At 58.9% G+C, this 115343-nt stretch carries 84 protein-coding genes and 2 pseudogenes (1 of these 86 running past the window's edge); 51 read left to right on the forward strand and 35 right to left on the reverse strand.

The features are described from left to right. Nucleotides 1-441, reverse strand: a pseudogene (locus tag B8746_RS17470) (IS3 family transposase); the annotation flags it as partial. 1 nt (nt 442) lies between these two features. Between B8746_RS17470 and B8746_RS17655 the strand changes: the two are divergent. Further along, nucleotides 443-1383 (forward strand): annotated as a pseudogene (locus B8746_RS17655) (TraB/TrbI/VirB10 family type IV secretion system protein); the annotation flags it as partial. Between the two features lie 3 nt (nt 1384-1386). Next, nucleotides 1387-1647, forward strand: a complete 261-nt coding sequence (locus B8746_RS16215) for a DUF2274 domain-containing protein (RefSeq protein WP_084394761.1) — start codon at nt 1387-1389, stop codon at nt 1645-1647. A gap of 517 nt (nt 1648-2164) precedes the next feature. Here B8746_RS16215 and B8746_RS16225 read toward each other — a convergent pair. Then, complete coding sequence (locus B8746_RS16225; protein ID WP_084394763.1) at nt 2165-3346, reverse strand: NAD(P)/FAD-dependent oxidoreductase; 1182 nt, start codon at nt 3344-3346, stop codon at nt 2165-2167. 30 nt (nt 3347-3376) lie between these two features. Further along, nucleotides 3377-5992, reverse strand: a complete 2616-nt coding sequence (locus B8746_RS16230; protein WP_084394764.1) for a helix-turn-helix transcriptional regulator — start codon at nt 5990-5992, stop codon at nt 3377-3379. Between the two features lie 211 nt (nt 5993-6203). Between B8746_RS16230 and B8746_RS16235 the strand changes: the two genes are divergently transcribed. The 7 genes from B8746_RS16235 (at nt 6204) to B8746_RS16265 (ending at nt 16001) form a co-directional block, all read left to right on the forward strand. Next, a complete protein-coding gene (locus B8746_RS16235; protein ID WP_084394765.1) occupies nt 6204-7415 on the forward strand; it encodes an alkane 1-monooxygenase in 1212 nt (403 codons plus the stop codon). 173 nt (nt 7416-7588) lie between these two features. Continuing rightward, complete coding sequence (locus B8746_RS17660) at nt 7589-8074, forward strand: rubredoxin (RefSeq protein WP_084394766.1); 486 nt, start codon at nt 7589-7591, stop codon at nt 8072-8074. Between the two features lie 10 nt (nt 8075-8084). Further along, a complete protein-coding gene (locus B8746_RS16245) occupies nt 8085-9530 on the forward strand; it encodes an aldehyde dehydrogenase family protein (protein ID WP_084394767.1) in 1446 nt (481 codons plus the stop codon). Nucleotides 9531-9561: 31 nt separating this feature from the next. After that, on the forward strand, nt 9562-11190 hold the full coding sequence (locus tag B8746_RS16250) for a GMC family oxidoreductase (RefSeq protein WP_084394768.1): 1629 nt from the start codon (nt 9562-9564) through the stop codon (nt 11188-11190). 147 nt (nt 11191-11337) lie between these two features. Then, the gene (locus B8746_RS16255) at nt 11338-12960 is read left to right on the forward strand and encodes a long-chain fatty acid--CoA ligase (RefSeq protein WP_188657465.1); all 1623 of its coding nucleotides are present in this window, start codon (nt 11338-11340) and stop codon (nt 12958-12960) included. 93 nt (nt 12961-13053) lie between these two features. Further along, nucleotides 13054-13740 (forward strand): OmpW/AlkL family protein, encoded by a 687-nt coding sequence (locus B8746_RS16260; RefSeq protein ID WP_084394769.1) that lies wholly within the window; start codon nt 13054-13056, stop codon nt 13738-13740. A gap of 464 nt (nt 13741-14204) precedes the next feature. Beyond that, nucleotides 14205-16001, forward strand: a complete 1797-nt coding sequence (locus tag B8746_RS16265; protein WP_084394770.1) for a TonB-dependent receptor — start codon at nt 14205-14207, stop codon at nt 15999-16001. Nucleotides 16002-16421: 420 nt separating this feature from the next. Here the strand turns inward: B8746_RS16265 and B8746_RS16270 are convergent, their stop codons facing one another. Continuing rightward, a complete protein-coding gene (locus B8746_RS16270) occupies nt 16422-17591 on the reverse strand; it encodes a muconate cycloisomerase family protein (RefSeq protein ID WP_084394771.1) in 1170 nt (389 codons plus the stop codon). A 180-nt stretch (nt 17592-17771) separates the two neighbouring features. On the opposite strand from B8746_RS16270, the gene B8746_RS16275 reads away from it, so the two are divergent. From B8746_RS16275 to B8746_RS16285, 3 genes are all read left to right on the forward strand, one after another. Beyond that, entirely contained in the window at nt 17772-18674 is a 903-nt protein-coding gene (locus tag B8746_RS16275; protein WP_084394772.1) for a LysR family transcriptional regulator, read from the forward strand. A gap of 146 nt (nt 18675-18820) precedes the next feature. Beyond that, nucleotides 18821-21151, forward strand: coding sequence for a TonB-dependent receptor (locus B8746_RS16280; RefSeq protein ID WP_084394773.1), 2331 nt, complete (start codon nt 18821-18823; stop codon nt 21149-21151). Between the two features lie 120 nt (nt 21152-21271). Then, complete coding sequence (locus tag B8746_RS16285) at nt 21272-22237, forward strand: PDR/VanB family oxidoreductase (protein ID WP_158084673.1); 966 nt, start codon at nt 21272-21274, stop codon at nt 22235-22237. Here B8746_RS16285 and B8746_RS16290 read toward each other — a convergent pair. Beyond that, nucleotides 22234-23112 (reverse strand): AraC family transcriptional regulator, encoded by an 879-nt coding sequence (locus B8746_RS16290; RefSeq protein WP_158084674.1) that lies wholly within the window; start codon nt 23110-23112, stop codon nt 22234-22236. The two genes, B8746_RS16285 and B8746_RS16290, sit on opposite strands and share 4 nt — an antisense overlap. 168 nt (nt 23113-23280) lie before the next feature. Here B8746_RS16290 and B8746_RS16295 point away from each other — a divergent pair, with 168 nt between their 5' ends. The 8 genes from B8746_RS16295 to B8746_RS16330 all read left to right on the forward strand — a co-directional run bounded on the left by B8746_RS16295 (nt 23281) and on the right by B8746_RS16330 (nt 30077). Further along, complete coding sequence (locus tag B8746_RS16295; RefSeq protein WP_084394776.1) at nt 23281-24054, forward strand: dioxygenase family protein; 774 nt, start codon at nt 23281-23283, stop codon at nt 24052-24054. 19 nt (nt 24055-24073) lie between these two features. Next, nucleotides 24074-24772, forward strand: a complete 699-nt coding sequence (locus B8746_RS16300) for a dienelactone hydrolase family protein (RefSeq protein ID WP_158084675.1) — start codon at nt 24074-24076, stop codon at nt 24770-24772. Nucleotides 24773-24832: 60 nt separating this feature from the next. After that, entirely contained in the window at nt 24833-25891 is a 1059-nt protein-coding gene (locus B8746_RS16305) for a maleylacetate reductase (RefSeq protein WP_084394778.1), read from the forward strand. Nucleotides 25892-25970: 79 nt separating this feature from the next. Continuing rightward, on the forward strand, nt 25971-26261 hold the full coding sequence (nrtS, locus tag B8746_RS16310; RefSeq protein WP_188657463.1) for a nitrate/nitrite transporter NrtS: 291 nt from the start codon (nt 25971-25973) through the stop codon (nt 26259-26261). 2 nt (nt 26262-26263) lie between these two features. After that, on the forward strand, nt 26264-26812 hold the full coding sequence (locus tag B8746_RS16315; protein WP_158084676.1) for a redoxin domain-containing protein: 549 nt from the start codon (nt 26264-26266) through the stop codon (nt 26810-26812). 1 nt (nt 26813) lies between these two features. Next, nucleotides 26814-27521 (forward strand): CoA transferase subunit A, encoded by a 708-nt coding sequence (locus B8746_RS16320; RefSeq protein ID WP_084394780.1) that lies wholly within the window; start codon nt 26814-26816, stop codon nt 27519-27521. Then, the gene (locus tag B8746_RS16325; RefSeq protein ID WP_084394781.1) at nt 27521-28159 is read left to right on the forward strand and encodes a CoA transferase subunit B; all 639 of its coding nucleotides are present in this window, start codon (nt 27521-27523) and stop codon (nt 28157-28159) included. The genes B8746_RS16320 and B8746_RS16325 overlap by 1 nt, the downstream gene beginning before the upstream one ends. Before the next feature lie 181 nt (nt 28160-28340). Further along, nucleotides 28341-30077: an arylsulfatase gene (locus B8746_RS16330; protein WP_084394782.1), complete on the forward strand. Its 1737-nt coding sequence runs from the start codon at nt 28341-28343 to the stop codon at nt 30075-30077. A 106-nt stretch (nt 30078-30183) separates the two neighbouring features. Here B8746_RS16330 and B8746_RS16335 read toward each other — a convergent pair whose 3' ends face one another. Beyond that, nucleotides 30184-31572, reverse strand: coding sequence for a Rieske 2Fe-2S domain-containing protein (locus tag B8746_RS16335; RefSeq protein ID WP_084394783.1), 1389 nt, complete (start codon nt 31570-31572; stop codon nt 30184-30186). 346 nt (nt 31573-31918) lie between these two features. Between B8746_RS16335 and B8746_RS16340 the strand changes: the two genes are divergently transcribed. Beyond that, nucleotides 31919-32176 (forward strand): hypothetical protein, encoded by a 258-nt coding sequence (locus tag B8746_RS16340; RefSeq protein WP_084394784.1) that lies wholly within the window; start codon nt 31919-31921, stop codon nt 32174-32176. A 62-nt stretch (nt 32177-32238) separates the two neighbouring features. Here B8746_RS16340 and B8746_RS16345 read toward each other — a convergent pair whose 3' ends face one another. Continuing rightward, a complete protein-coding gene (locus B8746_RS16345; RefSeq protein ID WP_084394882.1) occupies nt 32239-33135 on the reverse strand; it encodes a formylglycine-generating enzyme family protein in 897 nt (298 codons plus the stop codon). Between the two features lie 433 nt (nt 33136-33568). Here B8746_RS16345 and B8746_RS16350 point away from each other — a divergent pair, with 433 nt between their 5' ends. Then, entirely contained in the window at nt 33569-35839 is a 2271-nt protein-coding gene (locus B8746_RS16350) for a PAS domain-containing hybrid sensor histidine kinase/response regulator (RefSeq protein WP_084394785.1), read from the forward strand. Between the two features lie 23 nt (nt 35840-35862). Here B8746_RS16350 and B8746_RS16355 read toward each other — a convergent pair whose 3' ends face one another. Genes B8746_RS16355 through B8746_RS16365 form a run of 3 tightly spaced genes read right to left on the reverse strand, consistent with a single transcriptional unit; the run spans nt 35863 to nt 38963 of the window. Continuing rightward, nucleotides 35863-36552 carry a response regulator transcription factor gene (locus B8746_RS16355; RefSeq protein WP_084394786.1) on the reverse strand — a complete coding sequence of 230 codons (690 nt, stop codon included), beginning with the start codon at nt 36550-36552 and terminating at the stop codon, nt 35863-35865. Nucleotides 36553-36574: 22 nt separating this feature from the next. Continuing rightward, nucleotides 36575-38386 (reverse strand): putative bifunctional diguanylate cyclase/phosphodiesterase, encoded by a 1812-nt coding sequence (locus B8746_RS16360; RefSeq protein WP_084394787.1) that lies wholly within the window; start codon nt 38384-38386, stop codon nt 36575-36577. 1 nt (nt 38387) lies between these two features. Continuing rightward, nucleotides 38388-38963: a GAF domain-containing protein gene (locus tag B8746_RS16365; protein WP_084394788.1), complete on the reverse strand. Its 576-nt coding sequence runs from the start codon at nt 38961-38963 to the stop codon at nt 38388-38390. 1756 nt (nt 38964-40719) lie between these two features. On the opposite strand from B8746_RS16365, the gene B8746_RS16370 reads away from it, so the two are divergent. Then, nucleotides 40720-42852: an ATP-binding response regulator gene (locus B8746_RS16370; protein WP_332882119.1), complete on the forward strand. Its 2133-nt coding sequence runs from the start codon at nt 40720-40722 to the stop codon at nt 42850-42852. A 287-nt stretch (nt 42853-43139) separates the two neighbouring features. On the opposite strand, the gene B8746_RS16375 is transcribed toward B8746_RS16370, so the two are convergent. Beyond that, on the reverse strand, nt 43140-43943 hold the full coding sequence (locus tag B8746_RS16375; RefSeq protein WP_158084677.1) for an alpha/beta fold hydrolase: 804 nt from the start codon (nt 43941-43943) through the stop codon (nt 43140-43142). Between the two features lie 54 nt (nt 43944-43997). After that, the gene (locus B8746_RS16380) at nt 43998-46151 is read right to left on the reverse strand and encodes a TonB-dependent receptor (protein ID WP_084394791.1); all 2154 of its coding nucleotides are present in this window, start codon (nt 46149-46151) and stop codon (nt 43998-44000) included. 178 nt (nt 46152-46329) lie between these two features. On the opposite strand from B8746_RS16380, the gene B8746_RS16385 reads away from it, so the two are divergent. Beyond that, the gene (locus tag B8746_RS16385) at nt 46330-47406 is read left to right on the forward strand and encodes a helix-turn-helix domain-containing protein (protein WP_158084678.1); all 1077 of its coding nucleotides are present in this window, start codon (nt 46330-46332) and stop codon (nt 47404-47406) included. A 237-nt stretch (nt 47407-47643) separates the two neighbouring features. Next, nucleotides 47644-48792 carry an acyl-CoA dehydrogenase family protein gene (locus B8746_RS16390; RefSeq protein WP_233124436.1) on the forward strand — a complete coding sequence of 383 codons (1149 nt, stop codon included), beginning with the start codon at nt 47644-47646 and terminating at the stop codon, nt 48790-48792. A gap of 11 nt (nt 48793-48803) precedes the next feature. Here the strand turns inward: B8746_RS16390 and ccoS are convergent, their stop codons facing one another. The 8 genes from ccoS to ccoN are packed head-to-tail and all read right to left on the reverse strand — an operon-like array spanning nt 48804 to nt 56473. Continuing rightward, nucleotides 48804-48968 (reverse strand): cbb3-type cytochrome oxidase assembly protein CcoS, encoded by a 165-nt coding sequence (ccoS, locus tag B8746_RS16395; protein WP_084394794.1) that lies wholly within the window; start codon nt 48966-48968, stop codon nt 48804-48806. Nucleotides 48969-48977: 9 nt separating this feature from the next. After that, a complete protein-coding gene (locus B8746_RS16400; RefSeq protein WP_084394795.1) occupies nt 48978-51182 on the reverse strand; it encodes a heavy metal translocating P-type ATPase in 2205 nt (734 codons plus the stop codon). Next, nucleotides 51179-51679: a FixH family protein gene (locus B8746_RS16405; protein ID WP_084394796.1), complete on the reverse strand. Its 501-nt coding sequence runs from the start codon at nt 51677-51679 to the stop codon at nt 51179-51181. The genes B8746_RS16400 and B8746_RS16405 overlap by 4 nt, the downstream gene beginning before the upstream one ends. A gap of 2 nt (nt 51680-51681) precedes the next feature. After that, the gene (gene ccoG / locus B8746_RS16410) at nt 51682-53139 is read right to left on the reverse strand and encodes a cytochrome c oxidase accessory protein CcoG (RefSeq protein WP_084394797.1); all 1458 of its coding nucleotides are present in this window, start codon (nt 53137-53139) and stop codon (nt 51682-51684) included. 11 nt (nt 53140-53150) lie between these two features. Then, nucleotides 53151-54038, reverse strand: a complete 888-nt coding sequence (gene ccoP / locus B8746_RS16415) for a cytochrome-c oxidase, cbb3-type subunit III (protein ID WP_084394798.1) — start codon at nt 54036-54038, stop codon at nt 53151-53153. Further along, a complete protein-coding gene (locus B8746_RS16420) occupies nt 54031-54192 on the reverse strand; it encodes a cbb3-type cytochrome c oxidase subunit 3 (RefSeq protein ID WP_084394799.1) in 162 nt (53 codons plus the stop codon). The genes ccoP and B8746_RS16420 overlap by 8 nt, the downstream gene beginning before the upstream one ends. A gap of 2 nt (nt 54193-54194) precedes the next feature. After that, entirely contained in the window at nt 54195-54962 is a 768-nt protein-coding gene (gene ccoO, locus B8746_RS16425) for a cytochrome-c oxidase, cbb3-type subunit II (RefSeq protein ID WP_084394800.1), read from the reverse strand. Nucleotides 54963-54973: 11 nt separating this feature from the next. Beyond that, nucleotides 54974-56473, reverse strand: coding sequence for a cytochrome-c oxidase, cbb3-type subunit I (gene ccoN / locus B8746_RS16430; RefSeq protein WP_308421857.1), 1500 nt, complete (start codon nt 56471-56473; stop codon nt 54974-54976). A gap of 355 nt (nt 56474-56828) precedes the next feature. Between ccoN and B8746_RS16435 the strand changes: the two genes are divergently transcribed. From B8746_RS16435 to B8746_RS16450, 4 genes are all read left to right on the forward strand, one after another. Next, nucleotides 56829-57098, forward strand: a complete 270-nt coding sequence (locus B8746_RS16435; RefSeq protein ID WP_084394801.1) for a hypothetical protein — start codon at nt 56829-56831, stop codon at nt 57096-57098. 54 nt (nt 57099-57152) lie between these two features. Further along, on the forward strand, nt 57153-58316 hold the full coding sequence (locus B8746_RS16440) for a PAS domain-containing sensor histidine kinase (protein WP_084394802.1): 1164 nt from the start codon (nt 57153-57155) through the stop codon (nt 58314-58316). Then, nucleotides 58313-58942: a response regulator transcription factor gene (locus tag B8746_RS16445; RefSeq protein WP_084394803.1), complete on the forward strand. Its 630-nt coding sequence runs from the start codon at nt 58313-58315 to the stop codon at nt 58940-58942. Before B8746_RS16440 ends, B8746_RS16445 begins: the two co-directional genes overlap by 4 nt. 488 nt (nt 58943-59430) lie before the next feature. Then, a complete protein-coding gene (locus B8746_RS16450; protein ID WP_084394804.1) occupies nt 59431-59646 on the forward strand; it encodes a hypothetical protein in 216 nt (71 codons plus the stop codon). A gap of 11 nt (nt 59647-59657) precedes the next feature. Here the strand turns inward: B8746_RS16450 and B8746_RS16455 are convergent, their stop codons facing one another. The 3 genes from B8746_RS16455 to B8746_RS16465 form a co-directional block, all read right to left on the reverse strand. Then, nucleotides 59658-60062, reverse strand: a complete 405-nt coding sequence (locus tag B8746_RS16455) for a hypothetical protein (RefSeq protein WP_084394805.1) — start codon at nt 60060-60062, stop codon at nt 59658-59660. A gap of 183 nt (nt 60063-60245) precedes the next feature. Beyond that, on the reverse strand, nt 60246-61838 hold the full coding sequence (locus tag B8746_RS16460) for a hypothetical protein (protein WP_084394806.1): 1593 nt from the start codon (nt 61836-61838) through the stop codon (nt 60246-60248). A 21-nt stretch (nt 61839-61859) separates the two neighbouring features. Then, nucleotides 61860-63338, reverse strand: a complete 1479-nt coding sequence (locus tag B8746_RS16465; RefSeq protein ID WP_084394807.1) for an aspartate aminotransferase family protein — start codon at nt 63336-63338, stop codon at nt 61860-61862. A 286-nt stretch (nt 63339-63624) separates the two neighbouring features. On the opposite strand from B8746_RS16465, the gene B8746_RS16470 reads away from it, so the two are divergent. The 10 genes from B8746_RS16470 to B8746_RS16525 all read left to right on the forward strand — a co-directional run bounded on the left by B8746_RS16470 (nt 63625) and on the right by B8746_RS16525 (nt 75561). Then, nucleotides 63625-65115 carry a UbiA family prenyltransferase gene (locus B8746_RS16470; RefSeq protein WP_198943756.1) on the forward strand — a complete coding sequence of 497 codons (1491 nt, stop codon included), beginning with the start codon at nt 63625-63627 and terminating at the stop codon, nt 65113-65115. 24 nt (nt 65116-65139) lie between these two features. After that, nucleotides 65140-66618: a hypothetical protein gene (locus B8746_RS16475; RefSeq protein WP_084394808.1), complete on the forward strand. Its 1479-nt coding sequence runs from the start codon at nt 65140-65142 to the stop codon at nt 66616-66618. 44 nt (nt 66619-66662) lie between these two features. Beyond that, complete coding sequence (locus B8746_RS16480) at nt 66663-68123, forward strand: hypothetical protein (RefSeq protein WP_084394809.1); 1461 nt, start codon at nt 66663-66665, stop codon at nt 68121-68123. Further along, nucleotides 68120-68497 carry a DMT family transporter gene (locus B8746_RS16485; protein ID WP_084394810.1) on the forward strand — a complete coding sequence of 126 codons (378 nt, stop codon included), beginning with the start codon at nt 68120-68122 and terminating at the stop codon, nt 68495-68497. The genes B8746_RS16480 and B8746_RS16485 overlap by 4 nt, the downstream gene beginning before the upstream one ends. 126 nt (nt 68498-68623) lie before the next feature. Next, the gene (locus B8746_RS16490; RefSeq protein WP_084394811.1) at nt 68624-69871 is read left to right on the forward strand and encodes an RHS repeat-associated core domain-containing protein; all 1248 of its coding nucleotides are present in this window, start codon (nt 68624-68626) and stop codon (nt 69869-69871) included. 5 nt (nt 69872-69876) lie between these two features. Continuing rightward, nucleotides 69877-70155 carry a hypothetical protein gene (locus B8746_RS16495; RefSeq protein ID WP_143434635.1) on the forward strand — a complete coding sequence of 93 codons (279 nt, stop codon included), beginning with the start codon at nt 69877-69879 and terminating at the stop codon, nt 70153-70155. A gap of 334 nt (nt 70156-70489) precedes the next feature. After that, nucleotides 70490-71293 (forward strand): RHS repeat-associated core domain-containing protein, encoded by an 804-nt coding sequence (locus B8746_RS16500; RefSeq protein ID WP_084394813.1) that lies wholly within the window; start codon nt 70490-70492, stop codon nt 71291-71293. Between the two features lie 644 nt (nt 71294-71937). Then, nucleotides 71938-73278 (forward strand): RHS repeat-associated core domain-containing protein, encoded by a 1341-nt coding sequence (locus tag B8746_RS16510; RefSeq protein ID WP_084394815.1) that lies wholly within the window; start codon nt 71938-71940, stop codon nt 73276-73278. Nucleotides 73279-73893: 615 nt separating this feature from the next. Next, a complete protein-coding gene (locus tag B8746_RS16515; RefSeq protein WP_267905936.1) occupies nt 73894-74607 on the forward strand; it encodes an RHS repeat-associated core domain-containing protein in 714 nt (237 codons plus the stop codon). 744 nt (nt 74608-75351) lie between these two features. Then, the gene (locus tag B8746_RS16525) at nt 75352-75561 is read left to right on the forward strand and encodes a hypothetical protein (RefSeq protein ID WP_143434636.1); all 210 of its coding nucleotides are present in this window, start codon (nt 75352-75354) and stop codon (nt 75559-75561) included. 224 nt (nt 75562-75785) lie between these two features. Here the strand turns inward: B8746_RS16525 and B8746_RS16530 are convergent, their stop codons facing one another. After that, nucleotides 75786-76961: a sensor histidine kinase gene (locus B8746_RS16530; RefSeq protein ID WP_084394819.1), complete on the reverse strand. Its 1176-nt coding sequence runs from the start codon at nt 76959-76961 to the stop codon at nt 75786-75788. Between the two features lie 97 nt (nt 76962-77058). On the opposite strand from B8746_RS16530, the gene B8746_RS17020 reads away from it, so the two are divergent. From B8746_RS17020 to B8746_RS16570, 7 genes are all read left to right on the forward strand, one after another. Then, nucleotides 77059-77808 carry a LytR/AlgR family response regulator transcription factor gene (locus tag B8746_RS17020; protein ID WP_158084679.1) on the forward strand — a complete coding sequence of 250 codons (750 nt, stop codon included), beginning with the start codon at nt 77059-77061 and terminating at the stop codon, nt 77806-77808. A 134-nt stretch (nt 77809-77942) separates the two neighbouring features. Next, nucleotides 77943-80219 (forward strand): beta-glucosidase BglX, encoded by a 2277-nt coding sequence (bglX, locus tag B8746_RS16545; RefSeq protein WP_198943757.1) that lies wholly within the window; start codon nt 77943-77945, stop codon nt 80217-80219. 219 nt (nt 80220-80438) lie between these two features. Further along, nucleotides 80439-81464 carry a glycoside hydrolase family 16 protein gene (locus B8746_RS16550; protein ID WP_084394820.1) on the forward strand — a complete coding sequence of 342 codons (1026 nt, stop codon included), beginning with the start codon at nt 80439-80441 and terminating at the stop codon, nt 81462-81464. 43 nt (nt 81465-81507) lie between these two features. Further along, nucleotides 81508-84522, forward strand: a complete 3015-nt coding sequence (locus B8746_RS16555; protein ID WP_084394821.1) for a TonB-dependent receptor — start codon at nt 81508-81510, stop codon at nt 84520-84522. 127 nt (nt 84523-84649) lie between these two features. Next, on the forward strand, nt 84650-85693 hold the full coding sequence (locus B8746_RS16560; RefSeq protein ID WP_084394887.1) for a cupin-like domain-containing protein: 1044 nt from the start codon (nt 84650-84652) through the stop codon (nt 85691-85693). Between the two features lie 5 nt (nt 85694-85698). Beyond that, nucleotides 85699-87225 carry a tryptophan halogenase family protein gene (locus tag B8746_RS16565; protein WP_084394822.1) on the forward strand — a complete coding sequence of 509 codons (1527 nt, stop codon included), beginning with the start codon at nt 85699-85701 and terminating at the stop codon, nt 87223-87225. 48 nt (nt 87226-87273) lie between these two features. After that, nucleotides 87274-88863 (forward strand): sodium/sugar symporter, encoded by a 1590-nt coding sequence (locus tag B8746_RS16570; RefSeq protein WP_084394823.1) that lies wholly within the window; start codon nt 87274-87276, stop codon nt 88861-88863. A gap of 6 nt (nt 88864-88869) precedes the next feature. Here B8746_RS16570 and B8746_RS16575 read toward each other — a convergent pair whose 3' ends face one another. The 6 genes from B8746_RS16575 to B8746_RS16600 form a co-directional block, all read right to left on the reverse strand. Beyond that, nucleotides 88870-90681: a tetratricopeptide repeat-containing sulfotransferase family protein gene (locus B8746_RS16575; protein WP_158084680.1), complete on the reverse strand. Its 1812-nt coding sequence runs from the start codon at nt 90679-90681 to the stop codon at nt 88870-88872. Between the two features lie 68 nt (nt 90682-90749). Then, nucleotides 90750-93875, reverse strand: coding sequence for a TonB-dependent receptor domain-containing protein (locus B8746_RS16580; RefSeq protein WP_084394825.1), 3126 nt, complete (start codon nt 93873-93875; stop codon nt 90750-90752). 232 nt (nt 93876-94107) lie between these two features. Continuing rightward, nucleotides 94108-94770, reverse strand: a complete 663-nt coding sequence (locus B8746_RS16585; RefSeq protein WP_158084681.1) for a TetR/AcrR family transcriptional regulator — start codon at nt 94768-94770, stop codon at nt 94108-94110. 134 nt (nt 94771-94904) lie between these two features. After that, nucleotides 94905-95936, reverse strand: a complete 1032-nt coding sequence (locus B8746_RS16590) for a LacI family DNA-binding transcriptional regulator (RefSeq protein ID WP_084394827.1) — start codon at nt 95934-95936, stop codon at nt 94905-94907. Nucleotides 95937-95942: 6 nt separating this feature from the next. After that, nucleotides 95943-97640 (reverse strand): alpha-glucosidase, encoded by a 1698-nt coding sequence (locus B8746_RS16595; protein WP_084394828.1) that lies wholly within the window; start codon nt 97638-97640, stop codon nt 95943-95945. After that, complete coding sequence (locus B8746_RS16600; RefSeq protein WP_095380903.1) at nt 97627-99498, reverse strand: alpha-amylase family glycosyl hydrolase; 1872 nt, start codon at nt 99496-99498, stop codon at nt 97627-97629. The genes B8746_RS16595 and B8746_RS16600 overlap by 14 nt, the downstream gene beginning before the upstream one ends. Before the next feature lie 394 nt (nt 99499-99892). On the opposite strand from B8746_RS16600, the gene B8746_RS16605 reads away from it, so the two are divergent. The 4 genes from B8746_RS16605 (at nt 99893) to B8746_RS16620 (ending at nt 105838) form a co-directional block, all read left to right on the forward strand. Beyond that, a complete protein-coding gene (locus B8746_RS16605) occupies nt 99893-101869 on the forward strand; it encodes a glycoside hydrolase family 97 protein (RefSeq protein ID WP_373289911.1) in 1977 nt (658 codons plus the stop codon). Between the two features lie 128 nt (nt 101870-101997). Beyond that, nucleotides 101998-103581 (forward strand): MFS transporter, encoded by a 1584-nt coding sequence (locus B8746_RS16610; RefSeq protein ID WP_084394830.1) that lies wholly within the window; start codon nt 101998-102000, stop codon nt 103579-103581. Then, nucleotides 103578-104960 (forward strand): alpha-amylase family glycosyl hydrolase, encoded by a 1383-nt coding sequence (locus tag B8746_RS16615; protein WP_084394831.1) that lies wholly within the window; start codon nt 103578-103580, stop codon nt 104958-104960. Before B8746_RS16610 ends, B8746_RS16615 begins: the two co-directional genes overlap by 4 nt. After that, nucleotides 104960-105838, forward strand: coding sequence for an ROK family protein (locus B8746_RS16620; RefSeq protein ID WP_084394832.1), 879 nt, complete (start codon nt 104960-104962; stop codon nt 105836-105838). Before B8746_RS16615 ends, B8746_RS16620 begins: the two co-directional genes overlap by 1 nt. 17 nt (nt 105839-105855) lie before the next feature. Here B8746_RS16620 and B8746_RS16625 read toward each other — a convergent pair whose 3' ends face one another. Next, a complete protein-coding gene (locus tag B8746_RS16625; protein ID WP_233124441.1) occupies nt 105856-106566 on the reverse strand; it encodes a DUF6445 family protein in 711 nt (236 codons plus the stop codon). Between the two features lie 83 nt (nt 106567-106649). On the opposite strand from B8746_RS16625, the gene B8746_RS16630 reads away from it, so the two are divergent. Beyond that, on the forward strand, nt 106650-108158 hold the full coding sequence (locus B8746_RS16630; RefSeq protein WP_084394833.1) for a tryptophan halogenase family protein: 1509 nt from the start codon (nt 106650-106652) through the stop codon (nt 108156-108158). Here the strand turns inward: B8746_RS16630 and B8746_RS16635 are convergent. From B8746_RS16635 to B8746_RS16650, 4 genes are all read right to left on the reverse strand, one after another. Further along, a complete protein-coding gene (locus B8746_RS16635; RefSeq protein WP_095380906.1) occupies nt 108134-109642 on the reverse strand; it encodes a tryptophan halogenase family protein in 1509 nt (502 codons plus the stop codon). The two genes, B8746_RS16630 and B8746_RS16635, sit on opposite strands and share 25 nt — an antisense overlap. 118 nt (nt 109643-109760) lie before the next feature. Then, on the reverse strand, nt 109761-112550 hold the full coding sequence (locus B8746_RS16640; protein WP_084394835.1) for a TonB-dependent receptor: 2790 nt from the start codon (nt 112548-112550) through the stop codon (nt 109761-109763). Nucleotides 112551-112812: 262 nt separating this feature from the next. Beyond that, nucleotides 112813-114012, reverse strand: coding sequence for a M14 family zinc carboxypeptidase (locus tag B8746_RS16645; protein ID WP_158084682.1), 1200 nt, complete (start codon nt 114010-114012; stop codon nt 112813-112815). 7 nt (nt 114013-114019) lie between these two features. Further along, nucleotides 114020-115343, reverse strand: the end of a protein-coding gene (locus B8746_RS16650) for a TonB-dependent receptor (RefSeq protein WP_158084683.1). Its footprint extends 2081 nt past the window's final position; the window shows 1324 of its 3405 coding nt (coding positions 2082-3405); the start codon falls outside the window, past its right edge; its stop codon occupies nt 114020-114022.

A 115343-nucleotide genomic window follows, 5' to 3' on the forward strand; every position in this document is an offset into this window, starting at 1 on the left:
CTTTCAGCCCTTCACGCCGCCAGATGCGATACACCCGCTTCTCGTTCACATGCCAGCCATCCCGTCTCAGCAGGGCCGTGATGCGGCGATAGCCATACCGGCCGAACCGCTCGGCCAGGGCGATGATGGCCGCTGTCAGCATGTCCTCATCCTGGCGTGGCACACGCGGCTTGCGCTGAGTGGAACGGTGCTGGCCGATCACGCGGCAGGCCCGGCGCTCGGTTGCGCCGAGTGTCTCCACCACATGATCGACCGCATCGCGCTTGCGTGAAGGGCTCAGAACTTTCCCTTGATGACTTCCTGAAGGATCTGGTTGTCGAGAGTCAGATCAGAGATCGCCCGGCGAAGCCGTGCATTCTCCTTCTCCATCTCCTTCATCCGCTTGGCCTGGCCAACCTGCAGCCCGCCATACTCCTTGCGCCACCGGTAGTAAGTCTGTTTTCTGTCACGCCTTCCGACCGACTACACACACATACCCCAACTTGGACCGCCGCTGCCCCGTGAACTCGGGCGGCCGATCCTGTCAGCTCAACAACGGGGGCAGCCCGTGTCGGCGGTCGTCGATCCTGACGAACAGCGACGGTTGCAGGAGTTGGAGGCAGGCCGACTCAGCCGACTTTTCGCCGAAGCCATGACCACCATCGATGACCAGCCTCAAACTTCGTCTGCAGTCGCTCCTTTACAATCCGGCGCCGGATCGTTCTTTCCCGCGAGCGTAACAAGCGCAGCAACTGATGCCACGGACAGACGGGAAGCCTTCCTCGACGAACCCGTTGACCGCCGCACGACAAGCACCGACCGGCTTGTCGATCCGCCAAGCCCCTATGTTGTCCAGGCCGGTGCGGTCATTCCGGCGGCGTGGTCACGGGTTTGCGCCCGGACCTTCCCGGTCAGATCACCGCGCAAGTGACGTCCAATGTCTATGACAATCCGACAGGGCGCTTCCTGTTGATCCCGCAAGGCTCGCGTCTGATCGGTGAGTACGACAGCCGCGTCGCCTTTGGGCAGAGCCGTGTGCCGCTGGCCTGGACACGCCTGATCCTGCCCAATGGGCGATCCATTGTTCTCGAACGCCAGCCCGGCGCCGACGAAGCCGGCTATGCCGGGCTCGAAGACGGCGTCAACAACCACTGGGGCCGGCTATTCATGGCGGCTGGTCTGGGTCTGGCCACTGTCCTGAACATCGGCGTGGAACTTGGCGCCAACGATGACGATGACATTGCTCGCGCCATTCGTGAGGGAACCCAGGACACGATCGGGCGCGCTGGAGACGAGATCGTCCGCCGTCAGATTTCCATCCCGCCGACCTTGACCATTCGGCCCGGATTTCCGGTCCGCGTCATGGTCACGCGCGATCTCATCCTCGAACCCTATCGGAGTTGACCTATGACTAAACTGAAACTGGGCGCCATCCCCGACGACAAGCCCGTCAAGCTGAGCATAGAACTTCCCGCAGAAATCCATCGTGATCTTATTGCTTATGCCGACGTTCTCGCGCGCGAAACTGGACAGAAGAACGAGCCTGCGAAACTCATAGCGCCGATGCTGGCGCGGTTCATGGCGACAGATCGTGGTTTCTCGATATTTCGAAAAAGTGGCCGGTCGCCTTCCTCCCGCCGGTCAACGTCGGAACCACAAATCACCTGATTTCCGAAGCTTCATCATCACGGCCATCCAGGCATTGAGCGTTCAATCACCAAAAAAGCTTCGCCTTCCGGTGGCTACCGCCTGTGAGGAACCTGGCGGGAGGGCTGGATCGCCAGCCGTCAATGTCCTGTTGAGTATAGCTGTCTTTGTGGTAAGAAAACAGGGTGGCAGTCGTCGCGATGCGCACAGTCGCCTCCGCCTTGCGCAATTTCGATATGATTTCTTCAGGCCGAAATCGCTTTACCTCTATGAATGCAGCCAGGTGATTCTTTGTTCGTGACCGCGTCCAAAGGGATCGGGTCAGTGCGGGCATTCTGATGCATGTCCATGTGGTGTTCCTCCGGCGAAGTTGACGTGTCGGAACATCAGTCTCCTCCGGCATCGCCCATTGGACAACCTATTGAAAGTTCAAATTCAGGCGCGAAGAACGAGGTGGGGAATCTGTCTAATACTCTGGATGCGGCTTCGAAGCAGAAAAAGTGACCGAACTCGCCCCAAAATCAGACCTGATTGCGGATTATTGAGTGTCAACTGGAATGCGAGGAGAAATCGCTCTCGCAAGGGCGCTCTGACGAATGGGAAGGTTTACGATCTCGGCTGCGATAAGACGTTCGCCGCATTTCAGATGCGTTTCCAAAGTTGATGGATGCTGAGAGGCATTGCTGCGAACCAGATCGTAACCGGACGATATTCCGACCGCCTGAACCTTCATGTCTTTGAGATCGGACCAGAACCGTGGGGGAACTGGGGTGGGACGTTCTTTGTTGCAAATGGCCGCTGCCGCAATCTGGGCCTGCGTGGTTGCATTGTGAATGGTTTCGATACGCAGTTTTCCGGATGCGAATTCGTTTTCACCGCGGGCACAATCTCCGATTGCGAATATTTCGGAGTCAGATGTCCGCATGTCCTGATCGACGCAGATACCATTGTCACATTCCAGGCCCGCGGCTTCGGCAAGCGCAATATTGGGTGTTGCACCAATCCCCGCCAACACGAGATCGGTCTTTATTTGGGATCCATCGCCAAGATGGATCGAGGAAACGCGGCGTTCAGCGGCGCCGAACCTCTCAATCTTCTGATTGAAGAGAAACTGAACACCGGCATCTTTCAGCTTCTGAGTAACGAAATTGGTTGTTGCGGGTGAGGCAACGCGGGCCATGGCACGAGCGGCGGCCTCGACAACAGTGACGGTTCTCCCAAGATTGACCGCGGCAGAGGCCACTTCGAGCCCGATAACACCGGCGCCAATGATTGCAACGTCGCGACAGCCAGGATCGCTCAAGGCTTGGCGAAGCCTTGCCGAATCGCCCAGGTCTCTCAGATAGTGGATCCCTTTCAGGTTCGCGCCCTTCGCATTAAGACGACGCGGCGATGCCCCTGTGGCAAGGATCAAGGTATTGAATTTCATCGTCTTCCCGTCCGCAAAGTGGATTCTACGCTTATTCCTATCAATCTTGACGACCTTGCGCGCCCGCATCAGGTCGATGCGATTGTCTTCGTAGAATGAAAGAGGACGTATCAGAGTTGGTTGCGGTCTATCCGGTCCCTGCAGCCACGCCTTGGACAGAGGCGGGCGCTGATAAGGCAGCGACACCTCATCGCCAATAAGTTTTATCGCACCTTCGTAGCCATTCATGCGCAAGGTTGCGGCAGCATTTGTTCCGGCCACTCCATTGCCGATAATCACAGTTGTGTTCATGTTTCTTTCCTCCCCGGGTTTACCGATTGTTTAGATGAGGCTAAGCGAGCGCGCAGCCATTACTGCCTCGGTGCGATTGGCGACGTTTAGACCACGCAAAATTTTTCTGAAATGCCACTTCACGGTGTCTTCCGTGACATGCATGCGCACTGCAATTTCCTTGTTGCTCAGCCCAAGTGCGGCATGTTGCAGGACGATTACCTGCTTCTGACTTAAGGGGGCCGATCTATATGCAAAGGGGCGTTCAGTAATCTGCACATCATGCGCAGGTACTTTGGTCGTGGCGACCTGAGTTGTCCGTTCATCCAAGAACGCTTTCGCCGCTGGACTGATGACACGCAGAAAATGCCGCCTGTTTATCAAGGACCTGAAAGCGCCCAGTTGTTGTGCCTTCAGATCGGCATCGGCGATTCTTTTCAGCGCCTGCTTTTTTTCGCCGATCAGATAAATCGCAGTCGCAAGCGTATATTGGGCCCTGATTTCTCCGCGTTGGTCTCTGACGGCGGAAAAGTTGGAAAGGGCTTTTCGAGCGTGCATCTCGGCCAGGCCCAGTTTGCCGTCTCGCAGAAATCTTGAGGCTTCTAGCAAGGCGATTTCCGCCTGGATGGCGCGATTCTGGTTTGGCAGAAACACCAGATCTTCGACGGACGGAAGCGGCTCGGTCGTGAGCGGAATGCTGGTTCGGGTTCCCATAGCAAAGACTTCGGAGCCCAATCGCACCAGAATGCCCAGCCGCTTCAGACCGCGATCCTTTGCCAGCAGGCGGCAACGTTCAAGCAACAAGAACGCCTGCAATGTGTCACCCTGGCGAATATAGATCTCGGCCGCGCTTCGGACGGTGTTCCACACCACATCCGTCACCCCGAATTTCAGCGCAAAATCCAGAGCCTCTTGCACAAGACACTCATCGGGTGTGATCGACTCTTCTTCTGTTTGGACCTGAAGCTCGAAGGCCGCGAGCATTCCTTTGGTAAAGGGTGTGCACTCATGGGCGACGTTTTCGTTCTTCTGTGCCCGACGAATCTCGCTGCGCGCGCCATAGATGTCGCCATTGAGCAGCTTAGCCAGAATCCCAGCAGCAGCAAGCCAGCCAAACGCATAACGGTGACGGACCGCGCCGCTCACGACCGTGGCGGAGGCTATTTGATCTGAAAGGGCAGCAAACTGCCTGCCGGAAGCGGCGATGAATGCTCTGCACGTCTGTGCCGCGGCATGGCCGACAGGATTGGCCGACCCATAGGTATCAATCCAGGCCGCGCATCTTTCATCGCTTTCTTTCAATTCATCGTGGGTGGCAAGACCGATGGCATGCACCAGTTTCCCCCAGCCATTCGAATCTTCCTCCTCCGAAGGTGCGGAAACCCTCTGGTCGTTCAGCCTGGAAAGCACATCCTGTGCTTCCTGTGCGCGCTGACTGAAGTACAGCACCCAAGCATATCCGATAGCCAAGGATGGCATCTGAAGCAGTTTGGCTCTGGGAATGCCCGTGAACCAGATCGTCAAAGCCTCAATCTCTCCTTGTCTCAGGGCTAGATCTAACAGAGCTTGATCAGTTAGCCGTTTGGCCCAGCTGTGATCGTGTGCGCGAAGAGCAACGTCCACGACCAAACGGTACTCTTTTTTTCGCCAATGCCAGAATGCGATACGTTTTAGGAAATACGACCGACGCGAGCCATTTGCTTCGTTGAAACGATTGCGCAGGTACTCTCTCAGGGCCCGGTTCATTTCATAGCATTTTGGTTTTTCATCGCTGGACATCAAAAGCCCGTGGCGCGATGCTAGTTCTGCCAATTTGCAACTGGAATCGTTAATCTTGAACACATAATCGCTGCAGTCTGCCGTGATTTCCTCCAGCCAACTGGCGTTAATCAGGTGATCGAGGAGCGGCCGCGTAATCTGTGCCAGTACGTCGGTTTCGAAGTATGCCCGAATCTCTGAAAGGTCAGCGATCGCGTCGCCTGATGCTTTCGATTTGCCAGCCAGTGCGCATAGAAGCGGCCAACCAGCCGTCTTGTTGTATATCTTCGTCGCCCGGTCGGCTTCCAACGGTAGAATTGAACATGTCTCGTCAAGAGTGAAGCTTAACTCTCTTGGACCGATCGTCACCACATGCGAAACTACCGACAGGGTGACCAACGTGCCCGGTTGGTGCCCGCTTACTACCAGTCGAACGGCTTCTGGCGTTTCCAGGGTGATCGTTTTCAGAAATCTCTGCGTGGCGGCAGAGTCAGAAACGCCGTCCAAGCAAATCATGACGGGTCTTTTCCAATCGAAAAGAAGACGCAGTGCGATGGTCTCTGGGCCGCAATCACCGGACGTGACGGGAAGGTCCGGTGGCGAAAGCATTGCGACAATCGCGGTTGCAATAAGGTCCGCTTCAGAGACGCTCTCTGGCCAGGACGACGACAGGTCCAGATAGATACAATCGTCTCCTCGGTCGGCAGCTGATTGGGCGCACAAGGCGATCTGCACTGATTTGCCGAAGCCGCGAGGTGCCTGGTAAAGGAGGCATTTCGCGCCGGGGTGTCCCGCAATATCCAGTCTGTCACGTCTCAGGCAGCCCTGAGTCAATTTCTTTTGACGGACATTCATGCGTTCCAGAAAATCGTAGATGTCGTTCGGGATTGCGCTGGAGGTCTTAATCATCCCTCCCTCCCTGAAAGTGATGTATCGTAGGCGTGCCGACAACTTACCTAGCGCACAAAAAACTCAAAACTACACGAACGTGTAGTTGTGGAGTGATTTGATTGAGAGGCAGCTTAGGTCCAAGCGGCAAGAAGCAGCAAATACGAAACCGAGATGCTCTTCTGGCCAATACAGAAACTCACAACAGCCTTTTCGTAGGGAGGATAGACTGATGAGCGATCTAAGCCAAGCGTCCACGGCCCAAGCTGGTGCCGATGAAGTATACGTTGATAAGAAACGGTATCTTTGGATTTTGTCCGTATTCTGGCCAGCAACGCCGCTGATCGGATTGTATCTGGTCTCGGTAACCGGCTGGAGCATCTGGTACGGGACTGTGCTGATTTTATGGTATCTGGCGGTTCCGATGCTGGACGCTATGTTTGGCGAGGATTTTTCCAATCCCCCCGAATCGGCCGTACCTGATCTTGAAAGAGACCGATATTATCGCGTGCTTACTTATCTGACGGTGCCCATGCATTATGCGGCTTTGATCGGGTCTTGCTGGTGGGTCGCAACCCATTCTCTGAATGCGCTCGAATTCGTCGCGCTGGCACTGTCGCTGGGGGTCGTCAACGGTTTGGCGCTGAACACCGGCCATGAACTGGGTCACAAGAAGGAAGCTTTTGATCGCTGGATGGCAAAACTGGTGCTGGCAGTGGTGGGCTATGGCCACTTCTTCATCGAACATAACAAAGGGCACCACCGTGACGTGGCCACCCCGAAAGACCCGGCAACCTCGCGTATGGGCGAAAACATCTATTCTTTCGCAACCCGCGAAATCCCCGGGGCTTTCAAACGCGCTTGGGAGCTAGAAGAGGTGCGCCTTGAGCGGAATGGTAAGAGCGTCTGGAGCCTGGATAACGAAATTCTTCAGCCGCTGATCATTACCGTCGTTCTTTACGCCGGGCTGCTGGCATTCTTCGGGCCCATCATGCTTGTGTTCCTGCCCATTCAGATGGCGTACGGATGGTGGCAGCTGACCTCGGCCAACTATATCGAGCATTATGGCTTGCTGCGCGAAAAACTGCCCAACGGCAAGTATGAGCATCAGAAGCCGCACCATTCGTGGAACTCGAACCATATCATGTCCAACCTGATCCTGTTCCACCTGCAGCGGCACTCGGACCACCACGCGCACCCGACGCGGTCCTATCAATCGCTGCGCGACTTCAAGGATCTGCCTGCGCTTCCTTCAGGCTATCCCGCGATGTTCTTTGCTGCGCTTGTCCCCTCCTGGTTCCGATCGATCATGGATCATCGGGTCCTGGACTGGGCCAAAGGTGACCTGAACAAGATTCAGATCGAGCCCGGCATGCGCGAATACTATGACCGAAAATTCGGGTCGGTCGCACCTGCACAACCTGCCGCCATGCCCGCCGAATAAAACCCAGGCATGGCATCTCAGACAAAGGCGTTGGCCCCCATGGGGCCAACACTGACCTGACAAACAGCCCCTTGCTTTAACCCAAAGATGGGGCCGCAGACGCAACCGACAGAAAATCTGGAGAGACGCATGTGCTTGCCTGTCAACGCACGTGTGTGAGGGAGGAATGAACAATGTCTAAATATCAATGCCCGGATTGCGGATACACCTACGATGAAATCCTGGGGCACCCGCATGAAGGTTTCCCGCCAGGAACGCCGTGGTCGCAAGTACCCGAAGACTTTGCGTGCCCCGATTGCGCGGTCCGCGACAAAGAGGACTTTGTGCTGATCGGCGAAGCCGCAGCGCCTACACCAACCCCGGCACCGGCACCAACCCCGGCACCGACATCCGCTCCGGCCCCGGCACCCGAACCCGTGGCGGTTGCCGCTCCTGCCGCCGCACCGCCGCCTGCTCCGGTGGCACAGGCGGCCCCCGCCGCCGGAACCGCCTACCGGAAATGGCTTTGCATCACATGCGGTCATATCTACGACGAAGCCCTTGGCGACGAACACGAAGGTTTTCCGCCGGGAACTTTGTTCAGCCAGATCCCCGATGATTGGTGCTGCCCGGACTGTGGTGCCACGAAAGAGGACTATGTCCTCTACGAAGAAAAATAAGAGCGTGAACATGAATCAGGTTGCCTCATTTCCCGCCAAAACAGCCGGTGCCGATGACATCCGAGCGGCGTTTGACACCCAGGTTCGGGCACAACTTGCCCGACGGGCCAATTTTGACCGCAAGGCACGCATCGCACAGCTTGACCGGCTGGCAGAGGCCGTAAAGCGGAACGAGGACAAAATCATCGCGGCCTGCGCCGCTGATTTTCGCAAACCCGCCGAAGAAGTGAAACTGACCGAGATATTTCCCGTGCTTCAGGAAATCCGGCACACCAAACACCATCTGAAGTCGTGGATGCGCCCCAAACGGGCGCGCGCCACTTTGGGGGTGTTTGGCACCAAGGCACGGGTTCGCCCCGAGGCCAAGGGTGTATGCCTGATCATCGCGCCCTGGAATTATCCGGTGAATCTTTCGCTCGGGCCGCTGGTTTCGGCAATCGCGGCGGGCAACAGTGCCATCATCAAGCCGTCCGAAATGACGCCGAATGCGGCTCAGGTCATCACCGACATCGTGGAAGAGGCGTTCACACCGGACCTGGTCAAAGTCATCGAAGGCGATGCCGCGGTTTCCCAAGAGCTTCTGTCGCTGCCCTTCGACCATATTTTCTTCACGGGCAGTCCGACAATCGGCAAGGTCGTGATGGAGGCGGCTGCAAAGAACCTCACCTCTGTAACTCTGGAACTTGGTGGCAAGTCGCCCACTATCGTCGGGCCCAACGCCGATATCAAGAAGTCCGCGCGCAACATCGTCTGGGGTAAGTTCTCAAACAACGGTCAGACCTGTATCGCCCCCGATCATGTGTATGTGCACCGCGATGTTTCAGCTGCGTTCAAGACCGCGCTTCAGGCCGAGATCGGTCGGGTCTATGGGAAAACGCCCGAGGCACAAAAAGCAACGCCCGACTATTGCCGGATCGTGAACGATAGGCATTTTGACCGGGTGCGCAACCTGATCGAGGATGCCCGTGCCAAAGGCGCAAGTATCCTTCAGGGGGGTCAGACCGATGCGGGCCAGAACTTCGTTGCCCCGACGCTGATTTCCGAGGTTTCGGATGATATGGAAATCACTCAGGAAGAGCTGTTCGGGCCAATTTTGCCGATCATCGAATATGTTGATCTGGACAAAGTTATCGACAAGATCAACGCAAACCCCAAGCCCCTTGCTCTTTATATCTTCGACAAAAGCAAGGAATTCGCTGACCAGATTATCACGCGCACCTCTTCGGGCGCGGTGGGCGTAAACCTTACTGTTGTGCATTTCCTGCACCCGAACCTGCCATTTGGCGGCGTCAACAACTCCGGCATCGGGGCGGCCCACGGGGAATATGGCTTCAAGGCATTTTCGCATGAAAAAGCCGTGCTGGAGGAAAAGCATTCGATTACGCACATGCTTTTCCCGCCTTACACGGGCTTTGTACGCCGCCTCATAAACATCGTGGTCCGGGTGCTTGGATAACAGCCGCCCGGAACCAGTAGGGAGAGAAGAAATGTACGACTATATCATCGTCGGCGCCGGATCCGCCGGTTGCGTTCTGGCCAACCGGTTGTCTGCAAACCCGGCAAAACGCGTCGCGCTTATCGAAGCGGGCCCAAAGGATAAGAACCCCCTGATTCACATGCCAGTGGGGATCGCATTGTTGGCCAATAGCAAAAAGCTGAACTGGGCATTCGATACCGAACCACAAGAACATTTGAATGGCCGTAGACTGTTCTGGCCTCGTGGCAAAACACTGGGCGGGTCGTCGTCCATCAACGCCATGGTCTATATCCGCGGGCACAAGGCCGATTACGACTACTGGGCGTCCGAGGCAGGCACGGATGTCTGGGGCTGGGACCGCATGTCCGACCTGTTCAAGCGGATCGAAGACAACCATCGGTTCGGTGCAACCGACACCCACGGCAAGGGCGGCGAGCTTTCCGTGAGCGAGCTGAAAACCGTGAACCCTCTGAGCCGCGATTTCGTACAGGCTGGGCGTGAATTGCAGATTCCCCACAACGGCGATTTTAATAGCGGTTCGCAAGAGGGGCTGGGCATGTACCAGGTCACGCAAAAGGACGGAAGGCGCTGGAGTTCGGCGCAAGCCTTTCTGCGGGGGGCTGAGTCCCGTTCCAATCTTGAAGTCATCACCGACGCCCGTGTGACCCGCGTCGTCATGGAAGAAAAGTCCGCAACGGGTGTCACCTTGCGGCAGGGCAGTGAATATCGCCAACTGCGTCTCAATGCCGGCGGCGAGGTGATCCTGTCTGGCGGGGCCGTGAATTCGCCTCAACTCCTCCTTCTGTCGGGTATCGGGGATGCCCAGGAAATTAAACGCCATGGTCTAGCCGTCGTTCACGACCTTCCCGAGGTTGGCAAGAACATGGCCGACCACCTCGATGTAACGATTATGCATGCTGCTAGCTCACGGCGCCCGATCGGTGTCGCGCCCAGCTTTCTGCCGCGTGGCATTGGTGGTTTGTTTTCCTACGTCTTCAGACGTAAAGGGTTTCTCACGTCAAATGTTGCGGAAAGCGGTGGATTCATTAGGTCGTCCCCTGACCGCGACAGGCCAAATGTTCAGTTTCACTTTCTGCCCACATATCTGAAGGATCATGGCCGCAAGATCGCTTTCGGTTATGGCTATACGCTTCACATCTGCGATCTTTTGCCCAAGAGCCGCGGCTATATCGGCCTCAACAGCCCGGATCCGTTGGACGATCCTCTGATTCAGCCGAATTATCTTGGGGATCCGGAAGATATGGAAACGATGATTGCGGCCTTTAAAGCCGGACGCAGGATACTCGAAGCTCCGGCAATGTCTGCGCACAGCAAATACGAAGTGCACCCCGGCAAATCCGTACAGACCGACGATGAGATTGCGGCATTCATTCGGGAAAGCGCAGAAACAATCTATCACCCGGTTGGCACATGCCGAATGGGTGCGGACGAGGCTTCAGTTGTAGATCCGGAACTAAAAGTTCGCGGTGTATCTGGGCTGCGGGTGGTGGACGCATCCATCATGCCAAGCCTTGTCGCCGGCAACACAAACGCCCCGACCATGGTCATCGCTGAAAACGCGGCCGAAATCATTCTGGGGCAGGTGCGTGTTCTTGATCGGAGCCGGTCCGTTGCCTGAGCTTGGCGATAACAAATCAAACACTACCAGGTACCAAGGGTGCGATGGAGTCTGCTGCAACAAACTGCAAGCCGCGACCAGCAGCTTGCAGGCCGTTCAGCACGACCACAAGGCCGCTTTGAAACTCAAATCCGAAGAGGAAGTCAAATGCGCGGACAGATGATGGCGATGCCACTGACCATTCATTCACTGATCGACCACGGAGCGCGCTATCACGGCGACACCGAAATAGTTTCGGTGGAAACGGATGGCACAAAGACCAAAACGAACTGGAAAGGTATTTCCGACCGGTCCCGACAGCTCAGCTCGGCGCTGGCAAAACTGGGACTTTTCAAAGGGGATCGCGTGGCGACGATCGCGTGGAACAACGCGCGGCATCTGGAATGCTACTTTGGCATTTCCTGCGGTGGAATGGTATGTCACACGATCAATCCGCGCCTCTTCCCCGAACAGCTTGTCTATATCATCAACCACGCGGAAGACCGGGTCATCTTTTTTGACAAGACGTTCCTGCCGCTCATCGAAGGGATCAGAGAAAAGCTGACGACGGTCGACACCTTCGTCCTTATGTCCACGCGTGACGAAGAAGCAGCCAGCAAAATCCCCGGACTTGTGTTCTATGAGGATTTTCTGGCCACGGGGGACGAAAACGCCGATTGGGTGGATGTCGACGAAAATGACGCATCCAGCCTTTGCTATACCTCCGGCACCACGGGTAATCCCAAGGGCGTTCTTTATTCGCACCGCTCTACGGTGTTGCATTCCTTGGGCGCGGCCCTTCCCGATACGCTGAACATTTCTGCGCGCGAAGTGATGATGCCGGTGGTTCCGATGTTCCACGTCAATGCCTGGGGCATCCCCTATGCCGCCGCGATGGTCGGCGCAAAACTGGTCCTGCCCGGTCCGGGGCTTGACGGTGACAGCCTCGCACGGCTCATCGACGACGAAGGCGTGACGGTCGCGCTTGGTGTTCCTACAATCTGGCAAGGGCTTCTTGCATCGCTCGACAAACTCGGCTCCAAAGCCGAGACCCTCACACGGACGGTGGTCGGCGGATCGGCCTGCCCGCCTTCGATGATCGCCGAATTCCGCGACAAATATGGCACCGAAGTCGTGCACGCTTGGGGCATGACCGAAACCTCGCCTCTCGGGACCGCGAATGCCTTGCTGGAACGCCATGCAGGCATGACCGAGGAAGAGCAGGCGAAAGTGCGAGAAAGCCAGGGCCGCCCGCCCTATGGCGTGGAACTCAAGATCGTTGACGATGAAGGCAGCACACTTCCCGAGGATGGGGCGGCGCAAGGCAATCTTCGCATTCGCGGTCATTGGGTCGTAGACACCTATTTCGGTGCGGAACCGGGGACGACTTTGGAAGCCGACGGGTGGTTTGAAACCGGCGATGTGGCCTCGATTGATGCCGATGGGTTCATGACGATCCGGGATCGCTCCAAGGACATCATCAAATCTGGCGGTGAATGGATTTCCACCGTCGAGCTTGAGGGCATCGCGGTCGGTTATCCCGGTATCGTGGACGCCGCCGCAATCGCGGCAAAACATGAAAAATGGGACGAACGGCCGGTCCTTGTCGCGGTCAAGGCACCAGGAGCAAAAGTGTCAGAGAGGGATTTGATTGCCTTCTTTTCTGACAAAGTCGCCAAATGGCAGATCCCGGATACGGTCGTTTTTGTGGATGAACTTCCACGAAACGCAACCGGTAAGGTGCTGAAGAACAAGCTGCGGGAAGCCTATGGGTACGTGCTTCTGGCGTAGCCTGAAATCAGGCAAGCGGGTTTGCGGATCGCATGTTCCGCCTGTTTGCGACCGCGCAAAGGGCGCGAAAAAATGACCAAAAGAGAGGAATAAATGAAACAATCTAATGTAAAATCCAAAGGGCCTTTTGCCTCGAAGTTTGTGTTAATCACGATGCTTGGTTGCTTTTCGTCGTTCGGCGTCGCAAAGGCGGAACCGCCTTACTCCAAGGGCGACTGGCTTTTTGGCCTGAATGCGGCGAAAGTATTCACGAATGAAACGTTGGATTCAATCAGCGCGGGCGGTGCGCCAATACCCGGGGCTGGTGTCAATATCACCGATGACACCACGCTGAGTTTCGACGTTTCCTATTTTTTGAATTCATCTGTAGCGTTGAACTTCTTTGGTGGTTTGCCTGCCAGCGCTAATCTTGCAGGGAGCGGCAGTTTGACAGGACTACCTGTTGGAGAGACGGAATATGGCCCTGCTGTTTTGTCGCTTCAATATCACCTTTCGACTAATTCATCCGTTAGCCCTTATGTTGGTGCCGGTATCGCTCGAATCTTGTTTCTGGAAGAACAAGGGGATGCACTCGCGGACTTCGACTTGAAAGACGCCTGGGCGCCCGCTGTCCAAGTTGGAATGCGCTATCAAATGAGCGATAATTGGTTTGCTAATGCCGATATACGTTACACGCCATTCGAAACAGATATCTCTGGGACACTCGGCGGGGCGCCGGTCAGAGGCAAGATTTCGGTGGACCCAATAATCCTCAATATCGGTATTGCCTCCCGGTTTTAAGCTATTATTGCTAGAAGAGCTGGCAAGGAAAGTGAGTTACAAAACCTCATTTTTTGGCCGCCCCTAAAAGTGCCCTCATTCAGGGCTGGAGTATTTGGCGCTTCCTTACCTCCACGGGCTGGCTCTAACGAGGCGATCCATCAGTGCTGGTTCAGGCATTTTACCCTGAGCCGGCCATTGAATGACACGATGAAAAGTCATTGTCTGTCGTAAGCGCCACACTGCTCCCCTCGTGCGGCGCATGAGGTAAATGTGGCAAGAGTCCGCCGATCGTTAGAGTCGGGCGGTCCAATTGGGAGCAGACGGAAAAATGGACGTCCTGAGGCGCCCCTAATGGGTTCCGAGATTATTGGGAGAGTCCGTTGGTTGAATAGCTCAAAGCGTGTTGGTTGACGAGCGCGCCGAGCCCGGAGCCATCCCAAAGCTCAGGCGCTCGGCGCGCGCCTGTCGGCGTGAGGCCGCGGGTGCAGCAGGTCATCGAGCCCGAGCGCGCGTTGTGCCCGTGCGGCTGCGGCGAGATGGCCAGGATCGGCCAGGACGTCAGCGACGGCTATATCGATAATCTCGACGAAGGCCCTGATGGCGGGACACGGGAAGACATCGGCGCCCGGCTCAAATTGCGCTGGGATATTGCGTCCGATCTTGTCGCCAATCTGAAGCTGGAACGAATGGACTATGACGAAGAAGGGCTCACACCTTCGGAAACCATATTCTCGGCCCTGCCCGGTTTTCTTTTCACGGACAATCCTAATCCGGCCATCGACGCCAATCCGGCCTATGATTTCGAGCCGAACTGGACAAGCTTTTATGACTGCACCATTGCCTATCCGGTTACCGGCACCTTCTGTCCGGGGCGCGATCAGACTATGCACAATATCACGTTTGATCTCGAAAGGGATTTCGAAGGTCTCGGCACGCTGACAGCCATAAGCGCCTATCAGGAAGTAGATTACGAACACAGGTTCAGCCAGGTCGACGGAGGCGTCGGCGGCAGCTCCGTTCGCTTTTCCAGGGACGAGGCCTATGCCGGTCTCACGCAGGAATTGCGGTTCGCATCCGAAACCTATGACAAGTTCGATTACATCGTCGGAGCCTATTTCGAGACCAGCGAAATCACCAGACTCCAGCGGGATGACACCAACGTTCAGTTTTTTGCACCTCCCGCTCCCGGATTTCCAAGCACGTTCAACGAAGACTGGAGCCAGGAGACTGAAACCCTCGCCGGCTTCGGTCAGTTTCGCTACAACTTTACCGACCAGTGGACGGCCATCATCGGCGGTCGCTGGTCGAACGAGACCAAGGATTTCAACCTCGTCCGGCGCGAGGTCGCCTATGGCGCAGATCCACGCGATCCGGCAACGCCGCTGCTGCTTGATCCGGCGACCCGTGAACCTGTCGGTGAGGAGATCGATTTCACGGATAGCCGAGAAGAGTCCAAGTTCACGCCATCGCTGACACTCCGGTACGAACCGAATGCGGATCTCATGGTCTATGCAAGTGTATCCCAAGGGCACAAGACGGGCGGTTTTTCCGATCGACCGCAGCTCGATCCGGAGTTCGATGAAGAGCTTAACACGACCTATGAAATCGGCTCAAAGTTCACAGGGCTGGACGGACGGCTCAGGGCAAACCTGACCCTGTTCAGCATGCAGATCGAAGACCTTCAGGTCGCAAGGACCTTGCCTGGAGCCGTCTCGGTCAATTTCGAAGTTCAGAACGCCGCAGAGGCCGTGAGCCAGGGCCTTGAAAGCGAAATCGTCCTCAATCTGGACAACGGGGTCGAGATTGGTGGCAATTATGCTTTCACGCAAGCCGAATACGAGGACTTCCCGGGAGCCAATACTGCACCCTGTCCCGCCGTTGGCGGACGTGTCGAGACGAATGCTGGCGGCGTGGATCTCTGCAATTATGAAGGCAATCCCCTCATCTTTGCGCCCGAACACAAGGGCACCGTATTTGCCTCCTATGAAACTGACACGCTTCCAGGACGCTGGAGCTTCAGCGCCCGGGCTGATGCAAGCTACTCATCGGAATACTACACCGAGAACAATTACTATGAGAACCTGAAGCAGGATGCCTACTGGCTATACAATGCCAGCCTCGCCTTGATGTCGCCCGATGGCCGCTACACCGTCCGTCTTTATGGCAAGAATCTGAGTGACGAGTACGTCCTGGCATGGGGGCTGGAGGCAGGCCCAAGCCGGTTTGTCGCGCCCAATCCACCGCGCCAGATTGGTCTCCAGCTGAGCTACAGATACTAACTGTCGACCAGGTCGCCCACGAGACCTGTGCCCTATGCCACGGCGGTCTCCAATCCTGGGCGCAACCTGCCATACAGGACAATCGAACCGTCTCTGTCCGAGCGCTGGAGCGACATCGCGCTGGCTTTCGGGCAGGGATCGGTCCTGCAGCGCCTGTAGAAGGCAAAATTGACAATAGTCTCTAGGATTAGCTCCGGCATGATACGCCACACGAATTTCCGTCTCGCGCATTTATCGAATGTTTCCGCGCCTTTAGTGGCGGTTGCCCAGCCACCAGAACCAATTCTTCGGAAGGCTTACATCAATGCAACGGCACCAGAAATTATCTGTGCCCAGATGGTGATCGTCAGAAGGAGGCCCTGTACCTGCCGGGGTTGAGGCGCCGCTGGCTGTGGTCAGTTCCCATTTCCCTGCAGGCGATCAGGCCTTAGCCGACATGGACTTGCGCGACGCATGAACGGAATACGTCCGGTCACGCCGAAACGCTTTCAGCTTGTCCTCGTCGACCTCGACGGCAAGGCCAACACCCTCTTCCAGCTGGAGTTCGAAATCGACATAGCGCGCCGCCTGCACGGCTATATCCTCGGCGACAAGACCGGGCCCCGACAGTTCTCCGCCATAGGGCAGATCTGCCAGGGTCGCGCACAGTTGCATATTGGCCGCCGTACCGATCGAGCACTCCAGGAACGTTCCCATGTAGAGTGATATTCCACCGGCTTCGGCGATGTCAGCTATCCGCCGGGTCGCGAGAAGCCCGGCCGATTTCATGACCTTGAGGGAGACGAGGTCTGCTGCGCGCATCTCTGCGATCCGGAGCATGTCCTGCGGCGTGCAAAGCCCTTCATCGATCATGATCGCGCAGTTGCTGCGAGCGGTCAGCCGGGCCGAGGCAGCAAGATTCCATCGCGCCATCGGCTGCTCGACCATGACAATGCCGGCATCGGCCATACGGGGGACGGCCCATTTGGTAGTGGTTTCATCCCACATCTCGTTCGGATCGCCCCGGACGCTCGCTCTGCCCTCGAGCCCGCGCGCAACAGCGCAAGCGCGCTCGACATCCTGAACCGGATCGACGGCCCCCATTTTCAGTTTGAAGATGTTGTGGCGTTTGCTTTCAAGCATGCGTTCGGCCTCCTCGATCTCACTTGAAGCCTCGCCGGTCGCCAGCGGCCACGAACAGGGAAGGCTGGCGCGACGCTTGCCCCCCATCAGGTCGTGAACCGGAACACCGAGAGCCTTGCCCTGAAGGTCGAGCATCGCCATTTCAACACTCGCCTTTGCGAATGCATTGCCGAACAGGGCGCGGTCGAGACGCGCCATGGACGGAGCGAGATCGAACGCATCAGTCCCTGTCAGCACCGGGGCAATTTGCTCGTCGATCATCAGCTTGATGGTTTCGACGCTCTCGCCGCCCCACCATGGCCCTGAAGGCGTTACAGCCTCGCCGATGCCTTCCAGACCGTCCTTGGTACGCATGCGCACAAGCACAATACTTGTCGAATTCGCGCCGACAGCGGCGAAGCGCTGCAATCTCCGCAAGGGGAGATCGACAATTATTGCCTCGATGGACTGGATAGTAAGTTTGCTCATGCTGACCTCGTTCGGGGCCTAACAAAGCAGGCCCGATATGTTTCGAGCGATGCTAGGAAGGAGCAAAGGCGCCTGTAAAATACCAAGTTCAATCCATCTAAATACCGAAACGGTATTGAAGCCCGGGAAAAACTTGCCTAGCCTGTATCACAGTGTGAGAAGAACCCGCTGGGCGGAGCCATGGAACTCAGGCAGCTCAAATATTTTGTCGCTGTGGCCGAAGAAGGAAATTTCGGAGCTGCAGCGCGTCGGCTGAATATTTCTCAGCCGCCCATTACCCGCCAGATCCAGAAACTCGAAGACGAGCTCGGTGTCTTGCTTCTCAGGCGGACCACGAAAGGCGCAGAACTGACCACCTCGGGTGAGGTGTTCCTCGAAGATGCGCGCCAGACACTGGCCCAGGTGGCGCGCGGCATGGAGCGAAGCCGAGCCGCTCAGCGTGGAGAACTCGGTACGCTGGAGGTGGGATATTTTGGATCGCCCATCTACCGGGTCGTGCCCGAGCTGCTTCAGGCTTTCCATAGCGCCCTTCCCGATGTCGGCATTGCCCTGCATCGCATGAGCAAGGGCGAACAGGTCGCCGCCCTGCAATCAGGTCAGATCCATATTGGATTTGGCCGCTACTATCCTCCCGAGCCCGGTATCGTGGTTGAGGAAATCCTCAGGGAAGGCCTCTCAGTCGCCGTTTCGGTTGATTTCGAGCATGATCCCCCGGTGGGAGAGCGCCTGTCCATTTTCGACAAGGTTCCCCTCATAGTGTTTCCCGGACGTGGCCGGCCGAACTTTGCAGATGAAGTCCTTGGCATTCTAAAGCGAGAGAATGTTTCGGCCCGGGTTGAGACTGTTGCCGAGGACGTGCGCTCGGCGCTTACACTGACAGCCATCGGGGCAGGCGCGACCATCGTGCCGGGAACTGTGGCAGATTTCAGCTGGTCAGGTGTGCGCTTCATTCCGCTTGAAACACTGCGCCTGGAATGCCCAGTCAACTGCGTCTATCGCAAGTCTGAGACATCGCCCATTCTGAAAGCGATGCTGAGTACGCTGCGGCAGTTCCGCGCGGAGCGGTCGCGGGAGGTGGCCTAACAGCCGGCGAGTACAATTCGATAGCATTCGCAATCGAAAAACAGTCTCACAATACCGAATGCGTATCGACAAGAATTTCTGAAAGTATTGGCCGCATCATCCGTCACCTGACTAGCTTCCCCCAAAATAACATTTGGGAGGAATTAATGATGTTACGCTCGACGTTGTTGAGACGTTCGCTCGTGCTGGGCGCAAGTAGCCTGGCCTTTTCACTGAACGCGATCGCGCAGGAAGCCGGCTCTGAGCCGGCCGAGGATGATCGTCGCCTGCAGACCGTAACCGTTACTGCGCAAGGCCGCGAGGAGTCGCTCCAAGATGTTGGCGTGGCCGTTACCGCTCTGAGCGGTCAGGATATAACGACACGTGGAATCATCGACATTGAGAGCCTCGTTCCAGAAACTCCCGGCGTCACCCTGGCAGAATCGCCCTTCCAGCGCACCGTAGCGATCCGCGGCCTCGGCTCGACGGGTGGCAATCTCGGCATTGAACAGTCGGCACCCTTCTTCATTGATGGCGTCTTTGGCGGGCGTTCGGGCCAGTTTCTGGCCCCTTTTTTCGATCTTGAGGCCGTCGAGATCATTCGTGGCCCACAGGCCATATTCTTCGGCAAGAATGCGACAGCCGGCGCTGTCAGCATCAAGTCCGCACGGCCGACGGATGATTTCCTGGCCAGTCTGTCGGCAGGTTATGAGATCGAGAATGAAGGCTCCTTCGGTGAAGCCGTTATTTCAGGACCGTTCACCGATACACTACGCGGGCGTCTGGCCGTTCGCTACACAGACCGCGGCGACTATCTGCGTGACACATCGACTGGCGGGGGCGCTGGCGGGTATGAGGAAACCGCCATCCGCGGCGGGCTGGAATGGGACCTCAGCTCCGATATTGAGGCCTATCTCAAATACGAGCATGCAGAGCGTGAAGCGAGCCGTCGGTTCCAGCTCGCATGCGCCAATCCGGAAGTGACGGAAATCGCCGGGCCGTTCGGTGCGGTCGTGGAATGCGTACTGGATGACAGGCTGTCTTCCGGCGCGGCATTCGGCCCCCTGTCCCAGACCTATCCGCCCGGAGGAGACCAATCGGAGAATGAGACAGAGAATGTTGCCCTGCAGGTCGACTGGGCGCTTGGCGCTCATTCCTTGGAACTGATCAGTGGTTACTCCTCATATGGCATGCAGTTCACGGACGGACTGGACCGCAGCGCCATTGGTCTGGCAGCGTCGACAACGGATGAGACATTCGAGCAATGGTCCCAGGAAGTCCGGCTCATTTCGCCAAGCGGCGGACAATTCGAGTATGTGCTCGGCGCCCTCTATCTCGAGCAGACACATGAAGCCCTGCAGAGCATCACCCAGCCAATTCCGTCAGATCCCATGCTCCTCGCTGCGCTGGGCCTCACGACGCCGCCCAATCCGCCTTTCCTTACCGATGTCATCGACGCCACGCAGGAAGCGGAAGCCTATTCACTCTTCGCAGAACTGACCTGGAACTTCACCGATTCCTTCCGCGTATCGGCCGGCGCGCGCTATACGAGTGAGGAAAAGGATTTCGACCCAAACGTTTTCCGCTACTTCGGTCCCGTCGCCACGCAGACTACTGTGCATAATTTTGCATCCGCTACCGCTGACCAGGTTTTCACCTTCGAGAATCCCGGCGATGCTGAAGCGCTCCGCCGTGATGAGGAAAGCCTCGATCCTGTCGTCACGGCAGAATGGGAAGCGGCGGACGATGTGCTGCTCTATGCGACGTACGCGAAGGGCACCAAGGCTGGTGGGTACGAATTCTTCGCACGCGGTCTTTTCCTTCCGCTACCTGCCAATTTCCTCAGCATCGAGGAAGAGGAAGCCACGAATTATGAGCTAGGTTTCAAGTCGACCCTGGCTGAAGGGCGCGCGAGGCTCAATGGCGCGGTATTCCTCACAGAGATTGACGGATTTCAAAACCAGGTCGTGAACACCCAGATCATTGGCTTCGAGACGTTCAATGCCGATGCTGAAATCTTTGGTGTGGAAATGGATGGCGTCTTCAATATCACCGACACTTACCAGCTTGGCGGGTCATTCAGCTATCTCGACACTGAGTACAAGGAGCTGTTCACCGGCAATCCTCTGCCCTTCGCCCCTGAGTTCTCAGGCAATCTCTATCTTGCCGGTCACCGTTCGCTCGGCAGCACCGGCTGGCAACTCAACACACGCCTGCAGGCTAACCATACCGGCGAGATGTCATTTGACGGTACGAATGCCGAGCCAGACAGGGCTGATGCCTACACTCTGATTGATTTGCGCATTGGGTTGGAATCGGAACGGAGTGGCTGGGAGATTGCGGTGAATGCCAAGAATCTCACCGATGAGGACGATATTCTCCTCTATAGCGCGCCGACCTTTCTCAGCAATCAGCCGCAATACGCCGCTGCCAACCCCAGGGGCCCCCTGGTCGGTGAAGGCCGAACGATCATGCTACAAGTAAGGAAAGACTTCTGAAGCAGTAATGGAACTGCGCCACAGGACACTCAGACAAGATTTCAGGACGATTTGGGCTGCGGTCCGAAACCACCGTCCCCTAGCATCAGGAATGACTTGAACTTGGTCAGGGAGATCCTTGTGGCGCAGACGATCACAGCAGAAGTATCAAACAAGACTCAAGTGGCGCGGAATGTCTTTGCCTTTGAGCTGCGCGTACCCGCAGAAGCCTTTCAAACTGCCGAAGCGGGGGCGCATATCGATGTCCATGTCGCCGACGGCTTGATCCGCCAATACTCTCTGGTCGAGCCTGCAGGGCCTGGCGACGACGCTTACCGCATCGCGGTTCTCCGCGAGCCTGATGGCCGTGGTGCGTCCCTTGCGCTTTGCGATCGTGTCATGACTGGCGACCAGGTCGAGATTTCTTCACCGCGAAATCATTTCCGCCTTGATGCCGGTCAGGGGCACTATTGTCTGATTGGCGCCGGAATCGGCGTTACTCCAATCCTTTCAATGGCCCATGCGCTACATGCACGCAGCGGTTCCTTCGAGGTCCATCTATGTGCCCGTTCGCCCGACCATCTTGCCTTTTATCACGAGATAAGGTCTGCGGCCTGGGCAGGGCGCGTTCACTATCATTTTAGTCAAGAAACCACTTCCGGACGCCTCGACCTGGCAGCATTTCTACCCGGCCTCAATGCTGGCACCCAGCTTTACGTCTGCGGTCCCGAAAGGTTTCTGGACGAGGTATCAAATTTGACGCGCGGATGGTCGGCCGGAAGGGTTCGCCAGGAACGCTTTTCGGCATCTGCGAACGCGACAGTTGAAAGCGGGACTGGAAGCTTTGAAATTGCAATCAAGAGCACAGGACAGGTCTTCTCCGTCGGTTCAGACCAATCTATTCTCGAAGTGCTTGAAGCCAATGGTTTCGATATAGACGTTTCCTGCACAGAAGGCGTCTGCGGGACATGCCTGACAGGAGTCGTGGAAGGCAAACCAGTCCATCGCGACTCCTGCCTCTACGAAGAGGAACAGGCTGAAGGAAAAATCATGGCAGTCTGCGTGTCGCGCGCGAAACCTAATTCAACGCTCGTGCTGGATCTTTAACCCTTCCGTTTCTGCTTGCGGTAGGCATTTGGACTCACGCCGATCATCCGTTTGAAAGCCTTGTGGAACGACGCGTCGGACTTGTAGCCCACTTCAAAGGCGATTTCCGAGACTGACAGCTCATTGGCCCGAAGCAGCCGGGTTGCCCGGGCCATGCGGATCCTGGTCAGATAGTCGACCGGTGTCTGATCAACAATCTCGCGGAAGCGCTGTGCAAACACAGACCGCGACAGGCCGGCCTGACTGGCAAGACGGTCGAGCGTCCAAGCCTCATCGGGGTTTTCATGGATGGCCAGAAGCGCCTTCCTGATATGAGGATCGCCGACACCAGCGGCCGCGTTGAGCCCGTCCGATTTGAGACTTCTCAGCACATATTCGAGAAGAATTATCGCGGCGACCTCTGCAAGCCTATGGGTAATCTGGGTGCGGTCTTCTTCGGGTGTGAGCGCATTCTCTCGGATCAGGCTGAAGATCAGGTCGAGCTGACGCTCCTGGCGCATTTCAGCACGACTTAGAACGATGATGTCCGGAACGATATCGGGGAGCGGATTCGACACGCTCGGCATACGGCCAGCAAAAATGACGGGCCCATCTCCATGAGGTGGATCAATCGGAAACGGCGGATCAAGGTGTCCTTGCCTGACGAGCGGATGACCGGGCGCATGAAGGGTATGCATGCCTCCTTTTGGAAGACTGCAAAGCCCGCCCTTCTCGACTTGAACGGCCTTCCTGTCGCCTGATTGCACCATGATCGGGCCATCCTCGGGCAGATAGATGGCAGAGACCCCCGGAGCAGGAACCTCGTACCTTGTCCCGGGAACAAGTTGAACCAGACCAGCCACAAGTTCGGTCACGCGAATATTCGGAACAGCCACGAAGACTCCTGCTCTAGACGGGTCGGACATGGCAAACGATACCAAAACGGTATCCCCAACCCCGGAAAAAGGTATTAGACGGTATGATGGCTGGATTTTACTCTGAGATCAATCACAGCCTGGGCCAATTGGGGTCAGGATTGGCAAGTAAGATGCGGAGGAGCAGTCATGGCAAATAACAGGGCCGACGAAGTGGTCAGCGCAATCGTGGAGGGCGTGCGTCATGCCGTCCGCGAAAAGGATGTCACCTTCGAGGAGTACCGTGCAGGTATCGCCTATCTGATGAAGATCGCCCAATCCGGCGAACTGCCCCTGCTTGTGGACCTGTTCCTGAATTCGACCATTGTCAGCAATATCAATGAGAAAAACGCGCCTGGCGTATCGCCCTCCGACATGGAAGGGCCTTATTTCATCGAGGACGTTCCCGAAGTCGATGGCCAGCTCAAGGTGCTTGACGATGACCGCTGCGACCCGCTCCTGCTTCGCGGCACAATCCGCGACCAGGATGGAAATCCGCTTCCCGGCGCAACTGTTTTCGTCTGGTCCTCGACCCATGACGGCAAGTATGGCGGCATTCATGATGAGCTGCCAAAGGATCTCTATCGCGGCAAGCTCACAACCGATTCTGCCGGCCGCTATGAAGTGGAATCGCGCGTTCCTGTCCCCTATACAATTCCCAATACCGGTCCTGTCGGCGCCCTGCTTGAAATGATGGGCAGGCACACCTGGCGTCCGGCGCATGTCCACTACAAGATCCGCCATGACGGCTTTCAGGAACTGACGACCCAGGTCTATTTCGAGGGCGGTGACTATGTTGAGGACGATTGCTGCGAAGGGATCGTCCCGCCCGAATTCGTGAAGCCGGTCATAAGGGAGAACGGCAAGGTCGTCCTCGATGTCGACTTCACGGTCCAGCGCGCTGTCGAAACCGCATCAGCCTGATCGCAAGGGAGACTTTTTCATGTGTCATGGTCATGCCGTCAAAGCGTTTCCGGCGCCCGCCCCGGCCGAGCCTTTCGACCGCACGGTCGCCGGTTTCACCTGGGGCGACCCGGCAGCAGAGAAAACAATCGCCGTCCTGCCCGATATTTATGGCTGCAACCCATTTTATAAGGGCCTGTCGACATTGATGGCTCAGAAGGGAGCTCGCGTGCATCTCGTGGACACCTTTTACGGTCTCGGCGACTTGCCGGAAGCTACCCGGGAGGCTGCCTTTGCCCGCCGTAACAAGGTAGATGACAAAAGTTTCCTCGATCGGTTCGAGCAGTTCTGCCGTGAAGAGCAGGTGACCGGTGTTGTCGGTTTCTGCCTGGGCGGTCTCTATATTTTCGAGCTTGCCCGCCGGGGTCTCTCAGCCGATCTGATCGGCCTTTACGGATTCCCACAGGGGCTTCCCAATGAGGACCCGCTTCCCGTCCCGTTCGACTATCTTCCGGAGGTTGACCAATCTTTCACCATGCTTGTCGGGCGCGATGACGATTCGGTCGGGCGCGACAATATCGAGAAACTGGAGAAAATGTCTCCGGAGGTGCGGGCCATGACGCTCAAGGTCTATGATGGGGTCGGCCATAATTTCCTGCCGCTGCTAGACAGCGACAAGCATAGCGAACGCGCCATTGCCGAAGACGCCAGGGACCGGATGCTGAGAACGCTTCTCTAGGCTGCAGATCAGGACAACGTACACAGACACTGTGCTCTCGTCTGAGAGCAGGAGGAAGACTTGCGACCATTCACCTACACCGGACTGCCTGCCCGCGTCATCTTCGGGTCTGGAACGGTCTCCGTGCTCGCCGAAGAAATCAAGGCCCTCAAAGCGAGCCGCGCGCTTGTGCTGACGACTCCGCCCCAGGCCCCACAAGGTGAGCAGATCACCGAAGAACTCGGAAGCCTTGCTGCCGGCATGTTTACCCGTGCGGCAATGCATACCCCTGTCGCGGTGACGGAAGAAGCGATGAAGGCGTATGACAAAGCCGGTGCGGACTGCGTCGTCTCGATTGGCGGCGGATCGACGATCGGGCTCGGCAAGGCGATCGCGCTGCGAAACGGCACGCCTCAAATCGTTCTGCCCACGACCTATGCGGGCTCGGAAATGACGTCCATCATTGGTCAAACCGAGCAAGGCGAGAAAACCACACAAAAAACGCTCAAAGTCCTTCCGGAAACCGTCATTTACGATGTCAATTTCACTCTGTCGCTACCTGTGGGCATGAGCGTAACCAGCGGCATGAACGCAATCGCTCACGCGGTTGAGGCCCTCTACGCAGAACAAGCCAATCCCGTCCTCAGCCTCATGGCTGAAGAGGGTATATCGGCTCTTTTCGGGGCCCTGCCGCGTATTGTGGCTTCACCGCAGGACCCGGATGCCAGGAGCGATGCCCTTTATGGTGCCTGGCTCTGCGCGGTCTGCCTCGGTTCCGGCGGCGTCGCTTTGCACCACAAGCTCTGTCACGTGCTCGGCGGCTCGTTCGACTTGCCCCATGCCGAGACCCACACAATCGTGCTGCCTCATGCCCTCGCCTATAATGCCCCCGCAATACCGGACGCCATGACAGCGCTGAAGCGCGCAACGGGAAGTGATGATCCGGCGGGCAAGTTCTTCGACATCGCTCGCCAAGGCGGTGCGCCCGCTGGGCTCAGGGATCTGGGCATGCCTGAATCGGAAATCGACAGGGCCGTGGAAATCGCGTTCCGAAACCCGTACTTCAATCCAAGGCCACTCGAAGAAGCAGGGATCCGGCGTATTATCCGGGCCGCATGGGCTGGAGACCGGCCTTCATGACCAGGCGAAGCGTACTCATACAACTCGTCTTGCCGAGACGCAGCGCCCCCGACCCAACCACGCGGCGGGAGGTTCCGTGATGGATACGCTACCTGCCGCCTCACTTGCCGATGTGCAGCGTCCCATCTCATTCAGGCGCGCGCTTCTTGAGCCGGTTACGGTCAAGCGTGCCCTGAAAGTTGGCCTGCTGGTTGGCTCCATCCTTGTGCTGATCAATCAGGGCGACGGCATGATCGGGGGCGCCATCCCCCCTTACTGGAAGGTCCTCCTGACCTACTGCGTGCCCTATTGTGTCTCTTCATATTCTACGGCCATGTTCATGGTCGAGCTCGGCCGAAAATCCTCTCGGCCGCAACGGCAGGACGCCTGACCGTGCCGGTACTTCGTCCCGGTCAGCCTGCCCCGCCCCTGCAGTTCGGCCTTGCCGACGGCTCATCATGGAGCCTCGATGCGCAGGCGCCCGACATCTTCACCATGATTGTCTTCTACCGACATCGCCATTGCAGTGTCTGCAAGGAATACCTGAAAGCACTCGATGAGCTGCACGCAGATTTCGCTGCGCAAGGGACATCCTCTGTCGCCGTCTCCATGGGCTCGCGTGCCGATGCGAAAGCGTCTGTCAATGACCTTGACCTTTCAACCCTGCCGCTTGGACATGGACTGAGCCTGATGGCGGCAAGGGACTGGCAGCTCTTCCTGTCGGCCAGCCGACGCGAGACCGAACCTGCGCTGTTTTGCGAACCCGGCCTGTTTCTCGTCGACCGAAACCAGCGCCTCTACTTTGCCTCGATCCAGTCCATGCCATTTGGCCGGCCGGTCCTGGAACAGGTTCTCGACTGGATCCCGAAACTCGTCGAGCGCCGGACCGAGGCACGCGGTGAGGTCCCCATCGAACCAGCCATAGAAAGGGCAAAGGGCTGACATGACAGAAAAGGTATATGCATCCGCCGAGGAAGCTCTGAATGGCATTGTTCGCGATGACATGCTCGTCTGTGCAGGCGGGTTTGGCCTCTGCGGAATGCCGGAAAGCCTCATCTATGCTCTTCAGGCAACCGGCGTAAAAGGGTTGAGCGTTGTATCGAACAATGCTGGCATTGACGGCATCGGACTGTCACGGCTGATAGAGACGCGACAGATCAGCAAGATGATCTCGTCCTATGTCGGAAACAATAAGACATTCGAGAAGGCCTATCTCGCCGGCGAAATCGAACTTGAGTTCTCGCCGCAGGGTACGATGTCGGAACGGCTGAGAGCCGGCGGCGCGGGGATTGCCGGCTTCTATACCAGAACTGGCGTCGGGACCGTCATTGCCGAAGGCAAACCGCTAATGGAGTTCGAGGGCGACACCTTTGTCCTTGAGCGGGGGATCCGTGCCGATCTTGCCCTTGTCCGCGCCGAAACCGCCGACACTGAGGGCAATCTCGTCTACCGGAAGACGGCAAGAAACTTCAATCCGATGATGGCGATGTCAGGGAGGGTGACGGTCGCCGAGGTCGAGCGCATTGTTCCGGCCGGCACGCTTGATCCCGACCACATCCACACATCCGGAATCTTCGTGCAGAGGATCGTAAAATCCTCCCAAGCCAAGCGCATCGAATTCACGACCAATCGTGAGCGGGAGACTGCCTGATGACCTGGACAAGAGACGAAATGGCCCGTCGTGCCGCCGCCGAAATCGAGGACGGGTTCTATGTCAATCTCGGCATCGGCATCCCCACGCTGGTCGCAAACCATATTCCGCCGGGCCGCAAGGTTATCCTGCAGTCGGAAAACGGAATGCTGGCGATGGGCCCTTTTCCCTATCCGGGCGAGGAAGACCCAGACCTGATCAATGCCGGAAAGCAGACCGTCACCGAATTACCGGAAACCTCCTATTTCTCCTCGGCTGACAGTTTCGCCATGATCCGGGGCGGCCATATCGACCTGGCCATTCTGGGCGCCATGGAAGTCGCTGCCAATGGTGACCTCGCCAACTGGATGATCCCTGGAAAGATGGTCAAGGGTATGGGTGGTGCCATGGATCTTGTCGCCGGCGTTAGGCGGGTTGTCGTCATCATGGACCATTGCGCCAAGTCGGGCGAACCGAAACTTCTGAAAGCTTGCCACCTTCCGCTGACCGGCAAGGGCGTTGTCGACCGTGTGATCACCGATTTGGGGGTCTTCGACATTCTCGGGGACGCGATAGCGATTGCTGAACTCGCACCCGGCGTAACCCGTCAGGACGTCATCGACAGGACAGAAGCCGATATCAAGGACACAGAACGATGACCCGAACGAACAGAGCCGCCCCTGTGTGGGCCTCCCTCCGGGCTCGTTGTCCCTTCGTGACGCACGAGGCGCTCACCTTCAACAATGCGCATACCCAGAAAATCGATGGAGACCGTTCCCGCCGGGCGAAGTTGGTCACCAGCCATTCCGGATTCTAATCCTGCCAAAGGAGCAAGCAGCCATGCCCCGCCATCGACTCAGACTGGCCATACTGTTCAGCGTGCTCGGCGCCTGCTCCGGAGAAGGTCATGGAGGCGAGTTCGAGGCTCCGCAGGCACCCGCCAGCCAGACGGCGAACCCGGATCGCCCGACCAACATACTCCTTATCCTGGCAGATGATCTCGGCTTTTCTGATCTTGGTGCCTACGGGTCCGAAATCCCGACACCGCATCTAGACGGGCTCGCCCGCGAGGGCGTCCTTTTCACAAATTTCCATGTTTCGCCATCATGCGCCCCAACGCGGGCCATGCTGATGACCGGTGTTTCACCACTTGATGCAGGCATGGGGAGCGTTCCCCAGCTCATGACACCAGCGCAGCAGGGGCAGCGAGGCTATGAGGGACAGCTTGCCGCGCGTGTATCGACCATAGCCGAACATCTATCGGCGGCAGGGTACATGACATTCATAGCCGGCAAATGGCATCTGGGAGCGACTCCGGAGGCGCTTCCAGACCAAAGGGGCTTTGAACGCAGTTTCGTGCTCGTCGATGGCGCAGCCAGCCATTTCAGCGACGGATATGGGTACAATGCCCGAAAGAAGCAGGCGACCTATGTCGAGAACGGCCAGCCTGCCCGCCTGCCTGACAGCTTCTATTCCTCGACCTATTACGCCGACCGCGTGATCGAGAATCTGGAACAGGCCGCCAATGATGGTAGGCCGTTTTTTGGATATCTCGCTTTTACCGCGCCCCATTCGCCCCTTCATGCCCCGGATGACTGGATCGCCCGCTTTTCCGGGCATTATGATGCGGGCTTCGAGGCGATCGCCGCTGACCGTATCGAAAACGCCCGCCAGAAAGGCGTAGTGCCGGCAGAAGCGGCGGCGCGCCCAGAGATCAAGCTTTCCAGCCGGTGGAACGATCTCTCGCAGGAGCAGAAGGCTGATATGGCAAGGCGCATGGAGGTCTATGCCGCCATGGTCGCCAGTATGGACCATGAAGTCGGCAGGGTGCTCGAACGGCTGGAGGCGCTTGGGCAGTTGGATGATACGCTCATCATCTTCCTATCCGATAATGGCCCCGACCCCTCCTTCCAGGAAGAGGCGCCAATGAATAACGCCTGGATCGAGCAGACATTCGACAACAGGCTTGAGAATTATGGCCGCCGCGGATCCTATATTTCCTACGGGCTGGACTGGTCACTTGTTTCATCGGCCCCCTTCAGCCTCTTCAAGGGCACTGTGGGAGAAGGCGGGATCCGTGTGCCCGCGATCATACGTTTTCCTGATGGCCGCCATGCTGGCGACCTCTATCGCGACTACGCAACCGCACTCGACGTGCTGCCAACCATTCTGGAGGTGTCGGACGTGTCGGCGGACGCCCTGATCGTCGGCAAGGGTACCATCCCGCCGCAGGGGCGCTCGCTCATAAGTGCCCTAGAGCGCCCCGGGAAGGGTGCCAGCCTCTCTACGCCAGCCGCATGGCAATCGCTTGGCACGAGAGCGTTGCAAGACGGACGCTGGAAGGCGCGCTATATCCAGCCACCTCTCGGCAGCGGCCAATGGACCCTGCATGATCTTGAGACAGACCCCAACGAGGCGAACGACGTGTCATCAGAATATCCTGACCGTCTTCAAACGATGATCGATCAATGGACCGGCATCATGCAGGAGCGCGGTCTTGTCGAACCGCCTCCCCACTTCCTGTCGATGATCCTTCCATCCAAAAGATCAGACGCGGAAGAATCGAAGCCGGACTGAACCCTGAAATCATCCAGAACCGGGGCCGCTATTACGTCCGCGCAAAAGCAGATGGGCGGCCGCCTGGAGCTGCCGCCCATACGAATTGTACTGTGACCGGAGGGGATTATCCCGCCGAAGCGCCAGCTCGGGTCGTGACACGGTGCGCGAGGGGATCCAGGCCGCGCTTTCGGCGTTCTTCCTGTTCTTCCTTGTGCGCATCCTTCATCATCTGACGGACCTTGAGCACCGCCCGGTCAGTACGCGCGAGCTGGTCCTTGTCCCAGCGTGCAATACGGCCTTGCGACATCTGCATTGGGGCATCACCGCCGACGAAGCAGGCCATGCCAGGCAGCTGATCTGACTGCAGGGCCTTTTTCAGCATGAAGGACATGGTCTTGGCCTTGCGCTTGGAGACGACCGAGGAATCGATCGCCCCGATAAGCCAGCCGGTAAAAGTGCCGATATCGTTAGGTACGAACCAGAAGAACAGGCCATGGACGCCGCCTTCCATGAATTCACGACCGTGGTGCACGAGATTTGGCATGAACCAGCGAATGTCGTCGATCGCTTTTGTGCCCCCGTGACCGCCTTCCTCGCGAAGCGATGCGTAGACGCCATTGCCCGGCAGCATCTCGAATTTCACGCCCCCGCCCATCTTCTGGTCACCGAAGAGATAGCAGGTCCGGTGAAGGCAGCCGACATGGGTCATGTCGACGGTATTGTCGAGCTGGTTGAGATAGCTGTAGGGCACTTCCATCCGGTTGCGCACAAGAACATCGTCAGCCAGGACTTCCCGGATATGCGCCATTGAGTCCAGAAGCGGTTTCGGCTCCTTGACCCCCATATAGACCCAGATGATACCGCCTTCCTCTGTGGCAGGGTAGGATACAGCCTTCACCTTCTTGCAGGCTGGGCTGTCAGGTCCATCCGCGAGGAATGCCACGCAGTCGCCGTGCTTGTTAAAGGTCATGCCGTGATAGCGGCAGGTAATCGTGCCCACATCCCAGACATTGACCTGACCGAGCGAGAGGAGCGGGCCACGGTGAGGGCACCGGTTCTCCAGCGCGCAGGGGCTACCATCCTTGTCGCGAAACAGGATGACATTATCGCCCAGAAGCTTGATCGCCTTGTGCTCATTGTGTTTGAGCTCATCGGAGAACAGTGCCGGATACCAGTATTCACGCAGACCAAAGAACGGGATTTCCTCCTGATACTCCTCGACATAGTCCCAGGGCACTTCGCGGATGGAATCCGGCTTGTCGGGCGTACCGTGAGGCTTCTTGTACCAATTGGCCATGAAGCTGCTCTCGGACGAAAGGACCTGCAGTCGCGGCTCGTCATACCTGCGCTTCAGGAAACCCAGTCCGGGAATGCTGCCAAAGATCGCGCGTGCCTTGCGGCCAACCAGTTCAGCCGTTCCGCGCTTGAACTTGCCGCCATAGCTGGTGGTCGGTGCAACCGTCTGAAAACGTTCTTTCTCATCGATCAGCGTATGGGCGTTACCGTCAGGCATGAGGAATCCTCCACATTGTTCACGTGCCGCCTGGCACGAATTTGGTGAATTATCTCAATAGTGTAGCCTTCCGGATTAGAGGGCGCCCTGCCCGATCGTCTGGATTTCGCTCCAATCGTCCTGAATTACCTCCCCACTGGCAGACCACGATCTGGCTCAACGCTATTTGACGTTAGCACTGGAAACACGCCTGCAATTATATAGGACCCCTATTTATAATCGTCCCGAGACAGGAGGCGAGCGATGCGGCCTCCGACCGCGAGGCGACTGCCAGATCGCAGCGCTTCGCAAGTACGGATGCCAACCAGACGGACGCCCCGCCCGCGGCAACGGTCGAGGCGCCCTGATGTCAAACCCACCTCTCGAAGAGTATCGCATCGGTTATCCCGTTGCCATCGACGCACCGGGCGTGGATGGCGGGCCGCCGAAGACATTGACCGCCTATGGCATACAGGGCACGCCGGCATTGGTCATGATGCTCGGAATTGAAGCACATATTCGCGTAGCGCGGCGCGCACATCGGCGGCTATATCAGAACTGCGAATTCAAGGGGTTCCTTGCCCGAAAGCAGCAGTCATGGAGTTCGCGCAACACGATTTCCTGAAACAATTGCCGTGCTCATCATCTGTCTGCCCCAGGGAGGAGGCGCGCGGCGCCGACCAGTTTTCAATCAACATCATATGCAACCCGGAAACCGATATGGCTCGCGGAGAAGTCGAGTTGCTGAATCTGTTTGGCTGCCGGCCGATAGCGTTGGCAGTAAGTGTCCGAGCACAGAAATGAACCGCCTTTCAGCAGCCCTCTATTCTGCTCGATGCTCGCATCTGCGACCCACTCCCAGACATTACCTGTCATGTCATGAAGTCCGTATCCATTGGGTGGGTAACAGCCGACTGGCGAACTGCGGTCAAATCCGTCAGCCTCTGAATTCTCGATGGGGAATACGCCCTGCCAGATATTCGCGCGGTAGGCACCCGCATCAGGAACGGTGTTACCCCATTCATAAGTTGCGCCGGACAAGCCACCGCGCGCGGCAAATTCCCATTCCGCTTCGGTGGGAAGGCGACCTCCTGCCCAGTCAGCGAAGGCTTTGGCATCGGCATAGGCAATGTGAACGACAGGATGGTCCCAACGACCATCCAGCGATGAGCCTGGCCCTTCAGGATGGCGCCAGGATGCGCCTGGAATGAATTGCCACCAGTTCCGCATCAATTTCGAAGGCACCAGGAACACGGCCGATCCCGGAATCAGCAGCGCTTCTGGAATATCAGGATGAAGATCAGATGAGGGTTCGCGTTCGGCAACGGACTTGTAGTCCGTCGCTTCGACAAATTCGGCAAATCGCCGATTGCTGACTTCCGTCGCATCGATCTCGAACGGACCGACCGTCTTCATCTGGGCGGGTGCTTCCTCCGCGTAGCCCTCATTGCTGCCCATCAAGAATGTGCCGCCAGTGAGTTTTACGCGAGGCGATACAAGCTGAGACCTGCAAAGCTCCGATGAATGATCTGCAAGCGGCAGTTGGTGTTGCGCCTTTCCCGCCTGCGAAAACACAATGGCCATACCCGTCCACAACAAGAATGAATGGAGTTTGCCTGATGAGATGGTCTCGACCATGGTCATTTCACTCGCCGCAGATTTGCTGAGCGGATTCCGCTTCAATTAGCACAGAGTCTAGCAATTTGAGCGTGGATAAACAGGCCATTTTCAGAACGCCACGGCACACGGGGCGAACGCCCCTGCAAGTTATTTGATTTATGCTTCCAGCCCATGATCCGGCCCGCTACAAAAGTGAGGGGCGTCGGGTGGGTCTATTCGGGCCGGTGACCAGAGCCCCTCCGGCTTGTTGTCAGAAACTGGAAAGTCTAAAAAGGTCAAAACGAGTCGTATAACTCACATCAATATATATGTTGTGAGTCAGGCATGTGGGTGGGGACCGCGCGCTTGCGGCACAAACAACGAAAACGACAAGCGTCGAGCGGTTTTAGAGACACAAATGCCAGTCCTTGATGCGTTCTTCCGGAATCATCCGGAGCCAATGTGGGTGTATGACCTCGAAAGCCTGAGCTTCCTGGCGGTCAATCACGCTGCGATCACACATTACGGATACTCTGAAGCAGAGTTTCTTCGAATGACGATTGCCGATATCCGTCCAAAGGAAGATGTCCGCAATCTCATGGAGAATATCGCAAAAGTCGCAGGCGGACGCGATGAGGCCGGCATCTGGCGTCATGTCAAGAAATCCGGCGAGCTGATTCATGTCCGGATCACATCATACGAGACGATTTATGAGGGCCGCAGGGCAGAGATTGTTTCCGCCACCGACGTGAGCGACCTCGTCCGGGCGAAGATGCGACTCCAGGATCAGGACGCAGCCCTTCGCACAGCTCAAAGCCTGCTTAAAGTGGGGCCCTGGAAAATTGACTGCGAAACCAGACGTATCAGCTGGCCAGACGATATAGAAAGCATAACCGGCATGCGGGCTGAAGACATCCCGCAGGATTTTGACGCGTTCATCCCCCTCCTGCATCCGGACGACAGAAGTCGGGAAGTTACCGCATTTGAGAATTTTCTAAACAGCGACAACGATCAATACGAATTCCAGTATCGCATCATCGGTCCGGACGGTGAGATTATCCATCTGCGGGGCAAGGGTCAGGTGGTGGAGACTGCGAATGGCCGTGCATTGACCGGTATCATCCAGAACGTCACTGAAATGGTTGAGCAATCATCGCAGATGTGGCTGCTCAGCGAATGCATGTCTCGTGTGAACGACATCATCCTGATCACGGAGGCCGGCCCCATAGACGATCCGGACGGCCCTCGCATCGTTTTTGTGAACGAGGCCTTCGAGCGCAAGACCGGCTACTCAATCGAGGAAGCGATCGGCAAGACGCCCCGTTTTCTGCAAGGTGCTGAAACCCAGCGCACAGAGCTGGACAGGATTCGGAATGCCATTGCCGCGCGGCAGCCGGTCCAGGCGCAATTGATCAATTATACAAAGCAGGGAACGCCTCTCTGGCTCGAAGTTGACATTGTTCCGGTTGCGATCGGAGGGGGCGAGTTCACCCATTTTATCGCGATCGAGCGCGACATTACCGAGCGCAAGGGACTTGAAAACAGGCTTCGCGAATCCGAGCGCCTGGAATCTCTTGGCCAGCTAACCGGCGGGATCGCACACGATTTCAACAATCTGCTCACAGTCGTCCTTGGCAACAGTGAGTCGCTCTACAATCGCTTGCCTGACGGCCCGCTGCGGGAAATGGCATCCCTTTCTCTTGCCGCGTCCCGGAGAGGTTCAGACCTGGTCATGAGACTTCTCGCATTTGCGCGTCGGCAGGCGCTGGCACCTGCCCCCGCTAACCTTAATGAGTGGCTGGAGGATAACCTGCCCCTCTTGCGGCATTCGCTTCCGGAGTCGATTTCGATCGATCTTGATCTGCACCCTGACATCGGCATCGCTGCGGTTGACCGCTCCCAGTTCGACACGGCGCTGTTGAACCTGTGCCTGAACGCAAAGGATGCGATGGCCAATGGTGGGCAGCTTCACATACAGACGAAGAATGTCGATGTTGACGACAGCTTCGCGGAAACCATGCCCGAGATCGAACCGGGCGCATATGTCATGGTCGCGGTCAGGGATAATGGCTCCGGAATGGCTCCCGAGGTAAGGGACAGGGCATTCGAGCCCTTTTTCACCACAAAGAATGCCGGCGTTGGCTCTGGCCTCGGCCTGAGCATGGTCTACGGTTTCGTCAGGCAGTCAGGCGGCGATGTCGCCATTCACTCAGATCCCGGACAAGGAACAACGGTAAGGCTCTTCTTTCCGCAAAGTGCAGACAGGACAGCCAAGGTCGTCAAGCCTGCCCGCCGTGAGCGTGCGGCTCTGCCTGAATTGAAGGTGCTGGTTGTCGAAGACAATGAATTCGTGATGGCTCATGTCAAACGTCTCATGAACGATCTGGGCATGAAGGTTGTCGCCGCGGCGAATGGACCGGAAGCTCTCGAGCAGCTGAGCAGACATCCGGACATTTCACTGCTTTTCACCGATGTTGTCCTGCCGGGGGGCATGGATGGCGTCCAGATATCCGAAGCTGTGCGTGCCGTGCGTCCTGAAGTCAGGACCATCTACACGACCGGCTATACTGAGAATGCCACCATACTCAGTGAGAAGGTCGACGACAAAATTCTCTTGCTTGGCAAACCATATCGCAAACAGGATCTGGTGGAGAAGATCTGGGCCGCGCTGGAACGTCGTCCCGCATGATGACCAAGCCCAGGACAAAGCCCCTAGGCGACCAATCTGTATCCTACACCACGAATGGTCCGAATTGCAGCCGCTCCGTCTTCGGTGTGCTCATTCAGCAAGCGTCTCAAGCGGCTCACATAGGTTTCCAGTGACTTGTCGCCGAATTGGGCCTCTCGTTGAAACACTTTCAGATACAAGTCTGTGCGAAGGACGGGTTCGCCATTCGCCAGAGCCAGTTCCTCCAGAAGGCTTGCTTCTGCGCCCGTCAGCTTGGTTGTATGGGTTTCCCCTTTGAGCAACTGGGCCTGCACGTGGAATTCGCAATTTCCGATCGCAATGACAGAAGGCTTTGGTGATGATCGCTTGCGATGCAGCAAGGCGGCCTTCAGCGTCCGCGCATGAAGTTCGCGAATGCCAACAGGCTTCATGATATAATCATCCGCACCGCTCATCAGCGTATCGGCCCTGAACTGGGTATCTCCCCAGGCGGACAGCATGATGACAGGCGTGTCGGTCCTTTTGCGCACCTCTGAAAGGATCGTCGTTCCGCTTGCATCGGGCAATTGCAGGTCGAGAATTATGCAATCGAAATCACCGGCGCGACCGGGCAACAGGGAACGTTTTGCCTCTTCGAACGATCTGGCCGTCACGATCTCATCGTCTGGCTCAGGCCAACCAAGCTGAACGGTCCGCAGCAGGCTCTCCTCATCATCAACTAATAAAATCTTCATTGCTCAGAACTGTTAGGGGATACTAGCCAACCAGCTTCAATTGGCTTCCCGCAATTGATTGGAGTGGCAGATTTGTTGCCAAAGAGCCGCTGCGAATATTGCACGCCAACCAGTTATCAAGATTCTCCAGGGCGAGCGGAGCACTAATCGCATAACCCTGAAAGTAGTGACTGCCGAGCGCCTTGCATATCGCTGCCTGTTCTGCGTTTTCTATGCCTTCGACAACAATATCTGCCGCGAACACGCGCCCCAGGTGCACAATGGACAGGGCCGCCTGCATCGCGCGCTCATTGTTGGCGATGTCTGAGATGAGGGATCGATCGATCTTGATAACGTCCACTGGCAGATCGAGCAGTGCGCGCAAGTTTGAATATCCGGTCCCATAGTCATCAATTGCAACAATGACACCAAACTCCTTGAGTTTCAGGATCGCGTTCTGGGCCAGGTCGAAATTGTCGACCATGCTCTCTTCGGTAATTTCAACGCAAATTCTCGACGGAGAAATTCCTGATCTCTCGATGATATCGACAAAGCGACGGATGTACTCGTCCGCTTGCAACTCACCAGGCGACACGTTGAAGGACACGAATTTGATCTCGTCTCGCTCGACCAGATATCTTAATTCTGCGCACGCCTGCTCAACGATCATCAGATCGAGCTGTGGAAGCACACCAATCTCGTCAGCGATTGCAATAAATTCCACCGGCGAAATATTGCCGTAGACCTCATGACGCCACCGCGCCAACACCTCGACCCCAATGAAGTCCGGGGCACGTCCAGAAATCACGGGCTGGTAGCAAGTGGTCAGAAGCTTGCCTCTTATAGCCTTGCGCAAATCCCGTTCGAGCGAGTGGCGGCGCTCAATTTTGGTGGCGAGTGCCAAATCAAAAAACTGCACTCTGTTCTTTCCGTTCCTCTTCGCGGCAAGCAATGCCAAGTCCGCCTCTCTGAGATGCTCGTCGAGCGCGAACGGACCATTGGTAATGCGGGACACGCCGATTGAACCAGAAACCTTGATCTCCACGTCCCCAATGCGCACGGGCGACCATAACCCATCCACGATACGCCCAATAGTGTCCCACAAGTGTTGGGGGTCATGGCTTTCAGCGTCGACAAGAATCGCAAACTCGTCACCACCAATTCGTGCGGCGCTGAAGACATGATCCGATGAAGAGAGGCGTTTTCCCACGACGCGTAGAAGTTCGTCGCCCATCTCGTGCCCGAAATGATCATTCACAGCTTTAAAATCATCCAGATCAATCGCAGCCAGATAAATGAACGCGCTTTCTGCGCGCTGAATCTGAAGCTTCTTCTGAAGCGCCCCCTTCAGGCCGGCCCTGTTGTTAAGGCCGGTTGTCGGGTCAGTCTCGGCGTGCTTTTGTGCAATTCGCAACTTCTGCTCCAGGCGCTCAATCGTCGCCTGCATGCGCAAATGTTTGCTAGAAATCCCATGTAGCAGCACCCGGCCATCATGGACGTCCGGAAAAAGCCCCGCCTCTCGCACCGGATCTTCGATCCTGTTCGAGATCAGGACAAATCCCATGGCATGCGAGCGTCCATCACTGGCGGTATGTTTGACGAATTTTATGACGGAGGCGATTACACCCAGGAGCACATGATCCTCGATGCTGTCTTCACCTTGCAGTATCTGGGGCAGAAGCTGGGTCCAGCGCGACTTCTCGTTGCATTTCAGCAGATCTGCATATTTCCGTCCGGTGACGCGGTGCAGCCCAAGTAAATCCAGAAATTGCTGGTTTGCCGTTGCGATCCGGCCATCTTCGCCAATGGTCACGCAAGGTATTGTGACTTCCGTCAGAAATTTGTTCAGCGACATGTCAATCCACCTTCCCCCGCACGTGTCTCATGCCATCCAGCAAGCGATTGGGGAGCTGAAACTCGTGCTCCAGGATGACGGACAGGATCGACGCAAAGTGGCCGAGCATCCTGACATTGTTTGGCGTTAAAGAGCGTGGCTTGGTGTCGACGATGCAGAGGCTTCCAATCGCAAACCAGTTGTCGATGATGACAGGGGCACCTGCGTAAAAGCGGATAGACGGCGCCTGCGTGACCAGTGGATTATGCCGGAAGCGCTCATCCTCCGCAGCATTATCAATAATCATTGGCGTTCTGGCTTTTATCGTATGGTCGCAGAATGCGATATCCCGCGGCGTTTGCTTAAGGGAAACCCCAAACCTCGAATAGAGATGCTGGGTGTCCTCATCGAGGACGGAAAAGAAGCCCACCGGTGTACGAAAAAAACGAGCCGTACATTCGACAAGGTCGCTCACCTGGGGGCTCGCCTGCCGCCCCAGTATGTTGAGACCATGCAGTTTCTGCATCCGCTCTGCTTCGCTCGAAAGAGGAAGCTCAAATAGCTCTTCTGCCGTCTTGTTTATTTTCCAGTTCGGCATGAGGCCGCGGCTCCGTTGTCGTTGGACGTGTTGCGCAAAGCTACATTCCCATTCGGCGTTGAATTTGGGCAGCCTCGGTCGGGGCAGACGTCTCGCGCTCCGCACGAGCCACCAAATTTGATGTCACAAGAAGACCTCGCTCAATGTCCCGAGAATAGTTTTGGCATTGATCGAACTGGTTCAGCGCCAAGGCCAAAGAGGCGCGAAGGGCTGAGATGCGAACCTGCTCTCGTTGCGATATTTCGGCTCCGCAAACGCGATGAAACGATTGCATCCGGCCACCTCCCCTGCCCTCTATTTATTGGGCATGCTTAAAGACTGGACGGCTTTATGGGAGCTCAGAAGCATACATTCTGTTAGAACTAGGTCTAAAAAGGTAAATGCGCGTTTTCAGATGCGAACCGAGTTCCAGTCTTCGACACGTTGAGACCGACTACACAATCAAGTGGCCATTCTTCTGACCGAATTCTTCGAACCCGGTTCAGCGTCACATCAACACGACTCTACAAGATCGGCCCGGTCGGTTGTCCGAGCCCGCGAGCCTGTTCAAACTCCAGTCCATTGTATTCCGCACGAAACTGAACAGCGACCCGTTTGTGCCTCACTTCTTCAATCGTCAGGAGCTTCTATGAATTTGAATGCAAGGTCCGACCCGGTTTGCCGCACGCGCTGCGCCCATGTGTCGAGCCCCAATCCCGGGCAAACAAACCTGAACACTTCATTGGAGGGAAGCCGGGAAAAGCTTCGAACCCGCGCGCCAGACTGAGAAACTTCCAGGCACATGGCTGAAGTACGATCAGACTTATTCCAGATCAGTTGGCAGGGCTGCCACACACGCTTGCGCTCCGCACGGGAAAAGTATCGTTTTGGGCCGTGCCGGTTTGCGGTGCTCCTATTGAGGATGCCATCAGCCAGCCGTGTTTTTGTTTTTCTCCGCCAAAGCATGCTTTCAATCCATCAAGGTTTGAATAACTCAGGAATGCGCTCTGGCTCCGAATGCTTGCCAAAATCATAAGCACAGGTCGATTTTGTCAAAGTTCGCCTATGACGTTGGCGGGCGACGGCTTGCCCCCCACTCCTTCCCATTCTGAATGAGCCGTAGCGGCAGGGGCCCGCCCGCGAGAATATTCGGCCTCGTCGATGACTGAGCAACCTAGGTTTCGTACACCGCCAACCTGGATTACGATCACCTTCATGATTCGCCATGCAGTTTTACACGAAGCGATTTTAAGGACATGGCTTTGAGTGCGGCGCAACGTATCGCACTTTGCGAATCACGCCAAATACTAGCGCGTTATCAATAGTATAGCACGAAATATCGCGCCATACTGATTGTGTCGCGCTCCTTATATGAACGTACCTGGCAACGCATGGGCTGGCCGGTTCGCATCCATGAGCGTCTTCGCCCACCCATGGCGGACCAATCCGAACGAGACATATGACCCTTTCGAATACTGACCGACTTTACCAAATGGATTGGGGCCAGACTGTGCTGGGGCCGATTGACAACTGGCCGCCGGAAATGCGGACGGTACTCGACACCATCATGGCGTCGGACTTCCCAATCTGCACGGCTTGGGGAGAAAGCAACATTCAGATTTATAATGATGCCTACAATCCAATTTTTGGTGACAAGCACCCTCAATCCTTCGGCGCTCCGGTCTTTGACAGCTGGCCAGAAATATCTGAATTCCTGAGCGAATCCCTGGGGCAAATCTGGTCTTCAGGGCAGCCCGTCGCTTTCAGGGATATGCTGTTGCCCCTGAATAAAGCCGGGGCTCCCGAAGAATGCTATTTCGACTTCTCCTATAGCGCGATCAAAGGCCGCGACGGTCAGATTCTGGGATTGATGTCGATTGCTCATGAGACAACGCCACACGCCGTCCAACAGCGCCGCAATGCCATTCTTGCGCTCAGACAGGCCAACCCTCCGGAAAGCGGGGTATTGGCTTTTTCTCAACAGCTCCATGACATTCTTGAACAGAATGAGATGGACTGCCGAGCCGGAGCGTTCTTTGAGCTTTCTGCGGAAAATGGTGTGCCGGCCAAATGTCTCTGGTCAATCAGAGCCGAGGATGGCCTGGTTGCACGGCTTCGGTCCAAAGCGGTTGAATACCTGAACGCCGGCTCAGGAAACATTTTCGATCTGTCGATTGATGCCGATTGCCCTCAAGGCCTGGAAGGTGGGCTTTGCGTCCCTTTTGCAAACGGGAAAGGGCATTTGATCGCAATCCTCACTCTGGTTCCGGACCCTCTGGTCCCGGTTGAGCGCAGCCTGAGCCAATTCGCGAGGCAAATCTCCCAGCATGTGCACGACGTCATTCAGGCGTCAGAATTGCTCTCCGAAAACGTGCGGGAGGCGAAGCTCAGAATGGCTGAGCAGTCCGCAATGTACAAGTTCCTGTTTGACAACATTCAGGACGGGGTCATTTATTCAGCGGCGACGGGCGGGGCGGATGATGAAGCGTTCATTCTGGCGATTAACAAGCAAGCCTGCCGCATGCTGGGATACACGCCGGAAGAGGCGATTGGCCTTGAAAGGTCTCAGCTCTTTTTCTCGCAGGACAGAAAACTGGCGGATGCCTTGCGAGAACGAAGCACGGACGGCTATTTCTGGGGAAGTCTGGTTTTTCGAAGAAAGGACGGGTCTCCGGTTCCTGTAGAGCTGACATCGAACCTGTTTGAAGATCCGTCGAAAGGGCGGCGCGCGGTCACGATTTTCCGTGACCTCGGAGAGCTGAAGATCAAACAGGATGAGGGAGCCCAGATGCTGCGTTCTGAAGCAATAGCAAGCCTGGCTCAATCCGTCGCTCATGACTTCAACAATATGCTCACCGTCATCCTGGGCAGTCTCGACGAACTGTCTGACCCTCGCACTGGCGGGTCGTTGCAACAGGAAACGTTGCAAAGCGCGAAGCGCGCAGCCGACCATGCCGCAAAACTGACCAACCAGCTTCTTAGCTATTCACGCCGAGAAAAAATAAAACCAGTCCCCGTTGAAATCTGGGCGTTTCTGGAAGAAATTCGTCCTCTGCTTATTTCGGCCCTGTCTGATTCAGCTTCCCTTCGCATTGATGCAGGCGAGGACAGGCTGGTCTGCCTGACGGATACCTCCGTCCTGACATCGGCGATCATAAACCTGCTGAGAAACGCTCGTCATGCAATAACAGGCTCCGGACTGGTTACAATCCGGGCAGAGGTCGTCAGCCCTGGCGATCTTTCTCCATCACATGACGGTTACGAGTTGGAGGACGAGCGATATCTGGCGCTATATGTCCGCGACAATGGACCCGGCGTGCCTGAAAACCTTCGCGAAACAATATTCAATCCCGCATTCACGACGAAAGGCGTCGGCGATGGAACGGGGCTTGGACTGACAATCGCATTGAGCACGCTGAGGCAGATTGGTGGAGACTTGAGGCTTGCACGGGAAACGGAAGGAGGGGCCGAATTCCAGATCCTGCTGCGTCTGTCCGACACCGACATCGACCAATCGGCAACCCCGGACCTTCAAGGTCACGACTATTGTGTCCTGTATGTCGAAGACAATGATCTGGTGCGAGAAAACACCGTGTCGATGCTGAAACAGATTGGCACACGACCTCTCGTCGCTCGCAATAGCCGGGAGGCTTTGGAGATCGCAAAGGAAAACTCGGCAATCGATATCGTTCTGACAGATCTTGTCTTGCCCGGCGGAATGTCAGGCAGAGCACTATCGAAACAGGTCAAACACATCCTGCCTGAAGTGCCCGTCATAATCACGACTGGATACTATCCTGAAGAACCGACGGGCGAGCCGCCCGAGACAGCATACTTGCGCAAGCCATACACACAGGACCAGCTCGTTGAGATACTTGCTGGAGCACTACAGCGCACCAGGCCTTCGTGATTTCCTTGAGATCAGGATTGGCAGTCATGCCGACGCATGATGAGGCGGCGTAATCACGAAGGTTGCAGTCTACACAGACGTCGAAATACTCGATGCTCCAATGGCTCTGGCGAGCCGGGCTCTCAACGTTGGAGCTGGGCTCGAAGACAAGCTCGCAGGCGACGATGACCATCAGGCTATCGAAGCCCCCCTGTGCATCTCCACGACAGAGAGCCAGACCTGATTTCGCGATCCGCGCGATCCTCAATGACAAGACATGAACTGGCAGATGCCTGGCTGTCCAGATTTCAGACGTGTTCGGATGGCTGCAAACCCAGATCCACGGAAAAGCGCATGATTTCCCGACAGCACTGAACCGGCTTCTCCAATGGCAGCATGTGTCCTTCGCGGGAAAAGGTTACGATCTTCGCGTCCTTCATCAGCAATGCGTCTTCATACTGGCGCGCTGGTGGCACGACGACGTCCAAGGCTCCAATCAGGGAAAGGACGGGCAGGCTGATTTCCGGAAGCTGCCCGGTCTGATTGCTGTTCGGCCACTCCTCTCGTATCCAGCGTTCGGCAACTTCGTCAGGAAGCCGAAGCGCCGCCTGCCGGAGAATGTCCAGTTCAGCGCTGTCCGGAGGCGACGTGAACATGGCACCAAATCGCTGATGCATCAGGGCAGCGTCCCTGCGAGCTGCCATAAAATCCGCCACGACTTCCTCCGGATTTGGCTGCCCCTGGCTGCCGGCGGGGGTGAGCAGAGCCAGTGCCGAGAAGCGATCAGGCGCAAGTCGGGCAGCGGCCATGCTCAGATAACCGCCCATGGAATGGCCGATGAGCGGCAACCTCTGCAAGTTGAGAGCTTCAGCGAAAGCGACAATGTCCCGGGCGCACGCGCCAAGCGTGATGGAGCGGCTATCCGCGACAGTCTCGCCATGGCCGCGCATGTCGACCGCATAGACCGTGCAGGACTTCGCAAGCTCCTGCTTGAATGCGGCGTAGTAAGGGCCGGTCGAATTGGCGAGAAAACCATGAACAAAGATAACCGGTGGGCCTTCACCAGAGACTTCATAGGCGAGGCGCGCATCATTCAGGTCGACAAATTTCATGTGTGTATTCCATTGATCAAGCATGGGAGGAAACAGGTTGAGTCCGGTGCAGGTTTAGTGACGAAAGCTCAGGCGGATGCCGACTTCGCGCCCTGGATTGGCCGTGGCCATGGCAATCGAGTTGAGGACAGCCGACGCGACGACCATGCTGGAATAAGTTCGCTCATCGGTGAGGTTTCGGCCGTACAATCCAATCTGCCACTTGCCGTCCGGAAATTCGTAATTTGCAAAGGCATTGAGACGCCCACTCGAGTCTTCTGAAACAAGCGGGAGATTGAACTCGGAGAAGTAAACCTCCGACCGCCAATCGTACCGCGCTGAAAGTGAGAGCCGCCCGCCGCCCGACAGGTCGCGTTCATAAGCCGGACCGAAGCTCAGCGTGTATGCGGGCGCATTCGGCAGATCATTACCGGCAAGGCTCAAAGGTCCAAGTTGCGGTCTCGCGCTGTCTTCGGTGAGAAATTCATCGAATGTGGCGTCGAGCCATCCTCCGTTGAAAATGAAGCTGAATTCGGGGGTGACCTGCTGGACGAGTTCCAGTTCCACGCCATTAATCGTGGCTTCGGCGGCATTGGTTACCACTGAAGACACCCCAACCACCTGGTTCACCTGCAGATCTTCATAGGCCATGTGAAACAGGGCGAGGTTCGCGTTTAGCGTCCCGTCCAGATAGGTGCCCTTGAGGCCCAGCTCCCACATGGAATTGGTTTCCGGGTCAAAAGCCGACTGCAGCGAACCTGAAGCATATCCACCGCTTTTGTAGCCGGTTGCGTATTTCAGATAGGCCGTACTGTTTTGTCCGACGTCGAGGCTGGTGCCGATCTCGTAAGTCGGTTTCGACCACTCATCGCGCTTTGAATCGGTGCCGATGAAGTTGTTGGATTCGTCCATGGATTTGCGGTCGCTGGAGTAGCGGGCCCCGCCGAAGACGCTCCAGTAGTCTGTCACTTCATAAGTTGCGCGTCCGAACACCGCATAGGCTTCGGTGTCGACGTCTCCTGTCAGAATGACCGGCGCTGGAAAGAAGAGCACAGGCACTTCAACAATCTGGACCTGCTGGTCGTTTATATAGTTTGCGCCGAGAATATAGGAGAACGGACCGTCCCCATCCGAACTGTAGAGGAGCTCGAAAAAGTCGGTATCGCGGGACTGATCGACCCGCGTCGAGGTATACTCGACTTCGGTGCCATCGCCGTCATAGAACCGATCATTCTCTGAATGCCGCGTTGAAAGCGTTGCGCGGAGCGAGCCGGGGCCAAGATCCCAATCGACGAACAAGGCCAGATTTCGCTGCATCAGTTTCGAACTGCCGGCGGTTACCGCTATTTCATCATCGTCCAGTCCACCAATAAAGGTGGATGCCAGCTGTGCAGGCAGGCCCAGCCCCGTATTTGGAGTTCCTGCGAGATAATAGGCAGGACCTGCTGTATCGGCGTCCTGGTAATCGGCTTGCAGGCGCGCGCTCAGCGTCGAGGTTGGCCGCCATTCCAGCTGGGCGCGGGCCGAGAGGCTGTCCTGATCGTTGAGGTGGTCCGGGCCGGTGAAGGCGGTGTTCTCGACATCGCCTTCGCGGTAGATTTTCTGCACGGCGATCCGGCCAAGGAGTTTTCCACTGTCGACCAGAGGCCCGCTCGCAAATGCATCAGCCTGCACCCCCAGCGGCGCGCTGACAGATGTGTTGAACCCGTAAGATGCAGTTGTGGTCGGCGTGTTGGAGATGACGTTGACGGCACCGCCCGTGGCGTTTCGGCCAAAGAGGGTCCCTTGCGGCCCCCGCAGGACTTCCACGCGTTTGACATCGAGGAGTGTCGAGAGCGCCAGCGCCGGATCTGCGACGTAGATGCCATCGAGGTTGAAAGCCACGCCGGGATCATTGCCGGCAGTCTGGAGATTGGTGCCGATACCACGGATCGCGATATTGGTGTTCCCGCCATTCGCCCCGAACTGCACGTTCGGGCTTTGCAGGGCAATATCTGCAAAGTCCTCGACCCGCTCCCTGCCAAGCTGTTCGCCGTCATAGGCCGATACGGCGATCGGCGTATCCTTCAGGGTCTCCTCACGGCGCAGTGCCGTCACGACAACCTGGTTGAGCCGTCGGGTTTCAGCCTCCGGAGCATCTTCTCCTGTCTGGGCGTGAGCGGCGCTCCAGACCGTCATGAGTGTCGCTGCCGTTCCTGCCAGCAGGCAGGCTCTCTTGTACTTTTTCACTGTTTCTCTCCCTCATTTATTTATGTGATTGGCGCGAGTGATAGTCGGAAGGCCTGTCTCGACGAAGGACCGAAGGCCCGCCTGAGGCGCGCAAATGGGGGACAGATTCGCTCGCTCAGGCTTTTTTGCCGGCAGTCCAAGCGCCCAGCGCTTGCGGCAAACCGGATTGCAGCCAACAATGGCGCGAAAAGAAGAGACCAAGAAGAGAGGAACAAGCCAGATGCTGGGGCAACAGATTCCCCTGTCCTGGGCCTGCCGTCAGGCCGCGCGTGCCGTTTCCAATGGCGTCTGCCTTGATGAGGTGTTTGACCGTTCGCTGATCTCGCCCAAATTCGGCGATGATCGCGACCGCATATCCAGTTTGCAGATGACGCTTTTTCAAGCCGTGCTGGTTCAACAGACCAACGACTCCACCCACATGATGCTCCGTCACCGACTGGAGCCGGACACCGGTCCTCTTGCCTTCCGCATATTGTTCGGTAGCACGAACCTCGAAGACGGATTGAACGCCGTCTCCCGCTTTTACCAGATGGCTTCGCGCTGCCTGCAGATTAAGCTTGCGACCGACGGACCGTACGCCTTTCTCGCTATTTGCGCAGATGAGAACAGCGATGCTGGTTGCCTGCAGGAAGACATACAGCTGATCTATTTCTTCCTTGGCCTCAGTTCGTACCTGCAGCAGCCTCTTCCGGTGAGCTGGCTCGTCACACGTGATGCACAGCATATAAATCTCGGTGCGCGTCACTACGCCATCGGCTGCCCCGTTCGCCTGGGCGGCACCGCAGGTTTTGCCTTTCCACGCGAGCTCCTGTCCTGTCGCCCACCGCGCTCCAATGTGAACGAGTTCTTCTGGCATCCTCTGCACACTGCGCTTCGTCTGACCGAACTCGAAGACCCTGCGACGTTGAGCGACGGCGCTTCGAATCTCGACTTGCGGGTCCAGAAACTCGCAGCGGAGGAAGACATTGCGCCATCGACCTACCGGCGCCGTATGGCACAGACTGGTCAGAACTTCCGGGCGTATCGCGAGCGCATGCTCCTGCAGGCCGCAATGGCGCTCCTGCGCAACCAGCATTGGTGCATTGAAGCCGTCGCCGCAGAGCTTGGCTATGCTGATGCCCGGAGTTTTCGCAGGTTCATCAAGCGAGCGACAGGCAGGACGCCGAGTGACATCCGAAATGAAGCGGCTGCGGAAGTATCGCCGACTCTTGTATTCAAGCGCCTGGGTGAAACGCTTGAGGCAATGAGGGTGTAGCCAGTCCGGGCAGCGCCGCATTTGCACGGACGCTCCTGCGTGAAGCAAATTGCCCCATCAGCGCCTGAGCAGACTTCCTCTCCGCCAGACAGTCGCCCGGTTTTTCGACAATGTTCGCGCTCCCTACGCTCGCCAACATCGTCAGCGCAACAGCCTGGTCACTAGGTAATTGTCCCGATTGGCTGCCCTGACCCGCAATTGCACCCTGCCCGAAAGCGAGAGGGAAAGAGACGTACAATGCAGGGCGCAACCAGATTTGCTCTTGAGCGTGAGCCGGCTAACGAGGCCCCGGTACCAATGCGCGACTTTGCGTTCGAGGTAGATGATTTTCTGGCGCGTGACCTCACCGAAGACCTTCGAGATGCCGGGCGTCGGACCACCGGCCTGAAATCAGACCCCGCCGCCTGCAAGGTCTGGCGCGAGCGGCTGCGTCGCAAGGGCTGGCTTGCTCCCTCCTGGCCGGTCGAGCATGGCGGCCCCGGCTGGACGGTCGAACAGCGCCTCTACTTCGAACGCGCCTGCGCCGACAATGACGCGCCCGTCCTGATGTCGTCCGGCATCCGCACGATCGGCCCGCTGATCATGTCCATGGGAACGCCGGAACAGAAGCATCGCTACCTGCCCGCAATCCTGTCTGGTCGCCATGAGTGGTGCCAGGGATTTTCCGAACCACAGGCCGGTTCCGACCTCACAGCGCTCGCCCTCAAAGCGGAGCTGGATGCAGACGATTTCATACTCAACGGCACGAAGCTCTGGACCAGCTTTGCGCAGACAGCCACGCACATGTTTCTCCTGGCCCGCAGCGACCGCAATTCCTCCGGCCGCGATGGCATCGTCTTCCTTCTCGTGGATCTCTCCTTGCCCGGTATCAAGGTACAGCCGATCAGGTGTATCGACGGATCTGCCGAAGTGAGCGAAGTCTTCTTCGACAATGTCCGCACGCCCGCTCGCGACAGGATTGCCGCTATCGGCGAGGGCTGGAAAGCCGCCCGCAAGCTAATGGAAATAGCCCGCTCCAACAACACCACGACCGGTGTCCTGCGCGCCGCCTGGCGCTCGGCAAAACGGCACGTTCTTGCGCTCGATATTCCGGACGAGGCGCTCCTGTCCCGGCTCGCCAGGCTCGACGCCGACATTCAGGCATTCGAGGCGCTGGAAGGCCGGCTGGCATCTGGCCATCCATTCCTGAAACCAGCGTCGCGCGCCTCCCTCATCAAGCTGCGGGCGACCGAACTGCGTCAGCAGATCTCCGAAATCGGCCTTGCGGCCCAACCAAACCACCCCCTCGCCCAGACGCAATATCTCTCGACACGAGCGGCAACCATCTATTCCGGCACCAGCGAAATCCACCGCAATGGCCTTGCCCACGCCATCGGATGCCCCTGACACGAGACCGTCTAATGCCGGTCAGGCAGGGGCCGGTCTTCGTTATCGGTTAGAATGCGCGCCGCATCGCCCTGCGGATCGTCGAACTGACCGGTCCTCACCGCCCAGATGAAAGCGCCGAGCCCCGTCAGGCCGAGCAGGATTGCAACCGGGATCAGGAAGGTGAGCATCTCCATGTCTGCCTCCTATCGACCTGGCCGGAGCGCGTTCAGCGTCACAATCAGCGACGAGGCTGACATGGCAATCGCCGCGACCAGCGGTGTTGCGAAGCCTGCCACCGCAATCGGGACTGCGATCACATTATAGCCTGCTGCCAGCGCAAAATTCTGCAGCATACGGATTTTTGCGCCGCGCGCCGCGTCGATGACCCCCTCGATCGCGTCAAGGCCCGCACCGGTATAGACCGCATCGCTTGCCGACTGGCTGACATCCATCGCACCACCCGGCGCGAGCGATGCGTGGGCAAGGGAGAGGGAGGCCGCATCATTCAGGCCATCCCCGATCATCAGAACCTTGCAGCCTTCCTCGCGCAGCTCTTCCAGACGGGCAACCTTGCTGGCCGGGCTCGCGCCGGCGCGCCAGTCACTGATGCCGAGCTGCCAGGCGATATCCGCAACGGCGCCCTCACTGTCGCCGGACAGGATTTCGAGGCCGGCCCCGCGTTTCTTCAGCGCTTCGGCGAGCTTGCCGGCTCCCGGCCGCAGCGCGTCTTCGAAGGCAAATCTGCGGGGCTCGGAATCGCCTTCGACATACCAGAGGCGCAACCGGCTCTCGCCCCGGACCTCTTCCGCGCCGACCCACTCAGCCGAGCCAAGTCTACAGACGACACCATCAATGTCCGCCTCAAGGCCAAGCCCTGGATGTTCCCTTACACCGGCCGCCACCTGCCCCGCCCCTGCTGCCGCCACAACCGCACGGGAGAGTGGATGGCGAGAGGCCCTGGCCAGCCGCGCGGCTCGGGCAATGGCGTCGTCATCGTCATCAGTACGCACGAGCTGCGGTTCTCCAAGTGTCAAGGTGCCGGTCTTGTCGAAGACGACATGATCACATTCTGCGAGCCGCTCCAGCGCGTCGCCGGACTTCAGGAACACGCCTCTCCTGAACAGCCGCTCGGATGTGACGACCTGAACCACGGGCGCGGCAAGGGCCAGCGCGCACGGGCAGGTGATGATCAGTGTCGAGACGGCAATCATCAGCGCCTCGCGCACGCCCGCCCCGGCAAGCACCCAGCCGATGAAAGTCAGCGCCGCCGTCGTATGGACGAGCGGGACGTAAAGCGAGACAGCCTTGTCCGCGATCCGTCGATAGGCCGAGCGGCGCTGTTCGCCCGCTTCCAGCATGCGGGCGATGTCGGACAGGAGAGAGTTTTCAGCGCTGCCAAGCGCGCGCCCCCTGAGCGGCTGCGAAAGGTTTACCGCGCCTGCATAGAGGCGCACGCCTGGCGCCACGGCCTGCGGCAGGCTTTCGCCGCTCACCATGCTCTCATCAGCCTCGCTGACACCTTCGATGACCTCAAGATCGACCAGCACGCGCTCGCCCGGTGCAACCAGGATCGTGTCGCCGGGTGCGATGTCGCTTGCGCGGACGGACTGCGTCGTCCCATCCACGCCAATCCGTGTCGCGGAGCGAGCCTGCAGGGCTGCCAGTTCATGTGCAGCAGCGTGCGTCCGCCGACGTAATCTCGCATCGAGGAAACGGCCGATCAACAAGAAGAAGAGCAGCATGACCGTGGCGTCGAAATAGGCATGCTCCCCGCCGCGGATCGTCTCATGCACGCTGACGCTGAGGGCGAGGATCACGGCCAGCGATATTGGCACGTCCATGTTGGCATGGCCCTTTTTCAGCACGCTCCAGGCCGAGCGGAAGAAGACACGGCCTGAAAACAGCGCTGCCGGCAGGGCAATCGCGCCGGAGATCGCATGCATGATGCGGCGCGTCGTCTCGCCCATCTCCCCATGGCCTGACCAGACAGAGACGGACAGCAGCATGACGTTCGCCGCCGCGAATGCGGCAACAGCCATGGCGATCAGCAAGCTGCGCTCTTCCGCCTTCGCGGCCGCATCGCCCGTATCCGGATCGAACGGCGCGGCACCATAGCCAAGATCCGTGACGGTCCGGGCAATCCGGTTGGCGTCAAGATCGCCCGTCCATTTCACTTCCATTCGGCCATTCGAGAGGTTTAGCCGGGCCTGCCGCACGCCCGGCAGTGCGTTCACCGCGCCTTCGATCTTCGACAGGCAACCGGCACATTTTGCCCCGCGCACAGAAAGGGAGAGAGACTTCTCGCCGCCCTTCTGCACAACGAAAGCGCCGACATCCCCGCTCGCCCCTTGGCCAACTGGCGCGAGCCCACTCGGGCAGCCTTGCTCTATCGGCCCCGCCAGTGTCATCTCAGCACGATCTCCTTGCGCGCCGTCGCCGCCGGTGTGCCATCGGCCCTGCGCGCATCGATCAGTATCTCCCAGCGGCCGCTGTCCAGCGCAGGCAGTTCGGCCTCATACCGTCCTGTGCTGCCCGCCCGCTGTAGCGTGAGCACGACATCATCCGTATCCGTCACAGCCCGGCGCAGCGTCGCCTCGACGTCCAGCGTCGACACGTTCGGGGCGGCTTCGGATGCCAGTTCAACGACCAGCCTGCCACCTTCGACACCGGCCCGCACCGTCCAGCCGGCTTCGGCCTGCGCACGGCGCGCTTCCAGCGTCGCATTGTAATCGAGCCCCTGGACATAGCTCTTTTTGACGTCCTCGCCGGGAAAGCTTGTAATCGCGGAATAGAGAAACACGCCATTCACCGCGAACATCACACCGAAGAAGCCAAGCATGATGAGGAGGACGTGCCAGCCTTTCAGCTTGGCGTCCGGCCCTTGCCTGTATTGCGCTGCGGCCATGATCAGTCTCCCGGTGCCATGAAGCTGGTGCGATTTGTGTGGACCTCGCCGGAAGCGACATCCGTCAGGACGAGCGTAAAATACCGGCGGCCATTTGCGCTGGCACTAGGTACTGTTACGAGGAGCCGGTAGCGATCCACACCATTCGCTGCGACCGGCAGGACAAGCTCGCCATCAGCGCCGCGCTCAAGGCCGACAACTTCCAGCTCCAGCCCGTCTATCCCAAGCGTTTCGACAGCGAGGTCACGTGTCTCGCCAGACTTGTTGACGAGCTTCAGGGCATAGCCATTGCGGATGTCACCATTCGACAGCTCAATGTAAGGCGGCGAGCGGTCCTTGAGCACATTGATTTCGAATGTCCCGCGATTGAAGAGGCCGAACGCCATCAGACCGGCAATGCCGACCATCAGCACGGTATAGAGTATAGTCCGTGGGCGGATGAGCCGATACCTGGCCTTCTGCCCGCTTGCACGGCAGGCGACCGCCGTATCGGTATCATAGGCGATCAGGCCCGTCGGCCGCCCGATCTTTTTCATCATGTCATCGCACGCATCGATACAGAGCGCGCAATGGATGCATTCAAGCTGCGGCCCGTCGCGGATATCGATACCGACAGGACAAACCTGAACACACTGCTTGCAGTCGATACAGTCGCCCCGCCCATCCCAGCTCTCACCCTTGCGGTGCGGCCCGCGCGGCTCGCCGCGGTCATAGCGATAGGTGACGTTGAGCGCGTCCTCATCGGTCAGCGCGGCCTGAATACGTGGCCACGGGCAGAGATAGGTGCAGACCTGCTCGCGCATCGTCCCGGCAAGCGCATAGGTCGTGAAGGTCAGCACGCCAGCAAACCAGTAGGCCGAGAGCGGCGCTTCGCCAATGAAGAAGGTCTGCGCGATCATCTGCGCGTCATGGAAGTAGAGGATGAACGCCCCGCCCGTCAGGAAAGCGATGATCAGCCACACACTATGCTTGCCGATCTTGCGCGCAGCCTTTCCGACACTCCAGGGTGCCCTGTCGAGCCGCATCCGCTTGGCGCGGTCGCCTTCGAACGCCCGCTCCACCCAGATGTAGAGATCCGTCCACACAGTCTGCGGACAGGCATAGCCGCACCAGACCCGCCCGAACAGCGACGTCACGAGGAACAGGCCAACCGCCGCCAGGATCATCAGGCCGGCAAGGTAGTACGCCTCCTGCGGCCAGATCTCGATGCCGAAGAAGAAGAACCGCTCCCCTGCAAAATCCGCTAGCACAGCCTGGTTCGGCGCGCCCTCTCCTCTCTCCCAGCGCAGCCAGGGGATCAGGTAGTAGATGCAGAGCGCCACCGCCATCGCCGCCCACTTTACCGTCCGGAACTTGCCATGAGCGAGCTTCGGGTAGACCTGCTTGCGCCTGGAATAGAGATCCTGCGCCGGAGGGGGCGGCGGCGGCGACTTTGAAGAGATGAGGGTAATGCGGCTCATGACGCGGCGCCTTATTCGCCGCCACCAAGCGAGTGGACATAGACCGCCAGCGACTTGATCGTTGCATCGTCGAGGCGACCGCCCCAGGCCGGCATGTGAGCGTTCCGCGCATTGTAGACGGTCGTGTAGATCTCCCTCTCAGAGCCGCCGAACAGCCACTCATGGTCGGTGAGATCTGGCGCGCCGAGCGTGCGATCACCTGTGCCATCAACGCCGTGACAGCTGGCGCATTGCGATGCGAACGTCTCCGCCCCGCGTGCCGCACTTGCCGCATCATGCGCTTCCTTGCCCGCTATCGTCATGACGTGCGCGACCACATCATCGATCTGCGCGCTGGTGAGCAGGCGGTCCTTGCCAAAGGCCGGCATGAGCGAAAATCGCGTGTCGACATCGTCCTCATGCCGGATGCCGTGGCGCAGTGTGTACTCGATGCCATCCAGCGTGCCGTCCCACAGCCAGACATCGTCGGCCAGCGTCGGATAGCCCTTCGCCCCGCGACCACCCGCGCCATGACAGGTCGCGCAATTATCGCCAAAGGCGCTCTCGCCCGCCGCCATCGCAAACTGTTGCAGGGTGCGGTCGGTCTCGATCTCTTCGAGGCTCGCCTCGACAAGCGCCGAGCCAGCCGCCATGCGCTCTGTCCGCAGCTCTGCGATCTGCGCGGCGACAACATCTCGGTCGGAGTGGTTGCTGATCCCCCGCGTATTGGTGCCAAGCCCGGGCAGCGCCGGAATGGCCGGCATCACCACCATGTAGACCAGCGAGATCGCAATGGTGGCGTACCAGATATACAGCCACCAGCGCGGCAGCGGATTGTTCAGCTCCTTGATGCCGTCCCATTCATGGCCGGTGGTTTCGACCCCGGTCGGCTGATCGATATCCTTGGTGTGATCACTCATCTCCGGGCTCCCGGTCTGTAAGGGGAAGATTGGCAGCCTCGTCGAACCGTCTCTGGTTGCGGGGCCACAGCGCATAGGCCAGCACGACAGCGAAGATCGCGACGAAATAGATAAGCCCGCCTGTCTGCGCGAAGCTGGAAAGCATCTCGTACATGGCTATCTCCGGTTCATGAGGTCGCCGGCTTCATAAGTGGAGAAATCCACCAGCGTGCCGGTCATCTGAAGGTAGGCGACGAGTGCATCCATCTCGGTGATGCGGTCAGGGTCCATGTCATAGTCCCGGATCTGGACCGTGCCTTCACGCCCTGCGGCCTCGGTGTATCGGGCCACCAGCGCGTCCTGCTCGTCGAAATAGATGTCCGGATCGACCTGGGCGCGCAGGTCCATCTCCGCGTTCTCGATCATTTCATCGGTATACGGAACACCGACCATGCGCAGCGCCTTGAGGTCATCGCCGATATGATCGAAGTCGAGCTTTTTCTCTGCCAGGAAGGCGTAGGGCGGCATGATCGATTCCGGTACCAGGGCGCGCGGATCGATCAGATGGTCGACATGCCACTCGTCAGAATACTTGCCGCCAACGCGCGCGAGATCCGGCCCGGTCCGTTTCGACCCCCACTGGAACGGGTGGTCATACATCGACTCCGCCGCCAGCGAGTAATGGCCATAGCGTTCCACCTCGTCGCGCAGCGGGCGCACCATCTGCGAGTGGCAGACATAACAACCCTCGCGAATGTAGATGTTGCGGCCTGCCACTTCGAGCGGCGTATAGGGGCGCATCCCCTCAACCTTCTCGATGGTGTTCTCCATGTAGAAGAGCGGCGCCATCTGGATGATCCCGCCAATCGAGACCGTGATCAGGATACCGATGGTGAGCAGGAGCGAGTGACGCTCGAGCACACCGTGATTGTTCATGAGTCCCATCTCACGAGCTCCTATTCGGCAGGTTGGAGGGCAGCAGCGGCGGGCGGATTGCTGGCCGCGGGCGCGCTGTCTGGCTGATTGATCCGCTCATGCCCGAGGGCGGTGCGGACCAGATTGTAGAACATGATCACGGCGCCGGCGAAGTAGAGCAGGCCCCCGGCCATGCGGATGATGTAGCTGATATGCTTGGCTTCGACGGTCTCCACGAAGCTGTATTCGAGGAAGCCGAACTCATTATAGGCGCGCCACATCAGGCCTTCGGTGATCCCGGCGAACCACATCGACACCATGTAGAAGACGATGCCGATGGTCGCGAGCCAGAAATGCCACTCGACGAGTGCGACGGAGTAGAGGCTTTTGCGCTTCCACAGCCACTGGGCGAGACAGTAGAGCGCGCCGAAGGAGATGAAGCCAACCCAGCCGAGCGCGCCAGAATGCACGTGACCGATCCCCCATTCAGTATAGTGGCTGAGCGAGTTCACCGCCCGCACCGACATGAGCGGCCCCTCAAAGGTCGACATGCCATAGAAGGCGAGCGAAACGACCATCATCCGGACGACAGGGTCGGTGCGCAGCTTGTCCCAGGCGCCTGACAGGGTCATCACGCCATTGATCATCCCGCCCCAGCTCGGCATCCACAGCATGATCGAGAAGGTCATGCCGAGGGTCTGCGCCCATTGTGGCAACGCGGTGTAGTGAAGGTGGTGCGGGCCGGCCCAGATATAGATGAAGATCAGCGACCAGAAGTGCACGATGGAGAGCCGGTAGGAATAGACCGGCCGGTTCACCCGTTTCGGGATGAAGTAATACATGATGGCGAGGAAGCCGGTCGTCAGGAAGAAGCCGACGGCATTGTGGCCATACCACCACTGCGTCAGCGCATCCTGCACGCCCGAGAAGAGCTGGTAGCTCTTCGACGAAGCGAGGTTCACCGGCAGCGAAAGATTGTTGACGATGTGCAGCATCGCAATTGTCACGATGAAGGACAGATAGAACCAGTTAGCCACATAGATGTGCGGCTCTTTCCGCTTCCAGAGCGTGCCCAGGAAAACGAGCAGATAGGCGACCCAGACAATGGTCAGCCAGAGATCGGCATACCATTCAGGCTCGGCATATTCCTTCGACTGGGTGATCCCCATCAGATAGCCGGTGCCGGCAATCAGGATGAAGAGCTGGTACCCCCAATAGACAAACCAGGGGAGCATGCCGCCAAACAGTCGCGCCCGCGTGGTGCGCTGGACAACGTAGAAACTGGTCGCCAGCAGCACGTTCCCACCGAACGCAAAGATCACCGCTGAGGTGTGCAGCGGACGCAGGCGTCCGAAATTCGTCCAGCCCCATTCCTCGAAATAGAAGAGGTTCGGCCAGGTCAGCTGGCAGGCGATGAGAATGCCGACCAGGAAGCCGGCGATCGCCCAGAACATGGAGGCGAATACGCCCATCTTGACCAGCGTGTCTTCGTATTTCGTCTCATCGAACGGATCGCGCGTGCCGAGCTTGCCAGCCCACATTCCCGTCGCGACGAGCCAGACAATCGTTGCCGCCAGGAACATCAGGGCATGCACGCCCATCATCCGGTCAGTCGCGTTCGCCGCGATGTAGAGAGACAGGATGGCGAACAGGCCGACAATGCCTGAAACAATCCATGTACTCTGATCGGCTCCGCCTCTTTTGAGTGCGAGACTGCTCACGTTTCAGATCCCCTCTTCTCTCGCCGTTGCAACAGCCATCCGGCTGGGCACGCGGCCCCTCAGATCGATGAGGGGAGGAATATTTGAGTGCGCCGCGGCGCTGAATACGGGGTCTTACGTATGGGCCAGCCTGTCGCACTGTGGCTTACATCCGGCATATCCAGAGGAGATTCACATGTACCGACTGGCTGTTTTCGCGACTGGACTGGCCATTGCCGCCCTCGCCCTGCCGACCGTTCTGGAGCACCATGCGCACGCCGAGCTGCTGCAATCGACCTGGTGCCTGTCCGGTGGCCGGGATGCACCGGCTGCCGCCCTGTTCAGCTGGCACTGCCCGGCCTGCCCTGCCCTTGTCGCAGGTCTTGCCCTGATGGCGCTCGGCCCATTCGTGAATGTCCTTCCACGCCTGCGCGCGCCGGCCCGCGACAGGGCTTCGCAGTCTTGATTACCTTATTGACCTTCCTGCGCTGCATGCTCCAATCCTCCCAATCGGGAATGGATGGAGCGCGCGCTGACGCAACGGGACCAGATATTCGACATGGCGGAGATGGACATTGATGCCCTCCACCAGCACTTCCGCTCGATCCTTCGATCGGTGCCGGATGCCATGGTCGTCATCAATGATGTCGGCCTCATCACCGCGTTCAGCGAGGCTTCCGAGAAGCTGTTCGGCTATGACGCTGCTGACGTGCTTGGCAAGAATGTCAGCCTGCTTATGGGTCCGGCCGACAGGGACGATCACGACCAGTACATCGCCCACTATCTCAAGACCCACCGCGCCAAGATCATCGGTATCGGCCGCACCGTCACCGCGCGGCGCAAGGACGGCACGCTGTTTCCCATCGATCTCAAGATCGGCGAAGCGAAGATTGGCGATCATTACCTGTTCACGGCTTTCATGAGGGACCTGACCGAGCAGCGGCGAAACGAATCGCGGATGAAGGCCCTGCAGGCCGAGCTCGTGCATTTCTCGCGGCTGAGCTCGGTCGGTACGATGGCTTCGGCGCTCGCACATGAGCTCAACCAGCCGCTCACCGTCGTCACCAATTACCTCGAAGCTGCCCGCGACCTGCTCGACACGCCGGATGCCGAATCCATGGCGATGGTGCAGGAGGCACTGGACGAGGCGGCCAAACAGTCTGTGCGCGCCGGCCAGATCGTCCGCAAGCTGCGCGATTACGTCTCCCGCGGCGAGGTCGAGAAGCGGCCTGTGCCGCTCGTTCCGCTGCTCGGTGATGCCGTCGCACTCGTCCAGACGGAGATGAGCCTCACCACGTCCGAGATCGATGTGCGCGTCACCGAAGACATTGCCGACGTCATGGTCGACCCGATCCAGATCCAGCAGGTCGTCATCAATATCGTCCGCAACGCCTTCGAAGCCATGGCCGGGCAGGAGAAACCGCGCGTCTCGATACAGGCAGCGCCCGCAAGCGGCGGTCTTGTCATGGTCGCGATTGAGGATAACGGCCCCGGTCTCGACCGCGAGATCGCCGAACATTTGTTCAAGCCGCTCGCCAGCTCCAAGGCGACAGGCATGGGCCTCGGCCTCTCCATCTGCAAGACAATCATCGAGGCCCATGGCGGGACCATCGAGGCGATGCCTGCAGGCGCGACCGGCACCCGCTTTGTTTTCACGCTGGAACGTGCTGAAACCGCTGCATGAGCGAATCTGAGAAACCTCTCGTCCACCTCGTCGATGATGATGAGGCGATCCGTCATTCGGCGAGCTTCATGCTGCGCCTCGCAGGCTACCGGGTGCAGACCCACAAGGACGGCGTCGCCTTCCTGGCAGACCTCGCCACGCTCGAACAGGGCGCGATCCTGCTCGACGTACAGATGCCGCACATGAACGGTCTCGCCGTCCAGAAAGAGCTCAATGCGCGCGGCTGCGAAATGCCCGTCGTCGTGTTGACCGGCCATGGCGATGTGTCGGTTGCTGTTCAGGCCATGAAGTCCGGCGCCGTGAACTTCGTCGAAAAGCCTTATGAAAAGCAGGTCCTGCTCGACGCCCTGTCGGAAGCCTTCAGCCAGCTCGACAGCGCGGCGCGCGTCGCGCTGCACAAGGCTGAAGCGGAAAAGCGCCTGGCGAAGCTCTCTCCGCGCGAAATGGATGTTCTCAAGGGCCTCGTCGACGGCCTGACCAACAAGGCCATTGCCAACACGCTCGACATCTCTCCGCGCACAGTGGAAATTCACCGCGCCAACCTGATGGAAAAACTGGCCGTCAACAGCCTCTCCGCCGCCCTCCGCATCGCTTTCGCTGCGGAAGTGTCATCCGAGAGCGATTAGCGCCGACATTTGATTTCAGCTCGTCGACGCAGACGCGCGGACCTCAAGCCTGCCCACGGCGGACCAAGGATCGGGGAAATTGCAAGCCTTCCCTATGGCACGCGTGCAGGAGAAAGCTGAATCGGATACGGTTGGCACTCTCAAGCGCGCCCCCATTCGACCTGGTCGACAACGCGAATTCTGGAACATTTCGTCCAGTCGGTGGCCGCGATTATCTCCATGCCAGCCGACGGTCCCGCCAGAACGCCATAGCCGGTTGTCCCGTCTCGAACCTGCCGGTCTCCGTCGTCTGAGGTTTGAAGCCGGCACGCTCTTCGCGCCGCTCTCCGGCCTTGCGGGCGAAGGGGATTTCCTTGGTGTCGGCGTCACGAAGTCCTATCGCGAGCTTCAGCCAACGCGCGTCCTTCGGCCGCTCGGCCAGCGCTCCTTCGAGCTGAACCGCGCCAGCGAAGTAACCGTGCTCGTCGACGGCCAGGTCGTGTCCCGCTTTGACGCGCCTGCCGGGCCCGGCAACCTATGCCATTCCCTATTCGGCCTTCATCAATGGTCGGCCAATCTCAACCGAAGGGACGCAGGAAGTCCTGCTCGACAGCCAGAGGTCGGGCAACAGTTTAGGGTCGGTCAGCTTGCGGCTCGGCGACATTGGTACGCCGGTTGCCGGCGAATATGCCGACATTCTGACGCTCAGTTTTACAACGGACTGAGGCGGCCAGGATTAGCTCGGCACGACGTCGACGGTGAGGCTGTCGAGCTCTGCAAGCGTGTTGTTGAAGTCCACGTCAATGATCTGGAAATCCGGGCTGGTGGGGTTCAGTTCCACGGCATCGGAAAAGACCGTGACAGTCGCCCCAGCATTCTGCCCCGGGCGGGCAGCAGACAGGTAAAGCCCCGGCACGCCGTCAAACTCGATGCGAAATCCGGGAGCGTTGCAATTGGTTGCGACGGTGACGACCGATCCGGCGGCATGCTCGACCCGCGTGACCTGCGCGACAACGCAATTCAGGGGCACCGAACCGGCGACACTGATCTCCATGTCGCCCTGCGCCGACGCGAGTCCGGTTGCGGAAAGACCCAAAAGGCCGGTGCAGATCGCCTGCAAGGCAAATCGATGACTCTTCATGCAGCCCTCCATACGGCCCCAAAAATTGAGAAGCCGTTACTCCCCTAGCGTGCAATTTTGACGATTACACTTCCTTTTACGAGAGTTGACGGACGAAAAAGTGTGGAAGACTCGCAGAGAATGGGCGTCTGCGGCCATTTCGCTGGCGTTTTCCCTCGCCGATCAGCGAGGATATTGTCGGGCTCAGGCAGCCTGCGCGTTTCGCGCCGCCGCCAGCGACGCACGCGCCACGCGATCAGCATTTGCCATGATTGAAAAGCTGATGGTGGAGCTGGGAATGGTCGGAAAACTCGCCGGATCGACAATGTGCACGCGCTTCAGTCCGCTTGGGCGCCCCAGTGCGTCGCTGGAATAGACAGGATGCTCCCCACCCATCGGGAAGCTGCCGCCCGCGTGAAAGCTGCGACCGGGCGGTACGAGCGACAGCCCCAGGGGCGGCGCGATACCAAAGGGCAACATCGAATGACGAACAAGCGCCTGCATCTTTCTCGCAACACGGATGGCGTTCGGGTTCTGTCGCCCCCGGACGATGATGTCGTCATGCGCGGGGCCGGACGACGCGATCTCGATATCAACGCTTCCGGAATCGTCGGAATGAAGATAGCCTTGGAACACATAGAAGCGCTTGAATAGCGGCGACAAGGGCACCAGCCCACGCGACTCCTCCCGCAGCATTTTCACAAAGATGGGATTTAGCCCGTAGACCTGCATATGCTGCTTGTGCGGACTGATCTTGTCATTGCTCACCTCAAGGAAGGCCTCGGCGAGCGTGTACTCGATCTGCTCCAGTTTCCGCCCGGCATAGGATAACAGCGGAAAGAAATAGTATTGTGTATCGAGCGTGCGAATGCGTTCGCCGATCCGGTTCAGCGAACGCGCGATCATCCGCGTCGTGCCGACATGACCGAGGCCGAGGAAAAGCCGCCGCGCCCGCCACGTCCGGACCGCGCCGCTGCGCACATCTATGGCCGTGACGTTTACGCAGTCGGCCATTTCCTTGAATTCGAGTGCATAGAAGCCACGATGAAACCGCTCGCTTGCCACGCCGGCCTCAAACCCCGGAATGGACGACCAGGCCTGTCCCGGATTGAAGATGGCCCCATAGGCGCAACCATCCAGGCATCTCCCGCAATACCGGCATCCTGTCTCTCCCTGTGACACGTTCACCGCCACACGGGCCCGGCCAAATGTCGCGCCGCGTCTGGCCAGCGCGCTCCTGCGCCGCTCGAACGCGCCGAGCAATGTTTCCGTCTGCTGCGAACGCTTCAGTGCGGACGGGTCATCCGTGTACAGCGGATATGTCTCGGCGAGAGTGTCGTGTTCAGCGCTGATCGGCGCATAGTCGAGCACATTGCGGTAAGAACGCGCCATTTCCTCCGGCGAAACCGGCCACCTTGCAATTTCCGAGGCATCATAGGGCAGCATCGCGCTGCCCCAGACATTGCCGAAGCCACCCAGCGCATGCGAAAATTCAGTCTCGCAATCCTCCGTGCGGACCGAAAACGGCTTGGGGATGCGATAGGGAAAGGTTGAACCGAACAGGGTTCGCCGCTTCACCCCGCGTGTGGAGGCCTCAGGCGGCGGAAACAGGCGTTCGGTCGTCTGCGCATCCCATTGCGCAGGCGGCGTCCTGGCAAGACCGGCCACATCTTCGGCAATCTCCGACTCCAGGTCGTAGGCGACGTCAATGACTTCGAAGTCGGCCCCTTCACGGCTTAAAGCCTGTGCAGCGGCGTAAGCGGCGAAGCTGGACCCAATGATGAGGTTTTCAATCACAGCCCCGCTCCGCCCGGAGGCTTAGTCATGGGCGAAGACTTGCTTGATGTTTTTCGCCACAAACTTCACCGTTGAATCGGCGAGTCCACGCTCGAAAATCTGGTCGAGGGCATCGAGCAGAAGGTCAATCTGCCTCTCTTCGATGATCAGGGGCGGGATGAAGTGAAGAATGTCCCGCGCGCCTGGCTGAAAGTGTACCAGGATGTTGTGATGCTCGAACAATTCCCGCGTGACGCCACCCAGCAGGACTGTTTCATAGGATTTGAACAGCGGGTTGCTGGAGATGTCGACGAGCTTGGAGACCGTGTCGCGACCAAAATTGAGACGGATGGCCTGGAACAGGCCCTTCCCCATCACCTCCACGATCGTTTTTGGATGCTTTTCCTGCAGGCGCAGCAGCCCGTTGCGCATATAGTCGCCCATGGCGGCCGCATTCTCGATCAGGCCCTCGTCCTGCAGGACGTTCAGCGTCTCGATGGCGACGGCGCAGCTTTCGCCCATGCCGCCAAAACCTGATGTGTGAAGCGTGCAGGTGGCCTTGCTGCCATAGGCCTTTTCCCAGAGCTTGCGGGAGGTGACCATGGCACCGATCTCGCGTTTGCCGCCGCCAAGTGTCTTGGCGAGCGTGGTCACGTCCGGCACGACATCTTCGTGCTGGAACGCGCAGAACTTGCCGGTTCGGCCCATGCCGGTCTTCACTTCGTCAAAGAAGGACAGGATGTCGTTCTCGCGGCAGAACCTGGCGACCTCTGTCAGGTACCCTTCCGGAGCAACCTCGCAGGCCTCGCCGCGAATGGGTTCGACCATGATTGCGATGATATTGTTACGCTTGCCGTCGCTTTCGGCTTGAACAGCAGCCCTGAGCGCGTCCATGTCGCCAAACGGCACTGCGATGACATTCTCTTTTGGCACACCCATGAGAAAACCGTTCTGGAACGTGTGCGCTGTGGTCACCGAAAGCGGGCCATGTGTCTTGCCGTGGAACGCGCCTTCCATGCAGATGAATTTCGTCTTGCCCTTCGGCGTCTGGATACGCTCGCAGAGCTTCATTGCCGCCTCGACGGCTTCCGACCCGGAAACAGCGAGATATGCCATGTCGAGCGGCTCAGGCAGGTACTGCACGATATTATAGGCCAGCGCGCCCTGCAGCTTGTGCGGCGCGAGCTTGTTCATGTCGATCACATTGCGGTCATGGCACATGCGCTCGGCTGCGATGATGCGCGGATGGTTATGCCCTAGCCCGAGAATGCCGATCCCCGCCGAAAAATCGGTCAGCGTGCGACCGTCCTTCAGGTAGATCTCGCACCCTTTCGCCGAAACGATGTCCATCTCGCTATAGCCGAGGATCTTCCAGATCTGCAGCAGGTACTTGTTCAGGTGCCGCTCGAACAGCCCGTTCGCCTCGGCATGATCCAGCTCGAGACTTTCCTCGAGTGAAAGCAGAGGTATTCTGTTGGTCGCGCGCGACCGAATTTCTGTTACTGACGAATTTTGGGACATTGTCTCCCCACAAAAAATCCACCGAGCCAAATGCAAGGACTGTGCTCAGGCGCTTGGTCCCCACACGCCTGAGCAGTCATATTATTATCGCAGCATGTGCATAAGAACCGAAATCATTTTCTCGAAGTATTTCAACTTGCAATTTCTTCCCAGATGGGAAAATGGCTGACGAACGATTCTTACCCAATTTATAGTCCCTCGACATTCAGCTTGTGCGGCAGAAGCATTGCGTTATCGTAATATTAAATCGACTTCGGTGGGGGCCGATCGACAATTGGGAGAAGTCATGGACTCTGGGACGATGGTTCGGGCGGACGGCGCAGTCGAGCCGTACGCTACACCTGACAAGGTTCCGCTGATCGTGGACCTCGACGGCACTCTGATGCGGTCGGATATCCTCGTTGAAACAGCCTTCGAACTTCTGGGCCGCAAGCCCTATCTCGTTTTCACCCTGTTTTTTGTCCTTCTTTCAAAGGGCAAAGCCGGACTGAAGAGCTTCATCGCAGCCAGGTCGGACATCGATATCCCACACCTGCCTTACACTGAAGAAGTGGTGTCGATCATCGAACAGGCCCGCGCCGAAGGCCGGCCGGTCTATCTCGCTTCGGCATCGCACGAAAAATATGTAAGCGCTGTTGCCGACCATCTCGGCACCTTTACCGGCTGGTTCGCGACCAATGAAGAAACGAACCTGTCTGGCTCGAGGAAGCGCAAGCTCCTGGTCGACCAGTTTGGCCGAGACGGTTTTGACTATATCGGCAATGAGGCGATCGACCTTAAAGTCTGGTCGGACGCACGCAGGGCCATTGCCGTCAACGCACCCTCCAGCGTCAAGGCGAAGTTGAAAAGGAGCGGCAAGGAGTTCGATTGCGTCGACAACATGCCGCCGCGCCTGAAGACATGGCTCAAGATGCTGCGCGTCCACCAATGGGCGAAAAACGGACTGATCTTCGTGCCCTTGCTGAGCTCGCAGAGCTTTGACGCGCAGTCGATCCTGTTCGCGCTCGGGGCCTTCGCCACCTTCTCCCTCACCGCATCGTCCATCTATATTGTCAACGATGCCGTCGATATTGATGCGGACCGCCAGCACCCGACCAAGAAAAAGCGGCCGCTCGCCGCCGGCACCCTGCCGATCCTTTCGGCTGTGACCGCTGTCCCAGTCATGCTGGCAATTGCCCTTGTCGGTGCCTGGTTCATCAATCCGGTCTTCTTCGCCGTCATGGTCGGTTACCTCATGCTGACCACCGCCTACACATTCTACCTGAAGCGCAAGCTGCTTGTCGACGTGGTGGCCCTGGCTGGCCTCTACACCATCCGCGTGGTCGCAGGCGCTGCCGCGATCTCGACGGTCGTATCGGAATGGCTCCTCGCCTTTTCGGTTTTTGTCTTCGCCAGCCTCGCCCTGATCAAGCGCTATACCGAACTGGCCAATCGCTTCGACGCCAACCTTCCGGACCCGACCAACCGGAACTATCGCAAGACGGATCTGCCCATCATTGCCACGCTGGCCGCCGCATCTGGCTTCAACGCCGTGACCGTTTTCGCGCTTTACGCCTCCGATGACTCTGTCCGCGCGGTCTATGAACACCCGCAATTCCTGCTGCTGATCTGCCCGCTATTGCTCTACTGGCTTGGGCGCGCCCTGATGCTGGCACACCGGCGCAACATGCATGATGACCCCATCGTGTTTGCCCTCAAGGATCGCAATTCCCGCCTGACCATACTCGCCGCCGGCGCGGTCATGCTTGCGGCCATTGCCGATATTCCCTTCGTCTAGGTCCCAGACAGGTCGAGTGAAACAATGCTGAGCGCCCTCCGGTCCCGCTACGACAAGACATTCGATGCATCGATCGGCAGGCTCTGGATTGCCAGGCTGTGGGATCGCTTCGACCGGGACGCCTTGTCGACGCGCCCGATGCTGGTGCGGACTGACGTCCTCATCGCGCTCTGTTTCGCTGTGGTCGGCAGCGCAGTGTCAGTCTGGGCCTTTTCGCAGACCAATCGTGTCCCCGAACTGCACACCATGTTCAATCTCTGGATTCACGCCGACTCCGCGCGCGTGGCAGAGAATATTGTCACGACAGGCGGCGATCATGGCCGCACATCCGTCCATCCGCTCTTCTCAATCCTGACCTATCCATTCGGCGCCCTGCTGACCGCGCTGGGCCTCGCCCCGCTGACCGCTGCCAAGACGCTCGTCGTCATCGTCATGGGGGCGACCACCGCCATGTTCAGTCTTACGACACGGCTTGTCGGTCTGCCACGATTTGTCAGCGCCGCCTTCACCCTGCTGTTCACCGCCACGGCGAGCTTTCTCTACTGGAGCGGGGTCGTGGAGACCTTTCCCTTCTCCTGCTTCGCTGTTGTCACCTCTCTTTTCATGATGCTGCGCGTAAACACTCCCCATTGGGGATGGTGGGTCCTGGTCAACGTTCTCACCATCGGCGTCCTGATCACCAACTGGGTCATCGCCCTCGTCGCAATGGCCGTGCGCCTGAAGCTTAAGCCATTCATCGCCATCGCCGTCTCCTCCTTCGCGCTCGTCATCGTGCTGGCCGTCATCCAGAATCTCTGTTTCGAAAAAGCTGCCCTCTTCTTCAATCCACATACGCTGACGCGCGAAGCCGCCTACTTCCAGACCAATATGGCCGCCGAAGGCACCTATGAGCAGGGCTGGCAACCGGCCGCCAATCTGCGCAGCATGTATGTGACTACCGTGGTCGCCATGCCCGTCGAGGTTCAGCAACAAACCCATATGCGGCTTGCGACCACCAACCAGAACACCGCATTCCGGGAAGGCGAAATCATTCCCGTGATTGCCGTCATTTCCTGGGTCGTGCTGTTCGGTATGGGGGTCTGGGGCGCAATCCTGCGCAGCAGCCTTCGTCTGCCCGTGATCGGGGCGGCGCTGATGCTGACCGCCCAGACCATTCTCCACCTCATCTATGGGGAAGTGACCTTCCTCTACAGCCTGAGCTTCATGCCGCTGATCATCCTGTTTGCGAGCATGTCGTGGTTTGCGCCGTATCGATATGTCGGACTGGGCCTGGTCGTCCTCGTCATCGCCTTTGGCGGCCTCAACAATGTCCGCCGCCTGCAGGAAACCGTGAGCATCGGCGATTGCCTCTCGGACATCGACTTTGTGCGCCAGGGCCAGACCTGGGACCTCATCCGGGACGCCAAACCGCCTGAAACATCCGACTACCAGACCCTGGACTTCGACACGGAAAACCTCTGTCAGCCAGGCTCAACTCCAGACGAAGTGGGCGTCCAGCCATGAACGGCAACGCCCTGCCCCCAATTCAAGCGTGGAATCGTGACACCATGATCAGTGCGGTTCAGAACCGGTACGACAAACTATTCGATGCGACATTCGGCAGGCTCGGTATTGCCGGGCTCTGGGACCGTTTCGACAGGACCATCCTGTCGTCGAGGCAGATGCTGGTGCGCACCGACATTGTCTTCGCCCTCCTCCTCGGCCTGGCCGGTATGCTCGCCTCGATCTGGGCCTTCTCGCAGACCGGCCGGGTGCCGGAGCTGCATACCATCGCCGACCTCTGGATGACGGCAGATGCGCCGCGCTATGCCGAAAACATGGTGACGACGACCGACACGACGCACCACCGCACATCGGTCCATCCGCTCTTCTCCATCCTGCTCTTTCCATTCGGAACCTTGCTGACGGCGCTCGGGGCGGACAGTCTGATGGCGGCGAAGGTCCTGGTCGTGGCCGCAATGGCGGCCAATGTGACGATGTTCAGCCTGACCATCCGCCTGCTTGGCCTGCCGCGCCCACTGGTCGGCATCTTCAGCCTCCTCTTCATCGCGTCTTCGGCCTTCATGCACTGGAGCGGTATCGTCGAGAGCTACCCTTTCTCCTGCCTCTCCATACTGGTCGCACTGTTCATGATGTTCCGCGTGAACAAGGCGCACTGGGGCTGGTGGGTCCTCGTCAACGTACTGACGCTCGGCATTCTCATTACCAACTGGATTTTCGCGCTCATTGCCATGGCGGTGCGACTGAACCTGAAGCAGTTTGTCGCCATCACCGTCTCATCCTTCGCGCTGGTGGTCTGCCTGGCCGTGATCCAGAACGCAATTTTCGAGAAGGCCGTCCTGTTCTTCAATCCCCACACGCTGACCCGCGAGACACAGTACTTCCAGACCTCGCTGGCAGCTGAAGGCCTCTACCATGAAGGCTGGCGCCCGTCCGCGAACCTGCGAAGCATCTATGTCACCACTGTGGTCGGCATGCCCGCCTATGTGGTGCCAGAGAAATTCCAGCGGATCACGACCAGCAACCAGAATTCCACCTTCCCGGAAGGAGAGATCGCGCCGCCCATCGCCGCGGCGGCCTGGGTCCTGCTCTTCCTGATGGGGGTCTGGGGCGCGGTCCGGCGAAAGGAGATGCACCTTCCCATGATCGGCATTTCACTGATGCTCCTCTTCCAGAGCGCACTGCATGCGATCTATGGCGAGGTCACATCTCTCTACGCCCTGAACTTCCTCCCGCTCGTCGTGATTGTTGCGGCGTGCGCCTGGTTTGCCCCCCTGCGGCAGGCCTCAGTGGCGCTCGCCTGCACCGTGATTGTGTTCGGTGGCATGAATAATGAACGGCGCTTGCAGCAATATACTGACCTCGCCGGCTGCATGGCCGATATCGAACTGGTTCAGCGGCTACAGACATGGGAAATCGCGAAGGATGAATTCCTTCTCGAGCCCGAAGAATATGAAGCCCTGAAAGTGGACCTCCACGGCCTCTGCAACACAAAGACACCCTCATGAGCCTTCTGCACCTATTGATGATCGTTTCGAGCGTCGCGCTCTCAGCAACGGCCCAGATCCTGCTGAAGACCGGCATGATCTCCAGTGGTGTGAAGACGGCGATCGAATCGGGAAAGCCGATGTCCATACTGACAGTGATTGCCACGACACCCAGCATCCTGCTCGGCTTTGCGTCCTTTGGCCTGAGTGTCGGCATATGGCTGCTCGTGCTCGCCCGCACGCCGCTGTCGGTCGCCTATCCCTTCGTATCGCTCGGCATTGGCATCACGGTGATCGCAGGCCTCACAATCTTTGGCGAGAGTGTAACCCCCCAGGGCGCCATCGGCGTCGGCCTCATCATCCTCGGCATCCTGTGCGTCGCCTCACAGGGCTGATGACCAGCCCCAGGGCCCGAACCGCCCGGAAATTGCACCCGTCCACACACCGGACACAGGGGCGCAGATGGGAGCGCCAGGACCGCTGCCACGCCGTACAGGAACGGGCATAGCTTTTTCCAGTCGTTGAATGCCCGTCAGCTGGCCTATGACACCGCGAAAAACCGTGTCAGCCAGGTCACCGACTCTGCGGGTGGCGGCACGCAGGCCTGGACCTATGATGCACGCGGCAATGTCACGGATAACGGCCCCAACGCGTTCACCTATGACACGGCCAACCAGCCGACCTCCATTACGGCGACAGGCCTCAGCGAAGCCCATACCTATGACGGCAATCTGAAGCGCGTCAAAACCGTCCGCAATGGTGAGACGACCTATTGGGTCTACTCCGTGCTCACCGGCACGCCGCTTGTCCAGGATGAGGTGACCGCCGGTGACATCACCCATTACCTCTCCGGCGGCGGGCTGACGCTTCGCCTGCTGAATGGCACGGCGCATCGCTATACCCACCTTGATCATCAGGGCACGCCGCTGGCGCAGACCTGGTACACGGGTCTGCTGGCATGGCGTGAGCACTATACGCCCTATGGCGAGAAGACGATGCGCCACGCCTCCAACGATAATGACATCGGCTATACCGGCCATGTCCAGGACGACCTGTCCGGCCTCACCTATATGCAGGCCCGTTATTACGACCCGGTCGCCGCCCGCTTCCTCTCAACCGACCCCATCGGCTATCAGGACCAGTTCAATCTCTACGCCTATGTCGGCAATGATCCGGTGAATATGACGGACCCGACGGGGATGTGTTCAGAGGAAAATTCAGGTTCCGGAATACTATGTGGGTTCGAAGATTGGTTGACGTCGAAGATCGAACCAATGGTCGAAGGTGCGATGGAGTCGGCTGGCGTCGATGTAGTACCCGAAGGTCAAAGGGACCCGAATGGGGTTTACGGTCATGAGGCCGATCCAAATACACCTATAGAAGAAGCATCAGCGATCGCTGGCCGAGTGGCTGAAGCAGGTGCCGAGCGGATGAATCCGCTTGGTGCAATTAAGCCAATAAAGAAAGCTATTGATGATATTCCTGCTTCGACACCCGTTGGCCGCAGAGGAAGTCCAATGGATGTAACGCCAGGGACAAATGCACCTGGAAGCGTTGGCGGTCGAGATTATTCAGGGCATGCATTCGATCAAATGCAGGGTCGTGGGATACCTCCATCGGCGGTAGAAAACGCAATTGGTACGGGTGCCCGTTCAGCAGGAAGAACCCCGGGAACTTCCGTTTTTCGGGATGGAACCAATGGTGTGAGTGTCGTTGTTGACGATGCATCAGGTCGTGTAGTTACAGTCATCACAACTGGTAGGCAGTAGTAAGTATGAACCCTGTATTCGAACAAATGCGAAATACGTCGAAGGCCTTCCGGGGCGATCAAGGCACGCTTCAAAGTGTTGTTTTTGCGTTAGATGCTCTGCGAATGAACAGCGATTTGCCGATTGAAAAGCTTGATGACTTTTACTTTATGCTCGAAGAAATTAACGCCGTGTGTTTGGATCAGAAGCGTCAGTTGTCCACGAGCGAAACCGAGGAAATTTTTAGCATTCTTAAAGAGGTTGAAGCACTTATGAAGGCCTCAGATGATGGATTGGCCTGTTAGGCAAGATAAAGCGAGTTTCCCCTGCGGGGCGAAATCGCAGCTAAAACATTGTAAATACGATCTTTTATATGGCGCCAATTTGGCGCCCTTGGCTGTAAACTCGGCCTAAAATGGCACCAGCCCTTACGGGCCTTCTTCACCTTCGTTTGATCCACACGATCAATTGATCACTGCGGGAGCAGCCGCGAAGATGGCTATTCCGCCCTCACTGGAAGGCTGGTCTATAAGGAATGGGCCGGCGGCAGCATCAGCCATTTACTCGCTAGAGGCGGTGCGCCGCTGAAAATCAAAGGTGGGGCTGCGGAGTCCTCCCATTTCGGCAAGCAGAAAGACGATGCGCCACGCCTCCAACGATAATGATATCGGCTATACCGGCCACGTCCAGGACGACCTCTCCGGCCTCACCTATATGCAGGCCCGCTATTACGACCCGGTCGCCGCCCGCTTCCTCTCAACCGACCCCATCGGCTATCAGGACCAGTTCAATCTGTATGCGTATGTCGGCAATGATCCGGTGAATAGTATCGATCCGACGGGGGAGTGGGGGATATTTGGTGCAGCCTATGGAGCTGTAGCTGGTGCTGTTGGGGGCTATGTATCAACAGGCACTCTGAAAGGTACCGTTGCTGGAGCAGTTGCTGGCGGCGTAGTTGGATTTGTGGCTCCGCAAGCTTCTGGTTATGCTGGGGCTGCTCTCGCTGTAACTACTGCCGGCACAGCTTCAGTCGCCGGTCAATTAACAGGGCAAGTCACTGAAAACGTAGCTGTTGGTGATCCTGCCCTTGCAAATCTTTCAATTGATCTACCTGCTACCGCCTTATCTGCCGCTACCGGGCCAACTGGAGGAACTCTAAACGCAAGCGCGCAAACGACTGTAGCTCCCATTCGCGGTGCTGTGGTCGGGTCTACTAAAGGAAGCGGGCAATTAAACTCAACACCGGGAAAACTAGTTGGGGCAGTCTTGGAAGGTAGTGTTGCTGGTGCTGGAGAACTCGCTGGTGATACGCTAGGCGGGGGTATCGAAAGTGCTGCTGCAGGAGCGAACTCGCGGGTTCCAACCAATTTAACTTTAACTGATGATCAGGGTAACTGGTCTCCTCAGCTTCAGACTAATGACGAACTTGAGCGAAACAAGTAGGTGCGAGCGTAAGATGAACTATATATCTCTTGCGACATTCCACATAATATCTGGAGCATTAATACTTGCGATATTGAGTTTAAGAAGTCTAGTAGTTGCCGCGAACCAGAATGGGAGCATTGGTGATTGGTCATTACACCTGATAACCATTATTATGGCACTCACCATGTTCGCAGGTTTTGTAGCGCACACGCAGATGTTTCAAACTGCTATAGGCTCAGTGAATAATGAGTGGTTGCAGTTTCTGTTCATCCTTTCACCCTGGCTTTGGTTTGGACTTATTGCGCTAGTTTTTAGGTTCAAATTTGAAAAATGATTCTATCGGTGTGGGGGAATAGTTGAGCGTCACTTGGTAGATAACTTTACAGCTTATTGCAAGATAAAGCGAAGTTCGCCCTTCAGGCGAATTCGCGGCTAACGCCTTGCAAATACGATCTTTACTGTGGTTCCAAAATGGCGCCCCCGGTCTCAAACTGGCACCAAGCAGGCCCCTTTTAGCCCCCCTTAAAATCGCCCATTTTAAACGGCCCCTGCCGGGGCTCTCTCCGCCTTCATTAAATCCCCCCGGATCAAATGATCGCTGCGCAACCGGCTGCGAAGGGGTCTACTCCGCGCTCACCGGCACGCCGCTTGTCCAGGATGAGGTGACCGCCGGTGACATCACCCATTACCTCTCCGGCGGCGGGCTGACGCTTCGCCTGCTGAATGGCACGGCGCATCGCTATACCCACCTTGATCATCAGGGCACGCCGCTGGCGCAGACCTGGTACACGGGTCTGCTGGCATGGCGTGAGCACTATACGCCCTATGGCGAGAAGACGATGCGCCACGCCTCCAACGATAATGACATCGGCTATACCGGCCATGTGCAGGACGACCTGTCCGGCCTGACCTATATGCAGGCGCGCTATTACGACCCGGTCGCCGCCCGCTTCCTCTCAACCGACCCCATCGGCTATCAGGACCAGTTCAACCTCTACGCTTATGTCGGCAATGATCCGGTGAATAAGGTCGATCCGACGGGGGAGCAGGCGGCACCATTCTTTTCAACAGATGAAGCGCTGTCTCAACAGTCAATGTTACGCGGCGGAGCTTCGCCACAAGAAGCGCTTGCGCGCTCTCAAACAATGAACGCCGCGAGCACCAAAGCAGCCTGGGGAATGGCCGGAGCGGCAGCAACGGCCGCGCTTCCGGGCCCTGAGGATGTAGCCGTGGGTGCGCTTGTCGCGACCAAAGCGGGGCAAGCTATTGGAAAGGCAGCCAGCGCAGTAGGCAAGGCCTTGAAACCGTGTGGTTGCTTCGTAGCCGGAACATTGGTCGATACGGAAGATGGCGTCCGACCGATTGAGGAAATCGAAATTGGCGATCTGGTTGTCGCGCGTGATCCAGACACAGGCGAGACGTCCCTCAAGCCGGTCATCGAACTGATACGCCTGAACAATCGAGACATTTGGGAGATCGAATTCGCCGTAGCCGACGGCGTTATTCAGACCTTCCAAACGACAGACGATCACCCTTGGTGGAACGAAGAATTAGGTTGGCTTCGAACAGATCAGCTTGAGCCTGCAACCATGATTGAAACATTCGACGAGGACCGGGCCCAAGTCATTTCGATAAACCCGACTGGTCAAATAAGCCCCACCTTCAATTTGGAAGTCGACGACTTCCACACGTACTTTGTTGGTACAGAACAACTCTGGGTGCATAACGGGCCTTGCAACAGATTTTATCGAGGAAAAGATCGGAGAGACGCGATTGAGCATCACAGGACAGCAGACGGAGGTCTCGAATGCGCCTATTGCAAAAAAGGTTTGACTGAAGAACCAGGGCAAGCCAGCACCGTCACAGTAGACCACAGGGACCCGTTTGACGGAGGTAATACCACCCTCGGCAATTCCGAATTGGCATGTAAATCATGTAATTCGTCGAAATCAAACAAGGAACTGGGAACGGAATGGACACCGCCGAAGGACCGAATCGAGTAGTTTTTTTTGGCTATTCATTCCAGCCTAACAAGGCATGCTTGGTATGCGAGCATGTTTTCTCTGGTAAACGACCAGTTCGTATTATTGCCCATGATTTGGACGGATGGATTCAATTTCTTTGTGGAGATGAAGCACACGACCCCAAATGCTCAAAAGTCGTCGCTCTTGAGGAAGTATTACGCCGCCATCCGATTGATTCGAAAGACAAAGTCTTGAATCCTGGTTGCTTCGCTGAACTTTCCAACAGTCTCAATTGGGTTATCTACGAAATGTAACCTGAGTGAGGCGGCACGTTACGAAGCACAGCCTCCTCCGTGCTTAGAATGTGCTTCCTATTGAATGGCAACATCAAAAAGCGTTACTAGTTCACGCAACGACGAAATGGCCTGTTGGGACTACTCCTAGTTCTATGGGCTGCCCGTGCTCATTGAGCGGAGCATCTGTTTACAACGCTGCCGAGGAATCGATGAGCACTGGCAACCAAGTGCTGCCGCCCACAAATAAAGCAATTCAAGTATATTGTGAGTCTTGTTAGGGACAATATGGGCGTCCTCACCTCACGGAAGCATTTCACGCCCTATGGCGAAAAGATAGCGGGCCCGGCCTGCAACGCGGATAGTACGGGCCCGCGCTGAACGCTCTGGCCTCACCTATATGCAGGCCCGCTATTACGACCCGGTCGCCGCCCGCTTCCTCTCAACCGACCCCATCGGCTATCAGGATCAGTTCAACCTTTACGCCTATGTCGGGAATGATCCGGTGAACAAGGTCGATCCGACGGGGGAAGATGGTTACGCACTATCGGGAGAAATTGACACTCCAGCGGGCAAGGCTGAGGTATCTGCGGGTGTAAACTTAACTGGTGAAAACAAAGGTTTGTTTATTGGATTGCAGATAGGAACACCTTTGGGCGGAACCAGCGCAGGTGCTCCAACTACAGCTTCAAGAGCAGGTGCATCTACAGAAGTTTCAGGCGAAGCATTTCAGACCGATAACTTGGATAATCGCTTCGGTGCTGGCTTGAGCAGCAGCATAAACGTACCGTTGACGCCGACGCTGGCAGGCGTGGGGACAGAGAGTTCATCTAATCAAGAAGGCACCTACACCGAATTGGAAGCAAGTGTTTCTGAAGGCGCAGCCTTTTCGGCCCATGCCACCCAATCCTCAGGACTATCTCTAACTGGGAATGCTGTTGGATTGAGGTTAGCCGCTCACGGCCCTGACGGATCAGTAAGTCAGCGGCTAGACACGACATCGCCAGCGGCTAGAGCTATACAGAACGTGAATAGATTGTCATACGAACTTACAGGAAAGATGCTGATTAAGTGACCCGATTGTTGAGGCTCAAATCAACGAAAGGCGTTAGTAGCTTTCCCGATGAAGTGTGGGCCAAGGTTCTCGCATCCAGTTCAGAGAATTATGGTAGCCCGAATGTTGCAACAATCTCACATCGAAAAATCACTGATGATCTAATCCAAATAGTCGATTCAAAAAATGGATCGGCTCACTGGAGCTCAGGAGTTTGGTTGGTAAAAAAATCCGGCGAAATGTACGTCGCACCTCAATTGCTTTCAGCAATATTAATAGTTGCGGGCACGCTGTTGGTCATCTTTTTCTTTGCGCTATCGGCAATGTACAGGAAACTCGACAACGCTGTATTTGTTTTACCGGTGCTCATCATCGTCTTGATGTCCGCTATAAGTGTTTATTTCACGCCGTCCCCTCGGCGATCTCAAGTCGTGCATTACCTGAACTCAATACGGAGCTTCAATAGTTGAGCCTATTGTTACCAGATATCTAAATTTGTAGACCCATTAACACGCTGGCCTGCCCCCGCCGGGGCCTTCTCCGCCTTCATTTGATCCCCCGGATCAATTCATTCGGCTGATGTCAATCCACCTTCGAAGGAGTCTACTCATCGCTCCTCGGAACGCCCGTGATCAGGGATGACCGCGCCATCAATGAGTGGGCCATCTCCTACAGTGTCGGCGGGGCCTCGGTGCGCCTGGTCTATTCGGTTCCGCATTACACGCATAATGATGCGCAGGGTCTATGGGCGTCATCGCGGACAATATGAGTGTTCTCACCTCCCGGAAGTTTTTCACGCCCTATGGCGAAAAGATCGCGGGCCCGGCCTGCAACGCGGATAATACGGGCCCGCCCACCGCACCCTTCTGTACCTCTACCCAACTCACCGGTCCAGCTGATCCGTCTGACGCCGGACCGCCCGCGACGGCCCGGCCACGTCCAGGCGTTGAGCGCGACCGCCATGCGTTCGAGTGAGCGCATGCTGAATCCTCGTTCCTCGATGAAACTAGGCTCACTGATGCGGTCGGAGATGAGGGAGTGATGGATGTCAGACCGGACGTCGCTGCGCCCTTCCCTCACCCGTAAAGGCATTGGAGTCCCAGCCCCAAGGCGAGCTTGCGGACAGGTTGAAACCATGCAGATTACAGGACTTCAGGATCGGCCGGTGAAACAGCGTCCGCCGCCCCGTAAGACACCGCTCAGCGCGCGGCCGGCACGCGTCCTTCTGCCGGCACGCGGATCTCGACCCTGTATCCCTTCGGCTGGACGGGCCCATGCGTGAATCGGAACGCTTCGCCATAGGCCGATTTCAGGCGCTCTTCGACATTGAGCAGGCCGATGCCGCGCGTCGCATCCTCTTCCGCCGCTTTTCTGGCCGACACGCCCGGCCCGTCATCGCTGATCGTGATCGCAAGCTCGCCGTCTTTCACGGTCGCATCAAGGCTGATCGTGGTCGGCTCGCTCGTCCGGCTGACGGCAAATTTCACGCTGTTCTCGAAAAGGGGCTGCAGCAACAGGCTGGGGATCGCCGCCGTCTTCGCCGCCTCCTCGACATGCACGCGGGTGTGCAGCCGCTCGCCAAAGCGCACTTTCTCGATGCTGAGATAGAGGTCGAGCGTCTCAAGCTCATCGGCGAGCGTGTGCTGCATCTCGTCGGAATGATCGAGCGTGACGCGCAGATAGTCGCCAATCCGCGCGAGCATGTCTGTCGCGCCGGCCGAGTCACCCTTGCGCACCTGCCAGGAGACAGAGTTCAGCGCATTGAACAGGAAATGCGGATTGAGCTGGTATTTCAGCATTCGAAGCTGCGCATCGCGAAACAGCTTCTCCGCCTCCAGCCGACGCAGCGTCTCCCTCTGCGCAACTTCATTGGCCTTCAGCGCGGTGTTCTGCGCCTCGACCGCCAGCTGATGCTCACGGATCCAGTGACGGTAATATTTCAGCGCATAATAGCAGAAGGTCCACGCCCCGAAGACGATGACAGAGGCAAACCACCAGCCGCCCCAGTCAGCCAGCGGAATGGGCTCACCCGTCATCCAGGTGAAGAGGTAGAGGCGCAGCAGCGTCCATACGAGCGAGGCGATGAGCACGCACGCACCATTGACCAGGATGCGTGGCACGAGCGACCAGGTCCATGTGCCCGACGCCACGAGGCGCAACGGGTGGCTGACGAATATGCCGAGGATCGACTGCAGGATGGTGTGCAGCACGGGCGTCCACTGGCCCGGATTGTACCAGATGGTCAGGCTGAGATAGCTGAGCAGTGCCATGGCCGACCAGCCGGCAATCTGGAACAGCCAGTATTGGCGGGCATTCGGCTGCATGCCGAGGCCAAGGGTCTTGAACATCCCGTCGGGAGCGTCGATAGCAGTCATGGGCACAGTGACATGCAAAATGCAGTCTCATTCAACAGTTTGTTTGCTTAAACAGCGCTCTGATTGCCCGGACAAGGTGAGGAAAGCGGAAATCCGCATGCTGAGAACAATTGTCTGTGACGATGAACGGCCCGCGCTGGAGCTGATGGAAAGCATATTGCGCGACACTGAAGGGGTGCAGATGGTTGGCGCCTATCAGTCGGTTCGCAAGGCCATTGACCGCATCAATGCGGGCGGCATTGATCTCGCCTTCCTGGACATCGAGATGCCGGACCTCAATGGCATGGAGGCGACCGATGCCATCAGGGTCGATCCCAAACCCCTGATCGTCTTTGCCACCGCCCATCCCGAATATGCCGTCGAGGCCTTCGGTCTCGACGCGATTGATTACATCCTGAAGCCGATCGATCCGCACCGGGTCGCAAAGGCCGTGGAGAAGGCAGACCGGCTGCACCGCCTCATCGCCAATAGCGAAGCCGACAGCGATCTTGTGCAAGACACGCCGGAGGCCGACGAGCCGACAATGCTGCGCATCAAGGATGCCGGCCGCTATTATTTCATCCCGCGCGAGGACGTGATCTGGATCGAGGCGGCGGGCGACTATTCCCTGCTTCATACCGGCGAGAAGGAAGCGGCCGTCCGACGGGCCATCAAAGTGCTGGAGGACGAACTGCCCGGCGACCAGTTCGTCCGTGTGCACCGCTCAGCCATCATTTCCCGGGCGCATATCCGCGAGATCCGCATGCTGCAGAAGGGCGAGGCCCAGATCATCCTCACCGGCGATGTCACGGTCCGTACCAGCCGCAGCTACAAGGACGTGATCCAGACGCTGATTGACGAGCGCTAGCGCCGTCCGCCCGGTCTCTCGTCCCATTCATCGCAAGGTCCGGGCAATCCGGCGCATGACCGGTTGCCTCCCGACGGGGCTTCACCCGACACTTCGCAGAATAAAAGAAGTAACCCGGATGTCGGGAGGGAAAATTGAATCTGGTTTCACTGAAAACCGGCGCGGCCTTGGTCGCTGCCCTGGTGCTGTCATCCTGCGCCGCAACCGCAAAACAGCCTGCCAGCAGCGACGAGACGGTCGACGCCCTGATCGCGCAGATGACTCTGGAAGAGAAGATCGGCCAGCTCACCCAGTTCTCCGATCTTGGCGACACGACCGGCCCTGCCCCGAATGACGATCTCCAGCGCCGCCGCCTCGACCTCGTCACGTCGGGCACGGTCGGCTCAATGCTGAATGTCATTGGCCTCGAGAACATCCGCACCATCCAGGACTATGCCGTCAACGAGTCGCGTCTCGGCATTCCCGTCCTTTTCGCCTATGATGTGGTTCACGGCTACAAGACCATCTTCCCGCTGCCGCTCGCAGAGGCTGCCAGCTGGGACCTCGACATGATGGAAGAGACCGCCCGTATCGCGGGCGCAGAGGCCGCCGCCGACGGCCTCAACTGGACCTTCGCCCCCATGATCGACATCAGCCGCGATGCGCGCTGGGGCCGGGTCATGGAGGGGGCAGGTGAAGACCCCTATCTCGGCGCGAAGATCGCCGTCGCCCGCGTGCGCGGCTTTCAGGGCGACGACCTCTCTGACCCGCTGACCATCGCCGCCACCGCCAAGCATTTTGCCGGCTATGGCTTCGCTGAGGCCGGGCGCGACTATAACACGGTCGATGTCGGCACCGTGACCGTCCACAACATCATGCTGCCCCCCTTCAGGGCCGCGATCGAGCAGGCTGGTGCCGCCACCGTCATGAATGCGTTCAACGTCCTCAACGGTGTCCCGGCAACCGGGGACCGCGCGCTCCAGCGCGACCTTCTCAAGGGCAAATGGGGCTTTGAGGGATTCATCGTGTCCGACTGGGGCTCCGGCCTCGAAATGATCAATCATGGCTTTGCCGAGAATGAGCGCGACGCCGCCCTGAAGGCCATCATGGCCGGCTCCGACATGGACATGGAAAGCTATGTCTATTTCAACCACCTCGCAGAGCTGGTCGAGGCTGGCGAGGTGCCAATCGCACTCGTTGATGACGCCGTTCGCCGTATCCTGAAGGTCAAGGCAGATCTCGGCCTCTTTGAAGACCCGTATCGCTATATTGATGAAGCCCGCGCCGAAGCGACCATAATGGCGCCGGAGCATCTCGATGCCGCCCGCCGGATGGCAGAGCGTTCGGTCGTCCTGCTCAAGAATGATGGCGGTCTCCTGCCGCTGAAGCAGAACGACAACATTGCCCTGATCGGCGCCCTGGCGGCCGATAAGGACAGCCCGATCGGCAACTGGCGCGCCATGGGCGCGTCGGACTCTGCGGTCTCGCTCGTCGAAGGCTTTGAGGCGGCCGGTCTCAACTTCTCCTATTCAGAAGGCGCAGCCGTCGAGATTGGCGATGCCGGCTTTCCCAACGAAGTCATCGTCAACATGGATGATCGCAGCGGCTTCGACGCCGCCGTCGCAGCCGCCCGCACCGCGGACAAGGTCGTCATCGTGCTCGGCGAGGATGGCCTGCAGTCTGGTGAAGGCCGCAGCCGCGCTCATCTTGGCTTTCCAGGTGTCCAGCAGGAGCTGCTCGAAGCGGTTCGCGCCGCCAATGAGAATGTCATCCTGGTCGTGATGAGTGGTCGTCCGCTTGTGCTGACATGGGCGGATGAGAATGTCCCCGCCATCGTCCAGGCCTGGCACCTTGGCAGCGAGAGCGGTCACGCCCTCACCAATGTGCTGACCGGGGCCTACAATCCGAGTGGCAAGCTCCCGATGAGCTTCCCCCGCTCGGTTGGCCAGCTTCCCCTCTATTACAACCACCTCAACACTGGCCGCCCGGACGAAATCGCCGAGGTGTTCTGGTCTCACTATATCGATGAGAAGAACACGCCGCTCTACGCCTTTGGCCACGGCCTCAGCTATACCGAGTTCGCCTATTCCGGCCTCAGCGTCACACCGACTGCCACGGGCGCAAGTGTGGAGGTGAGCGTGCAGAACACTGGCGATGTGGCTGGCGAGGAAGTCGTACAGCTCTACATCCGCGATCGCACAGCCAGCGTATCGCGCCCGGTTCGCGAGCTGAAAGGCTTCGAGAAAATCGCTCTTGAGCCTGGCGAGGCAAAGTCCGTCAGCTTCACGCTCGGCCCGGACGAACTTGGCTTCTACAATGGCATGGGGGACTTCCTTGTCGAGCCAGGCACGTTCGATGTGTTCGTGGGCGGATCATCAAACGCAACCCTGTCAGCGCAATTCGACCTGAAGGCTGCAACCGCGATCGACTGACGAGCTTCCTCCCTCGCCCCCGCGGTTCAGAAAGCTGCGACGAGCGCCCACTCGTCGCAGCTTTTTTCGTTTCGATTTCGGACGTTGACGGACAATGTTCAGCCGACTCTTCCCGTTTACCGCGCCAAGCGGCCCACTCGCCGCATCACCATTGTATGTCAGGGCGGCTGGCAGCACGCTGAAATCCAAGGGAACATCGAGAATCCTGAAGGGTAGGAAATGCGGAAACTGCGTGCAGGCAAACACCTGGGCTGTGTGGCTGTCTTGATGACGTCATGCACGGCAACCCCCTCCAGTGCACCGGACATTTCCGCCTCCACCGAGGCCGCCCCATCCTGGACGACTGTCTGGTTTGAGGACTTCAACGGCGACACCCTCGACCGCAGCCGCTGGACGCCCGAGGAATCCTGCTGGGGTGGCGGCAACAATGAACGCCAGTGCTACACGGATCGCCCCGCCAATATCGAGGTTTCGGATGGCATCCTGAAGCTGAAGGCGCGCAAGGAAGAGTTCACCGCCGCCGTCAATCACCCGAACAACAAGACTGAAGCCCTTGTCACCCAACAATACACGTCGGGCAAGATCAGCACGCACAAGAGCGCGGCCTGGAAATATGGAAAATTCTCCGCGCGCATGAAGCTGCCAGCTGGCCAGGGCACATGGCCCGCTTTCTGGATGATGCCCGTCGATGCGAAATACGGCCCCTGGCCGCTGTCTGGCGAACTCGACATCATGGAAGCCGTCAATCTCGGCACGCCCTGCCCGGACTGCCCGACAGGTGTGGAAGTTCGCACATCCGGTGCCGCCCATTTTGGCGACCGCGAGCCAGACAACACCTATCTGTTCAGCAAGACCTCCGGCCTTGAACCGGGCAGCCCGGCCGAAGAATGGCGGGTCTACGCGCTCGAATGGGGTGAAGGCCGGCTGCAATGGATGGTCGACGGCAAGGTCTTCATGCGCCTGATAGCGGATGACTGGTACACCGCCGCGCCGCAGGCCGAGGGCCGCGACTTCGCGCCCTTCGACCAGCCTTTCTACATCATGCTCAATCTCGCCGTCGGCGGGAACCTTGCCGAGAAGTCCAATAGTGGCGGTTTCGATCCGGCCTCGTTCCCCGCAGAGCTGCAGGTGGACTGGGTAAAGGTCGAGACCTGCGACGGCGACGAGGCGACAGGCCTCGCCTGCCTTGATGACCAGGAATGGACCGGAACGCCCATGGGGCCGTGGGAGGTACAGGCCCGTTAATATCAACACCAATCGCTAGAAGCTTATATATCTGGGAGGAAAGATGAGACATTCAGGATTGATCACATGGCGGCACGCATCGCTCGCCCTGCTCGGTAGCGCCTCGGCGCTGGCGCTGGCCAGCACTGCGGTAGCCCAGGAAACCACTGAAGAGGGCGACGAATTCCGACAGGATGTCATCGTCGTCGAAGGCATCCGCGGAAGCCTGACCGAAGCCAGCGACATCAAGCGCAATGCGCAGGGCGTCGTGGATGCCATCACCAATGAGGACATCGGCAAATTCCCGGATACCAACCTCGCAGAATCGCTTCAGCGCATTACCGGCGTCTCCATCAACCGCTCGAATGGCGAAGGCAGCCAGGTCACGGTTCGCGGCTTCGGCCCGGACTTCAACCTCGTCCTGCTCAATGGCCGCCAGATGCCAACAGCATTCCTCGAAGGTGGCGCGCCATCATCGCGCAGCTTTGACTTCGGCAATATCGCCTCGGAAGGCATCGCAGCCGTCGAGGTCTACAAGACAGGCCGCGCTGCGCTTCCAACCGGTGGTATCGGTTCGACGCTCAACATCAAGACGGCTCGTCCCCTCAGCGCACCCGGCCTTCGCGGCTCGATCGGGATCAAGGGTGTCTATGACGACTCCGTCACCAATATTGGCGACAAGGAAGTCACGCCTGAAATCTCCGGCATCTTTTCCGACACGTTCGCGAACGACACGATTGGTGTCGCCCTCGCAGGCAGCTTCCAGGAGCGCAATTCCGGCTTCGCGCAAGTCGGCACGACCAGCGGCTGGCGCGGTGCCTATCTTGGTTCGGAAAACAATTGGGGCACCCTTCCCCAGCCGCCTGCCGACACTCAGGTGACAAACCGTCCGGGCCCGGATGATATTTACTCGACGCCGCAGAACATCAATTACAGCCTGACCAATATCAATCGCGAGCGGACCAACCTGCAGGGAACGCTGCAATACGAACCGGTCTCGACTTTCACGGCGACGCTCGATTATTTCTACAGCGAAAACAAGGTTGCGACCGAACGCTCCGACATGTCCGTCTGGTTCAACCATGGCGACGTGGCGAGCGGATGGACTGACGGCCCGATCTCCAGCCCGCTCTTCTACAATGAAAACTTTGGCGACTCAGGCTCCGACCTCTCCATGGGCGGCGCAAAATTCGCCACGAAAAGCGAAAACAACTCGATCGGCGTCAATCTCGACTGGCAGGCGACAGACCGCCTGAGCTTCGTGCTGGATGCTCACTCGTCCAGCGCCGAATCCGGTCAGGACAGCCCTTATGGCACCTCGGCGGTCATCTCGACGGCGGACTTCCAGCTTCGCACGCAGGCCGCTGACTTCACCAGCGACATTCCTGTCCTGCAGCTTGGCTTCCAGTCACCCTTCACCGACATTGATGCCGGTCGCATGATCTCGACGGGATCGGTCTTCTCCAACAGCTATATCAAGACGGAAATCGACCAGATCCAGCTGAACGGCCGCTATGAGCTCGACAGCATCATCGACAGCGTCGACTTTGGCGTAAGCTCCACGACCAACAAGGTCCGCTCCGCTTTCGCCAATGCCCAGCGCGATACATGGGGCGGCGTCGGGACGGCCGATGACCTGCCGGACGACATCTTCCGGCGTGTAAACATTGCAGAGAACTTTGATCAGTTCAGCGGCGCCGGCCAGACGCATCAGGACTTCTTCATTTTCGACTTTGATCGCATGGTCGACATAATCGACAGCGCCGGTGCCCCATTCAACCAAGCGTGCGGTGGAGACGGCGTCTGCCGCTCCGACGACTTCCTGGAAGACCGGCGCATCGAGGAAGAAAGCCTCGCCGGCTTCATTGAAGTCCACAGGGATTTCAACATCGGCACCATGCCGGCCCAGATCAATGCAGGTGTCCGCTATGAGACGACCGACATCACGTCGCCGGCACAGGTGGTGGCCCCAACCGGCGTGCAGTGGGTTGCCGCGAACGAGTTCGGTCTGATTGGTCTGAATAACGCCGCGAATACCGAGACCCAGACCTTCGAGGGAGAGTATGACTACTGGCTCCCGGCCGTCGACTTCCGCCTCGAGCCGCGCGAAGACGTCGTACTTCGCGCCTCCTACAGCAAGACCATGACCCGTCCGGGCTATGGTGACATTGCAGGCGGCCTCGGCGTTCAGCAGATCGTCCGCGTCGATGGCGGTACGGGCACGAATGGCAACACCAATCTGCGGCCTTTCCTTTCTGAAAACTTCGATGCCTCGGCTGAATGGTATTATGATGGCGGCCTCGGCTCCTACGTTTCGGCGGGCTATTACCGCAAGAATGTGGAGAACTTCATCGGATCGGGTGTGGTGACCCAGTCCCCGTTCGAAGTGTACACGCCCTTTGGTGGCCAGCGATACATGGATGCCCTGGCAGCTGTCGGTGATGACGCCGTTGCCATCCGTCAGTGGATCTTCGAAAATGCTGATCCCTCGACCTATGAGATCACCGGCACCGACAGCAGTGGCAACTTCACGGGCAACATCTTCGGCGTTCCCGGCGAAGACCCGATCCTGACCTTCGACATTGCAACGCCTGTCAACCAGGAAGAAGCGACCGTCGACGGCTGGGAATTTGCCTGGCAGCACTTCTTCGGCGACAGCGGCTTCGGCTTTATCGCCAACTACACCATCGTTGATGGCGATGTCGGCTTTGACAACAGGCAGGTCCCGTCCAGCGGCGATCCGCAATTTGCGGTCACCGGCCTGTCGGACAGCTACAACCTGATCGGTTTCTACGACAAGAACGGTCTTCAGGCGCGTCTCGCCTATAACTGGCGCGACAAGTTCCTGACCTCGACCATTGGCGTCAGCGGAACGCCGAACAATCCTCTATATGTCGAGGATTACGGGCAGCTCGACTTCAATGTCAGCTACGAAATCCGCGATGGCATCACCGTTTTCGTGGAAGGTATCAACATCACCGACGAAACCACGCGAACGGTCGGGCGCACGCCTGCCTATATCAACTTCGCCACCCAGACGGGGGCCCGGTACAATTTCGGTGCCCGTTACACCTTCTGATCCAGTGCTTTCCCCTGCCTGTTTCCCCACAGGCAGGGGATTGTCCCGAAAGTACCGCCCCGCTCTTGTGCGGGGCGGTATTTCGCCGGACCTTCAGACCTGCAAGAATGGCTCTCCGGGAGAGATCATGATCTGCGCGACAGACAAGACAGATATCTTTGAGGGTACCGCTCGCGTCCGCGAAGTGTCTTGCCACCATGGCGACGCCGGACTCATCGAAGAGGTTTCCGCCTCGCAGAGCCCTGTCATCCTGCGCGGCTTCGTCAGCGACTGGCCTGTCGTCGGTGCCGGAAAATCCTCGATTGGCGACCTGCAGGCCTATCTGGCTCGCTTCGACAATGGCGCCGTCGTGCCCATCTCCGCTGGCCCGGCAGAGCTCGATGGCCGGCTTTTCTACAATGACGATTTCACCGGCGTGAACGTCGACCGCGGCAACGCCCCCTTCACCTTGTTTCTCGACCGTGTCTTCAAGTACGGTCCGGCCGACCCGCCCCCGCTCATCTATCTCGCCTCAACCGATGTGGACGCCGTCCTTCCCGGTTTCCGCGATGAAAATGATATCGATTTCGGCAGTTTTGCCCCGCTCCGCAGCGTCTGGATCGGCACGCGCACTCGTGTTGCCGCGCATAATGACCTGCCGCTCAACATTGCCTGCGTCGCCGCCGGTGAGCGGCGTTTCACCCTTTTCCCGCCAGACCAGACGCCGAACCTCTATGCCGGCCCGTTCGAACTGACCCCGGCCAGCCGACCGGTCAGCCTGGTCGACTTCGCCGCGCCGGATCTCGAAAAATATCCGCGCTTCGAAGAGGCTGTGCGCCATGCGCAGATTGCAGACCTTGAGCCAGGCGACGCCATCTTCATCCCATCCATGTGGTGGCACCATGTCGAGGCAACCGGCCCGGTCAACATCCTCGTCAATTACTGGTGGCGCACCTCACCGGCCCATCTCGGCACGCCGCAGGATGTGCTGCACCACGCCATGAAAACGCTGCGCGACCTGCCACCGGAAGAGAAAGCGATCTGGAAGCACATGTTCGAACACTATGTCTTCGAAACCGATGGCAGCGAGAGGGACCACATTCCTGAAAACGCGCGCGGCATCCTTGATCCCATCACCCCCGAAAGCGCAGCCCGCATCCGCGCCTTCCTGCGCGAGCGACTGAACCGGTGACCCTTATGCAAAAGACTGGACCACAGAAGAAGAAAGTTATCATCGCTGGCGGTGGCACGGCCGGCTGGATGACCGCCGCGGCCATGGGCAAGGTTCTGGAAAAGGTCTGCGACGTCACACTTGTCGAGTCAGACGCCATTGGCACGGTCGGCGTTGGCGAAGCGACCATACCGACCCTCGTCACCTATAATCGCCTGATCGGCCTCGACGAAGCCAAATGGATGAGCGCGGTTCGTGGCACCTTCAAGCTCGGCATTGCATTCGAAAACTGGACCGATCTCGACCACCGCTACATCCACAGTTTCGGCATCACCGGCAAGGATCACTGGACCGCAGGCTTCCAGCATTTCTGGCACCGTGGCCGCGAGCTTGGCATCGCCAGCGAGTTTGGCGACTACTGCCTCGAACTCATCGCCGCCGAAAAGGACCGCTTCGCGCATCTCCCCGATCTTGGCCTCAACTATGCCTATCATATCGACGCGACTGCCTATGCCGGCTTCCTGCGAGAGATCGCCGAAACCCACGGCGTCACCCGCCGCGAGGGCAAGATCAATGAGGTCCGCCGCGCCGACAATGGCGACATTGCGAGCCTCATCCTTGATGACGGCGCCGAGCTTGAAGGTGACCTCTTCATCGACTGCACAGGCTTCCGCGCGCTCCTCATCGATGGCGCGCTTGGTGTCGGCTATGAAGACTGGACGCACTGGCTGCCCTGCGACCGCGCCATCGCCGTGCAGACCGAATCCGTCCGCGCGCCCCGCCCCTACACGCGCTCCATTGCACACGAGGCGGGCTGGCGCTGGCAAATCCCGCTGCAGCACCGCACCGGCAATGGCACCGTCTTCTGCAGCAAGTATATGAGCGATGACGAAGCCCTGGCGAAGCTCATGAACGACATTGAGGGTACGCCCCTCACCGAGCCGCGCGTCATCCGCTTCCGCACCGGCACACGCCGCCAGCACTGGCATCGCAACTGTATCGCCATCGGCCTCTCCAGCGGCTTCATCGAACCGCTGGAATCGACCAGCATCCACCTCATCCAGCGCTCCGTCATGCGCCTGATGCGCAGCTTCCCACAGGGCGCGATTTCGCAAGCCGACATTGACGAATTCAATGCGCAGACGGCCTATGAGACGCTCCACATTCGCGACTTCATCATCCTGCACTACCATCTGACCAACCGCACCGACACGCCCTTCTGGCGCCATGTCCGTTCGATGGATATCCCTGACACACTGCGCCACCGCATGGACCTCTTCCGCGAAACCGGCCGCGTCTTCCGCGCCAATGATGAACTGTTCGCAGAGAATTCGTGGACGCAAGTGATGCTCGGCCAGGGGCTGATGCCCGAGAGCCATCACCCGGTCGCAGATGTCATGAGCGAGGCTGAGGTGAAACGCTTTCTCGACTATATCATCGAGAATGTGAACAAGACGGCAGAGGGGTTGCCGTCACATGAAGACTATCTGAAAAAATACTGCCCGGCCAAGGAGATGGCATCATCATCCGGCACCGTGCGGGAAAGCGCTTAACAACAAATCCGGGGCGCCCGACACGGGCCTTTGGGGAGGGAAAACAAGATGGCACTAGAGACGATCGATCTCGTCATTGTGGGGCTTTATGCGGTGGCGCTGTTCGCCATCGCAATCCTGGTCTCGCGTGAGCCTGCGGGCCACAAGAAGGACACTGAAGACTACTTTCTTGCCGGCAAGGCCCTGCCATGGTGGGCGATTGGCGCCTCGCTGATTGCCGCCAATATCTCGGCCGAGCAGATCATCGGCCAGTCCGGACAGGGCTTCGTGGTTGGTCTCGCCATTGCCGCCTATGAATGGCAGGCCGCCATTGTCCTGCTCATCGTCGCGAAGTTCTTCCTGCCCATCTTCCTCAAGCGGAAGATTTTCACCATGCCGCAATTCCTCGAGACCCGCTTCGGGCCCGAGGTCAAATCCATCATGGCGGTGTTCTGGATCGTCCTCTACACGGCGGTAAACCTGACCTCCATCCTCTGGCTCGGCGGTCTCGCCATCAGCGCTGTCACCGGCTGGTCCGTCATGCCCGCCATGATCGGCCTCGGCTCATTCGCTGTGCTCTACTCGCTCTATGGCGGCCTGAAAGCCGTCGCCCTCACCGACATCATCCAGGTCGTGATCCTGATCTTCGGCGGCTTTGCCATCCTCTGGATCTCGCTCGGCCTTGTCGGCGGCGACGCCGGCCCGATGGCAGGCCTCTCCACGCTGATGGGTGAGATCCCCGGCCATTTCAACATGATCCTGAAGCCGGACCATCCCAATTATGGCGACCTGCCGGGCATCTGGACGCTGCTCGGTGGCCTCTGGGTCCTGCACTTCTCATACTGGGGCTTCAACCAGTACATCATCCAGCGCGCGCTCGGCGCCGAAAGCCTGCCGGAAGCCCAGAAAGGCCTCGCCTTCGCCGCCTTCCTGAAGCTGCTCATCCCGGTCATCGTGGTCATTCCGGGCATCGCCGCCCTCTGGCTGGCCCAGAACGGCCAGCTCGACATGCAGGCCCTCAGCTCCACGCCGGACAGCACCTATGGCACGCTGATGACCCTCGTCCCGGGCGGTCTGCGCGGCATCGTCTTCGCCGCCCTCATCGCGGCGATTGTCTCATCCCTCGCCTCGATGATGAACTCCATCTCGACCATCTTCACCATGGACATCTACCGCGACTATATCGCGAAGGATAAGACCGAAGCCCATTACGTCATGACGGGCCGGATTACCGCGCTCGTTGCCATGGTCATCGCGCTCGTCCTTGCCCAGCCTTTCCTTGGCGGCATGGAAAGCGCCTTCCAGACCATCCAGGAATATACCGGCTTTATCGCGCCGGGCGTCGTCGCGGTCTTCCTGCTCGGCTTCTTCTGGGCGCGCACCAACACAGCCGGCGCCTTCGCCCTGCTGATCTCGTCGGTGGTGCTGTCCATTGCGGCCAAGCTGATGCTGCCGGACCTGCCCTTCGTGCTGCGGATCTGGATCGTCTTCCTCGTCTGCCTCGTCGTCGGCGTGGTCGTGTCACTCCTGACGCCAAAGCCGAAACCGGAACAGCCGGTCGACCTTGGCGGCATCCAGTTCGACACCAAGGTCGGCTTCAACATCGCCGCCGTCCTGATCGTCCTGATCCTCGCCGCCATCTACGTGGCCTTCTGGTAGGACCGGTCACTCGCCCAGAAAGGCCCGGAAGCGCTCCAGCGTATCCGGGCCGAGGGCGGCCTTGAGCGGCTGAAGATGCGTCTCGACCTTCTTCCAGGCGCCGATACCTTTCGTGTTCATCGGCTGGCGGACCTGTTCGCTACTGGCCGTGCGCACGGCCCGGTCCGTCTCATGGAAGTTCAGGCAGGCCGCCTCGAACGGAACGCCGACATGATCCAGCATGCGCCGGATCGCGCCCTCCGGATCGGCCACCAGTTCCTCAAACTGGACCGGTAGCACGCGCCCCGGCAGCACGCTCTGCCAGTGATCCATGAGCTTCAGATACCCGTTATAGTACCGCCCGATATGGCCGAGATCATAGCTGAAGCTCGTCCCCTGCGCGAAATACTGGCGATACAGGCTGAACCCGCAATCGAGCGGGTTGCGGCGGATATCGATGACCACGGCGCGCGGCAGGATTTTGTGGATCAGGCCGACATGCTCGAAGTTGAACGGCATCTTGTCGGTGAAGAAGGCCGCCCCCTCACGGCGGAAGAGCGCACTCTCGCGGATATAGCGATCCCCAAGGCCTGAGAGGTCGCTTACGGAAAGCCGGCCCAGCGCGGCAAGATAATCGCTGCCATACCGCTCAGCACAAAGCCGGTGCGCAGCCCGCTTTACGCTCGGCAGGACCGGCTGCTCCATCGTCGCTTCGATCTGCGAATGACTGGCAAGGATCTGCTCGACCAGGGTAGAGCCGGATCGCGGCAGTCCGATGATGAAAATGGGCGTCGGCCCGGCAACATCCTCCGCCTGCGCTGACAGCGCATCCGGTGTCATCTCGGCAATCATGCGATCCACCGCCTGCTCGAACGCGTCCGGATTGAACGGCACGTCCGGCTTCAGCTGGTTGGCGCGATGATAGAGCGCCATAGTCGCGTCCCAGTCGCCATTCGCTTCACTCGCCTTGGCGAGCGCGAAACTCGCAACGCATTGCTGCTGACGGTCAGAGCGCGGATCGGCAAGGATGGCCGTAATCGCATTCTGGTCCTCGCCGGAAAAATCATGCGTCTTGAGGTCCGCCAGCGCCCAGGCCGCGTCGCCATTGCGCGGATTGTTCTGCAGGCACCTCCGGAAAGCGGCAACGCTGTCCTCGCGACGGCCGAGAATGCGCAGCGCCTGGCCCCGGACAAGATCGACATCGCTGATGCGCAATGAATGTCCGCCGCTCAGCGCCTCTGCGCGGTCGCAGGCCGCCAGCAGCTCCTCATTCTGGCCGTAGCGCAGCAACAGCGTTGCGAGCGTCATGACCGCTTCGAAACGCTCCTCTATCTCCACAATCTGCCGCGCAGCCTCCAGTGCCCGCGCATAGGCCCCGCAATCTTCCAGCGCGAAGACGAGGATGTTGCGAAGCGTGAGATTTGCTGGCGAATGCTCCAGCGCAGTGTCCAGAAGCGCCATGCAGGCCTCACTGTCGCCGCGGGCGCGGGCGAGATGCGCCAGCGTGAAGGCAGCGCGTGGATGGCCGGGATACTGGCGCAGCATGCCCTCGGCGACCTGCCGTGCCTGGTCGAACCGTCGCTGCTGCATGGCCCGCTGAATGGTCTGGAACTCGGCCTGCAGCGGATCAGCCTGCTCGGCGGCGCGCCCCGCATCGACCGCCTCCGCAAATGCCCTCTCCCCGAAGAGCAGCCGGCTCAGCCGCATCCAGGCCGTGAAGTGACCCGGCTCAGCAGAAACGACCTGCCGCAGGCCCGCAATCGCCCCCACTACATCGCCTGCCGCCAATCGCGCATCAGCCTCGCGAAGCGCCCCATCTGCCCGTTGATCGACACTCATACCGCTACCCATAACAAGAAATGCGGAGACTTGCGCCTCCGCATTCCCGATCTGGCCTTTCAGCCGTCTTACCGTGTGTAGGTCACACCGAAGAAGAAGAACCGGCCACGCGGACCAACCGGCCAGGCCGTCTGGGTCGCATAAGGCTCTTCATCGGCAATGTTGTTCACACCGCCATACAGCGTCACCGAGTCGCTGACATCATAGCTCGCATTGATGTCGTAGATGTAGACTTCATCGAAGAAACCTGCATCGCCATAAAGCGGATTCGAACCCGTCACCTGCTCAATTTCGGCGACGGCCTGCTCACTCATATAGGTCGTCTGGAAGCCAAGGCTGAGAGGTCCGCGATCATAGCTCAAGCTGAGATTGCCGGACCATTCCGGCAGCTGAATCTCCTGCAGTTCCGGATTGACCTCGTTAAGGTCCTGCGGGTTGAAATAGCGGTCGAGTTTCTCCTGATAGGAGCCGACAAGACTGGCTCCAAATGTGTTTGCGCCGACATCGAACGAGTAATTTGCTGCGAAGTCGTAGCCGCTTGCTTCCAGCTTGGCGAAGTTGATCTGCCCCGTCGTAAGGCCATTGAGCCCTCCATCTCCGCGGCGCGAGATGGCGTCACAGAACCCGACATTCGGGAAGTTTGGAGAGTCGTAACAGCCATTGAGAATATCGAGCGGCAGGACCGCCGAGATTGCATCTTCAATTTCGACGTCCCAGTAATCCAGCGTAAGCGAGAACCCGTCGACGAAGCGAGGCGTAAATACGAAGCCGACCGTCATGGTTTCGGCCGTCTCGACGTCAAGATTGGGATTTCCGCCGGACGTACCGCTGAACCGTGCTGTCAGCGGGTTCATCCAGATGTAATTGCCGGAACCATCGAGGATGTCAGCGTCGGAAACGCCATTGCTCCGGAGCGCAGAAATACAATTGTCCTCACGGTACTGAGAACCGAAGGCGACATTAGACGGGTCACATGGATCGTCGGTTGCGTTGATCGTGATAGGAAGTTGCGGGTCGAAAAGCTCAGCAATGTTCGGTGCCCGCACGGCTTCCGACATCGTGCCCCGGAAAGTGATGTCTTCAATTGGTGCCCAGGTCAGGCCGTACTTCCATGTCGTCGCCTCGCCAAGCGTCGAGTAGTCGGCCAGGCGAACGGCACCGTCTACCGTCAGCTCTTTCGCGAATGGCCGATCTTTGAAGATTGGCAGTCTGATCTCTGCGAAGATGTCTGTGACATCGTAGCTGCCACCGGTATTGAACTGCTGCGTGTTGTCGATGCTGGTGTAGGAGAACAGCCACGGATCCACCTGGCTGACCTGAACGCCCGGCGTGAACGAAGTTCCGAGAGGCAGGATACCAAGCGTAATCGGATCGAATTCGTATGAACTCGACTCGCGTCGATGCTCAACCCCTGTCGCATAACCAATCGGGCCGTCCAACACGGCATCGAGGACATCAAACTGCCCGGTCGCGACTAACGACACCACAGTCTGTTTGACCTCGAGTACATCTGTCAGTTGCGACGTCACAAAGTCCTGTGCCGCTGCACTCGCGGAATATGTGCCGAATGGGTTGAGCGGCTGACACTGACCATCGCCGGGTGTGAAGGAGTAATAGCGGTCGGACGCATATGCGCCGTTCGCAAATCCATTACCACCAGCGAAATAGTCAATCTCATAGGCGGCCGTCGGGTCGAGGTCCGAGCGACACACAATATTTCCATTCCCATCCGTCGTCGCGTCCATCGCGGCGAAGACGCGGTCGAGATAGAGGCCGGTCGTGTCCTGCGTATTGCGGAAATTGCCGTGATTGACCGAGCCTTCGAGGAAATGATTGTCGGCATATTCGACTTCAAACCCGGCCACGCCGCGTATCGTCTCGCGGGTGTAGGTGAATGGATTATTGTCGCTCCAGTCGAGCGGGTCCTGCGTCAGCAGGAGGTAGCCCACCTGGTCCGCAACCGTCTGCAGCTCAGCCGGAATGAACGGATTGTCCGGCAGGATGGCGAGCGTGTCATAGAACGTATCCTGCTCACCGAACGTCTCGGACTTCGCGTTCACATATTTGCCTTCGAAGAAGAGCTTGAAACGCGGATCGAGCTGGTAATTGACGTTGAGGTTCGCAACGAACTTGTCCGTCTCTGGATAGAGCGTATCCCGGTTGAAGTTCAGCCGGCCACCATCGCCGCCAATGCCCCAGAGACCATTGAGAACCGTGCCGTCCTGGTTGACGCGAACCGTGCCATCCGGATTGGTGAGCCAGCAGCCAGCCAGATAGCCGACGCGGCCACCTTCGGATTCCTGACAGTCGGCAATGCCATTATTGTTGATGTCGACGAAATTGACCGACCGGTTGCCAAAACCAGGCGCGATCGAGCCTTCCTGCGAGGTTAGCCAGAAGCGCGGATCGTTCACGACCGCACGAGGCGGCTGGCTTGGATCTGTCAGCCAAGCCGGATTGGTCTGAAGCGTCGCAATCCCATTGTCCTTCGACCAGTCGCGGTCGCCATAGGTCAGCGCCGAATCCTGCTCCAGCGACAGGGCGAGCACGACATTCAGCTTGTCATTATCGAAATTGCGACCGACAAGCATGTCGAAGGCATAGTTCTCGGCATCGCCCTGGCCCGAGACCCCGCCATGCGCATCGAGCTGGAAGCCCTCGAAATCATCCTTGAGAACGAAGTTCACAACACCCGTCACAGCGTCGGCACCGTAGACAGCCGACGCGCCGCCCGTCGTGACCTCGACGCGCTCGACAAGTGCGCGCGGGATGGTGCCGATATCAACCGCCTGTGTGCCACGGAAACCCGCGACATGACGGCGTCCATTGACGAGCGTCAGCGTCCGCTCCTGCCCGAGACCGCGCAGGTTCAGCGCATTCGCACCTGTCAGCGAGTTCTCAGCCGTCAGAGACGACACCAGCGCCGGAATGTCGTTCACCACATCGGCGAGGTTCAGCTCCCCCGACAGCTTGATCGTATTCTCGTCGACCGACTGGACCGGCGTCGACGAAATCAGGTTCGGATCTGTCGGAATGCGCGAGCCGGTGACCGTGATGGTCTCCTGCACGGCCGCATCCTCGCCATCCTGCGCGGATGCACCTGGAACTCCGAAGGCCAGCAGCGATGTCGCCGCCGCCCCTGACAATAGCACGCGTTGAAGGCTTACGCCCCCCATGGGTCGCTTGAAACTCATTGGGATTCTCCTGACTGCCCGTTATTTACCCTGAGCAGATGCTGTTGGAGATCCTGAACGTCCGCTAATGATTCAAATCAGTTTTCGCCATGGAAGCTGACTTTGCCCGCATAGCGGTCAGTTGCGCCTCAGCTTTTGTCATTGCCGACAGGAATGCACGCCATGTCGGACAACCTCCGGCCTGTTCTTGCGCAATTTCGGTGAGAGCAGAGCAGAACTCGCCCCATGCCGGTCAGTCGATATCCGCCAGCATCTCGTCGATCATCTGTTTCTGGAACGCCTTGAGCAGCTCGATCGACCGGTTCGCGCCAGTCCGCGAATGTTCGCGCAGCGCGTCGATGGCAAGCCCCCGGCCCGCCGCCGCATAGAGCTGGACAAAGGCATCAAAGGTTTCGCGATGCCGTCCCTCGTCGAGCCCCATATCAGCGCCGAGTCTCCAGGTCCTGTCCTTGTGGCTCCGGTCGATTTCGTCGTTGATGTCCTCGATCCTCTTGGCGAGTTCGGGATCGCTGCGCGTGCTGAGCATGATTTCGAGCCGCGCCACACCGGACGGCGAAAGCATCGCTTCCCACAATATGTCGACCAGGGCGAGGAACTTTCCCTTTGGCGTCTCAAAAGGGCTGAGGCGCTGCTTGTGCAGGGCCCGGCGCATTCGCCGGATATGTTCGGCCGTCGCAACAATCAGGTCTGCCTTGGTCGGGAAATGATGCAGCATCGCGCCACGGCTGACGCCCGCCCGTTTGGCCACAATCACGGTCGATGTCTGGTGGTAGCCCAGTTCATACAGGGTCTGGATCGTCGCTTCGATCAGTTTCGCACGCGTCGTGGCCGTACGTTCGGCATTCGGGATCCGCTTGCGGATTGGCGGGGTCTCGGCCTGGGAGTCGCTGGACATGTTCTGGTTCACCGTCTGTGTCGCGGCCAGTATATGCCTTATCCGCCGCATTGTTCCAGTAACCCTGCCTGAGGTCACCGCAAAGGCGACGACCGGAAACGGGCCGGCTGGCCTGGGCGCTAACCCAGCCCCTATTATGCGCCGCAGGACCCACGCACGATCAGTTCCGTCGGCGACCGCTCTGACCGGCGCGTACCGCCCTGCGAATCGACCAGCTTCGAGACCAGCAGGCGGCCTGCCTTCTCCGTGTCCTGCGACACGGTTGTCAGCGCCGGACGGGCCAGACGGCTGAACGGAACATTGTCATAACCGACAACGGACACATCATCGGGCACCTTCCGGCCCTGCGCCTGCAGCGCGCGGATCGCGCCAAAGGCGATCAGGTCACTCGCCGCGATGACGCCGTCAAACTCAACCCCCCGGTCGATCAGGCTGTGAATGGCGGCCTCGGCAGATTCCACCTCGAAATGTACCGGCAGGTACCAGTTCGGATCGGCATCAATGCCTGCCTTGTCGAGCGCTTCCACATAGCCGCGATAGCGCTGCAAAGCTTCCGGGGCTTCGGTGTCACCGAGGAACAGGATCTTCCTGCGGCCAAGCCGCGTCAGATGCGAGGTCGCGCGCCGGCCTCCCATCGGATTGTCGCTGCCAATCGAGCAATAGGACTGCTCCGGCAGCTCTGCGCCCCAGACAACGAACCGGCTATCCTTGACGGCCAGCCGGTTGAATTCGGTATGAAGCGAGCTCTGTCCGATAAAGATCACGCCATCGGCACGGCTCGTACTCATGGCGAAGGCCAGGTCGTCATAATTGGTCGGTGTGATATGGCTGACCAGCACATCGCAGTTTCGTTCGCGTGCGGCCTCGGCAATACCGGCCAGCAGTTCGAAGAAGAACGGATCATAGATATTGCCGTCGCGCGCCTGCGGCTGCGGCACCACGACCGCGATTGTCGCCTCGGCTCCGATCGGTCCGGCCGGCATGCGCTGGCGGAACGGATAGTCCAGCTCTCGGGCCAGCTCCCAAATCGCCTGCTTGGTGCGGCGATTGATGGCCGGGCTGTCGTTCAGCGCTCGCGACACCGTCGAGATGGAGACCCCTGCCCGCTTGGCAAGGTCTTCCAGCCTTGTCGACTTTCGTGACGCCTTGTCTGCTGAACCTGTCATACGCGCTTATGCCCCCCGGCTGCCTTCATCTCTCGGAATAGCCCAATAGCCACTCCAGCGCGCAATCTGCTCCGGCAGAGCAACGAATCCGTTAACCGCGCCCGTCTGATCTGCCAGAACACGATAGGCCGCGCCATCCTCGGGAACGTAGTCAATTGGCGTTTCACCGCAATTGAGAACGCACAGTAGCGAATGGTTTCCCCACTGGCGGCGGAAGGCAACGATCCCGTCCGGTGCGTCAAGAAAGGCCATGCGCCCCAGCCGCAGGACCGGCAGCGACTGGCGCAGCTTCATGAGCGATCGCGTCACATTCAGGCTCGAGCCGGGATCACGCTCCTGCGCGGCAACCGACAAGGCCTCATGCGCCGGGTCGACCGGCAGCCACGGATCGCCGCTGGTAAAGCCGGCATGCGCCGCCCCCGTTTTCCACGGGATCGGCGTGCGCGCGCCATCCCGGCCCAGCGTGCGCGGCCAGTTGGCAATCGCTTCGGGGTCTTTCAGCAGCTCGAACGGCACATGCGCCTGCGGCAAGCCAAGCTCTTCGCCCTGCCAGATGAAAGCATTGCCTCGGAAGCCGAGCAGCAAGAGCAGCAGCGCATCGGCCGCCTGCTTGCGTTCATCGGCTGACGCCCATCGCGACACGGCGCGCGGCGCATCATGATTGGAGAAGGCCCAGCTCGGCCAGCCTTCATCCGGCCCGCCATCCCACTGGTTCAGCGATGCCTGCACAGCCGCCGGCACCAGCTTTTCCGCATAGAGAAAGTCGAAATTATACGCCGAGTTCAACCGCTTCTCGCCCTCGGTGAAGGCCTTCATCTCCGAAATCGGGTCCGGCCCGCCAATCTCGGCAACCGTGAAGATGCCGTCATACGTGTCGAGCAATGCGCGGATGCGCTCCAGGAATTGCGGCACTTCCGGCTGAGACATGTTGTAGACATGGCGCTGCAGGTCAAATGGCCGCGTCACCTTCTCCATCGGCATGTTCGACGGTGGATTGTCGCGCAGCTGCCGGTCATGCATGGAGAAATTGATAGCATCGAGCCGGAAGCCATCCACGCCCCGGTCTAGCCAGAATTTCGCCGCCGCGAGCAGCGCATCCTGCACCTCCGGATTGTGCACGTTGAGCTGCGGCTGCTCGCGCAGGAAGTTATGGAAATAATATTGCTGGCGCCGCGCATCCCAGGACCAGCTCGGCCCGCCAAAGACGGACTGCCAATTGTTGGGTGGCGACCCATCCGCCTTCGGATCGGCCCAGACATACCAGTCCGCTTTCGGATTGGTCCGGTTCTCCCGGCTCTGCTTGAACCAGTCATGTTCATGCGATGTGTGGGAATAGACCTGGTCGATAATGACCTTGAGGCCAAGCTCATGGGCGCGCGAGACCAGCCGGTCGAAATCCTCCAGCGTCCCGAACATCGGGTCGACATCGCAATAGTCAGCGACATCATAGCCATAATCATCCATGGGCGAGGTGAAGAAAGGCGAGAGCCAGACCGCATCCACGCCGAGCGAGGCGATATGATCAAGCCCCTTTATGATACCCGGCAGGTCACCGACGCCGTCGCCATTCGTATCGAGGAAGCTGCGCGGATAGACCTGATAGATCGTCGCGCCTTTCCACCACGGGGCATCCTTCGCATCCGGCACGCCATTGGCCGCTTCAGCCTCTGCGGGCCGCTTTGTGGTACACTCATCCACCGGCATTTTCCTCCAGGTCGCTGAAACAGATCAGGTAATCGAGCGGCGCAACCCGCACCGCATAGCTTCCGGGCGCCGCCGCACTCACCGCACACTCGCCATGCAGCGATGCCCATTCGGACGCCGCTGCCGAGACAGCAACCGGCTCGCGGCGCTCATCTTCGCCCGCATTGAAAGCAATCAGGTATTCGCGGCCGTCATGAATGCGCGACATCACGATGAGTCCGCCATCAAGATCGGAATGACGGACAGTCTGCTCTCCCCGGCGCAACCCTTCATGCGCCTGACGGATGGCGGCCATGCCCGCAATCGCCTCGAACAGCGGATGGCCCGTGTCGAAATTGTCGTCGGCAGTCGTTTTCCCAGTGCCGATCAGCACATTGTCATTATAGTCCGCCACCTGGCTCTCGAACATGTTCTCGCGCGCGCCACGGTCGCCGCCATCTGACACAAAACCCTGCTCGTCGCCATAATAGATCGTCGGCACACCGCGCGAGAACATCAGCATCGCGTGCGCAAGCTCGGTGCGCGCCAACATTTCCTGCTCACTCATCTCAGGGTCGGCCACGCGCAGGAATCCGGCAAACCGTCCCATATCGTGATTGCCGAGGAAGGTCGGCAGGATCGCCGCCGTCGCCGCACCGTTCGCATAGGCATGGTCGACCTCGAACAGCCGCTCCATGTTTCGCGCCGGTGCCCCGTTCACGACAAGGTCGCGCACCGTGCCCTGGAACGCAAAGTCGAGAACCGATGGCAGACTGTCGCGCGTCGTATAGGTCGCAAGGTGGCCCGGATCGAACTCGTAGACCTCGCCAAAGACGTGGAAATGCTCGATGCCAAGGCTTTGGGCATGTTCGACAATGGCCGGTGAGAAGGCCTGCCAGAATTCCGGGTTCACATGTTTGGCCGTATCGATCCGGAAGCCGTCGACACGGAAATCGGTGATCCACTGCTTGTAGATCTCGATAAAGCCCTCAACCACGCGCGGGTCTTCGGTCATCAGGTCATCCAGCCCCGCAAAATCCCCCATGCGGGAGCTTTCGCCCTCAAAGGCTGAATTGCCCCGATTGTGAAAGAGCAGCGTATCGTTCAGCCAGGCCGGGTTTTTCACGTCTGCTTCTTCGTCCGGAACGAAAGGGTGATAGGCCCAGTCCGGATTGTCGAGCTTCGCGAAATTCTCTGACGTCTCGACCGACACACCCGCAAATCCGTCATTGATGCGCGGCCCTTCCGGCCCGCCTTCGCTGGTCCACGGATACGCGCCAACACTGCGATAGACGCACCCTGCCTCGCCCATTTCCTCGCCCGGCAAGGCCCGGTCGCTGCACTCGCGATACTGGATCACATCGGCTGTGTGATTGGTGATGATGTCCATATAGACCTTCATTCCCCGCGCATGGGCAGCATCCACGAAGGCCTTGAAATCCTCGCGCGTGCCAATGTGTGGATCGACATTCAGGAAATCGGTGATCCAGTAGCCATGATACCCGGCCGACTCCATGCCCGGCGGCCCCTGCACCGGCTTGTTCTCGAAGATCGGCGTCAGCCAGACCGCCGTCGCCCCAAGCGCCTGGATATAATCCAGCCGGTCGGTGAGCCCCTTGAGGTCGCCGCCATGGAAGAAGCCATTGTCGGTCGGGTCAAAGCCATGATCGAGCCGGCCGCCTTCAATGCCGCCCCGGTCATTTGATGGATCGCCATTCTCGAAGCGGTCCGGCATCACGAAATAGATGATCTCATCCTGCGGCAGGCGGTCCTGAAAATCTGCAAGGCCGGAAGCAGGCTGCGCCTGGGTCTGTGTCGCGCAGGCCGCCATCAGCAGGCCTGCGGCAACCATGCCTGGTCTCAGGGGTGATACCCGCATCCTCGTCATCCTTTCCTCCCTCGCTGCCTTGTGCCACGGAATCTTACGTTCCGCAATTTTTTGCATAGCTATCACGAAGAGATTTGCATGAAAACACATTTCTCCAATTACCGCACTTCTATTGTTACTATTGGTATTTTCAGGCTCGCCACTTATTGCGGCGCACAAAACTGCCGGTCAGGTCTTTCGCTAATTTTGGAATTGACTTGCAAAAGTTTGCAGCGCACTCTGACAAAAAACCATCAGGGAAGATGCGACCATGAAGCCCGACTTTTTCACCCGCCTGATTCCAGCCGGGCTCGCCGCCCTCATCATGGCTGCCTGCACGCAGATCAGCGACACGCCACTACAACAGCAGGCCGCCGCCCAAGCGTCACAGAACGCCAACACGTCCATGGTGAAAACGACATCGCCGGACGGACGCATTGAGCTTACGGTCGGCTCTGATGGCGGCCAGCCTTTCTATTCCATCACGCGCGACGGCGAGGAGATTGTCTCCCGCTCAAGACTTGGCCTGCGCTTCGCCAGGGGACTTGATCTCGACCGGGGCCTGAGCCTCACGCGCAGCACAGAAACCCGCAAGGACGAGACCTGGGAACAGCCCTGGGGCGAGAAGCGCTTCGTGCGCGACCATCACAAGGAAATTGCCGCCACCTTCACCGCTGATGATGACTCGGGCCGCACTTACACGCTCCGCGCCCGCGTCTTCGATACAGGCGTCGGCTTCCGCTATGAAGTGCCGGACACCGGCCCGCGCATCCTCGTCGACGAAATCACCGAATTCTCCATCACCCCGGACGGCATGTCCTGGTGGACCCCCGCAGGGGAATTCAACCGCTATGAATACATCTATGAGACGACGCCCGTGCGCGACATCTACCGCGTCCACACACCCTATACGGTGAAGCTGGACAAGGCCGATGGCCCCTATATCGCGATCCATGAAGCCGCGCTCGTCAACTATGCCGGCATGTGGCTCGACCAGCGCCGCGCCGGCGTTCTCGAAGCAGAACTCGCCCCGCGCCATGATGGCAGCAAAGTCCATGTCGAGGGCGCCTTCAACACGCCGTGGCGCGTGATCCAGATCGCCGACACCGCGGCGGGCCTGATCAACGGGTCGGACATCTATCTCAACCTCAATGAGCCGAACAAGCTGGGCGACACCTCCTATTTCAAGCCGGGCAAGTATATCGGCATCTGGTGGGGCATGCACATCAACACCATGACCTGGGGCTCCGGCCCGAAGCATGGCGCGACCACTGAAAACACGAAGCGCTACATGGATTTCGCCGCCGAGAACGGCTTTGACGGCGTCCTCGTCGAAGGCTGGAACATTGGCTGGGACGGCGACTGGTTCAACAATGGCGAACTCTTCCGCTTTGCCGAGCCCTATCCCGACTTCGATATCAAGGCGATCACCGATTATGGCCGCGAAATCGGCGTCCAGCTGATCGGCCACCATGAGACCTCGGCCAATATCGCAAACTATGAAGCCCAGCTCGAAGACGCCTTCCAGCTCTATAAGGATATGGGCGTGAAAGCCGTGAAGACGGGTTATGTCGCCGATGCCAGCGACCTCGTCATCCATGATGAGGACGGCATCCGCCGCTACGCCTGGCATGACGGCCAGGAGCGCGTCGTCCACGACATCAAGGTTCTTGAGCGTGCGCACGCCTATGGCATTGCGGTCAACGCGCATGAACCCATCAAGGATACCGGCCTGCGCCGCACCTACCCCAATGCCGTTAGCCGTGAAGGCGTGCGCGGCATGGAGTTCAATGCTTGGGGCAGCCCGCCCAACCCGGTCGAACATCAGGCCATCATCCCCTTCACACGCATGCTGTCCGGCCCGGCCGACTATACGCCCGGCATCTTCAACCTGATGCCGAACGGCCCTGACAATGAGAACCGCGTCCAGACCACGCTCGCCAAGCAGCTCGCGCTCTATGTGACGCTCTACAGCCCTCTGCAGATGGCCGCCGACCTGCCCGAAAATTACGAAGCCAATCCCGAGCCCTTCCAGTTCATCCGCGACGTGCCCGCCGACTGGGAAAACTCCATCGCATTGATGGGTGAGGTCGGAGACTATCTCGTCCAGGCCCGCCAGGAACGCGGCAGCCGCGACTGGTATATCGGCGCCGTAACGGATGAGGACGCACGCACGCTGACAGTGCCGCTCGGCTTCCTTGACGCAGGCACCACCTACCGCGCCGAGATTTACCGCGACGGCGACGATGCCGATTGGGAAACGAACCCCTATCCTGTCACCATCGAGACCCGCGCCGTCACCGCACGGGACGAACTGGTCCTGCCGCTTGCCCGTGGCGGCGGCGCTGCCGTTCGCCTCGTCGCAGAGAGCGGCTTGGACTGATGCCACAAACCGTATCTCGGCAATCTGCCTTCGCCGCACCACGGCTAGGGAAAATGCCCAGCAAACGATAGAAACGATCACCGGCTGACCTTCACAAAAGGAAAGCAGCCGCCCGGGGAGGATTGATCATGCAGAAACCCAGGCTGAGTTTCGGCCAGATCTGGAACATGTGTTTCGGATTCCTCGGCATCCAGATCGGCTTCGACCTACAGAACGGCAATATGAGCCGCATCTTCCAGACGCTCGGCGCGGAGATGGATTCGCTCGCCATCCTGTGGATCGCCGCGCCGCTCACTGGCCTCATCGTCCAGCCCATTATCGGCTTCTTCTCCGACAAGACCTGGAGCCGCTTCGGACGCCGCCGTCCCTATTTCCTCGCAGGTGCCATCCTCGCCAGCCTTGCGCTCTTCATCATGCCGAACTCGCCGACCCTCTGGATGGCCGCCGGCATGCTCTGGATCCTCGACGCCTCCCTCAACATCACCATGGAGCCGACGCGCGCCTTTGTCGGCGACATGCTGCCGGATGAGCAGCGCACCACGGGCTATGCGATGCAGAGCTTCTTCATCGGCGTCGGCGCTGTGCTGGCGGGCGCGCTGCCCTGGCTGCTGACAGAGTTCGGCGTCGCCAACACCGCGCCCGAAGGCGAAATCCCGATGACGGTGCACATCGCCTTCTATGTCGGTGGCGCGGCCCTGTTCCTTGCCGTCCTCGTGACGGTGCTCACCACACCCGAATACTCGCCCGAACAGATGGAACAGTTCGAAGCGGCCCGCCGCGAAGCGCTCGGCCTTGGCGAAGACGCCGGCGACACTGCCCCGCCGCGCAGCTCAGGCGCCTTCTTTGCTGGCGGCCTGATCTGGCTCGTCGTCGGACTGGCGCTTGCCGCCTTCTTCCATTTCGGCCGCCTCGACCCGCGCCCGGACTGGCTCAATTGGCTCGGCAATGTCGAGTTCAAGCAGGACCTCTACGTCTTCGCCGCCCTCATTGCGGGCTTTGGCCTTGTGCAGATCGTCGCCGGTCTGATGCGCTCCTCTGGCAAGGACAAGAACGGCTTCATGGAAGTCGTCGGAGACCTCTTTCGCATGCCGCTCACCATGCGCCAGCTCGCCGTGGTGCAGTTCTTCTCATGGTTCGGTCTTTTCGCGATGTGGATCTATGGCACGCCCGCCGTCGCTGACCATCATTATGGTGCGACCGATCCGTCCACCGCCCTGTTCCAGGAAGCTGGCAACTGGTGGGCCCTGCTGGGGGCTGTCCGAAATGGCGTCGCCGCCGCCGCTGCGCTCGCCATCATCTGGCTCGCCGCGCAGATTGACCGGCGCCGCCTTCACGCCGTCTGCCTCCTGCTCGGCGCGCTCGGCTTTGCCGGCATGATCCTGATCCGGGACCCGGCCCCGCTATCGCTCCCGATGATCGGTGTCGGCATCGCCTGGGCGGCCATCGTCTCGGTGCCTTACGCCATTCTCGCAGGCTCCGTCCCGGCAAAAAAAATGGGCGTCTATATGGGCATCTTCAACATCTTCATCGTGGTGCCGCAGCTCGTCGCCGCGACCCTGCTCGGCTTCCTGCTCCGCACCTTCTTCGGCAATGAGCCGATCTGGGCGTTCGCCATCGCAGCCGCTTCTTTTACCTGCGCAGCCATCGCCGTCCTCTTCGTTTCCGACGCACCCGAAGACGCCTCCCCCGAACCGCTCGGAGCAGATGCATGATCCGCCTCGCCACCACCTTTGCGGCCCTCGCCCTCGCCGCCTGCGCCACTGACCCCGCAACGCCAACAACAGACCGCTGGCAACCCGAACCCTATGTCCAGCTCGACCATCCCGACTGGGCCAGAGACGCCGTCCTCTACCAGCTCAACACCCGCCAGTTCACAGCCGAAGGCACCTTCGCCGCTGCCGAGCTTGAGCTCGACCGCCTCGCTGACCTCGGCGTCGACATCATCTGGCTGATGCCCATCCACCCCATCGGTGAAAAGAACCGGAAAGGCACGCTCGGCAGCCCCTATTCGGTGAAAGACTATTACGGCGTGAACCCGGAATTCGGCACGCTGGACGATCTCAAATCCTTCATTGACGCCGCCCATGCCCGGGGCATGCACGTCATCCTCGACTGGGTCGCCAACCACACCGCCTGGGACAATCCGCTCGTGGAGCAGCATCCTCACTGGTATGAGCGCGACTGGGACGGCGACTTCATGCCGACCCGCTGGTGGGACTGGTCCGACATTATCGACCTCGACTATTCCAACCCCGAGCTTCGCGCCTACATGGCGGCGGCCCTGCGCTACTGGGTTGAGGAGGTCGGCGTTGACGGCTACCGCGCAGACGTCGCCGGCTACATCCCGCTCGATTTCTGGGAGGAGGTGCGCGCCGATCTTGAAACCATCAAGCCGGTTTTCATGCTGGGAGAGTTCGACCAGCGCGACATTCACGCCCGCGCCTTTGACGCCTCCTATGCCTGGGAATGGAAGAATACGATGCACGCCATCGGCAAGGGTGAAGCGCGCGCAGACGCCCTGTTCGGATACTACTCCACCAATGAAAGCGTCTGGCCGCACGATGCCTACCGCATGACCTACACGTCCAATCACGACCAGAATTCATGGGACGCCGCCGCCCCCGCCTTCTACGGCCCGGCCTATGAGAGCGCCATTGTCCTCTCCTTTGTCGGCGAGGGCCTTCCGCTCATCTATAATGGCCAGGAGGCCTACAACACCAAGCAGCTCGAATTCTTCGAGAAGGACCCGATCGCCTGGCGCGATCACCCGATCGAAGACCTGTTCAGATCCCTGATAGACCTCAAGACCGCCACCACCGCCTTGCACAATGGCGCGGCCGGCGCGCGCATGGTCCCGGTCGTGAACACCAGCCCCGAAGACGTGTTCAGCTTCACCCGCCTCGACGCGAATGGCGGCGTCTTCGTCGTCATGAACCTCTCGTCCACCGCCCGGACGGCGCGCTTTACCGATGGCCCGTATGCTGGCAGCTATAGGGAGCACTTTTCCGGCGAGGCGCTCACGATCAGCAACTCGACCGAACTTTCCCTGCCAGCCTGGAGCTACAGGGTGTTTGTGCGACAGGAGGGCTGATGCTGGCAGGGATTGAGGCAGGCGGAACCAAGATGGTCTGCGCCGTCGCAGAACACCCGGCCCACATTCGTGAGCGCATCGAAATCCCGACGACCAGCCCGGAGGAGACCTTCGCCCACATTCAGGACTTCTTCGCCGATCAGAAAAACATCCGCTCCATCGGCATCGCCGCCTTCGGCCCGGTCGACACGGACCGGCGCTCGAAGACCTATGGCAACGTGCTCAACACGCCTAAGCCCGGCTGGTCCGGCGCGTCATGGGTGAGGGCCATGGCGGCCTATACGACACCCTTCGCCATCGAGAGCGACGTCTCCGGCGCCTGCCTCGCCGAATACATCTATGGCGCGGGCAGGCACAAGAAAACGCTCGCCTATGTCACGGTTGGCACCGGCATAGGCGCAGGCATCGTGCATGAAGGCCGCGTTCGCACCGGCACAGGCCATTACGAGATGGGTCACATTCCTGTCCGCCGCGACCCGTATGACAGATATGGCGGCCACTGCCCCTTCCATGCCGACTGCCTTGAAGGCCTCGCCTCCGGCCCGGCCATCGACGCGCGCTGGGGCGGGCCGCTTTCCGAGATGGGCGAAGGCGAAATCGCGCTGGAAGCAAGCTATCTCTCGCAACTCGCTCTGACGCTCATCCTCACCCATATGCCGGGCCGCATCATCTTTGGCGGCGGCGTCATGAAGACGCCGGGCCTTATCGATGCCATCCGCGAACAGACCGCAGACCGCCTTGCCGGCTATGTCTCCCGCGGTGATCTATCGGGCGACCTTTCGGAATACATCGTCCCGCCTGCTCTCGGCGATGATGCCGGGATCAGCGGCGCGCTCCTGCTCGCCCAGCAGGCCGCACGGGATGCGACCGACCGATGACGGGAAGTGTTGCCGCCCTAGGCTTTCGCCGCGAGGAAGGTGTTGATTGTCAGCCTCGGCGCTGCATCCGGTGCGCCGATGCGCTCAGGCTGCGCGATGTCGCCCGAATGCAGCCTGTAGCCGCGATAGATCACCATGCGATTGAACCGCGCCTCAACGCCGCCAATCTTCTCGAACTGCTGGTCCGTTCCAGAAAAGTACTGTCTTTTGGGAAGCCCGTATTCTCGCACCTCTTCCTGCAGCATGCCGGTATAGGTATCAAGCCGCGACGCGTCGATCGTCTCGAACTGGCTTGCGCGGTGGCGATAGAAGCTCGTGCCGCCCTCTTCCGGCCCGCCAAGATAATGCAGCAGGGCGAGATAGCCGGGATCGGTGCTGTCAAAATGCGGCAGGCGCTGGATCGGGGTCAGGCGGTCCGGCGGCGTCGTCACGATAGAGAAATTACACTCGACAAGGTTCGCCCCGCCATCCATCCCGAACACCTCCGTCAGCACAGCCTGCAGCAGGTTCATCCGCTCGCGAAGGTAGGCCGACGGGGCTGGCGCGCGCTGGCCGGGATAGTGCTTGCCGCCCTCGCCATAGCTCGCCTCGCGCCCGCGCCTCAGCAGGGCGTCCGGGTTCAGCGAAAAATCATCGATCACCACGACCGGCTCGCCTTCGGCCCCCGGTCTGTCGAGCTGGACAACGCCGCTTTTCAGCGCCTCTTCAAGAGTGATCTTGCCGCTCATACGCCCTCGATGCTGGCCGATTCACTGCGATCTATAGCAGGCCAGGCAGGCCCGCACACCCATTCAACATGCAGGACTTTCCCATGACTCCGGACCCGGTAAAGGACATCGTCATCGTCGGCGGCGGCTCAGCGGGCTGGATGACCGCCGCAGCGCTCGCCAATGCGACGCAGGGCGCCTGCAGGATCACCCTCATCGAGTCCGAGGAGATCGGCACGGTCGGGGTCGGCGAGGCCACCATCCCACCCGTCAAATACTTCAATTCCCGTCTCGGCATCGACGAGGCGACCTTCCTGAAAGAGACCAGCGGCACCTTCAAGCTCGGCATCCAGTTCATCGACTGGCACCGCAAGGGCGAGGCCTATTTCCACCCCTTCGGCCAGTATGGCGCAGAGTTCGATGACGTCCCCTTCTACCAGTACTGGATCCGCGAATTTGTCGCTGGGCGCACGCGCGACCTCGACAATTACTCCATGGCCTGGGCCGCCTCTGCCGCCGGAAAATTCCAGCACCCGGCCCGCGAGAAACGCCTCATCCAGTCGACCTTCGACTATGCCTATCATTTCGACGCGACGCTCTATGCGCGCTATCTTCGCAAATATGCCGAGGCGCGCGGCGTGCGCCGCATCGAAGGCCGGGTGACGGGCGCCGCGCAGGACAGCGAAACCGGCTTTATCCAGTCCGTCAGCATGGAGACGGGCGAGACAATAAGTGGCGACCTCTTTATCGACTGCACGGGCTTTTTCGGCCTCCTCATTGAAAAGACACTGAAAACCGGCTTCGAGGACTGGTCACACTGGCTGCCCTGCAACCGCGCCGTCGCTGTGCCATGCAAACCGGGCGGCACGATTGATCCGTACACGAAGTCTACGGCAAAGAAAGCCGGCTGGCAGTGGCGCATTCCGCTGCAGCACCGCATCGGCAATGGCTATGTCTATTGCAGCGACCACCTCTCAGCCGAAGAGGCGGAAGCCGAACTCCTCTCCTCCATCGAGGGCGAACCGCTCGCCGAGCCGCGACACCTCCGCTTCCAGACTGGCCGGCGCAAGCAGTTCTGGAACGCGAATGTCGTCGCCATCGGGCTATCGGCTGGCTTCATGGAACCGCTGGAATCGACCAGCCTCCACCTCATCCAGTATGGCATCATGCGCCTGCTCGCCATGTTCCCGGCAAAGGACATGTCGCCCCTGCTGCGCGATGAATACAACGCCCTCACCGCCGCCGAATATGAGCGCATCCGCGACTTCCTGATCCTGCATTACAAGGCGACCGAGCGGCGTGACGACGCCTTCTGGCGCTATTGCGCGGACATGAATATCCCCGACCGCCTGCAATACAAGATCGACCATTTCCGCACTCACGGCATGATCGTCTCGGATGAGCGCGAACTGTTCCACAATCCGAGCTGGATTGCCGTCTATATCGGCCAGGGCGTCCACCCTGAGCGCGCACCCGCCCTCTCAGGCCTTCGCCCGTCCGTCCCGGTCGAACAACGCATGCAGCAGGTTCGCAAAGCCATGAATGATGCCGTCACCGCCATGCCGGAGCACCGCCAATTCATCGAGACCTATTGCAAGTCGGCATTGCAATGAGCCGCTATAAAATCCGCATGCGACGGAAGTGAGCCTTCCGCCTTGGCGATGATCGCCTTGAGGTCTCGCATCATGCGCTGAAGCTGGTCGGAAGACAGTCGATCCGCCATGGCATGATAGCCCTTCGGCATCAGCCCCTGCCCGATCATGACCTGCACCCAGCTCGCCTCGCGGAACAAATCCTCGGCATCCTTCCAGAGCCGCCCGCCCGCTTCGAACAGCGCCATTTTGGCCCGCAAACTGTCGGGCACATCCATGTTCGCGCAATAGCGCCAGAACTCGGTATCGTCGCGTGCGGTGAGGTGGTAATGCAGGATCAGGAAGTCCCGCACCAGCTCATATTCATGCGCGACCTGACGGTTATATTCCTCAATGATGGCCGGCTCGAACCCGGCTGACGGGAAGAGTTCGATCAGGCGCGACACGTTCGACTGGATGAGATGGATCGATGTCGATTCCAGCGGCTCGAGGAAACCGCTCGACAGGCCGATGGACACGCAATTCTTCTTCCAGAACTTCTCCCGCCGCCCCGTCGTGAAGCCGAGCGGACGCGGCTCGCCAATTGCTTCAGCGTCGAGGTTTGCGAGCAGGATGTCGCTCGCCTCATCGACACTGATGAAGCTGTCGCAGAACACATGCCCATTGCCCGTGCGATGCTGCAGCGGGATCCGCCACTGCCAGCCCGCACCATGCGCGGTTGCCTTCGTATACGGAACAAGCGGGTTCTTGCGCTGGCTGCCCACGGCGACCGCCCTGTTACACGGCAGCCATTTCGACCAGTCCTGATACCCGACGCCGAGTGAGCCATTGATCAGCAGCCCGCGAAAGCCCGAACAGTCAATGAAGAGATCGCCCGAAACCTGTTGCCCGCTCTCCAGACCGACCGACTTGATGAAGCCGCTTTCCCCATGGAGCGAGACATCATTGATCTTGCCTTCGATGCGCTTGACGCCTTCCTTCTCGGCATAGTGGCGCAAATAGGCCGCATAAAGCCCGGCATCGAAATGGAAGGCATAGGCAAGCCCCGTCATCGACGTATTGCCGACCCGCTCCATCCGTCCAAACTTGTTCGCATACGCCACTTTATGGTGAAGCGAATAATCCCAGAGGCTGGCATCGCTGCCCTCTGCGCGCGCTTTCAGCCAGTACTGGTGAAACGACAGGCTCGCGAGATTGATGCCTGGGTCGCCGAACGTATGCAGATAGCTGTCGCCGCGCCGTCCCCAATTGTTGAACTCGATACCCAGCTTGAAGGTCGCGCGCGTCTTGCGCACGAAATCATCCTCATCAAGGCCGAGCACGCCGTTCAGCCGCCGGATCTGCGGAATGGTCGCCTCGCCCACGCCGACCGTTCCGATTGCGTCGGATTCCACCAGCACGATCTCGATGGCAGACGGCAGCAGCCGCGCCATCGCCGCCGCCGTGATCCAGCCTGCGGTCCCGCCGCCGACAATCACCACCTTGCTGATCTGCTGAGCCTTCACACCGCTCACCCTATACTCGCCTTGCGCCTCACCAGACTACGCCTGCTCCCCCCAAACAGAAAGAGCCTGCCCTCCCTGAGGAGAACAGGCCCAGTCCGGGAGGAAACATCATCGATGTCTAAAAGGACTTCGACACCGTGATGTTATAGGTCGTGCCGTAGAGTTCATGACGGCTCGGGAAGGTCACACTCGAGTCGACCGTCTGGTTCTCGGTCACGAACGGTTCGTCGGTGAGATTGAAGATCTCGAAATTCACGCCGAAGCCTTCAAGCGCTCCGTGCTCCCACTCATAGCCAACCTGCAGGTCGACAATCGTCTCGTCCTGCGCCTGCGCACCGGTGAGCGACCCATCGAACAGCGGCACTTCCGACAGGAAGCCGGAACGGTGGCGAGCGCTCACCCGGGCGCGGAAGCCATGATTCTCGTAATAGACATCGCCTGACCAGACCGTGTCGGAATAGCCCGGAATGTCGATTGCGCTGCCCGACGCATCGTCGATGCTGGCATCGGCATAGGTGTAGCTCGCATTGAAGCCAAAACCGGCCAGGTCTTCGGGCAGGTAATTGTCGAGGTTCATGCGAAGCGTCGCTTCGATACCGGTGATCGAGCCATCGGAGAAATTGTCCACGCCGTTGAGACGCGTCAGCGCCACGTCCGGATTGGCATCGAGGAAATCACCAAGACCGCCAGACCGGATGATCTGCGTGCCATCGATCAGCGACGGATTATCCACCACCCAGTCCTCAAGTTCCTTGTGGAACAGGGCAATCGAGATCGCCGTCGTGGCGTCGAAATACTTCTCGAAGGCAAGGTCGAAACTGGTCGACTTGTAGGGCTCCAGGAACGGGTTGCCGCCGCCCAGCGCGAAGCAGGTATTGGCTGGCGTCACCGGCGCGATGACCGTGTCCGGCAGCTGGTCGGAATCGGTGTCGATACAGACCTGCGGATTGGTCGAGAGCTGCTGGTTCGCCGCCATCTGGTCGAGACGCGGACGCGTTACGGTCTGCGCAGCCGCCGCCCGGATGAAGGTGTCCGGCTTCACCTCAAAGGAGAGGTTGAGGCTCGGCAGCCAGTTCTCATAGCTATACTCGACCGTCTGCAGGAACTGGTTCGCACCGAAGTTCAGCGTGCCGTTCGATTTTTGCGTCGTGTCGACATATTGCAGGCCGACATTACCGCGGACCGGGACGTCGCCCAGCGCCGAGTTGATATTGGCCATCGCATAGATCGTGGTGATCTCTTCCTCGACGCGCCATTCTGTGTCGAAGGTCGCCTTCTCCACATTATAGGTGCCGTCGCGCAGGAAGGAGGACGGGTCATAGGCGATGATATCGAACCCGATATCGCCTGTATCCGTCTTGCCAACAATCTTGTTGCCAGGGATGGTGAGCGAGCCATTGACCCATGTATCGCCAGCACGAAGGAAGGACTCATTGGAGTCGAAATTTTTCTCGCGACTGGTCAGCAACACACCGCCCGTCAGGCCGGAAATAAAGCTGTTGTCGAGATCATATTCGGCTTCGAGGCGCAGCTGGTCGAGCTCATCATCGATCTTCGGCTGCTTGATGAAGCCGACCTGGCCCCAGCCGCCCGGATCGGTCAGCAGCACTGTGCCCGGATCGGTATAGTCGAGACCATGGATGATGTTGTACGCGCCATCATTCGGGAAGCCGAAGATCAGCGTATCGGTCGGCCCCGCTCCGGCAAAGCCAGTGCCTGCATAGGACTCGTAATCGATGTCATTGCGCTCCAGCGTCGAGCGCGAATAGTCGCCAATCAGGGTCAGCCGGTCCGTAAGCTCATAGGACGAGTTGAGGCCGAACGCCCAGATCTCGGCCGTATTGCCTTCAGTATCGGTGCGCAGGAAGGTCGTGACATCCTCATAGGCCGCCGCATCGGCAAAGCCTGAATTTCCGCCCGTGCCGACAAAGTCCGCCGTCGACCAGGATGCAATCGGCGTCTCGACACCGCGGAAGATGCCGGAATCTTCGGTGTCGGTGTAGAAGGCATCGATCGCCGTGTGCCAGCGGCTATTCGGTTCGAATTCCAGCGCGCCTGCCACCGAGGTGCGCTCGAAATCGCGCGAAACCACACCGGTGCGCGGGTTGTCGCTCGGATAGACAAGGCCCGTCGCCGGGTCGATGGAAGTCTGCCCCGAATTGGTCTTCAGCTCGCGGGAGAAGAACTGCGTCGGGTTGGACTGCACCGTGGCAGCCAGCGACCAGCCAATCGTGCCGGCTTCATTCTGGTCGATATACGACCCGAAGAACCGGTAGCCATCATCATCCACATCGGGATTGAGCTGGCCATTATCATTGACGCTGTACTTGGCGGAGAAGTTCAGCTTGCGTTCGGTATAGTCCAGCGGGCGAACGGTGCGCAGGTCCACTGCGCCTGCAATACCCGTCGCCGCGAGCCGTGCATCCGGCGTCTTGTAGACCACCCCCTGCGCGACAAGTTCGGACGGGAACTGGTCAAACTCGACGCCGCGATTATTGCCGGCGGACACCACTTCGCGGCCATTCCAGAGCGCGAGGGAGAAGTCCGGGCCAAGACCGCGAATGGAAATCTGTTGCGAGCGGCCGCGCACACGCTGCGCCGTCACACCCGGAAGGCGCGCCAGCGAGTCGGCAATCGAAAGGTCAGGCAGCTTGCCAATGTCTTCGGCGGAAATCGCCTCGACAATGGAGGTCTCATTCTTCTTGGTGTTCAGAGAGTTCTGGATCGAGCCCTTGATGCCTTTGACCGTCACGGTACCCAGCCGCGCGGTATCGTCTTCATCACCTGGCTGATCGACCGTGACCGGATCGTCAGCATCCTGCGCCATGGCGGGCGCGCTCGCGAAGAATAGTACACCCGTGGCAGCGCCCATGAGCAGGCGGCCTCGAACCGAATTCGAAATACCCATAATTTCCTCCCTGACAGCGAGCTTATCAACGTCGCATGCCCCTCTATCGCAAATTTGCGCAAATGAGGCAAACCCTTTTCGAAAGGAAAATTACCACAAACCCATTATAGCTTTATTTTTACGTGATTTTTTGTGATTGCAAAAGCCTGAAAACCCGGATGCAGACGTGCAAAATATTGCACATGCGAAGTAAATCTCGGCCAGAATCGCCAAAGGCCGCCAGCGCTGCCGCCGCGGCTTTTTACTTGCGATTTCAGGATTGTCAGTCCGCGGCGCTCGCGTCCGTCAGGGCAAACTCGATGAGTGACTCTGCAATCTGCTCGGCCGTACAGGCGATGTTCGCCTCGGCCTCGTCATCACCAAACTCCACCGTGATCCCCGGCGCGCCAAGCGTCGCCAGGGCCCAGGATTTCGACGTCCCGCTCGTCTCATTATGTCCGAAGATCCATTCCGGCTGCGTGCAGGACGGGTCATCCAGCGTCCCCTGCAGGAATGGCAGAAGCGCTGCATCCGGCGACGCATTCTCGAAGGGCGGCGAATAGATCAGCGTGCGCCAGGTCGAATGAAAATCGAGGAAGGCCAGCACCCGCCTGCCCCCCGCTTCTCGCTCCAGATACGCTGTCAGCGCCGCGATCTCCGGCTGGGCCTGCGTGTACCAGTCGCGGTTGAGATCAACCCCACCCATATTCAGCCGCCAATGCCCATGCTCGACCCCGTCCGGATTGGCGACCGGAACCGTGATCAGGAGATGATCGCCCCAGAAGCCGGCAGGCGCCGTCTCCAGCAGGTGCTCGACGAAAGCCTGATAACCCTTGGCACCGGTAACCTCCGGCGGATGCTGGCGCGTCAGCGCGATGATGACCGTTCCCGCATTGCTTGCGCCCTTGGTGAACGCAGAAAGCTCGCGCCCCTCCATCGACCGGCCATACACGGCCTCATCAAAACCATGCTCCACGGCCAGGGCACGCATCGAGGACAGCGCCGCCTGCACTGTCAGCAAAGGATGGCCGGCCACCACAGTCGTGCCCCGCGCCGCGTCGAAAGAGATGACCGCCCGGTGCTCGTCTTCGCTGACTTGCGTCGCCGCACCATCAAGCTTCGACCAGGTCCCGTCCCCATCCCTCAGCCAGGGCGAATAGCGGTGCTCATAATCCTTATAGTCGAGCGTTACTGAAGCTGGCCCAGACCGCGCGGCATCAACGGCAAAGGCATACCACGGGCTCGGATTGATCGGACCCGAGGTCGAAGTCTCCGCCATCACCGAAAGCGTAATCGCGCCATCCTCGCCGACCGTGCAGCCATGCTGCCCGCCTGACGGAAAGTCAGCCGATATCGCCAGCCCCCCGCTCTCGCACAGCACCTCGCCATACCGGAAATCGTTCGCAGGCGCGGTGACGCAGGCCGCAAGCCAGGCCGAAGCAAGGAGAGCGCCCGGCACGCCGCATTTCAGCTTGCCGGGCATCGCAAGCCTAGAACGTCTTGCGGACGCTGGCATAGACGAAGCGGCCCTGCGGGCTGTGCAGCGTGCCGAGATAGCCAAAGGATTCTTCTGCAAGGGGCGGCTCCTCATCGAACACATTGCGCGCACCGACCCGCAGGCGGAGCGGCTTGTCGCCGTCTTCGCCGAGCGTGTACTGCACATAGGCATTGTGACGGATGTCGGAGTCGACTGTCCAGAACTCGCCCGTGTCATCATTCGTCGCGGACGTGTCGAACACTTCATCGACATAGGTGGTGAACCAGCCAGCACCCCACGGCCCCATGCGCCAGGTCAGAGAGCCGGAGAAACGCCATTCAGGACGCCCGTTCTGCTTGATCAGGTCGCCGACGCCGGAAAGGTTGGCAACATCGCTGATCTCACCGGCCGCCTGCGCGGCCAGGATACCCGCTTCGACCGACGAGATATCCTGATTGAAAGTGAGCAGCTGCGCCGCATTCAGCTTCACGCTGAAATCGCCGGCCGGCGTGTCATCGATATCGTAATAGATCGCATAGTCGATGCCTTCGACGTCGCGCGGCAGGAAGTTGTAGTAATTGTCCTCGACATAGAGGATCTCGCCCGCCGGCTCGAGACCGGTGCCGGCAAAGTCGGCAATATTCTGCGCCGTTGGCGCGGCACGTACCACGGCCGGATTGAAGCTGCCGCGCGTGCGCAGCAGATAGTCGAGCACGATGTGATTGTCGTCACCAAAGATGCCGACCACGTCTTCCTGCTCGATCGACCAGTAATCGGCCGTCAGCGTCAGGCTGCCATATTCGGCCGGCATGAACGTCGCATCGAACACCAGGCCAGCGGTGAAGTTTTCGGACTCTTCGGGGCCAAGATCGGTATTGCCCGCACGCTGGCTGGACACAGCCTGCGTGCGTGCGCAGGCATTGAAGTCCGCAATCCGCCCGGCCCGCACATCCGCCTCACACTGGATGAAATCCTGCCGGTTGTTGACCCGCTCCAGATCCTCCTGGAATTGCTGTTGCAGGTTCGGCGCCTTGAAGCCTTCCGACCAGGCCGACCGCACCAGAAGGAAGTCCGCAGGCCTCCAGGCCAGCGCGACTTTCGGCTTCGCAACGCTGCCGAACAGATTGTAGTGCTCATAGCGGCCAGCAATCTGCAGGTCGAGCGATTGCACAAACGGAATCTCCATCTCCTCAGAGACCAGCGGGATGGCAAATTCGGCAAAGGCAGAGAACACTTCCCGGTCACCTGACGAGTCCAGCGTTGGGCTGGAGCCCATGACATCGCTGGTCAGCTCGCCCGAATTCGGCCCGAGGAACTGGATCGTGCCGTTGAGACGC

Source organism: Henriciella pelagia (genome assembly GCF_002088945.1).
Taxonomy (GTDB): domain Bacteria; phylum Pseudomonadota; class Alphaproteobacteria; order Caulobacterales; family Hyphomonadaceae; genus Henriciella; species Henriciella pelagia.

Excerpts from the sequence above, each read along its gene's own strand:
- B8746_RS16325 (WP_084394781.1), top strand. The coding sequence starts at position 27,521 with ATGACCTGGACAAGAGACGAAATGGCCCGTCGTGCCGCCGCCGAAATC.
- B8746_RS16610 (WP_084394830.1), top strand. The coding sequence starts at position 101,998 with ATGCAGAAACCCAGGCTGAGTTTCGGCCAGATCTGGAACATGTGTTTC.
- B8746_RS16385 (WP_158084678.1), top strand. The coding sequence starts at position 46,330 with ATGGCGCGAAAAGAAGAGACCAAGAAGAGAGGAACAAGCCAGATGCTG.
- B8746_RS16595 (WP_084394828.1), bottom strand. The coding sequence starts at position 97,640 with ATGCCGGTGGATGAGTGTACCACAAAGCGGCCCGCAGAGGCTGAAGCG.
- B8746_RS16645 (WP_158084682.1), bottom strand. The coding sequence starts at position 114,012 with ATGCCCGGCAAGCTGAAATGCGGCGTGCCGGGCGCTCTCCTTGCTTCG.
- ccoN (WP_308421857.1), bottom strand. The coding sequence starts at position 56,473 with ATGTGGGCTGGCAAGCTCGGCACGCGCGATCCGTTCGATGAGACGAAA.
- B8746_RS16485 (WP_084394810.1), top strand. The coding sequence starts at position 68,120 with ATGAGCCTTCTGCACCTATTGATGATCGTTTCGAGCGTCGCGCTCTCA.
- B8746_RS16550 (WP_084394820.1), top strand. The coding sequence starts at position 80,439 with ATGCGGAAACTGCGTGCAGGCAAACACCTGGGCTGTGTGGCTGTCTTG.
- B8746_RS16340 (WP_084394784.1), top strand. The coding sequence starts at position 31,919 with ATGTCAAACCCACCTCTCGAAGAGTATCGCATCGGTTATCCCGTTGCC.
- B8746_RS16620 (WP_084394832.1), top strand. The coding sequence starts at position 104,960 with ATGCTGGCAGGGATTGAGGCAGGCGGAACCAAGATGGTCTGCGCCGTC.
- B8746_RS16590 (WP_084394827.1), bottom strand. The coding sequence starts at position 95,936 with ATGACAGGTTCAGCAGACAAGGCGTCACGAAAGTCGACAAGGCTGGAA.
- B8746_RS16230 (WP_084394764.1), bottom strand. The coding sequence starts at position 5,992 with ATGATTAAGACCTCCAGCGCAATCCCGAACGACATCTACGATTTTCTG.
- B8746_RS16275 (WP_084394772.1), top strand. The coding sequence starts at position 17,772 with ATGGAACTCAGGCAGCTCAAATATTTTGTCGCTGTGGCCGAAGAAGGA.
- B8746_RS16605 (WP_373289911.1), top strand. The coding sequence starts at position 99,893 with ATGGTGAAAACGACATCGCCGGACGGACGCATTGAGCTTACGGTCGGC.
- B8746_RS16580 (WP_084394825.1), bottom strand. The coding sequence starts at position 93,875 with ATGAGTTTCAAGCGACCCATGGGGGGCGTAAGCCTTCAACGCGTGCTA.
- B8746_RS16420 (WP_084394799.1), bottom strand. The coding sequence starts at position 54,192 with ATGTACGAGATGCTTTCCAGCTTCGCGCAGACAGGCGGGCTTATCTAT.
- B8746_RS16625 (WP_233124441.1), bottom strand. The coding sequence starts at position 106,566 with ATGAGCGGCAAGATCACTCTTGAAGAGGCGCTGAAAAGCGGCGTTGTC.
- B8746_RS16465 (WP_084394807.1), bottom strand. The coding sequence starts at position 63,338 with ATGTCCCAAAATTCGTCAGTAACAGAAATTCGGTCGCGCGCGACCAAC.
- B8746_RS16555 (WP_084394821.1), top strand. The coding sequence starts at position 81,508 with ATGAGACATTCAGGATTGATCACATGGCGGCACGCATCGCTCGCCCTG.
- B8746_RS16575 (WP_158084680.1), bottom strand. The coding sequence starts at position 90,681 with ATGAGTGTCGATCAACGGGCAGATGGGGCGCTTCGCGAGGCTGATGCG.
- B8746_RS16270 (WP_084394771.1), bottom strand. The coding sequence starts at position 17,591 with ATGAGCAAACTTACTATCCAGTCCATCGAGGCAATAATTGTCGATCTC.
- B8746_RS16390 (WP_233124436.1), top strand. The coding sequence starts at position 47,644 with ATGCAGGGCGCAACCAGATTTGCTCTTGAGCGTGAGCCGGCTAACGAG.
- B8746_RS16640 (WP_084394835.1), bottom strand. The coding sequence starts at position 112,550 with ATGGGTATTTCGAATTCGGTTCGAGGCCGCCTGCTCATGGGCGCTGCC.
- B8746_RS16405 (WP_084394796.1), bottom strand. The coding sequence starts at position 51,679 with ATGGCCGCAGCGCAATACAGGCAAGGGCCGGACGCCAAGCTGAAAGGC.
- B8746_RS16225 (WP_084394763.1), bottom strand. The coding sequence starts at position 3,346 with ATGAACACAACTGTGATTATCGGCAATGGAGTGGCCGGAACAAATGCT.
- B8746_RS16615 (WP_084394831.1), top strand. The coding sequence starts at position 103,578 with ATGATCCGCCTCGCCACCACCTTTGCGGCCCTCGCCCTCGCCGCCTGC.
- B8746_RS16355 (WP_084394786.1), bottom strand. The coding sequence starts at position 36,552 with ATGAAGATTTTATTAGTTGATGATGAGGAGAGCCTGCTGCGGACCGTT.
- B8746_RS17660 (WP_084394766.1), top strand. The coding sequence starts at position 7,589 with ATGTCTAAATATCAATGCCCGGATTGCGGATACACCTACGATGAAATC.
- B8746_RS16330 (WP_084394782.1), top strand. The coding sequence starts at position 28,341 with ATGCCCCGCCATCGACTCAGACTGGCCATACTGTTCAGCGTGCTCGGC.
- B8746_RS16215 (WP_084394761.1), top strand. The coding sequence starts at position 1,387 with ATGACTAAACTGAAACTGGGCGCCATCCCCGACGACAAGCCCGTCAAG.
- B8746_RS17020 (WP_158084679.1), top strand. The coding sequence starts at position 77,059 with ATGCTGAGAACAATTGTCTGTGACGATGAACGGCCCGCGCTGGAGCTG.
- B8746_RS16360 (WP_084394787.1), bottom strand. The coding sequence starts at position 38,386 with ATGTCGCTGAACAAATTTCTGACGGAAGTCACAATACCTTGCGTGACC.
- B8746_RS16570 (WP_084394823.1), top strand. The coding sequence starts at position 87,274 with ATGGCACTAGAGACGATCGATCTCGTCATTGTGGGGCTTTATGCGGTG.
- ccoP (WP_084394798.1), bottom strand. The coding sequence starts at position 54,038 with ATGAGTGATCACACCAAGGATATCGATCAGCCGACCGGGGTCGAAACC.
- B8746_RS16245 (WP_084394767.1), top strand. The coding sequence starts at position 8,085 with ATGAATCAGGTTGCCTCATTTCCCGCCAAAACAGCCGGTGCCGATGAC.
- B8746_RS16345 (WP_084394882.1), bottom strand. The coding sequence starts at position 33,135 with ATGGCCATTGTGTTTTCGCAGGCGGGAAAGGCGCAACACCAACTGCCG.
- B8746_RS16470 (WP_198943756.1), top strand. The coding sequence starts at position 63,625 with ATGGACTCTGGGACGATGGTTCGGGCGGACGGCGCAGTCGAGCCGTAC.
- B8746_RS16630 (WP_084394833.1), top strand. The coding sequence starts at position 106,650 with ATGACTCCGGACCCGGTAAAGGACATCGTCATCGTCGGCGGCGGCTCA.
- B8746_RS16300 (WP_158084675.1), top strand. The coding sequence starts at position 24,074 with ATGTGTCATGGTCATGCCGTCAAAGCGTTTCCGGCGCCCGCCCCGGCC.
- B8746_RS16455 (WP_084394805.1), bottom strand. The coding sequence starts at position 60,062 with ATGAAGAGTCATCGATTTGCCTTGCAGGCGATCTGCACCGGCCTTTTG.
- B8746_RS16365 (WP_084394788.1), bottom strand. The coding sequence starts at position 38,963 with ATGCCGAACTGGAAAATAAACAAGACGGCAGAAGAGCTATTTGAGCTT.
- B8746_RS16440 (WP_084394802.1), top strand. The coding sequence starts at position 57,153 with ATGGAGCGCGCGCTGACGCAACGGGACCAGATATTCGACATGGCGGAG.
- B8746_RS16495 (WP_143434635.1), top strand. The coding sequence starts at position 69,877 with ATGAACCCTGTATTCGAACAAATGCGAAATACGTCGAAGGCCTTCCGG.
- B8746_RS16445 (WP_084394803.1), top strand. The coding sequence starts at position 58,313 with ATGAGCGAATCTGAGAAACCTCTCGTCCACCTCGTCGATGATGATGAG.
- B8746_RS16235 (WP_084394765.1), top strand. The coding sequence starts at position 6,204 with ATGAGCGATCTAAGCCAAGCGTCCACGGCCCAAGCTGGTGCCGATGAA.
- B8746_RS16565 (WP_084394822.1), top strand. The coding sequence starts at position 85,699 with ATGCAAAAGACTGGACCACAGAAGAAGAAAGTTATCATCGCTGGCGGT.
- B8746_RS16500 (WP_084394813.1), top strand. The coding sequence starts at position 70,490 with ATGCGCCACGCCTCCAACGATAATGATATCGGCTATACCGGCCACGTC.
- B8746_RS16335 (WP_084394783.1), bottom strand. The coding sequence starts at position 31,572 with ATGCCTGACGGTAACGCCCATACGCTGATCGATGAGAAAGAACGTTTT.
- B8746_RS16400 (WP_084394795.1), bottom strand. The coding sequence starts at position 51,182 with ATGACACTGGCGGGGCCGATAGAGCAAGGCTGCCCGAGTGGGCTCGCG.
- B8746_RS16375 (WP_158084677.1), bottom strand. The coding sequence starts at position 43,943 with ATGAAATTTGTCGACCTGAATGATGCGCGCCTCGCCTATGAAGTCTCT.
- B8746_RS16525 (WP_143434636.1), top strand. The coding sequence starts at position 75,352 with ATGAGTGTTCTCACCTCCCGGAAGTTTTTCACGCCCTATGGCGAAAAG.
- B8746_RS16255 (WP_188657465.1), top strand. The coding sequence starts at position 11,338 with ATGCGCGGACAGATGATGGCGATGCCACTGACCATTCATTCACTGATC.
- B8746_RS16280 (WP_084394773.1), top strand. The coding sequence starts at position 18,821 with ATGATGTTACGCTCGACGTTGTTGAGACGTTCGCTCGTGCTGGGCGCA.
- B8746_RS16435 (WP_084394801.1), top strand. The coding sequence starts at position 56,829 with ATGTACCGACTGGCTGTTTTCGCGACTGGACTGGCCATTGCCGCCCTC.
- B8746_RS16350 (WP_084394785.1), top strand. The coding sequence starts at position 33,569 with ATGCCAGTCCTTGATGCGTTCTTCCGGAATCATCCGGAGCCAATGTGG.
- B8746_RS16295 (WP_084394776.1), top strand. The coding sequence starts at position 23,281 with ATGGCAAATAACAGGGCCGACGAAGTGGTCAGCGCAATCGTGGAGGGC.
- ccoG (WP_084394797.1), bottom strand. The coding sequence starts at position 53,139 with ATGAGCCGCATTACCCTCATCTCTTCAAAGTCGCCGCCGCCGCCCCCT.
- B8746_RS16480 (WP_084394809.1), top strand. The coding sequence starts at position 66,663 with ATGATCAGTGCGGTTCAGAACCGGTACGACAAACTATTCGATGCGACA.
- B8746_RS16250 (WP_084394768.1), top strand. The coding sequence starts at position 9,562 with ATGTACGACTATATCATCGTCGGCGCCGGATCCGCCGGTTGCGTTCTG.
- B8746_RS16600 (WP_095380903.1), bottom strand. The coding sequence starts at position 99,498 with ATGCGGGTATCACCCCTGAGACCAGGCATGGTTGCCGCAGGCCTGCTG.
- B8746_RS16260 (WP_084394769.1), top strand. The coding sequence starts at position 13,054 with ATGAAACAATCTAATGTAAAATCCAAAGGGCCTTTTGCCTCGAAGTTT.
- B8746_RS16585 (WP_158084681.1), bottom strand. The coding sequence starts at position 94,770 with ATGTCCAGCGACTCCCAGGCCGAGACCCCGCCAATCCGCAAGCGGATC.
- nrtS (WP_188657463.1), top strand. The coding sequence starts at position 25,971 with ATGGATACGCTACCTGCCGCCTCACTTGCCGATGTGCAGCGTCCCATC.
- B8746_RS16560 (WP_084394887.1), top strand. The coding sequence starts at position 84,650 with ATGATCTGCGCGACAGACAAGACAGATATCTTTGAGGGTACCGCTCGC.
- B8746_RS16530 (WP_084394819.1), bottom strand. The coding sequence starts at position 76,961 with ATGACTGCTATCGACGCTCCCGACGGGATGTTCAAGACCCTTGGCCTC.
- ccoS (WP_084394794.1), bottom strand. The coding sequence starts at position 48,968 with ATGGAGATGCTCACCTTCCTGATCCCGGTTGCAATCCTGCTCGGCCTG.
- B8746_RS16320 (WP_084394780.1), top strand. The coding sequence starts at position 26,814 with ATGACAGAAAAGGTATATGCATCCGCCGAGGAAGCTCTGAATGGCATT.
- B8746_RS16475 (WP_084394808.1), top strand. The coding sequence starts at position 65,140 with ATGCTGAGCGCCCTCCGGTCCCGCTACGACAAGACATTCGATGCATCG.
- ccoO (WP_084394800.1), bottom strand. The coding sequence starts at position 54,962 with ATGGGACTCATGAACAATCACGGTGTGCTCGAGCGTCACTCGCTCCTG.